The sequence below is a fragment of the Parabacteroides leei genome, assembly GCF_023369805.1.
Classification (GTDB): Bacteria; Bacteroidota; Bacteroidia; order Bacteroidales; family Tannerellaceae; genus Parabacteroides; species Parabacteroides leei.
The window spans coordinates 1-115,343 of record NZ_JAMBQG010000012.1 but is presented as its reverse complement, the minus strand read 5'-3'; the positions used below and the strand labels follow the sequence as shown (position 1 = coordinate 115,343).

96 protein-coding genes, 3 tRNA genes and 5 pseudogenes (1 of these 104 running past the window's edge) are annotated in these 115,343 nt (G+C 42.7%); 64 read left to right on the top strand and 40 right to left on the bottom strand.

The features are described from left to right. The 6 genes from M1P97_RS17055 to M1P97_RS17030 form a co-directional block, all read left to right on the top strand. Positions 1-74, top strand: partial view of an MlaD family protein gene (locus M1P97_RS17055; protein ID WP_195374054.1) — the 3' end only. The gene continues 811 nt to the left of window position 1, outside the view; only the last 74 of its 885 coding nucleotides appear in the window; its start codon lies beyond the left edge, outside the window; the stop codon is at positions 72-74. Between the two features lie 368 nt (positions 75-442). Further along, positions 443-1,840 carry a chromosomal replication initiator protein DnaA gene (gene dnaA, locus M1P97_RS17050; RefSeq protein ID WP_075558736.1) on the top strand — a complete coding sequence of 466 codons (1,398 nt, stop codon included), beginning with the start codon at positions 443-445 and terminating at the stop codon, positions 1,838-1,840. Between the two features lie 255 nt (positions 1,841-2,095). Beyond that, positions 2,096-4,636: an adenosylcobalamin-dependent ribonucleoside-diphosphate reductase gene (locus M1P97_RS17045; protein WP_195374053.1), complete on the top strand. Its 2,541-nt coding sequence runs from the start codon at positions 2,096-2,098 to the stop codon at positions 4,634-4,636. An 87-nt stretch (positions 4,637-4,723) separates the two neighbouring features. Further along, a complete protein-coding gene (locus tag M1P97_RS17040) occupies positions 4,724-7,417 on the top strand; it encodes a 4-alpha-glucanotransferase (RefSeq protein ID WP_249389698.1) in 2,694 nt (897 codons plus the stop codon). Positions 7,418-7,988: 571 nt separating this feature from the next. After that, positions 7,989-8,768, top strand: a complete 780-nt coding sequence (locus tag M1P97_RS17035; RefSeq protein WP_249389697.1) for a DUF4469 domain-containing protein — start codon at positions 7,989-7,991, stop codon at positions 8,766-8,768. 195 nt (positions 8,769-8,963) lie between these two features. Then, positions 8,964-12,860 (top strand): translocation/assembly module TamB domain-containing protein, encoded by a 3,897-nt coding sequence (locus tag M1P97_RS17030; RefSeq protein WP_249389696.1) that lies wholly within the window; start codon positions 8,964-8,966, stop codon positions 12,858-12,860. A 97-nt stretch (positions 12,861-12,957) separates the two neighbouring features. Here the strand turns inward: M1P97_RS17030 and M1P97_RS17025 are convergent, their stop codons facing one another. Then, on the bottom strand, positions 12,958-13,317 hold the full coding sequence (locus M1P97_RS17025; protein ID WP_195374077.1) for a bactofilin family protein: 360 nt from the start codon (positions 13,315-13,317) through the stop codon (positions 12,958-12,960). Between the two features lie 94 nt (positions 13,318-13,411). On the opposite strand from M1P97_RS17025, the gene folB reads away from it, so the two are divergent. The 14 genes from folB (at position 13,412) to M1P97_RS16955 (ending at position 28,071) form a co-directional block, all read left to right on the top strand. Then, positions 13,412-13,774: a dihydroneopterin aldolase gene (gene folB / locus M1P97_RS17020; RefSeq protein WP_249389695.1), complete on the top strand. Its 363-nt coding sequence runs from the start codon at positions 13,412-13,414 to the stop codon at positions 13,772-13,774. Positions 13,775-13,828: 54 nt separating this feature from the next. Continuing rightward, the gene (locus M1P97_RS17015) at positions 13,829-15,265 is read left to right on the top strand and encodes a monomeric [FeFe] hydrogenase (RefSeq protein WP_075558729.1); all 1,437 of its coding nucleotides are present in this window, start codon (positions 13,829-13,831) and stop codon (positions 15,263-15,265) included. A gap of 6 nt (positions 15,266-15,271) precedes the next feature. Further along, positions 15,272-16,513 carry a PNGase F N-terminal domain-containing protein gene (locus tag M1P97_RS17010; protein WP_195374038.1) on the top strand — a complete coding sequence of 414 codons (1,242 nt, stop codon included), beginning with the start codon at positions 15,272-15,274 and terminating at the stop codon, positions 16,511-16,513. Between the two features lie 19 nt (positions 16,514-16,532). After that, a complete protein-coding gene (locus tag M1P97_RS17005; protein ID WP_010800468.1) occupies positions 16,533-17,177 on the top strand; it encodes a MarC family protein in 645 nt (214 codons plus the stop codon). Beyond that, a complete protein-coding gene (locus M1P97_RS17000) occupies positions 17,174-17,866 on the top strand; it encodes an HAD family hydrolase (RefSeq protein ID WP_229058576.1) in 693 nt (230 codons plus the stop codon). Before M1P97_RS17005 ends, M1P97_RS17000 begins: the two co-directional genes overlap by 4 nt. A 568-nt stretch (positions 17,867-18,434) precedes the next feature. Beyond that, entirely contained in the window at positions 18,435-19,286 is an 852-nt protein-coding gene (locus M1P97_RS16995; RefSeq protein ID WP_195374036.1) for a DUF4469 domain-containing protein, read from the top strand. Positions 19,287-19,409: 123 nt separating this feature from the next. Next, positions 19,410-20,570 (top strand): fimbrial protein, encoded by a 1,161-nt coding sequence (locus tag M1P97_RS16990; protein ID WP_249389694.1) that lies wholly within the window; start codon positions 19,410-19,412, stop codon positions 20,568-20,570. 97 nt (positions 20,571-20,667) lie between these two features. After that, the gene (locus M1P97_RS16985) at positions 20,668-21,603 is read left to right on the top strand and encodes a FimB/Mfa2 family fimbrial subunit (RefSeq protein ID WP_249389693.1); all 936 of its coding nucleotides are present in this window, start codon (positions 20,668-20,670) and stop codon (positions 21,601-21,603) included. 37 nt (positions 21,604-21,640) lie between these two features. Next, positions 21,641-23,422 (top strand): DUF1566 domain-containing protein, encoded by a 1,782-nt coding sequence (locus M1P97_RS16980; protein ID WP_249389692.1) that lies wholly within the window; start codon positions 21,641-21,643, stop codon positions 23,420-23,422. A gap of 26 nt (positions 23,423-23,448) precedes the next feature. Then, a complete protein-coding gene (locus M1P97_RS16975) occupies positions 23,449-25,086 on the top strand; it encodes a fimbrillin family protein (protein ID WP_249389691.1) in 1,638 nt (545 codons plus the stop codon). Positions 25,087-25,108: 22 nt separating this feature from the next. Continuing rightward, positions 25,109-26,695: a DUF1566 domain-containing protein gene (locus tag M1P97_RS16970; RefSeq protein WP_249389690.1), complete on the top strand. Its 1,587-nt coding sequence runs from the start codon at positions 25,109-25,111 to the stop codon at positions 26,693-26,695. Between the two features lie 33 nt (positions 26,696-26,728). Beyond that, positions 26,729-27,388: an Lcl domain-containing protein gene (locus tag M1P97_RS16965; RefSeq protein WP_195374025.1), complete on the top strand. Its 660-nt coding sequence runs from the start codon at positions 26,729-26,731 to the stop codon at positions 27,386-27,388. Between the two features lie 19 nt (positions 27,389-27,407). After that, positions 27,408-27,755, top strand: a complete 348-nt coding sequence (locus M1P97_RS16960; RefSeq protein ID WP_249389689.1) for a hypothetical protein — start codon at positions 27,408-27,410, stop codon at positions 27,753-27,755. A 37-nt stretch (positions 27,756-27,792) separates the two neighbouring features. Further along, complete coding sequence (locus M1P97_RS16955) at positions 27,793-28,071, top strand: HU family DNA-binding protein (RefSeq protein ID WP_249389688.1); 279 nt, start codon at positions 27,793-27,795, stop codon at positions 28,069-28,071. Positions 28,072-28,157: 86 nt separating this feature from the next. On the opposite strand, the gene M1P97_RS16950 is transcribed toward M1P97_RS16955, so the two are convergent. Genes M1P97_RS16950 through mtaB form a run of 3 tightly spaced genes read right to left on the bottom strand, consistent with a single transcriptional unit; the run spans position 28,158 to position 31,402 of the window. Then, positions 28,158-29,192, bottom strand: coding sequence for a glycosyltransferase family 2 protein (locus M1P97_RS16950; protein WP_195374019.1), 1,035 nt, complete (start codon positions 29,190-29,192; stop codon positions 28,158-28,160). Next, positions 29,182-30,072: a lysophospholipid acyltransferase family protein gene (locus M1P97_RS16945; protein ID WP_249389687.1), complete on the bottom strand. Its 891-nt coding sequence runs from the start codon at positions 30,070-30,072 to the stop codon at positions 29,182-29,184. Before M1P97_RS16945 ends, M1P97_RS16950 begins: the two co-directional genes overlap by 11 nt. Before the next feature lies 1 nt (position 30,073). Further along, positions 30,074-31,402 carry a tRNA (N(6)-L-threonylcarbamoyladenosine(37)-C(2))-methylthiotransferase MtaB gene (mtaB, locus tag M1P97_RS16940; protein ID WP_195374015.1) on the bottom strand — a complete coding sequence of 443 codons (1,329 nt, stop codon included), beginning with the start codon at positions 31,400-31,402 and terminating at the stop codon, positions 30,074-30,076. Between the two features lie 207 nt (positions 31,403-31,609). On the opposite strand from mtaB, the gene M1P97_RS16935 reads away from it, so the two are divergent. From M1P97_RS16935 to M1P97_RS16920, 4 genes are all read left to right on the top strand, one after another. Next, entirely contained in the window at positions 31,610-32,293 is a 684-nt protein-coding gene (locus M1P97_RS16935; protein ID WP_249389686.1) for a hypothetical protein, read from the top strand. A 66-nt stretch (positions 32,294-32,359) separates the two neighbouring features. Then, the gene (locus M1P97_RS16930) at positions 32,360-34,024 is read left to right on the top strand and encodes an AMP-binding protein (RefSeq protein WP_195374002.1); all 1,665 of its coding nucleotides are present in this window, start codon (positions 32,360-32,362) and stop codon (positions 34,022-34,024) included. Positions 34,025-34,179: 155 nt separating this feature from the next. Then, positions 34,180-34,401: a hypothetical protein gene (locus tag M1P97_RS16925; RefSeq protein WP_249389685.1), complete on the top strand. Its 222-nt coding sequence runs from the start codon at positions 34,180-34,182 to the stop codon at positions 34,399-34,401. Positions 34,402-34,476: 75 nt separating this feature from the next. Then, complete coding sequence (locus M1P97_RS16920; protein ID WP_249389684.1) at positions 34,477-36,540, top strand: outer membrane beta-barrel family protein; 2,064 nt, start codon at positions 34,477-34,479, stop codon at positions 36,538-36,540. On the opposite strand, the gene M1P97_RS16915 is transcribed toward M1P97_RS16920, so the two are convergent. The 6 genes from M1P97_RS16915 to M1P97_RS16890 form a co-directional block, all read right to left on the bottom strand. Then, entirely contained in the window at positions 36,519-37,796 is a 1,278-nt protein-coding gene (locus M1P97_RS16915; protein WP_249389683.1) for an NAD(P)/FAD-dependent oxidoreductase, read from the bottom strand. The genes M1P97_RS16920 and M1P97_RS16915 overlap by 22 nt on opposite strands. 716 nt (positions 37,797-38,512) lie before the next feature. Continuing rightward, the gene (locus M1P97_RS16910; protein ID WP_075558714.1) at positions 38,513-39,466 is read right to left on the bottom strand and encodes an N-acetylornithine carbamoyltransferase; all 954 of its coding nucleotides are present in this window, start codon (positions 39,464-39,466) and stop codon (positions 38,513-38,515) included. Positions 39,467-39,500: 34 nt separating this feature from the next. Next, on the bottom strand, positions 39,501-40,748 hold the full coding sequence (locus M1P97_RS16905) for a glutamate-5-semialdehyde dehydrogenase (RefSeq protein ID WP_249389682.1): 1,248 nt from the start codon (positions 40,746-40,748) through the stop codon (positions 39,501-39,503). A gap of 9 nt (positions 40,749-40,757) precedes the next feature. Continuing rightward, on the bottom strand, positions 40,758-41,843 hold the full coding sequence (gene proB, locus M1P97_RS16900; RefSeq protein WP_249389681.1) for a glutamate 5-kinase: 1,086 nt from the start codon (positions 41,841-41,843) through the stop codon (positions 40,758-40,760). A 14-nt stretch (positions 41,844-41,857) separates the two neighbouring features. After that, positions 41,858-43,513 (bottom strand): AMP-binding protein, encoded by a 1,656-nt coding sequence (locus M1P97_RS16895; protein WP_195373990.1) that lies wholly within the window; start codon positions 43,511-43,513, stop codon positions 41,858-41,860. Between the two features lie 16 nt (positions 43,514-43,529). Then, positions 43,530-44,084 carry a helix-turn-helix domain-containing protein gene (locus M1P97_RS16890; protein WP_195373989.1) on the bottom strand — a complete coding sequence of 185 codons (555 nt, stop codon included), beginning with the start codon at positions 44,082-44,084 and terminating at the stop codon, positions 43,530-43,532. 249 nt (positions 44,085-44,333) lie between these two features. Here M1P97_RS16890 and M1P97_RS16885 point away from each other — a divergent pair, with 249 nt between their 5' ends. After that, positions 44,334-44,801, top strand: a complete 468-nt coding sequence (locus M1P97_RS16885; RefSeq protein WP_195373987.1) for a helix-turn-helix domain-containing protein — start codon at positions 44,334-44,336, stop codon at positions 44,799-44,801. A gap of 424 nt (positions 44,802-45,225) precedes the next feature. Here the strand turns inward: M1P97_RS16885 and M1P97_RS16880 are convergent. From M1P97_RS16880 to M1P97_RS16865, 4 genes are all read right to left on the bottom strand, one after another. Then, positions 45,226-45,298, bottom strand: a tRNA-Gly gene (locus tag M1P97_RS16880). A gap of 26 nt (positions 45,299-45,324) precedes the next feature. After that, positions 45,325-45,407: transfer RNA gene (locus M1P97_RS16875), tRNA-Tyr, on the bottom strand. A gap of 55 nt (positions 45,408-45,462) precedes the next feature. Continuing rightward, a complete protein-coding gene (gene ribH / locus M1P97_RS16870; RefSeq protein ID WP_028726985.1) occupies positions 45,463-45,945 on the bottom strand; it encodes a 6,7-dimethyl-8-ribityllumazine synthase in 483 nt (160 codons plus the stop codon). Between the two features lie 78 nt (positions 45,946-46,023). Continuing rightward, positions 46,024-46,707 carry a tetratricopeptide repeat protein gene (locus M1P97_RS16865; RefSeq protein WP_195373985.1) on the bottom strand — a complete coding sequence of 228 codons (684 nt, stop codon included), beginning with the start codon at positions 46,705-46,707 and terminating at the stop codon, positions 46,024-46,026. Between the two features lie 136 nt (positions 46,708-46,843). Between M1P97_RS16865 and recF the strand changes: the two genes are divergently transcribed. Both recF and M1P97_RS16855 read left to right on the top strand, forming a co-directional pair. Continuing rightward, entirely contained in the window at positions 46,844-47,947 is a 1,104-nt protein-coding gene (recF, locus tag M1P97_RS16860; protein WP_249389680.1) for a DNA replication/repair protein RecF, read from the top strand. Beyond that, the gene (locus M1P97_RS16855; RefSeq protein ID WP_195373973.1) at positions 47,944-48,237 is read left to right on the top strand and encodes a DUF721 domain-containing protein; all 294 of its coding nucleotides are present in this window, start codon (positions 47,944-47,946) and stop codon (positions 48,235-48,237) included. Before recF ends, M1P97_RS16855 begins: the two co-directional genes overlap by 4 nt. On the opposite strand, the gene M1P97_RS16850 is transcribed toward M1P97_RS16855, so the two are convergent. The 4 genes from M1P97_RS16850 to M1P97_RS16835 form a co-directional block, all read right to left on the bottom strand. Next, the gene (locus M1P97_RS16850; RefSeq protein ID WP_195373964.1) at positions 48,227-48,796 is read right to left on the bottom strand and encodes a 5-formyltetrahydrofolate cyclo-ligase; all 570 of its coding nucleotides are present in this window, start codon (positions 48,794-48,796) and stop codon (positions 48,227-48,229) included. The genes M1P97_RS16855 and M1P97_RS16850 overlap by 11 nt on opposite strands. After that, complete coding sequence (locus M1P97_RS16845; protein ID WP_195373961.1) at positions 48,705-50,426, bottom strand: S41 family peptidase; 1,722 nt, start codon at positions 50,424-50,426, stop codon at positions 48,705-48,707. Before M1P97_RS16845 ends, M1P97_RS16850 begins: the two co-directional genes overlap by 92 nt. 12 nt (positions 50,427-50,438) lie before the next feature. Further along, positions 50,439-50,873: a dCMP deaminase family protein gene (locus tag M1P97_RS16840; protein WP_195373959.1), complete on the bottom strand. Its 435-nt coding sequence runs from the start codon at positions 50,871-50,873 to the stop codon at positions 50,439-50,441. A gap of 84 nt (positions 50,874-50,957) precedes the next feature. Then, positions 50,958-53,033 (bottom strand): M3 family metallopeptidase, encoded by a 2,076-nt coding sequence (locus M1P97_RS16835; RefSeq protein ID WP_249389679.1) that lies wholly within the window; start codon positions 53,031-53,033, stop codon positions 50,958-50,960. 567 nt (positions 53,034-53,600) lie between these two features. On the opposite strand from M1P97_RS16835, the gene M1P97_RS16830 reads away from it, so the two are divergent. The 3 genes from M1P97_RS16830 to M1P97_RS16820 are packed head-to-tail and all read left to right on the top strand — an operon-like array spanning position 53,601 to position 58,142. Beyond that, positions 53,601-55,535 carry a glycogen debranching enzyme N-terminal domain-containing protein gene (locus M1P97_RS16830; RefSeq protein ID WP_249389678.1) on the top strand — a complete coding sequence of 645 codons (1,935 nt, stop codon included), beginning with the start codon at positions 53,601-53,603 and terminating at the stop codon, positions 55,533-55,535. Between the two features lie 12 nt (positions 55,536-55,547). Next, positions 55,548-56,810 carry a glycosyltransferase gene (locus M1P97_RS16825; protein ID WP_195373953.1) on the top strand — a complete coding sequence of 421 codons (1,263 nt, stop codon included), beginning with the start codon at positions 55,548-55,550 and terminating at the stop codon, positions 56,808-56,810. Between the two features lie 30 nt (positions 56,811-56,840). Further along, entirely contained in the window at positions 56,841-58,142 is a 1,302-nt protein-coding gene (locus tag M1P97_RS16820) for a glycoside hydrolase family 57 protein (RefSeq protein ID WP_195373951.1), read from the top strand. A 136-nt stretch (positions 58,143-58,278) separates the two neighbouring features. Here M1P97_RS16820 and M1P97_RS16815 read toward each other — a convergent pair whose 3' ends face one another. Next, complete coding sequence (locus tag M1P97_RS16815; RefSeq protein ID WP_249389723.1) at positions 58,279-59,649, bottom strand: DUF4270 domain-containing protein; 1,371 nt, start codon at positions 59,647-59,649, stop codon at positions 58,279-58,281. Between the two features lie 14 nt (positions 59,650-59,663). Then, the gene (locus M1P97_RS16810) at positions 59,664-60,482 is read right to left on the bottom strand and encodes a glycogen/starch synthase (protein WP_195373949.1); all 819 of its coding nucleotides are present in this window, start codon (positions 60,480-60,482) and stop codon (positions 59,664-59,666) included. 99 nt (positions 60,483-60,581) lie between these two features. Between M1P97_RS16810 and panC the strand changes: the two genes are divergently transcribed. The 6 genes from panC (at position 60,582) to M1P97_RS16780 (ending at position 65,715) form a co-directional block, all read left to right on the top strand. After that, the gene (panC, locus tag M1P97_RS16805) at positions 60,582-61,424 is read left to right on the top strand and encodes a pantoate--beta-alanine ligase (protein WP_249389677.1); all 843 of its coding nucleotides are present in this window, start codon (positions 60,582-60,584) and stop codon (positions 61,422-61,424) included. Between the two features lie 26 nt (positions 61,425-61,450). Further along, a complete protein-coding gene (panD, locus tag M1P97_RS16800; RefSeq protein WP_075558689.1) occupies positions 61,451-61,801 on the top strand; it encodes an aspartate 1-decarboxylase in 351 nt (116 codons plus the stop codon). 113 nt (positions 61,802-61,914) lie between these two features. Beyond that, a complete protein-coding gene (locus tag M1P97_RS16795; RefSeq protein WP_195373944.1) occupies positions 61,915-63,237 on the top strand; it encodes an MATE family efflux transporter in 1,323 nt (440 codons plus the stop codon). Between the two features lie 79 nt (positions 63,238-63,316). Further along, positions 63,317-64,642: a signal recognition particle protein gene (gene ffh / locus M1P97_RS16790; RefSeq protein WP_075558687.1), complete on the top strand. Its 1,326-nt coding sequence runs from the start codon at positions 63,317-63,319 to the stop codon at positions 64,640-64,642. Between the two features lie 18 nt (positions 64,643-64,660). After that, positions 64,661-65,557 (top strand): bifunctional methylenetetrahydrofolate dehydrogenase/methenyltetrahydrofolate cyclohydrolase FolD, encoded by an 897-nt coding sequence (gene folD / locus M1P97_RS16785; RefSeq protein ID WP_195373942.1) that lies wholly within the window; start codon positions 64,661-64,663, stop codon positions 65,555-65,557. A gap of 84 nt (positions 65,558-65,641) precedes the next feature. Continuing rightward, positions 65,642-65,715 (top strand) — tRNA-His (locus M1P97_RS16780). Between the two features lie 46 nt (positions 65,716-65,761). Here M1P97_RS16780 and M1P97_RS16775 read toward each other — a convergent pair. The 5 genes from M1P97_RS16775 to M1P97_RS16755 all read right to left on the bottom strand — a co-directional run bounded on the left by M1P97_RS16775 (position 65,762) and on the right by M1P97_RS16755 (position 70,093). Continuing rightward, positions 65,762-66,220, bottom strand: coding sequence for a GNAT family N-acetyltransferase (locus M1P97_RS16775; protein ID WP_249389676.1), 459 nt, complete (start codon positions 66,218-66,220; stop codon positions 65,762-65,764). A gap of 39 nt (positions 66,221-66,259) precedes the next feature. Then, the gene (locus M1P97_RS16770; RefSeq protein ID WP_195373938.1) at positions 66,260-67,885 is read right to left on the bottom strand and encodes an RluA family pseudouridine synthase; all 1,626 of its coding nucleotides are present in this window, start codon (positions 67,883-67,885) and stop codon (positions 66,260-66,262) included. A 5-nt stretch (positions 67,886-67,890) separates the two neighbouring features. After that, positions 67,891-68,568, bottom strand: a complete 678-nt coding sequence (locus tag M1P97_RS16765; RefSeq protein ID WP_249389675.1) for a DUF4476 domain-containing protein — start codon at positions 68,566-68,568, stop codon at positions 67,891-67,893. A 58-nt stretch (positions 68,569-68,626) separates the two neighbouring features. Beyond that, positions 68,627-69,355 (bottom strand): SDR family NAD(P)-dependent oxidoreductase, encoded by a 729-nt coding sequence (locus tag M1P97_RS16760; protein WP_249389674.1) that lies wholly within the window; start codon positions 69,353-69,355, stop codon positions 68,627-68,629. A gap of 99 nt (positions 69,356-69,454) precedes the next feature. Further along, positions 69,455-70,093 (bottom strand): HU family DNA-binding protein, encoded by a 639-nt coding sequence (locus tag M1P97_RS16755; RefSeq protein WP_195373932.1) that lies wholly within the window; start codon positions 70,091-70,093, stop codon positions 69,455-69,457. A 336-nt stretch (positions 70,094-70,429) separates the two neighbouring features. Between M1P97_RS16755 and M1P97_RS16750 the strand changes: the two genes are divergently transcribed. Next, positions 70,430-71,659, top strand: a complete 1,230-nt coding sequence (locus M1P97_RS16750; RefSeq protein ID WP_249389673.1) for a VapE domain-containing protein — start codon at positions 70,430-70,432, stop codon at positions 71,657-71,659. Between the two features lie 183 nt (positions 71,660-71,842). Here the strand turns inward: M1P97_RS16750 and M1P97_RS16745 are convergent, their stop codons facing one another. Continuing rightward, positions 71,843-72,550, bottom strand: a complete 708-nt coding sequence (locus M1P97_RS16745; protein ID WP_195373910.1) for a hypothetical protein — start codon at positions 72,548-72,550, stop codon at positions 71,843-71,845. A 639-nt stretch (positions 72,551-73,189) separates the two neighbouring features. On the opposite strand from M1P97_RS16745, the gene M1P97_RS16740 reads away from it, so the two are divergent. The 15 genes and pseudogenes from M1P97_RS16740 (at position 73,190) to M1P97_RS16670 (ending at position 91,765) form a co-directional block, all read left to right on the top strand. Then, the gene (locus tag M1P97_RS16740; RefSeq protein WP_249389672.1) at positions 73,190-73,507 is read left to right on the top strand and encodes a helix-turn-helix domain-containing protein; all 318 of its coding nucleotides are present in this window, start codon (positions 73,190-73,192) and stop codon (positions 73,505-73,507) included. Further along, the gene (locus tag M1P97_RS16735) at positions 73,500-74,585 is read left to right on the top strand and encodes a type II toxin-antitoxin system HipA family toxin (RefSeq protein ID WP_249389671.1); all 1,086 of its coding nucleotides are present in this window, start codon (positions 73,500-73,502) and stop codon (positions 74,583-74,585) included. Before M1P97_RS16740 ends, M1P97_RS16735 begins: the two co-directional genes overlap by 8 nt. A 190-nt stretch (positions 74,586-74,775) precedes the next feature. Further along, positions 74,776-75,630 carry a DUF2971 domain-containing protein gene (locus M1P97_RS16730; protein WP_249389670.1) on the top strand — a complete coding sequence of 285 codons (855 nt, stop codon included), beginning with the start codon at positions 74,776-74,778 and terminating at the stop codon, positions 75,628-75,630. A 6-nt stretch (positions 75,631-75,636) separates the two neighbouring features. Beyond that, entirely contained in the window at positions 75,637-78,936 is a 3,300-nt protein-coding gene (locus M1P97_RS16725; RefSeq protein WP_249389669.1) for a sacsin N-terminal ATP-binding-like domain-containing protein, read from the top strand. Positions 78,937-79,034: 98 nt separating this feature from the next. Next, a pseudogene (locus M1P97_RS16720) lies at positions 79,035-79,235 on the top strand (transcriptional regulator); the annotation flags it as partial. A 117-nt stretch (positions 79,236-79,352) separates the two neighbouring features. After that, on the top strand, positions 79,353-80,726 hold the full coding sequence (locus M1P97_RS16715; protein ID WP_249389668.1) for an ATP-binding protein: 1,374 nt from the start codon (positions 79,353-79,355) through the stop codon (positions 80,724-80,726). A gap of 425 nt (positions 80,727-81,151) precedes the next feature. After that, on the top strand, positions 81,152-81,370 hold the full coding sequence (locus tag M1P97_RS16710) for a helix-turn-helix domain-containing protein (protein WP_249389667.1): 219 nt from the start codon (positions 81,152-81,154) through the stop codon (positions 81,368-81,370). A 53-nt stretch (positions 81,371-81,423) separates the two neighbouring features. Further along, entirely contained in the window at positions 81,424-83,490 is a 2,067-nt protein-coding gene (locus M1P97_RS16705) for a DUF2075 domain-containing protein (RefSeq protein WP_249389666.1), read from the top strand. 26 nt (positions 83,491-83,516) lie between these two features. Then, positions 83,517-84,869 carry a DNA cytosine methyltransferase gene (locus M1P97_RS16700; RefSeq protein WP_249389665.1) on the top strand — a complete coding sequence of 451 codons (1,353 nt, stop codon included), beginning with the start codon at positions 83,517-83,519 and terminating at the stop codon, positions 84,867-84,869. Beyond that, positions 84,862-86,340, top strand: a complete 1,479-nt coding sequence (locus M1P97_RS16695) for an ATP-binding protein (protein ID WP_249389664.1) — start codon at positions 84,862-84,864, stop codon at positions 86,338-86,340. The genes M1P97_RS16700 and M1P97_RS16695 overlap by 8 nt, the downstream gene beginning before the upstream one ends. A gap of 3 nt (positions 86,341-86,343) precedes the next feature. Continuing rightward, positions 86,344-88,608 (top strand): Z1 domain-containing protein, encoded by a 2,265-nt coding sequence (locus M1P97_RS16690; protein WP_249389663.1) that lies wholly within the window; start codon positions 86,344-86,346, stop codon positions 88,606-88,608. Then, positions 88,592-89,584 (top strand): PD-(D/E)XK motif protein, encoded by a 993-nt coding sequence (locus M1P97_RS16685; protein ID WP_249389662.1) that lies wholly within the window; start codon positions 88,592-88,594, stop codon positions 89,582-89,584. The genes M1P97_RS16690 and M1P97_RS16685 overlap by 17 nt, the downstream gene beginning before the upstream one ends. Beyond that, positions 89,585-90,358 carry a hypothetical protein gene (locus tag M1P97_RS16680; protein ID WP_249389661.1) on the top strand — a complete coding sequence of 258 codons (774 nt, stop codon included), beginning with the start codon at positions 89,585-89,587 and terminating at the stop codon, positions 90,356-90,358. A gap of 108 nt (positions 90,359-90,466) precedes the next feature. After that, positions 90,467-90,715, top strand: a pseudogene (locus M1P97_RS16675) (very short patch repair endonuclease); the annotation flags it as partial. A 27-nt stretch (positions 90,716-90,742) separates the two neighbouring features. Beyond that, positions 90,743-91,765, top strand: a complete 1,023-nt coding sequence (locus M1P97_RS16670; protein ID WP_249389660.1) for a virulence RhuM family protein — start codon at positions 90,743-90,745, stop codon at positions 91,763-91,765. Positions 91,766-92,453: 688 nt separating this feature from the next. Here the strand turns inward: M1P97_RS16670 and M1P97_RS16665 are convergent. Beyond that, complete coding sequence (locus M1P97_RS16665) at positions 92,454-93,371, bottom strand: helix-turn-helix domain-containing protein (protein WP_249389659.1); 918 nt, start codon at positions 93,369-93,371, stop codon at positions 92,454-92,456. A gap of 130 nt (positions 93,372-93,501) precedes the next feature. Between M1P97_RS16665 and M1P97_RS16660 the strand changes: the two genes are divergently transcribed. The 9 genes and pseudogenes from M1P97_RS16660 (at position 93,502) to M1P97_RS16620 (ending at position 101,668) form a co-directional block, all read left to right on the top strand. After that, positions 93,502-93,855 carry a hypothetical protein gene (locus M1P97_RS16660; protein ID WP_249389658.1) on the top strand — a complete coding sequence of 118 codons (354 nt, stop codon included), beginning with the start codon at positions 93,502-93,504 and terminating at the stop codon, positions 93,853-93,855. 9 nt (positions 93,856-93,864) lie between these two features. Continuing rightward, the gene (locus M1P97_RS16655) at positions 93,865-94,197 is read left to right on the top strand and encodes a hypothetical protein (RefSeq protein WP_249389657.1); all 333 of its coding nucleotides are present in this window, start codon (positions 93,865-93,867) and stop codon (positions 94,195-94,197) included. Between the two features lie 10 nt (positions 94,198-94,207). Next, positions 94,208-95,104, top strand: a complete 897-nt coding sequence (locus M1P97_RS16650; protein ID WP_249389656.1) for an SDR family NAD(P)-dependent oxidoreductase — start codon at positions 94,208-94,210, stop codon at positions 95,102-95,104. 106 nt (positions 95,105-95,210) lie between these two features. Further along, positions 95,211-95,435, top strand: coding sequence for a hypothetical protein (locus M1P97_RS16645; RefSeq protein ID WP_249389726.1), 225 nt, complete (start codon positions 95,211-95,213; stop codon positions 95,433-95,435). Between the two features lie 104 nt (positions 95,436-95,539). After that, positions 95,540-96,238 carry a hypothetical protein gene (locus tag M1P97_RS16640; RefSeq protein ID WP_249389655.1) on the top strand — a complete coding sequence of 233 codons (699 nt, stop codon included), beginning with the start codon at positions 95,540-95,542 and terminating at the stop codon, positions 96,236-96,238. A gap of 300 nt (positions 96,239-96,538) precedes the next feature. Next, on the top strand, positions 96,539-97,420 hold the full coding sequence (locus M1P97_RS16635; protein WP_249389654.1) for an AraC family transcriptional regulator: 882 nt from the start codon (positions 96,539-96,541) through the stop codon (positions 97,418-97,420). A 75-nt stretch (positions 97,421-97,495) separates the two neighbouring features. Beyond that, positions 97,496-100,021 (top strand): excinuclease ABC subunit UvrA, encoded by a 2,526-nt coding sequence (locus M1P97_RS16630; RefSeq protein WP_249389653.1) that lies wholly within the window; start codon positions 97,496-97,498, stop codon positions 100,019-100,021. A 107-nt stretch (positions 100,022-100,128) separates the two neighbouring features. Continuing rightward, positions 100,129-100,635, top strand: a pseudogene (locus M1P97_RS16625) (NAD(P)H-dependent oxidoreductase). 382 nt (positions 100,636-101,017) lie between these two features. Next, entirely contained in the window at positions 101,018-101,668 is a 651-nt protein-coding gene (locus M1P97_RS16620; RefSeq protein ID WP_249389722.1) for a hypothetical protein, read from the top strand. Positions 101,669-101,812: 144 nt separating this feature from the next. Here the strand turns inward: M1P97_RS16620 and M1P97_RS16615 are convergent, their stop codons facing one another. The 9 genes and pseudogenes from M1P97_RS16615 to M1P97_RS16575 all read right to left on the bottom strand — a co-directional run bounded on the left by M1P97_RS16615 (position 101,813) and on the right by M1P97_RS16575 (position 109,095). Beyond that, on the bottom strand, positions 101,813-102,199 hold the full coding sequence (locus M1P97_RS16615; RefSeq protein ID WP_249389652.1) for a hypothetical protein: 387 nt from the start codon (positions 102,197-102,199) through the stop codon (positions 101,813-101,815). 28 nt (positions 102,200-102,227) lie between these two features. Beyond that, positions 102,228-102,545, bottom strand: coding sequence for a hypothetical protein (locus M1P97_RS16610; protein WP_249389725.1), 318 nt, complete (start codon positions 102,543-102,545; stop codon positions 102,228-102,230). A 4-nt stretch (positions 102,546-102,549) separates the two neighbouring features. Next, entirely contained in the window at positions 102,550-103,764 is a 1,215-nt protein-coding gene (locus tag M1P97_RS16605) for a relaxase (protein ID WP_249389651.1), read from the bottom strand. Further along, positions 103,761-104,179 (bottom strand): annotated as a pseudogene (locus tag M1P97_RS16600) (plasmid mobilization protein). Before M1P97_RS16600 ends, M1P97_RS16605 begins: the two are co-directional and overlap by 4 nt. A 312-nt stretch (positions 104,180-104,491) precedes the next feature. Continuing rightward, positions 104,492-105,562 carry an AAA family ATPase gene (locus M1P97_RS16595; protein WP_249389650.1) on the bottom strand — a complete coding sequence of 357 codons (1,071 nt, stop codon included), beginning with the start codon at positions 105,560-105,562 and terminating at the stop codon, positions 104,492-104,494. A 3-nt stretch (positions 105,563-105,565) separates the two neighbouring features. Further along, positions 105,566-105,940 (bottom strand): helix-turn-helix domain-containing protein, encoded by a 375-nt coding sequence (locus tag M1P97_RS16590; protein ID WP_249389649.1) that lies wholly within the window; start codon positions 105,938-105,940, stop codon positions 105,566-105,568. Between the two features lie 99 nt (positions 105,941-106,039). Then, the gene (locus M1P97_RS16585; protein WP_249389648.1) at positions 106,040-106,807 is read right to left on the bottom strand and encodes a hypothetical protein; all 768 of its coding nucleotides are present in this window, start codon (positions 106,805-106,807) and stop codon (positions 106,040-106,042) included. 167 nt (positions 106,808-106,974) lie between these two features. Then, the gene (locus M1P97_RS16580) at positions 106,975-108,090 is read right to left on the bottom strand and encodes a tyrosine-type recombinase/integrase (RefSeq protein ID WP_249389647.1); all 1,116 of its coding nucleotides are present in this window, start codon (positions 108,088-108,090) and stop codon (positions 106,975-106,977) included. A 126-nt stretch (positions 108,091-108,216) separates the two neighbouring features. Beyond that, the gene (locus M1P97_RS16575; RefSeq protein WP_249389646.1) at positions 108,217-109,095 is read right to left on the bottom strand and encodes a helix-turn-helix domain-containing protein; all 879 of its coding nucleotides are present in this window, start codon (positions 109,093-109,095) and stop codon (positions 108,217-108,219) included. Positions 109,096-109,249: 154 nt separating this feature from the next. On the opposite strand from M1P97_RS16575, the gene M1P97_RS16570 reads away from it, so the two are divergent. Continuing rightward, positions 109,250-109,504 carry a hypothetical protein gene (locus M1P97_RS16570; protein ID WP_249389645.1) on the top strand — a complete coding sequence of 85 codons (255 nt, stop codon included), beginning with the start codon at positions 109,250-109,252 and terminating at the stop codon, positions 109,502-109,504. 830 nt (positions 109,505-110,334) lie between these two features. Here the strand turns inward: M1P97_RS16570 and M1P97_RS16565 are convergent. The 3 genes from M1P97_RS16565 to M1P97_RS16555 are packed head-to-tail and all read right to left on the bottom strand — an operon-like array spanning position 110,335 to position 112,858. After that, a complete protein-coding gene (locus tag M1P97_RS16565) occupies positions 110,335-111,114 on the bottom strand; it encodes a metallophosphoesterase (RefSeq protein WP_074638895.1) in 780 nt (259 codons plus the stop codon). After that, positions 111,111-111,893 (bottom strand): hypothetical protein, encoded by a 783-nt coding sequence (locus M1P97_RS16560; protein WP_249389644.1) that lies wholly within the window; start codon positions 111,891-111,893, stop codon positions 111,111-111,113. Before M1P97_RS16560 ends, M1P97_RS16565 begins: the two co-directional genes overlap by 4 nt. Continuing rightward, positions 111,887-112,858, bottom strand: a complete 972-nt coding sequence (locus M1P97_RS16555) for a hypothetical protein (protein ID WP_249389643.1) — start codon at positions 112,856-112,858, stop codon at positions 111,887-111,889. The genes M1P97_RS16560 and M1P97_RS16555 overlap by 7 nt, the downstream gene beginning before the upstream one ends. A gap of 428 nt (positions 112,859-113,286) precedes the next feature. On the opposite strand from M1P97_RS16555, the gene M1P97_RS16550 reads away from it, so the two are divergent. Both M1P97_RS16550 and M1P97_RS16545 read left to right on the top strand, forming a co-directional pair. Next, the gene (locus M1P97_RS16550) at positions 113,287-114,573 is read left to right on the top strand and encodes an AAA family ATPase (RefSeq protein ID WP_249389642.1); all 1,287 of its coding nucleotides are present in this window, start codon (positions 113,287-113,289) and stop codon (positions 114,571-114,573) included. Position 114,574: 1 nt separating this feature from the next. Then, entirely contained in the window at positions 114,575-115,189 is a 615-nt protein-coding gene (locus tag M1P97_RS16545) for an RloB family protein (protein ID WP_249389721.1), read from the top strand. A gap of 41 nt (positions 115,190-115,230) precedes the next feature. Here the strand turns inward: M1P97_RS16545 and M1P97_RS16540 are convergent. Then, positions 115,231-115,343, bottom strand: a pseudogene (locus M1P97_RS16540) (IS982 family transposase); the annotation flags it as partial.

Below are 115,343 nucleotides of genomic sequence, written 5' to 3'. Positions count from 1 at the left end.
TGGTGAATGCTTCCAATTTATTAATAGACTTGAAGAAGAATCCGAAAAGATATGTTCATTTTTCTGTTTTTTAACTGAAAGGAATATTAAAACATCTAATGTTATTTAGAATTATTCCAATTAAAGGAAAAAATATCCAACCCTGATTTCAGACAGGCTTAAGGCCTTTAGATAGAGGAAAATAACCTGATATCGGAGTCTTTTTGCATAGGGAAAGGGGGTAAGCGTAGGTAGTAAAAGTGCCCCAAAATAAAGGGCTCTTGAGTATGGTGAATGGTAAGTGCTTGTTAATCAGGTATGTTTCTTGTAACTACTTGACGCTAAATAGGATATTAAACATTCAAAAGAACCAAATAATTCGGAGCTTTTTTTTTCCGAATTAATTTCTAAACTTTGTAGTCGGAAAGAAATATAAAAGCTATAGTTGGGAGAGTAATAAATCATGCAAACTGAATATCAGACATTGTGGAATAAATGCCTCGCTGTTATAAAAGACATCGTGCCGGAGGCCGCTTTTAACACATGGTTCATGCCGATCATACCTCTATCGTATGAGGATAACAAATTTACGATTCAGGTACCGAGCCAGTTTTTTTATGAGTATCTTGAGGAGAAATACGTAAATGTATTAAAGGTTACATTATATCGTGTTATCGGTCAGGGTACGATTCTTAATTACCGTGTTATGGTGGATAAGACGACTGGTGGTACGGTAGATTATCCGGCAGAAAATGGTTCAGTAGCCGTAAAGAAAATAACTCCCAAAGATGCGAACAAGGCTCCTAGTCCATTTGTACAAACTGCACCTCAGGATTTGGATCCTCAATTGAATCCCAAATATAACTTTGAAAACTATTTTGAAGGAACCAGTAATAAATTAGTACGTACTGCGGGAGAAGCTGTCGCTCAGAATCCTGGAAAGACAACGTTTAATCCATTATTTATCTTTGGCCCTTCAGGGGTAGGTAAAACACATTTGTGTCATGCCATAGGAACACGTATCCGTGAACTTCATCCTGAGAAGAAAGTGTTATATGTTTCGTCTCATCTTTTCCGTGTACAGTTTACTGATGCGATCCGTAAGAATACGACGAATGACTTCCTGAACTTTTATCAGAATATCGATGTTTTGCTATTGGATGATATTCAGGAGTTGATCGGTATGGATAAAACACAGAACACATTTTTCCATATATTTAATCACCTTCACCAGCTGGGAAAACAGTTGATCCTTACATCCGATAAGGCTCCTGTAGACTTACAAGGAATGGAGGAGCGTTTGATTACTCGTTTGAAATGGGGCTTGACTGCTGAATTGAGTCGTCCGGACCTTGATCTGAGAAAGAAGATTCTTAAAAACAAGATCAATCATGACGGAATCGTTATTCCGGATGAAGTGTTCAACTTTATTGCCAATAACGTAACGGAAAATGTTCGTGACCTGGAAGGTATTCTTGTTTCTCTGATGGCAAATGCTGTCATTAATAATAAGGAAATAGATTTGCCTTTGACCAAACGTGTGGTTAGCCAGGCGGTCCGTCTTGAAAAGAAGCAGTTGTCTGTTCAGATGATTCAGGAAATTGTATGTAATTACTTTAATCTTGATCAGTCAGTCATTCAGACGCGTTCCAGAAAGCGTGAAATTGTACAGGCTCGTCAGATTACGATGTATCTTGCCAAAAAGTATACCGATTGTTCATTTTCGCATATCGGAAAGATAGTAGGTAAAAAAGATCATGCCACAGTTTTGCATGCTTGCAAAACAATCAAGGATCAGATGGAAACGAGCAAATCTTTCCGTTCGTCTGTCGAAGAAATCGAAGTTAAGTTGAAAGGCTAAGAAAGCCTTAAAATATAGGCTGAAGGGATGTCATTTTGTATGGCGTCCTTTTTTGTTTTGGAAAACTTGGAAAAGATAGTGGTTTTCATTTTAGAAAACTTTGTTTGATGAGTAGGAAGTTAATGTGTTGATATTCACTGGTAGTCTGATTCGAAATGGAAAACTTGTTGTTTGTTTCGATTTTAGTTGTTGGATAATTTGGTTAATAAATAAAGTATTCTTAAACTTGCACTATTATTAAATACAGTAATTATCGTGAACCATAAAACTTACACATTCGATGAAGCGTTTAAGGCTTCACTTGACTACTTTACGGGCGACGAGCTTGCCGCGAAAGTATGGGTAAACAAGTATGCTTTGAAAGATGCATTCGGGAATATTTATGAGGAATCCCCTAATGATATGCATCACCGGTTGGCAAAAGAAATTGCCCGTGTAGAAAAAAAGTATCCTAATCCGTTGTCGGAGCAGGAGCTTTTTGATTTATTTGATCATTTCCGCTACATCGTTCCGCAGGGAAGTCCGATGACGGGGATAGGCAACGATTATCAGATTGCCTCACTCTCTAATTGTTTTGTGATAGGATTGGATGGAGAAGCCGATTCATACGGTGCAATTATTCGGATTGATGAAGAGCAGGTTCAGTTGATGAAGCGTCGTGGAGGTGTCGGACATGATTTGTCTCACATCCGTCCGAAAGGATCTCCTGTTAAAAACTCAGCTCTTACTTCTACCGGGTTGGTGCCGTTCATGGAACGTTACTCTAATTCTACACGTGAAGTGGCACAGGACGGACGTCGTGGTGCATTGATGTTGAGTGTATCGATCAAGCATCCGGATTCCGAATCCTTTATTGATGCGAAGATGACAGAAGGAAAAGTAACCGGTGCAAACGTATCGGTAAAAATAGATGATGATTTTATGAATTCCGTAGTTAGCGGAACTCCTTATACGCAGCAATATCCTATTGATTCGGAAAATCCTACTACTAAAAAAGAAATAGACGCTCCGGCTTTGTGGAAGAAGATCATACATAATGCGTGGAAGTCTGCAGAGCCTGGTGTTTTGTTCTGGGATACTATTTTGCGTGAATCGGTTCCTGATACATATGCCGACCTGGGTTTCCGTACGGTTTCTACCAATCCTTGTGGAGAGATACCTCTTTGTCCGTATGATAGCTGCCGTTTATTGGCAATCAATCTTTATTCATACGTTGTAAATCCGTTTACAAAAGATGCTTACTTTGATTTCGATTTATTCAAAAAGCATGTGGCATTGGCACAGCGTATCATGGATGATATAATTGATCTTGAATCGGAAAAGATTGAAAAGATCCTTGATAAGATCGACTCCGATCCGGAATCGATGGAAGTGAAGGAAACGGAACGTCATTTGTGGGAAAAGATCCAGAAGAAAACATTACAGGGACGTCGTACCGGTGTGGGGATTACTGCAGAAGGTGATATGATCGCTGCTCTGGGATTGCGTTACGGTACGGAAGAAGCTACCGAATGTGCTGAAGAAATTCAGAAGACACTGGCTTTGGAAGCTTACCGTTCTTCTGTAATGATGGCTAAGGAACGTGGCGCTTTCGAGATATATGATTCAAAACGTGAAGAAAAGAATCCGTTTATCAACCGTCTGCGTGAAGCCGATCCGGGCCTGTATGAAGATATGATGAAATACGGACGTCGTAATATTGCCTGTCTGACCATTGCTCCTACGGGAACAACCAGTTTGATGACACAAACGACTTCCGGTATCGAGCCGGTCTTCCTTCCTGTGTACAGACGCCGTCGTAAGGTAAATCCGAATGATTCGGATGCACGTGTTGACTTCGTTGATGAAACAGGGGATGCATTCGAAGAATATGTAGTATTCCATCATAAGTTTGTAACCTGGATGTTGGCTAATGGTTATTCCGCATCCAAGAAATATACCCAGGAAGAAATTGACGAACTGGTTGCTAAATCTCCTTATTATAAGGCTACATCCAATGATGTTGACTGGTTGCAGAAAGTCCGTATGCAGGGGCGTATCCAGAAATGGGTGGATCATTCTATCAGTGTGACAATTAACCTGCCGGCTGACGTAACGGAAGAATTGGTCGATTCTTTGTATGTTGAAGCATGGAAGTGCGGATGTAAAGGATGTACGGTTTATCGTGACGGTTCCCGTTCAGGTGTATTGTTGTCGACAGAGAAAAAGAATAAGAAAGACGATTGCAATTGTATGGAGCCGCCTGTTATTGTGGCTACCCGTCCGCGTGAACTGGAAGCAGACGTTGTTAAGTTCCAGAATAACCGCGAAAAGTGGATTGCCTTTGTCGGCTTGCTGAATGGACGTCCTTATGAGATTTTTACCGGTCTTGCAGACGATGATGAAGGTATCATGCTTCCGAAAAATGTATCGAAAGGTACGATCATCAAGAGTTATGATGAGGATGGACAGAAACATTACGACTTCCAGTTCAAGAACAAACGTGGTTATAAGATGACTATCGAAGGGCTGGACGGTAAGTTCGACCCTGAGTTCTGGAACTATGCAAAACTGATCTCCGGTGTATTGCGTTATGGTATGCCTATCGATCAGGTAATCAAGCTGGTTCAGGGAATGGAGTTGAACAACGAGTCAATCAATACCTGGAAGAATGGGGTGGAGCGTGCACTGAAGAAATATCTGCCGAACGGAACCGAAGTAAAAGGACAGAAATGCCCTAACTGTGGTCAGGAGACCCTGATCTACCAGGAAGGATGTCTGATTTGTACGAATTGTGGAGCATCAAAGTGTGGATAAGTGTAACATCGTAAATATTTTTAGTGAATGCGGAGAGAAATCTCCGCATTTTTCATATCTTCGTGGCTGGAACTAAATTTGATACACATGAAAGTCACCTTTAATATCAACTTCCATACCATTTGGGGGCAGAAGTTATGTGTAGTAGGATCTATTCCGGAGCTTGGCTCATGGGAGCCTGCTTTGGCAAAGGAAATGAACTACAAAGGGGATGGAAACTGGCAGCTTGAGCTGGATCTGGAACTTACATCGCCTCAGCAGACTATAGAATATCGTTACTTTTTAAGTATAAATGATAAGCGGGTATTTGAAGAATGGGAAAAAAACCATCAGGTAACATTTGAAGGACATGCTAATCATTACACTTTGTATGACTATTGGCAGATACGTCCTAACAATCTGGCTTTCTATTCTTCTGCTTTCACGAAAAGCCTGTTTGCCCATCCATGTAATACCTATGAACGGGTTGTCAAAAGCGGAAAAAGGCTGACTATTAAAATCTCGGCCCCGCGTGTGGAGAAGAACCAAAGTGTTGCCATCACCGGTAATCAGGAATGTCTGGGAAACTGGCATCCCGATAAAGCTTTGATCCTTAGTTGCGACACCTTTCCCGACTGGCATATCGACTTGGATGCGAACGATATAATCTATCCGCTGGAATACAAATTCCTTGTCTATGATAACGATAAGCATCAGCCTTTATACTGGGAAGAAGACGAGAACCGGAAACTTGACCTGCCTTCGCAGGATTTTGGAGAAACCGTTATCGTCTCCGGACTTTATTTCCGCGACAATCTTCCTTTATGGCGGTGTGCGGGTACAGTGATCCCGGTATTTTCTCTCCGTTCCGAACAAGGATTTGGAGTTGGCGACCTCGGGGATCTGCGTATGCTGGTCGACTGGGCAAAGAAAACCCGCCAGCGTATCATACAGGTTTTACCGATGAATGATACGACAATGAGTCATACCAAAGGAGACTCTTATCCGTACAGTGCAATCTCTATTTATGCACTTCACCCTATGTATATCAGCTTGCCTTTGATGGGAGAACTGAGGGATGCAGGAAGAACTGCTTTCTACAGGGAAAAGCAGGAAGAGTTGAATGCGAAGGATGCTGTCGACTATGAAGAAGCAGTAAAATATAAACTGGCTTATTGTCGGGAATTCTTTAGCCAGGAAGGTTCTGTTATTATGGCTAGTCCCGAATATCAGGAATTCTTTGCTCAAAGTCAATCCTGGTTAGTGCCGTATGCCGCATACAGTTATCTTCGTGACAAATATAAGACATCCGACTTTACAAACTGGGGAAATAATGCTACGTACAACAAGTCGCAGATACGTGAACTTTGTTCGGAAGATAGCGGTGCTTATCCTGAAATATCTTTTTATTATTTCCTGCAATTCATTTTGCATACGCAGTTCAAATCTGTATCCGACTATGCCCGTAAGAACGGAATAGTCCTGAAAGGCGACCTTCCGATCGGTGTGAACCGTACCAGTATCGACGCCTGGACGGAACCGCAGTATTTTAATATGAACGGTCAGGCCGGTGCGCCTCCCGATGATTTCTCCGTTAACGGTCAGAACTGGATGTTCCCGACCTATAACTGGGAAACAATGGAGAAAGATAATTATTCCTGGTGGAAACGGCGTTTTCATAAGATGAGTGATTACTTCGATAGTTTCCGCATCGATCATATATTAGGTTTTTTCCGTATATGGGAAGTGCCGTTGGATTATGTACAGGGATTGTGCGGTCATTTCAATCCCGCTCTCCCTTTGACAAAAGAGGAGATCGAACAGTATGGATTTATTTTCAATGAAGCCCGTTTCACCACTCCTCATATAAATCGTAAATTCCTTCCGGAATTATTCGGTATTCTGGCTGAAGAGGTGGAAGGAACTTATCTGGCCCAATCCTCTTCCAACCATTTTGTACTGAAATCTTTCTGTGATACACAGCGGAAGATCGAAGCTTTGTTTGCCGGAAAGACCGATGAAGCCTCTTTGCGTTTAAAGGAGGGATTGTTCTCTATTGCCAATGAAGTATTGTTTCTACGTGATCCGCAGGAGAAAGATAAATTTCATCCCCGCATTTCGGCCAGTCAGTCATATATGTACAGCGAACTGAGCACATCCGACCGATATGCATTCGATCAGTTATACTGGGAGTTCTTCTATCACCGTCATAACGATTTCTGGAAGACACAGGCCTTTAATCGTTTGACCCCTCTGGTGGCAAGCACGAATATGTTGGTGTGTGGTGAAGACCTGGGGATGATTCCCGAGTCTGTTCCTGATGTAATGAATAAACTGCAGATACTCAGTCTGGAGATTGAAAGGATGCCGAAAACGCCCCAGCGGGAGTTTACGGATATGTTCAACCTGCCCTATCATTCGGTCTGCACAACGTCGACACACGATATGACTCCGCTTCGTAACTGGTGGCACGAAGATCGTGAGAAGATACAGCGTTATTATAATGAAGTGTTATTGCGTGAAGGTACTGCTCCGGAAGACTGTACGGAAGAACTGGCAACCCAGATCGTGACCAACCATCTGGCAACAAATTCAATGCTGACTATCATCCCTATGCAGGATTGGTTTGCTATTGACGATTCCGTGAAGCGGAAAGATTTTGAGGCGGAACGTATCAACGTCCCGTCCAATTCAAATCATTATTGGTGCTACAGGATGCACATCACGTTGGAGAAACTGATCGAGGCAGACAGCCTGAACAACAAAATAGCGGAACTGATTAGAAAGTCCGGAAGACGATAAACGTCCCGCTGGACGTATAAGCGTCGGGAAACATATCACAGATGGTTGTGTCGAAAGTGTTATTTAGCGCTTTCGACACAATTCTTTTTTATACTTTATGATAAGGTTTGTGTTATAATTCATTGATCACATCATCAAAATAGGTATACCTTTCAACTAACCTTCACGTGCCAACTTGATCTCCTTATATGCTTCATTGAGACCTGCCAGAATTGTCTCTTTCGTATGGTGATATCCACTACGTCCAGAGAGAGTTTGTGTAATATTCTTAGTAAAAAAACTTAGTTCTGTATGAACTCTGGTTATGATGAACAAAGATAAGAATTATCGACAAATGCTACATTTATAATAGCGAATAATCAAGGTTCCTGTAAAAAAAACTACTATTTACCTGTTTTTCCTCTCTGTAATAGGTACCGTTATGGTATCATAAGGTAAATCGGGTCATACTTAGATGAGTTGATACTATCTCATATTCATAAGACTGTCAAAAGGAATGATAACAATTAGGACTTAATTTTCAAGGCTGGTGCCAGAGTTCATACAGAACTCACAAAAACAGACAAAGCCTATGGCAACAAATGAACCCAGAAAGCGAAGTATCGTTGCTACCTTGGTAGCTAACATGCTGACAGAGCGTGAAGACGACTTCACTGCTAACATCACTTACGTGGCAAATCGCTCTATTGAAGATCTCTGCAATATTGCAGCAAGCGGTAAAAGTAAGTTTACAGCGTCCGAATTACTGGCAGCTCACAACGATCTGAAGACCACTGCCAAAGAAGAATTGTACTCCGGTTCTACTGTAGAATTCGGTTTGACAAACAACTCGCTCGGAATAGACGGCCCCTTCATTGGCCCGAAAGCCAAATTCGATCCGGCAAAGAATAATGTAACCCTTCGCAGCACGCCTATTAAAGAAGTGAAAATGGATATGAAAGGTATCAACGTGATCGTAGGTGAAGTAGTGGAAGGACTTCCGACCGTCACTAAACTGACTGATGTATTCTCCGGTTCTATAAATGCTAAAATCACCCCGGGCAACACCCTTAACGGTGAAGGTAAGCGCGTCAAGATAGTGGGAACTGAAGGTAACACCGTAGGTTTCTTCTTTATCAACTCAGAAACCGAAGCAGAAACAGCCGTTCCGATGACAGCCGTTTCGCGTAATGATCCTTCTTATTTCTCTTTCATTATCCCGGCATTGGCCGATGGTAAATACTATTTGGAAATAGCTTCCCAATATGGCGGCAACACCAAACAATTGTTGAAAGATGTACGCCGTAACCGTTTCCCTTACCTGCTGACAGTGGGGGATGCCGGCGAGGATGACCGCCCTGTAATTGAATGACACTTTTTATGCGATCACCGTATGCGCTCGTATACGATGATCGTATCCTCTCACATACGACCGTCGTATACGGGAACATACGATGTCCGTATACGAGCGCATACGACAATCGTATATGCGCGGTACGAAACGGATCAATTTACGTAACCTGCGCGAATATCAAAGAACTTATACAATTTAAACAAGCATTTACTTATGAAACAAATAATACAGAAATACCGACTCTGGCTGCTTTGTCTGATGGGGGCGATGATGCTTTTGCCAGATAGGGCATGGGGCCAGCAGGTATTTGGTAATTGGGTGTATGGTCAGGATGGAACATTTTCTTGTACGATCGATGGAGGCACGGTAACCATCAATTCCACTCGCCATACCGAAGAGACATTTGATGCTGATGGTAATCTCATTCAGAGGTATGAAGGAACCATCAGCCATATCCAACTAAACAGTGGAACCCTGATCTTAAATGGTATTCTACAGTTGGCATCTGTTAGGGCTACAGGTGGAATTATACAGATCCAAAACCCCCAAACTAATTATTTTACTCCTACCATTTCTAAGCTGGCAGTGAATGGGAATGTGGAAATAACAAGGCAAGGCGAAATCTTTTGTGATTATCTGTCTGATGATATGGTTATATCAGGCGGAAATGTCACCCTGTCGAACCTAACTATCAGCCCCAATAAAACAATATTAATGAAAGGTGGTACGGTGACAATGAAATCTGTCAGTTATTCGCACTCGTTGGATAAGGAAACTGTTTCTTGTGCTATCCTCCAAACCGGAGGGGAACTGACATTCAGAAATTGTAACTTCAGGCCGATCAGTAGTTTGGAATCCTATTACCCGAAGAATATCGTCCAGACGGAAGGAGGGACATTCAACTTGAATAAAGATGCCGGGACACTAGAGGCAGGTGGATTCAATGTTACAAAAAGTGGTACATTGAAAATATCTGGCGGAACATTCGGGAAGACGTTTTCCGGACTGGTCCCTTTCCCTTTTCATGTCTCGGAAGGTGGTAGCTTGATTATCGATGACGGAGTCTTTTGGGGGTCTATCCCAGTGGAAGGTGGTGAATTGACTATTAACGGGGGGACTTTCTATGGGCTTCAGTCGAAAAATGGGAAAATAACCATAAATGGCGGGAACTTTAACGCTACAGATTACTCTATAAGTGGACAGAAAATCAACAAGCCTGTTATCATTGAAGGGGGGAGTCTGACAATCACAGGTGGAGAATTTACGGCAACCGAACATGAATCGGTCCGTGCGGCTATACAGATCCTGGCAGATGCGAAGGTCGAGCTTAGCGGAGGTGTTTATAATAATTGCGCTTTCTACATTGATCCGTCGGTCAGTCTCACACCGGAAAGCATGTTGGCGAAGGGGTATGGCTACTTTACATTGACACAGGAGTTACAGCCGGACGTGCAATACAAAAACGATGCCATACAAAAATATGATAGGATACAAGTCAAGGCTCTTGATAGCGAACCCCCCGCGGGTTATGGCAGGGAAGAGGCTTTGAAGGCCGACGTAGGACCGAATGGCAAAGACGTGACGGTCTTCGGGACGCAAATTCCATACAATTATGAGATCAATACGCCGGAAGGGCTACTTTGGTTGATGACTGCGATTAATGGTTATTGGAATGAGGACTTCGAGGTCGAACTCCCCGGGACAGATTACCATAAAATAAACCGGGCTTCGGAAATCCGAATCACCGCCGACCTGGATATGGCCGGATATGAATGGGTTCCTATCTTTGTATTCTCTGCTGCGCTTTTGGATGGGCAGAACCACCGCATTTATAACCTGAAAGTGAATCAGGCTTGCGCTACTTTCATGCAACAACTAGGCTTTTCGAACACACCGGCCTCTACTTTGGCTAATCTCGTGGTCAATGGTACATTCAACAGTAAAGACACAAAGTATAATAGCAGGATAAACTCCGGTTCTTCCGGACTTGTTTGCAGTAATACGAATGGATATATCGTCAACTGCGGTGTGGAACAAAGCAAGTTGACCTCTGACTTCACAGATCCTTCCGTTGTCAGTAGTGCCGGATTGGTGGTGTTTAACGACAAGGTTATTCAAAACTGCTATTTTACCGGAGAGATAAGTATGAAGGAGACATATACGAAACCCAGTTGGGAGGATACTAATAATGTCGGAGGAATTATCAGGGTGGGGGAGATTGCGGTTAATTGTCGCTCGGGTGCTTGCATCGAGAATACTTATTCTCATCTTTTCAAGCCTGTGTCTCATGAGGCGAAGTGCACTTCGCCTGAGTTGACTATCACAAAGGAGCCATCTATCGGCGGGTTGGTCGCCGAATCGGGAGACGGAACTATTGATGGTTGTTTCAAAGCCACGGATCCGAAAGATGCATTGGATGCCTTGAATAAGGGAGTCGAAGCACACAAGCTTCTTCAAGACGAGATTCCATGGAAACTCTGGATTTGTAAAGAGGAACGAAACGGCGGTTTCCCGATCTTGGGAGAAAAAAACAAACCGTCCGTTATCGAATACCCCCTTACCCTGAAAGTGGAAGGTCCCGGCACATTCGAGGGCTATTATTGGACGGGAGAAGAGGAGATGCAAGAAAAACACGATTTCCAGGCCGACACCACGATCATTTTTACAAATGCAAGAACTTTCCATATTATGCCTAAGCCCGGCAAGGGAGCAACCTTGGTAAATGTAGTGAAAGTCATGAAGAGACTAGATGAGGGGATGGAGAAGCTGGATTCCATTCCGCAGGTAAAGATAAAGGCGAATGAAGAGTACCAGTTCCTGGCACGAGAATCCATCGAACTGGTTGCCCGGTTCCGTCTCGACACGTTGTATATCGAAAATGACACCACCGTATTGGGTGGATCGGATGAAATCACAAGCGTGGACAAGGTAGAAATTTCCGCATCCGGCACGGAGGGAAATAAACCGGCAGTCGTGGAAATCGGCAACGTAACTGTTCAACCGAAAGAGGATGGCGGAGGCAGTGAAACCCTTGAGGCCAGAACGACCATCACCAAGGATGCAAACGTCATCCTCAAATTGTCGGGAACGAACGACCTCGGAACGCTCACCAATAATGGCTGTGTGACCATCGAGAAGGGTGATAATGCCGCAGAAGTGTCATTGGCAGCTAAGGTCATCAATTCTGGCACATTGATCGACAACACCGGGTTGATCACCGAAGTTCTGGGTAAAGACGAAAGTTTGTTTCTTTCCGTGCTAAAAAAAGAAGAAGCGGATAAGAATGTCACACTGGGTGAAACCACCTCTTTGAGCGCGCAAGCAACCGTTCCGGCCGGTGCAATCGTCACTTTCCAATGGCAACGCGGAAGCGCTGGTACATGGACGGATATCGGCGAACCAACGACCTGCCCAGAACAGACTCCGGTGATTACGCGAGCAATGAAGCTTGATACCGAACCGGAAGCCGTTTCCTATACGAATAATTACAGTGAGGCATTGAACGCTCCAGGCACTTATGAGTATCGCTGCCTGATTAAACGGGAAGAAATTGGCGGAACAACGGTCTCTACCACGCTAAGTGTTTATGGCACGGTGACGGTAGAACCGAAAACGGAGCCGAAGCCTGATCCCACGCCAACAGTGGACAGTTACACGATCACCCTGCCATCTGTGGTCGGTGCCACGACTGATCCGGTTGCCGGAGATTATACGGTAGAGGAGGGCGGTAGCTTCAGCTTCACCCTGACTTTGGACACCGAATACAGCCAGTCCAGCCCGATAGTGAAAGTCGGCAACGAGACGTTGCGGCTCGATACCGACGGTCGCTACACGCTTGTGGATATCTCTCGCGATTTGACGATCTCGATCACCGGCATCATGCCTGATCTTCCGACTTCCAATGCCAATGTCGATATACCCGTTCGGGTTTGGAGTCATAAGGGCACGTTGAGGTTGTATAGCGAAACAAAGGAAGTTGCGCGGATCATTGCGTTGGACGGTCGCCTCCATAAGACGTTGACCGTCTTAGGACACGTCACCGAAACGGATGTCCCGAAAGGCATTTATCTTGTATTGATCAAAGGACAAGTTTTCAAACTTATGAATTAAGTAGGCTTCTAAACGAAGCAGCATGAAATAAGGAGGGTATGCCAGACACCGAAAGGTGTTTTGGGCATACCCTTTTATTTTTGTAGATGTGATCAGTTCAGGCCTTTTTCCCTGACATATTACAAACTCCGTTGAAACGAGCATTCGGCTCTATCTCCAGAGACTGTGCAAACACATCCCCTTTAATATTGGCAGTAGCCTTCAGAACCAGCTTCTCACTGACACGCACCGATCCTTCCACTTCTCCCAGAATTTCTGCATTGGCGGAAACGATATTACCGGCCACACGTCCTTTGGGACCGATCACGATCTTTCCGTTGCAGTTGATATCTCCTTCAACCTGACCGTCCAGTCTGAAATCGGTTTCTGTAATAATATTACCTTTAACGGTTGTTCCGGCGGCTAGGGTGTTATGTAGGCCACCGGCGGAATTTTCATCTTTCTGTTTTATTCCCATCATATAAATACTTTGTTGCTTGTCTCGCAAATATAGACTATTTTTTTTGCAGAAAGGACTTCTTTATCTACTTTTACAGATAAAATAACGAAAAATGACAGTACAAATAGAGCTGGAAGCCATGAAATTCTATGCCTGGCATGGAGTGTCGCCTCAGGAGACACGTGTCGGGAACACATTTGTCGTGAATCTTCTCCTGACGGCACCTCTTGAAAAAGCATTAGCCAGCGATGATCTGGACGATACAATAAATTATGCCGAGGTATATGAGATCGTGAAAGGAGAAATGGCCATTCCGTCGAAGCTGCTCGAACATGTAGCCGGACGAATCCTGCATGCGCTCAAAAGAGCATTTCCCCAACTGTTGGCTGTTAAGTTGAAACTCTCGAAGCTGAATCCTCCTTTTGGCGGCGATGTTTACAGTGCTTCCGTAATTCTGGAAGAAACGTACGGCTAGTATTTCAATAACTTTCTCTATCTTTGCATTTTTAAAGCACAAATAATATACACCATGGCATTTACCAACAACGTAATGATTGTCCGCCACGGCTTGATGGCGAAGTTAGTTAAACTTTGGAAAGAAAACCGTCTGCTTGACGAGATCGATCGTCTGCCCATAGAATTGAGTCCCCGTAAATCGAAAGTAATAGGCCGCTGCTGTGTGCATAAGGAACGTGCCGTATGGAAATATAAGACGCTTCCCCTGTTGGGCTTCGATATGCAGGACGAGATAGACGAACTGACACCTTTGTCGGAATATGCCAAACGTGCCTTGCTTCGTCCGGAGAATAAGAAAGATAACCTGATGTGCGTAGTCGACGAAGCCTGTTCGTCCTGTGTACAGGTAAACTATGAGATCACCAACCTTTGCCGTGGCTGTGTGGCACGTAGCTGTTATATGAACTGTCCGAAAGATGCCATCCAGTTCAAGAAGAACGGACAGGCCCGGATCGATCACGATACTTGTATCAGTTGTGGAAAGTGTCATCAGAACTGTCCCTATCATGCTATCGTATATATCCCGATCCCTTGTGAAGAAGTTTGTCCGGTAAAGGCGATCAGTAAAGATGAATACGGAGTGGAGCATATCGACGAGTCTAAATGTATCTATTGCGGCAAATGTATCAATGCCTGTCCGTTTGGGGCGATATTCGAGATATCCCAGGTATTCGATATCCTGCAACGTCTGCGCAATAAGGAGCAGATGGTCGCTATTGTGGCTCCTTCTATACTGGCACAGTTCAGTGCACCGGTAGAAAGTGTATACGGAGCGATCAAAGCAATGGGTTTTACAGAAATAGTCGAAGTTGCTCAGGGAGCGATGGAGACTACCCGTCGTGAAGCAGAAGAATTGAAGGAAAAACTGGAGGAAGGGCAACCTTTCATGACTACCAGTTGTTGTCCTTCATACGTTCAGCTGGCCGAAAAGCATATCCCGGATCTTAAGAAATATATCTCTACCACAGGTTCTCCGATGTATTATACGGCACGTCTTGTCAAAGAGAAATATCCTGATTGCAAGATTGTATTTATCGGCCCGTGCGTAGCCAAACGTAAGGAAGTGAAGATGGACCCGGCAGTTGATTTCACGTTGACATTCGAAGAGATCGGTTCTATCCTGGAAGGACTCGACATCAAAGTGGAGGAAGCAAAACCTTTCTCTGTCCTTTTCAACTCCGTGCGTGAAGCGCATGGCTTCGCCCAGAGCGGCGGTGTGATCAACGCCGTGAAAGTCTACCTGAAAGAAGAACAGGTAAACGCCGTACAGGTAGCCAACCTGACAAAAAAGAACGTCGCCTTGCTTCGTGCCTATGCCAAAACAGGTAAAGCTCCGGCACAGTTTATCGAAGTAATGGCCTGCGAAGGCGGTTGTGTAACCGGCCCTTGTATCCATGCCGATAAAGTAACCGGACAGAAGCAGTTGATGAAGGAACTTACTAAATACTAAACAAAAATGACAAAGAAAATCTTATTATCATTCTCACTGGCTGGCGCTATCTTATTGACAGCATGCGGCCATCGGGAATTGCCGGCAATGGGAGATTATTCCGTGCAGGTATTCCACGATACTCCGGTGAGGTTCGCTCCCGACCAGTATGGCGGGTATAGCGAAGCTGGTGCAGACAGTATCTATCATCTGGTGAACGGACGTATCATTTTGAAAAAGGTGACCTTGCCTGATTACAAACGTAACGTTTCTGTAAACCTGAAAGTAACGATTGCTTCCAACGGTGACCGTTGGGATAAATCCGGTTCCTGCTTTATCTTGCCGAAAGCCTCGGCAATCAATCTGTTGAACATTGCGAAGGGAGAGAAGCAGTTCCCGGCAATAGACAGCATGAAGCTGGAGAATATGATCGGTATCGTTTCCGGAGAAGATTATGAACCGACTGTCGAACTGATGCGTTTCATGACTCCGTTCGGTGTAGGTCATTACAGCAGTACGGACGACAGTTTGAGCAGTAAGCGTAAGCCTGTTTATATCGACCAGTGGGCCGACAGCGTAAGTTGGGAGCAGAATATCACCGACCTGTATCCTTTGCTGGAAGGAGGTGCTTACGTAGGAGTTTTTATCGATACCTGGACAGCCGAGGGGTATATTGCCAGTGTGACGATCGATGTGGATGAGTCGGATATTTCTTGCGATGCATTGACGAAAAGACATGTCGAACCGTTGATGAACACCGTTTATTATATCGGACAATCCTATCCCGATATCTTTGCCCGCAAAGACGTGTCGACTGACTTTACCATCCCGGCAGGCGCGAAGAACGTTCGCCTGAAATATATCGTGACCGGGCATGGCGGTCATGAAGGTGGTGATGAATTTGTTCAGAAGCAGAATATAATCTCGGTAGATGGAAAAGAAGTGCTTGACTTCATTCCCTGGCGTAACGACTGTGCATCTTTCCGCCGTTTCAATCCGGCGACCGGTGTGTGGTTGGAGAAGCGCCTGGCCTCTTATATCGGACCGAAAGGATATACGGAGAAGGAAGTGGAAGAACCTGTTGCTTCGTCCGACTTTTCCCGTTCCAACTGGTGTCCGGGTTCCGATGTCGTTCCTGAAGAAGTGGAACTGACCGATATCCAGCCGGGTGAACATACCCTGACGGTCAGCATCCCCGAGGCCCAGGAAGTAGATGGCAATAAGCTGAACCATTGGTTGGTTTCCGCCTACCTGGTTTGGGATGAATAACCTTTAAATCTATACTATTATGGACACTTTACTCCCTTTCGCCCTTTTGTGCTTCACCTCCTTTTTTACACTGACAAACCCGTTGGGCACTATGCCGGTCTTTCTGACCATGACAAACGGAATGAGTGACGACGAACGTAAAACCATCGTCCGTCGTGCCACAATTGTTTCTTTTATCACCCTGATGGTCTTTACCTTCTCCGGACAATTCCTCTTTAAATTCTTTGGTATTTCTACGAATGGTTTCCGTATTGCCGGAGGTATTATTATCTTTACCATCGGATTTGACATGCTTCAGGCACGTTATTCCAAGGCAAAACTCAAAGACGAGGAGGTGAAAACGTATGTAAACGATATTTCCATCACCCCGCTTGCCATCCCGATGCTTTGCGGTCCGGGCGCTATCGCCAACGGGATCATGCTGATGGAAGATGCGAATACATTGATAAAGAAGATACTGCTGGTCAGCGTGATCGCATCCGTCTACTTTATCACCTTCCTGATTCTCCGGGCATCCACCCGGCTGAATAAGTATATGGGGGAAACAGGCAACAACGTGATGATGCGTCTGATGGGCCTTATCCTGATGGTTATTGCCGTGGAATGCTTTGTAAGCGGTTTCAAGCCAATAATGATCGATATATTGCAACAAGCTAATTTATGATTGAAGGAATACAGGTGATCGGCTTCGATGCCGACGACACTCTTTGGATAAACGAAACTTATTTTCTGGAGACGGAGCAAAAGCTCCGTCTTTTATTGGCTCCTTATGTAGACGGTGAGACTGTCACAGCCGAACTTTTCAAGACCGAAAGCCGTAACATGCCTCTTTATGGTTATGGTGTGAAGGCTTATATCCTTTCAGTGATGGAAACGGCGATCCGTATCACCGACGGCAAAGTTCCGGCCAGCGTACTCGAGCAGATACTTCTGCTCGGAAAAGAACAACTTTCCAAACCGGTTGAACTTTTGGATGGAGTGGAGGAAACCCTCAATGCCCTTGTCGGCCGTTACCGCCTGATCGTTGTCACCAAAGGCGACCTGCTCGACCAGGAGCAGAAGTTACGCCGTTCGGGTATCGAACATCTTTTCCACCATGTAGAAATAATGAGCGACAAGACTGACCGCGAATACCGTGCCCTGCTCAACCACCTCGATGTTCGTCCGGACGAGTTTTTGATGATAGGTAACTCTGTACGCTCCGATATCCTTCCCCCACTAAAGATGGGTAGTTACGCAATCCATGTACCTTACCAAACAACATGGGCACATGAGATGGTGGACGAACCGATAGTAAATTCTCGTATGTTTACAGTAGAATCGATTTGGGAAGTGATTTCGTTGTTGCTGTAACTATTAGTCAGTAATAAAAACAAAAGATAACTGTGCTTTGATATTCTTTTTATGAAGAGGAATAAACATAGTTCATTAAGAACTATGTTTACGATGTTGCAAAGATATGTAAAATAGTATATTATCCAAAATATAGCCATTAAATTTACTTGTCTGAGAGTAATTATTCTATAAATACGACCTTATTTATTTACTTATTTCATACCTGCCGGGTACCAATGGGAGTACTCTTAACTATAACCTTTCCCTCGATTTACCACATAAATTGTATCTAATTAGCTATATAAGTTTGTTTGAAAGCATTGAAATACGGTGTTTTTGCCGTGGTTCTTAATGTACTAATCGGTTTTATTGATAGTCGTAGAGTCGCTAAGTCGTAGGAAGTTATGTTTTACGTCAAACTGTCAGAAATGGGGAAGAATCAGTTTTTACCCCATAATTTTCTACCCGGGAGCTACTGATATAGATGTTGTATTCTCTGAATTCAGGCTGATCCGTTACTCAGGAAGAAAAGAATAGGGCGGAGTGACACAAAAACAATATATCAGTAACTAAAAAACAGACCGTTATGGCAAAAGATCCCACTCAGAAGGCGAAGCTCACGCTGAAAGCCCTCGACCTGGCACTTACCCAGGATATAACAAACGACTGTTACCTGCAGCCCAAGTTGCAGAAATGTCTTAATATGAACGATCTTGCCGGTGAAGTAGCTGCCCTCAGCACCCGTCAGGAGGACGTTGAAGAAATTGCCCGTACGGGCAACCAGATCATGCGACGCATGATCTGGTATCTCTCTTCCGGTTATAGTATAAGTACTGTGTTGGGATATTTTCGACCTACCTCGCAGGGTGTTTTCCTCGAAAGTGAACTTACGTCGGCTCCCGACCGCAACCGTCTGAAACTCGGTGTTGCTTACTCCATGAGCCAGGAAATGCGCCAGGCGCTTGCCGAAGCCGAAATAGATGTCGAAATACAGAAGTCAGTCAGCGGCCCGCAACTATTTACTGTGGTCAGTGCACAAGATGCACAGAATCCCGCAGCTGCAGCCCGTGGCGAAGGCGTGCCGGTCAGTGCCGGACAGACTTGTATCATTAAGGGTAAGAACATCAAGGTAGGCGGTACGGGTGACCAGATAGGTGTAACTATCAAACGAACCGACGGTGATTCTGCCGAAACTATCTTTTTCCCTGTCTCGAAACTCTATCCCAACACACCTACACAAGTAGGCTTCGTGTTACCGGCTACGGCTGCCGACGGCTCTGTCTGGAGCGTTACGCTCTGTACACAGTTTGGTAGCAACGGTACTGCCCTGCTCAAAGAACCCCGCACAGCGATGATGTCCGGAAACTTTGTCGTAGGCGATGTAGCCGACACACCCGGTGGTGGCAGCGGCGAAGATGACCGGCCGGTGATAGAGTAGAAAGAAATCGCGGAACGGCCGTGATACCGATCGCGGAGTTCCCGTGATACCCACCGCGGAGCAGGCGTGATCGGAATAAAGAAGTTTTTTAAGTAACACTAGTATTAATATAAACTAAAGTAAATGAAAGTAAAATCAATTTTTCTGTCAATGCTGGCGATAGCGACATTGGCAAGTTGTTCAAAAGAAGATGCGGGTATCGATCCGCCTGTGCCACAAGGCGAAAAGATGGTGGTAGATTTGAGCGTTGATACCGGTATAGACACAAAAGCTATCGGAGTACCCGGAGCCGATGAAGATAAGGCTATCTCCGATCTCACCGTATTCTTTGTGGATGGTGCGGGGAGTATCATTACAAAAAAGTACCTTAATACTGGAGACTTGACAGATGCCGCTGGGGTTAAATCGGCAAAAATAGAAACAAAGAGTACTGCTGTTAAAATGTTGGCAATAGCCAATGTCGGAAGCGATCTTACCACAGGGGCAAATCCTTTAAACGTAGGTAGCGAAACTCTATTGAAAGCGGTAGTAAAAAGCCTTATAACGAGTTCAAATACGAACCAGGTAAAAGGAAACCTGCTTATGTCGGCAGAAGGAACTTTGACAGACAAGAGTACAAGTGCACCCTGGACTGCCAATGCAAATGCCACAGCAAAGTTCGTCGCAGCAAAAATCACACTGAGCAGTCTTTCTTTAGGAAGCAGTGTACAAGGAGTTTACGGTGACGATTTTAAATTCGATGGTGCCTTTTTACTGAATGTACAGACAAACTCTTACTATTTCCCAACTTCAGGAAGCTATGTACCTACTGCGCCGAATTATGTAAACGGTGTAAACTGGCAATCTGGCTGGGGTGACAATCCCGGACATACAGTGGTATCTGAATTCAATCTTGACCTTTCGGGTGTTGTAGATATGACTACTCCTGCTACAGATCAGGGACACTTTTACGTTTTCGAGAACAGACCGACTTCGACAGATAAAACTCAAAATCCGACAACCCTGGTAGTACAGGTGGAATGGAAGCAGAAGAAAAATCCGGAAACAAAAGTTAAGAAAATGTTCAACGTCATCTTTGCACCCGGTGAAGCAGGTGTGATTGAGGCCGGAAAAGCCTATAACGTAGCCCTGACATTCAACGGAGACTTCCGCCCGGAAGAAGATGGCGGTGGTAGCGGTGGTGGTGGTACCGACACACCGGATGAACAGAACTTACCGACTAATGTGTCAGTTTCTGTTACTCCGGCATCATGGACTGATACTTCTACTAATAAACCTTTCTAACCGAAAGTAATGTACGCTAATATTAGCGTACATTATCACCTGTTCGACACCGGTAATCTCACCCGTATGACATATAGTCGATAAAATAAATAAAAAGATGAACGAAAACAAATATACATATCCCGGCCCCTTCTGCCAACGGTTACAGTCGCTGTTACCCTTTCTGGCGGTATGGCTGTTACTGACGACTGCCTGTAGCAAAAAAGAGGAACCGGTCCCCAATGGAAAAATACAGAAGTTAAGCTTCGACTGTTCTTCCGGATCCCAGACCGATGCCATTCGCGAGATAGAAGTATTTGTATTCGATGACCAGGAGCGGTTCATTGGCCGCACCAGCACACAAGTAGACGGGGCGATCACCCTCGATTACCCGCAGACCTCTGTCCTCCACTGCATAGCATGGGGGAACAGCAAAGATAGCAGCCTTGAATTTTCGCTGCTCAAACCCGGTGATTCCCTCGAAAAGGGATACCTGACACTGAAACCCCTTTTGCCTACACGGGCCGAAGAGACGTTCAGTAACACGCCCCCCGACCTGTTTTGGGGAGCCATCCAAATAGACAATACCTCGACGACCGATACCGGCAAACCCCTGCAAATGGTTATGCAGCCGACCACGGCGTCTATACATATAACGATCGACGGACTGGCGGAAGCTACCGGCACGGAAGACGGTGATTACGCCGTCGTGGTAAGCGAGCCGGCCGGAAGCATCGATTTCTCGGACAATTACGACGGCAAGACCCGTCACTGCCTGACCGGTTCTTTCGATGCCGCGAAAGAATACATCATTCCGGCCTTCCGGCTCTTTCCCGCTGCCGGTAGCGAAGGGATCGAGTTCGACGTCATCCACGACGGGAAACTATTGAAAAGCATCACGCAGACAAGCGACGGAAAGCCGATCATACCCGTGCCGGGTAAGGAACTGACGCTGCAGATCAAATTCGATACCCCACCTTCCACGGGCGGCGGCCTGGAAATAAAGCCGCCCGAATGGGACGAAGTAGATGTGACGGTCTCCGTCACTAAATAGCAGCAGACGAATAAATCCGATAAATAAACAGATAAATATGCATAAGAAACGTTTACATACATTGAAAATAAGAAGATTCGCTACATTTTTGTGTGCAGCGCTCCTCTTATGTGCCTGTAGCAAAGAAATAGGAACAGGAGGCGACGATAGCGGAGGCTTCACGACAGTTACCCTGGCTGTCAACCCCGCCGCAGGCGAACAGACCCTTATCACCAGAGGGATGACAACCGATCAGGAAAACGCCATACGAACATTATATATACTGGCTTTCCAGCCGGATGCAACCGACGGAACCTACAAACTGAAATACTATGCAACAGGAAAGCCTACGGGCGGGGGGAGCGGACAATTCAGTTTCTCCCTCCGCCGTAGCATGTCAGGGGCGGCAGATACGAAGTTGCTCCTGATCGCTAACCAAAACCCTTATCCACTGATAAACACAGGCATGACATATGAGGGGGTGCAAACTGGTTTAACCAGTGTTGAGTTGATGGGGGAACCGGCATTAGCCGACACCGGGATACCGATGTTCGGCTTTGCCGGTAACAGCCCCGACACACCGCTGGAAATAACTGAAGGAATGGCACTCAGTGCCAACCTGCTGCGCGCTGTTGCCCGGGTGGATGTGGGAGTAGGTACTTATAACGAACAAAATGGTGAATGGGACAAAGGGAGTGTCGGTTTCGACCTAAGAGAGATTTACGTATTCAAACCTCAAAATAAGTATACGCTCTTACCGCTTATAAACAATCTGAAATATACAACAAGCGGCACTCCCTCCGTCACCGCCCCTTCACCGGCAGGTACACTGAGTGGCACTAACTTTACATACACAGGAACAGCTATTACAAACAACACTTCTTGTAAGGCCGAAATATACATTCCCGAAACGGCCTTCAACGGAGGAACGGTCTACGATGCAAATCACGAGAACCGTACAGCCCTTGTCATTGGCGGTACATATAACGGTAAACTCAACTACTACCGTATCGACTTCACGACCGCCCCGACGAACGTAGAAGGGACTGCCTTACAGGATGTACTGCGCAATCACATCTACCGCTACTCCATCACTGGCGTAAGCCTTCCCGGATATACTACACCTGAGGCTGCCTACAGCGGCAAACCGGTCGCTCTGGATTTCACAGTCGGCATCGCTGACTGGGTAGCGGGAGCGACTGCCACGCCTGATCCGGATATGTTGGTGCGGATGAACTATAAAGGGATAAACGGGACCATAATTAAGGGGACGATAACAGGAACCTCGACAACGGTCGAAATCAAGCCAAAAGCAGCATTCATAACGGACGACGGGAAAACGAAACCTGGGCTTGACTATAACAGGTTACTTGGAGAAGCAGCAGACAACACCTACAACGGATCGACTAACGGTGGTCTGTACAGGAGTATCCAGGATGCTTTCAGCCGGGAAGGTCCTTACGGAAAGCTGATTATCGCTCCCGATAATACAGATGGTATTATCGTATGGAAAACGGGAACAACTAAAGAGGATCGTGTATTGGTTGCCAAAAAGGCCTGCTGGGATTACCGCGGACAGGGACAAAGCGACTGGCGCCTGCCCAGGTTGTCGGAGCTATACCTGCTGTGGCTTAACAAAGAGACAATCAACCAGTCCAAAGGGTTTACCTCGCTCGGTGAGATCAGTGATCCTGAACCACAGGTCACTTATTGGACCGGGACGGAAGGTAAAACGGCTACCGGAGATATTCAGGTTTATACTGTAAATGCAGGAGGAGAGATAAAACTTCATCCGAAAACAGACCGATTTAGCGTCAGATGCGTACGCGAAGTCAGATAATAACGACAGTAAATATGTACACAAATATGATCATAAGAAAAAAAGGAAACAAGCTATGGGCGATTGTCGGCGTATGCGTTTTAGGATTGTACACGACGGCCTGCGATAACGGCGAGTTTCCCGGAAATGAGAACAAAACGGAAGACATCGAACTTCGTTTTGCCGCTTCCATATCCGACAGCCCTTCTACCCGGGCAGTCCACGGAGCGGCTGTTTTGACTGGAGAGGCTTTTCCGAACGGAACGAACACGTTCGGCATGTTCATTACCGACAAGACGGGAAGTCCGCTGGTTACCGGCTCGGATGATAATATGAAATCGACCCTCACACGAACTTCCGGTCAGGATGATGTATGGGGGCATACCGATAAAAACGACGGAGCCCTTTCTCTGATAGCGAAACACGGGGATGAGATTAAAATAACAGGCTATTATCCATGGGTTTCGGGGGCTACCGCTACCGCTGTGCCTTTCGATCTGACCGGTGATATGTCGACCGGCAAAGACTTGCTTTATTTGTCATCGCCTTCCGGTGCACAGCAGGTAATCGACGGAAGTCCTGTCGCATTGACATTCTCCCACGCCTACTGCTGGGTGACGATCAAGTTGTCGAAACTGACGAGTGATAACGACGTTTTGGTGAAGGCTGTCACTCTCGATAACAGCTACGATAACCAGGGTTCTTCCTGGAAAGGGATCATGAACACGGGTACTGTCAATCCGAAGACCGGTGATGTAATCGATGGCACTCTCGGCCCGCTTACGGTCACTTGTGATCCTGTCATAAGTATACCTTTTGAACAACCCGGAGGTACACCCTCTGAATTCAACTTCCTCGTTCCGGCATTTATGAGTGCAGATATCAGGAATTCCGACCTTGTGATCCGTGTCACTACGGAGGAGGGCGGTGTCCGCGAAGTACTCTCCTTCCCCCTTGCAAAAGCGCACCTGAATGCAGGTGCGGATGGAAAGTACGGCTTTCAGAAAGGCATGCACAACACATACAAGGTCGTATATAACAACTCAAAAATGATACTCTCTTTATCCGACTGGACGGAAGTCCAGATCAATGCTCCGGCGATGGGGCAAGGAACAGTGGGAGAGACGCCTGTTACGATAGATTATACCACTGTCGCAGGCCTTACTGAAACTGCGTTAGTTGCCGGAAATCATATTTACCATACCTATCTCGGGGAAGTCGCTGAAAATAATAACGGAGAGTATAAAGATATAACCATTCCTCCGGGTAGTAGTCTATTTTCTGTATTTGAGTCAGCGATGAAGAAAGAGCCGGTTTATCCGAAAATTATGATTGCTATAAACCTGGCTGCAGGAGGAGCCGCGATTCCATGGAAAGATGCAACAACCGGAGTTCTTACAGCCAAACAGGCCTGCGTAGAATTTAGGGATGGCGGGTATACTGACTGGCGTTTACCCAGAATAGGTGAGTTGTTTGCCTGTATATATACTGCTATCGCTCCCGCCTCAATCAGACCTCATAATAATGACCTTTGGAGTGCTACGGAATATGACGTCGCTACGGCTTATTCTACAAGCAACTACGATAGTTCTATCTCCTGGATATTTCCAGCAAAAACATCCAAGACGGAAACTCTTTATGTACGTTGCGTCAGAGACGCAGACAAGCCTAAGCCCGTAATATAAACCCGAATAGAATATGGCAGACATGAAACAACTCATATATATAATAAGCCTGATAATCCTGTTGGGCGCCTGCACGGACGAAAAGTATACCGATACGCTCTCATCCAAAGGAAGTGAATCCGGTGAGCTTGTTCCCGTAGAACTGGCATTGAATATACAACCAGTGCAATCTCCTTTATCCTCCGGCACGAAAGCAGGTAGTAATGCCATTAGCTCCACGCAGGTGTGCAAAGGATTGGAAATAACCATGGTGAAAACCCCGGTAACCCGTAGTGCTACCTTTGAACAAGAAATAAAGAACTTCTGGGTGCTTCAGTTCAATGGTACTGCCCCTATGAGCACATTGATGGTTAAACAGTTCATCAACAGTAATTCGGTAAGAGAGGTCTTGTTGAATGACATAAGCGTTAAGAGCAGGATTATTGTAATAGCGAATGCAGACGGGAGTACCTTCAGTGGTTTGACGATAGGCGGCACTACCCTGGTCGATTTTGAGAATTTGGGAATATCCTCCGGTAATACCGGCTTTCCCCTGTTCAATGATCCGGTCGATGGCAACCGTATCATTTATGTTGGAAGTACGGACATGACGGTATCGGCAGGTAAACAGGCCGACATCAGGCTTTACCGCACGGTGGCCCGGGTGAAAGTAAAAATCTCGCTGAACAGCGAGATGCAGGCAGAAGGCTATTCTGCCTGGACATGTCAATTTATGAATATTCCTGAGAAGAGTTTTTACTATTCAATTGGTCGCACAGCCCCTTTTCCCGGGGAGTCAGTCAAGTATTTAAATTATACGCAACAACCGATAAGTCTTCCTGTAACCATTGATAACCAATATTTACCGGTCAACCTTCACCAGCCGGTTCCGTTTACAACACCGGAGAGGCGGGTAACCAATGCTCCTTCGGATGGAACCTTTCTCCAGATTGTGGGAGTAGAGGTGGCGGGAGGCGTGGTTGTCCGCTCTGTGGTTTACCAGGTCCATCTGGGGAGTAACTTTACGGACGATTATAGCATTTCGCCTAACTATTCATACACTTACGATATTAAGATAACCGGTGAAAGTGGAGACGACTCGCGCGTTATCAAATTCGTTCCCGGCTACTTCGGAGGGGAACTCAAAATGTATAAAGCCGATGGTTCTTCCGTAGCCTCCACCCCTGCTGAGGCTGACACCTGGAGATACGAGAAGCGGATTGAAGTTTATGTCAGTGATGTGAACTCCCCGGGAGGAGTGCAGTGGAGTAGCAGCGGCATGCCTGCCGCTAACAGCTTTACGGACGGGCGGCAAAATACCTGGGACCTAAGAAGTGCAACCGGATATACAGCTATGCAAAAATGTATCGGCCTGAATGGTACAATGCCGCAGACTATAGACGACATGGTCTGGTACATGCCCTCTTATGGTGAGTCGCTCAGTATCTATGTCGTCGGATCGAACACGCTCAAAACATTACCTGATACCTATTACTGGTCGTCTACAACGAACGGTACATCTGCATGGGGCACACAAGTGTGGACGGGGGCAAGCGAGCCTTTATCACCGACCGAGTCTTACAACCTGCGTTGTGTCAAATATTTGAAGCCGGGTGAAGCGACATTCTGAAAACATCGACAAGAACTTTAAAAACAGAACATTATGATACAAAAATTCTTTATAATTGTTGTCATGGTATGCCTGCTTCCGGTCTCCGCCGTTTTTGGGCAGCAATTGAAAAAGGAGAACCTGAAAGGGACGAACGCTGCCAATCCCGGTAGAGATTATGCCGTCTTTTACTCCGCTGGTATACCTGAAAGTGCCATCTGGCCACTGGGCATGAAACTCTCGAAAGACGCTGCAACCATACGACATACTGCTGCGAAAGGTAACGGAGATAATATCAGCGTGAACGATAAAGTTCCTTTCCGTTTTATCATTGCTCCGACAGAAGAAGCGGGTGTCAGGTTCTGGGCGGCAGCCATGGGTTTTCATGGAGGAGAAGGTAACGATAATACCAACCTCAATCCGGACGGGAGTTTTGACCCATCCTTCACAGGCGGATGTAAAAATTACTCCACCACAGAATTCCCTAAAGGGAGTTGGCGTTTGCCTACTCAACGGGAGATGATGCTGATGTGGTTGTTTCGGGATGGCATTAATGCTATTTATCCCGCTGGTCAGTTAAGCGGTCAGTACTGGACTTCGACAGAGAATACAGAGACTCAGGCATGGTATATTGATTTCAGTACCACTAAACCGCAGTCAAGTGCACAATTAAAAAACATAGCGTCGAAATACAGATGTGTAAGAGATTATTAACCTCTGAAAGATAGATAAAATGAATCGGATAGACACCATCCTGGAAAAGGAACGGATCAACACAGACAGTATCTTTTTATATTTACAGGAAGGCCGGTTTACTGCCTTCGGGCGTTCGGCCTATTATGCCGCCCTGCTCTGTCCCAAACTTGCAGCCAACTGGAGCCGCACCGATGCAGCAGGCTCTTTTGTCTATATTCGTATCCCTGATAACCGTTTGCGTTTGTTCTCGGAAAAGTACAGTACACTTGCCGATGACGAATGTATCCGGATAACCCCGCCTCTGAATATATGCCGCCAATGGGATGATTTTGCAGAGTGGGAGGAACGACAGTTGCATTTGACCTCAAAGATCGATATTGAATAAACAAATAACTAATCAGAAATTTATTAAACAGAACATTATGAACAAGACAAAATTTATTGCCGAATTAGCAGAGCGTACGGGTCGTCCGGTTACGGAAACGCACAAATTTGTAGAAGAGTTTTTTGCGCTCGTTACCGAAGTCCTGGCGCGTGAAGAAGATGTTGCATTTTTAGGCTTCGGACGTTTTTATATCCGCAAACAATCCGCCCGCCTGGTACGTAACCCTAAGACCGGTACCCCGGTCATGCTCGATGAGCGTACCACAGTTCGTTTCAGAGTCGGTAAATATCTTTTTGAAACGGTCAATCGGAAATGAAAACATAGATAGTGGTATGGCCGTTCCATGATATAGTAGTTTTGAATGAGAGCTTGTACCAAACCGGAACAGATTATCTGTTCCGGTTATTTATTAATATCTGAATATCTTTTCTTCCCTTTTAAATAAAATGCCAGGATAAGACTACCATGCATCAATTCGGGAATAGTGGCAAGTGTTGTCTTAGCCAGGTTCTCCTTTCTTTTGATTGCATATTCCGGTTTCATCTCGAAGAAGGCTTTGCGGGCTTCGTAAACAGCTTTGGCATTAGTGTAGTGGCCGCATAATAGGAATTTGGTCGCAGCAATGTAGTCGAGCCAGAAACGCGCACGCATTACATGCTTCAAGTTTTTTTCCGGGAGGTTCTTATAAAGCATCAACAGGTTATTACGGAAGTTGAGGAACGTTTTGCGGGGGCTCTCTACATTCAGAGTCGCACCGCCGACGTGGTAGACGACAGACTGGGGCGTACATACCAGGCGGTAGCCCCGCGAACGTAGTCGCCAGCACATATCGATCTCTTCCTGATGGGCGAAGAAACCGGCATCGAGTCCGCCGACTTCTTTATAGATGGCAGTACGAATAAACAGACAGGCTCCGGTAGCCCAAAGGATATCCGCCTGTGTGTCGTATTGCCCTTCATCTTTTTCTACTACATGCAACACACGACCCCGGCAATAAGGATATCCGTAGATGTCCATATAACCGCCGGCAGCTCCGGCATATTCGAAATACGCTTTGTTGCGTTGTGCCCTGATTTTAGGTTGGGCGGCAACTATTGTCGGATCGGCTTCGAGAGCAGCCAGAGGGGCATCGAGCCAGCCGGGCGTAACTTCTACATCGCTGTTGAGAAGAACGGTATACTTATTATCGATCTGTTCGAGGGCCTGGTTGTAGCCTTCTGCAAATCCATAGTTCTTATCCAGTTGGATAATCCGTACGGACGGGAATTTATCTTCCAGCATATCGGTGGATGCATCCGTAGAACCGTTATCGGCAACGACTACTTCAGCCAGTTCTTCCGGACTATGAGCGATTACCGACGGAAGGAATTCTTCCATTAGCTTTTTCCCGTTCCAGTTGAGGATAACGACGGCTATTTTCTTAGTATTATTGTGCATCTTCTCTCTTGTATTTCCAACGTTTGTGAGTCCAGAGCCAGTAAGCCGGGTTACGCAGGATCATCTTTTCCGTCATACGGGCGTACGATTCGGTGATCTCGTTTTCGGCTGTCTGTTTGGCATGGGCTGTCATTAGCTTCATTTCTACCGTGTAATAACCGCGCTTTACTTTCTGTACATCCAGGAAGATAACCGGGAGGTCAAGTTTGCGGGCAATACGTTCGGCGCCGTTCAATATGGCGGTGTCCTGATTGAGGAAGTTGGTCCAGTAATGCAGGTTGCCTTTGCTCGGCGTCTGGTCGGCAATGAAGATCACGATATTATTACTGCCTTCTCTCTTCAGTGTCATCATGTCGCGTACCGTGTCGTTCTTCTTCATCCCGTATGATCCGAAGCGGGTACGCAGGTAGATGAACAGACGGTCGACAGCCTTGTTGTTCAGCGGACGGTAGATTTGCCAGAGTTTGGAATCTGTGTATACCAGGCTGGAGGCACTGAACCATTCCCAGTTACCATAATGGCCCATCAGCATCATGACTGTCTTTTGTCCTTCTGCCTGTAACCGGGTGGCCACTTCCGGATTCTTGATGTGGGCGCGGCGCAATACTTCCTCGGGAGAGATATGAGCCAGCTTGATCGTCTCGACAATGTAGTCGGCGAAATGATGATAGAAAGCTTTCTCCAGCCTTCGCAACTCTATCTCTGATTTATCGGGGAAGGAAGCCTCCATATTCCGGCGTACGACGCGTAACCTGTAACGGATTACCCTGTATATAAGAACGTACAGGATATCGGACAGGGCATATAATACCGGCATCGGTAAAAATGCATGCAGCTTGGCCCATGCAAAGATCAATCCATATTGAATTTTATTCCACATATCAACCGGCGATTACTAATTCACAATTCAGTGCGGTACGGTCTTCATTCCATCCGGTCAGCGTTACCCGTCGGGTTTCGTTCACCAGCGAATGGTCGTAAGGTATCTCTACTTTAATATAGTTCTCTGTGAAGCCGTGCATCCGGCCGTCTTTGCGGGTATGTTCGAAAAGGACTTCCGCCTGGCTGCCGATATGGGCGTCGTAGAAGGCATGCAGTTTCTTGTCGGAGATATCCAATAGTTGCTGGCTACGGGCATGTTTTATTTTCGGGTCAACCGAATGGGCAATCTTTAAAGCCTGTGTTCCCGGACGTTCGGAGTAGCTGAACACATGCAGCTGGCTTATATCCAGACTGTCGATAAAGCGACGGGCATCTTCGAAAAACTCGTCTGTCTCTCCACGGGTCCCGACGATCACATCCACACCGATAAAGGCATGCGGCATGATCTCTTTGATCTTTTCGATCTTATGACGGAAAAGATCGGTGTCGTAACGGCGGCGCATCAGTTTCAATACATCATCGCTACCACTCTGCAAAGGGATATGGAAGTGAGGGGCGAACCGTTTGCTGGATGCCACGAAGTCGATCGCCTCGTCTGTGATCAGATTCGGTTCGATGGAAGAGATACGGTAACGTACGATACCTTCCACTTCGTCGAGTGCATGGATCAGGTCGCTAAAGGTTTCACCGGTAGACTTACCGAAATCGCCGATATTCACCCCTGTCAGTACAATCTCTTTGCCACCTTTGCGGGCTACCTCCTGTGCCTGTTCCACCATACTGGCGATGGTACCGTTGCGGCTTCGTCCACGGGCGAAAGGAATGGTACAATACGTGCAGTAGTAATCGCATCCGTCCTGTACTTTCAGGAAATGGCGTGTACGGTCGTCTGCCGAGCAGGAAGGGGAGAAGGTACGTATATCTTTACTTTCGGAGGCGATGACGGCGCCTCCCTCTTCTTTCTTTTTCAGGTCGTCCAGATACATTAATATATCCAGCTTTTGTTCTGCGCCCAACACCAGGTCGACCCCTTCGATATGGGATACCTCTTCCGGCTTGAGTTGTGCATAGCAACCGGTCACTACAATAAAGGCTCCCGGATGTTGCTTATTGATCCGTCGGATAGCCTGGCGACATTTCTTATCGGCCAGTTCTGTGACGGAACAGGTATTTACAACACAGATATCTGCTTTCTCACCCGCACGGGCTTTGCGTACGCCTTGTTCTGCCAGTACCTTGCCGATGGTAGAGGTCTCTGCGAAATTAAGCTTACAGCCCAGGGTATAATAAGCAGCTATTTTGTTTTCAAATACGGTTTTGTCTATCATTGCGATTGAATTATCGCGCAAATGTAGTTAAAATTATTGACATGTAGCTGGTAGATGTTTTATGTGGTCACGGTAATGTCGTTATTTACTTAAACTTAGCAAAAGACTTTGTTTTTTATATGATATAGGGAAGCGTAAATAGAAATTATATCAATTATTATAAATAACTTTCAGCCAATTTTATAACAAACTGATAAATGATATAATATGAAAGAGTTGTTTTTGAGTTTTAAGTATTCTTTTTGTTCCGGAACCGGAGAATTGGAAGGTGAAAGATATATTCAAAATGTATTTGTTGAAATTTATGCATCTGATATTGATGCAGATGATGATGAGGTCTTAATAGGTAAGTCCAGATTAAAATTAATGTTGATTAATCAAGCTATTGAGGATCATTTTTGTTTATCTCAACTGTTTGACACAGATCCAGATTTATTTTTTGTAGGAGATCAGGTCTTTGATCTGGAAAATGAAGATATTTGCCAGATTGTTCAGGATAAATATCCGGAATGCTGCCTAAATTCGAATATTTGTGTATTGGAGAGGTTGGTGCTTATTCCGGAATATAGAGGATATGGCATCTCCCAGAAAGTAATTAAGGATGCGATATTCCATTTTATGACAGCCTGTGGTTTGTTTGTCATTCATCCTTTTCCTTTACAATTTGAAGCAGAACATTGTATGGGAGAAGATACCTGGGAAGATAAGAACTGGTATAAAGGATTTGAACAGGATGAAAAAAAAGCATTCAAACAATTAACTGCTTTTTATCAAAAACTTGGATTTGAAAAGATTAAAGGTTTAGAGAGTTTACTATTTTATTGTCCTTTCTATAAAAATAAAAAATTGGATAAGATAGATTTGAATGAATTGACTGTTATTCGGGATTAGCAGACCTATTTGTTGTGTATCTGCCGGATAGTCTGTATTTTTGCACGAAATTTAAGCATCTGTACTATGATACAAGAGAACTTCATTAAGATGTACGAAAACAGTTTCAAGGAAAACTGGTCGTTACCCGCCTTAACAGATTACAGCAAGAATGTTACTTTTACTTTTGAAGATGTAGCAAAAGAGATTGCACGCATCCATATCCTGTTTGAGGAATGCCAGATACGTCGGGGGGATAAGATTGCCCTGATCGGGAAAGACAGTGCCCGTTGGTGTATTGTCTATATGGCGGCTGTAACTTATGGTGCCATCATAGTGCCGATCCTGCAGGATTTCAATCCGAATGATGTGCATCATATTATCAACCATTCCGAGTCGGTATTCCTGTTTGTCAGCGACCGTATCTGGGATTCGTTGGAAGAAGATAAAATCGAAGAGATACGCGGTGTATTCTCTCTTTCCGATTTTCGTTGCCTGCATCAGCGCGACGGTGAAAGTATCCAGAAATTGATGAAGTCGATGGATGAAAAGATGGCAGAGAAGTATCCGAACGGGTTTTCCAAGAACGATATCAAATATGCCGAACTGGATAACGACAAGGTTGTCCTGCTGAACTATACTTCCGGTACGACCGGTTTCAGTAAAGGCGTAATGCTGACCGGTAACAACTTGGCAGGAAATGTTACTTATGCGAAAACACTGGACTTGTTGTTCCGTGGTGACCGTGAATTGTGTTTCCTTCCGTTGGCTCATGCTTATAGTTGTGCCTTCAATTTCCTGGTGCCGATGGCTGTCGGAGCACATGTCTATATGTTAGGGAAAGTACCTTCTCCGAAGATCTTGCTGAAAGCATTTGAAGAAGTGAAACCGAACCTTATCCTGACTGTTCCACTGATTCTGGAAAAGATCTATAAGAAGATGATCCTTCCCCAGTTGAGTAAGACGACGATGAAGTTGGCTTTGAATATCCCTTTGCTGGATTCCCGTATTTATGCGCAGATCCGTAAACATCTGGTGGATGCTATGGGGGGACGTTTCCGCGAAGTGATTGTCGGTGGGGCTGCCATGAACCAGGAAGTGAGTGATTTTCTGTATAAAATCAAGTTCCCGTTTACGATCGGTTACGGTATGACGGAATGCGGACCGTTGATCAGTTATGACAATAATCGCGAATATGTACTTGGTTCTTGTGGACAGATACTAAAAGGTATTATGGAGGTACGTATTGATTCTGATGATCCGTATAATAAGGTAGGAGAGATTCAGGTTCGTGGCGAGAACGTGATGAAAGGCTATTATAAGAATGAAGAAGCGACTAAAAATGTTTTTACCGAAGACGGCTGGCTTCATACCGGCGACTTGGGGACGATCGACCACGACAACCGTATCTTTATCCGTGGCCGTAGCAAGACAATGATCCTGGGGGCAAGCGGACAGAATATTTATCCGGAAGAGATCGAGTCGAAGATAAACAACCTACCTTTTGTTATGGAAAGTATCGTTATCGAGAAAAACGGTAAATTGGTGGCTTTAGTCTATCCGGATTATGATACGGTCGACGGTACAGGTATCTCACATACCGACTTGCCGGTCATAATGGAGCAGAACCGGATCGAGTTGAATAAGCAGTTGGCCTCCTACGAAGTTGTTTCGGAAATACAATTATATCCGACAGAGTTTGAGAAAACTCCGAAGAAGAGTATCAAAAGATATTTATATAGTAACTATTGATAAATATTTATGTGTTGATTAACAGCCGATTAAATTTTGTATGAAAAATAGTTGAAAAAAAAGCGTCTTATGTTGTACAACATGTATAATTAATACATACATTTGCATCGTTTTACAACAAGAAGACATTATAGACCGTTTAAATTAAAGACAAAATGAAAAAGTTAGTTGCATTTGCTGCTCTTGTTGCAGCCGTTTCTTTCACATCATGTGGTAACAAATCTGCAGAATCAAATGCTGAAGTTGCTGAAACAGAAACTACTGTAGAAGAAACTCCTGCAGTTGTTGAAGAAGAAACTGTAACAGAAGAAGTTGTTCCTGCTGAAGGTGATTCAACTGCTGTTGCTACTGAAACAGAAGCTGCTCCTGCTGAATAATATTCAGTAATCAGTTAAAAGGACAGTCTGTATGCTTACACATACAGACTTTTTTTGTTTATAACGGTATAATATATGAAAAGAAATCTACTCATTTTTCCTACACTGGTATTATTAAGTCATACTATCGGCGCACAGACTCCGGTTGATATGAACTTGTCGTTGCAGAATGTTGAAATACAGGGTAAACGCTTTACCGGACTTAGTGGTGGAGAGGTAAAACGCCTGCAGGTTGAAAATAACCTGAGTAGTGTGAGCAATACGGTGTCGGAAGCTTTTCGCCAGATGCCTTCCTTAGTTACGGATATTGAAGGAGGGATAACATATCGTGGTTCTGCTAAAGCGGGAATGCTTATTAATGGGATTCCTTACGGGTTGTTGGAAGAATATAGCGGTGATGTACTTATCCAGTTGCCAGCTCTGTTTTTTAATCATATTTCTATGTCTGCCTTGCCGGATATCTCTTTGGTGCCTGACGGGGATGCCGGATTACTGAACTTGTCTTCTTCCTCTTACACGAAGGATGATTCACCATTGACTGTTACGCTGGGGGCGGGTTTGCAGGAACGGTATAATGCCGGAGCTATCGTGAATCTGCATCCGGGTAAATTTCATATCGTAGGTAAGTATAACTATCGTAAGGAATATCGTAAACGTTCGTTCGATAAGACAACAAAGACGGAAACAGGGACAACGATCATGAATAACAATGCGGCTGCCCGTCCGGATGTTCATCTGGCCGACCTGAGTGTAGGGTATGATTTGACTTCCGCCGATTTGCTGACGGTATATGGATTGTATCATCTGATGGATTACAGCCGGTATGGTGGTATAAATAATAAAGTATTGAACCCCGATGGCAGTGTAAAGAACCAGATGACTCGCCACCGCTATAATGATCAGCGGCAGGACGCCTATACTGTGGAAGCTCGTTGGAATCACCAGTTCGCTAATCCGTTGGATCGGTTGACGGTTACTTTCAACTATAACGACTTTGGATACGATGAGGATAATTATTACGAGAATGAGAAACCGGGTACAGGAGTCATTTTGAAGAAAGATAATATGTTTATCAATCAGGACAAACATAATTATTATCTGTCGGCTGCCTTCAGTAAGTTGTTTGCGGACGACTGGTATTTTAAAGCCGGCTATATCGGACGTATTAAAGACGAGAAATATTATACGGAAACGAATGATATAGATATGGAGACCGGTGTCTGGGCTCCGGTAGCAAACAAATCGTATGATTATTCTTTTAATCGTAATACACATTTGCTTTATGCCTCTGTGGATAAACATTGGGATCGCTTATCTGCCGAAGTGGGGGTACAGGGTGAAGTAAATGCTCAAAAATTTGAAGAGAAGAGTTCTACTCGTTTCCATGTTTATCCAAGAGTGACGTTTTCTTTGGAAACAAATAAGAATGGGAACCTGTCTTTGAGTTATCTGCAACGTGTGATCCGTCCTTATGGCGCTGACCTGAATCCATTTATTCAGTATGGCGACCCTACTCATCTGACACAGGGTAATCCGGATTTGAAAGATGAGTTTATTCATTCGTTAGAATTGTCTTACTCGTTGGTTACAAAGTCTTTCCGTTTTACCCCGGCTCTTTATTACCGGAATAAGTCGAACCGTATAATGGAAATAATGAACGAGGAATCTATCTGGCAAAAGACAAATATTGGTCATAGTCAGGCACTAGGTTTTGAACTGTCCGGCAACTGGAATCCTATCCGTATATTGAATATCGGCTTTTCCGGAAATGTCTATAAAGATGAGATCGACGGGCGTACGGTCGGCTATGATGAAAAGAAATCGATGGTTTGCACGGATTGGAAGGGGAGTATAAGCATTGCCATAACACCGACCACCGAGTTTCAGTTGGATGGCTTCTTTATTTCGGACCAATTGACACCGCAGGGAAAAATAAAGAGCCACAGCAGTGTGAATGCCGGACTCTCACAGTATTTTATGAACCGTAAATTGCGTGCTAACTTAAGTATCAATAATATCTTCGACGGTCTGGAGGAGACAACGATTATCGATACGAGTAAAATGCATATGGAGCAAATCCGTAATCGGGATGCACGGGTTACATGGTTGACGCTTACTTATTTCTTTTTGGGTATATAAAGTATCAGGCGAATAGACTGATCGTAAGTAAAGTAGCTCCATACCCATTCTATCAGTACCATCAGTTTATTCTTGATCCCCAGGATAGAACGTAAATGAACCAGCATCCATACCATCCAGGCAATGAATCCTTGTAACTTCAGCTTTTTCAGATCGGCGACAGCTTTGTTGCGTCCTACGGTAGCCAGTGTTCCGAGATTTATGTAATGGAAGGCTTTCAATGTCTTCCCCGATTCCAGGCGTTTGAGGTTATCTGCAAGCAAATTTCCCTGCTGGATAGCCACTTGGGCTACTTGCGGATGTCCGTTCGGGTATTCTTCTTCTGTCTGGAAACAAACATCGCCGATAGCAAATACGTTTGTCATCCCTGGCATCTGGTTAAATTCATTGACTGTGATCCGACCACCCCGGTTCAATGCTTCTTTATCGATATGATCAAAATGCGTGGCGGTTACCCCACTGACCCAAACGAGGGTTTGGGTTGTGATAGTGGAGTTGTCGTCCAGTATGACTTTCCCATCCTGATAGTCTGTTACCCGTTTATTCAGTATGATGTTTACGCCCATCTCTTTCAGGAATATCTCTGCATTCTCGGATGCTTCGGTAGACATAACTCCGAGTAGCCTGGGAGAACCTTCTATCAAATAGATATTCATATCCGACTGTTTCAGATCCGGATAATCTTTCGGCATAACGAATCTTTTCATTTCGGCCAGTACTCCGGCTACCTCTACGCCAGTGGCTCCACCACCAACGATAACCACATTCATCAGTGCTTGTTTTTCTTCCGGGTCGGTACAGATTGTTGCTTTTTCGAAATTGGAAAGCAAGGTGTTCCTTAGTTCGAGAGCTTCCTGGATCGTTTTCATCGGTAATGCTTTTTCTTCAATAGTCTTATTGCCGAAGAAGTTGGTGATGGTACCGGAGGCTATCACCAGGTAGTCGTAGCTCAGTTCACCGATCGATGTCTCGATCAGGTTCCGTTCGGCGATAACGGCTTTCACTTCTGCCATTCGGAAGTAGAAGTCTTTCTGTTTCTGAAATATCTTTCGGAAAGGAAATATAATTGATCCCGGTTCCAGACCGGATGATGCTACCTGATACAATAAAGGTGGGAACTGATGGAAATTGTTCTTGTCTATCAAGACTACCTGGAAGTTGCTTCCTTTCAGTTTATTGGCCAGTTTTAATCCCCCAAAACCACCACCGATAATAACAACCCGTTTCTTATCTGTTTTTGCAATGTTGAAGCCCATGATGTTCTGTTTTATGAATCACTTTTCTTATAAAACAATTCATAAACGGATAAGTTTGAAGGTAAGGCGTCATAATAAAGAGGTTTATGGAAGTACGGTAGTAGTTCTTACTTTAAGTGTTTCTTATTCTATTGAAATAATTTGAAATATACTATCATACTATCATGAATTGTCTGGTTGACTTGTATATCAATGGATGTGATTATGATAGTTGACGTTTTGAACTATCATTCATCCATCATAGAACTATCATAAAATTACATTTACCTCTTTTTTGAGTGAAAATAGAACTGTTTTATCCGTTAAAAGGGGCTGTAACCGGTAGGTATCGCTCAATTTAATCGTTTTCTGCCTACCTTTTTTCGGAAAGCTGTGGCTTTATTTAGTGGAAGTGCTTACTTTTATTTGCCGACATGCCCGTTTTGACCGGTTTTACACCCGGGTCCCGACGTTGCTCACACCCAGGTGTCGAGGCCATCGAGACCCGGGTGTAAAACGTCTTTATTTCTTATCTTTTTGATCTTTAGTGATATACTTAGTGAAAAAAGGTAGTATATGACTCGTTTTTATCCAGGGCTATGATAGTTCCATGATGGATGAATGATAGTTCGAAATGACAACTATCATAATATAATACCCTGAATATGTGATGTTTGCTGCGATTTATGATAGTATGATAGTTAATATTGAAAATAATTCTGGTAAAACCCTAGACATTATAATCCCATCAATATCTTTTTCAGTACTGTCTGTGCCGAAATTTCGCGATTGGCGGCTTCCGGGATCACGATGCTTTGCGGGCTTTCGATTACGTCGTCGGTAACGATCATGTTACGGCGTACCGGGAGACAGTGCATGAAATAAGCATTGTTGGTCAACGCCATCTTTTCCGTATCGACAGTCCAGGCGCGATCTTTGCTTAATACCTGGCCGTAGTTAGGATCGGTATAAGCGGCCCAGTTTTTGGCATAGATAAAGTCTGCACCTTCGAAAGCTTTCTTCTGATCGTATTCCACACGGGCATTGCCTACGAATTTAGGATCCAGTTCGTAGCCCTCCGGGTGGGTAATCACAAATTCATAATCCGTCGCATTCATCCATTCGGCAAAACTGTTGGGTACTGCCTGCGGAAGAGATTTCGGATGCGGAGCCCAGGTCATAACCACTTTCGGACGGGCTGTTTTCTTATATTCCTCGATCGTGATCAGGTCGGCAAAACTTTGCAGCGGATGGCGGGTAGCCGCTTCCATACTGAATACCGGGCGACCGGAGTATTTGATAAATTCAGAGATGATCTTTTCGTTGTAATCGTCTTCCTTGTTTTCGAAGCGGGCGAAAGAACGTACACCGATGATGTCGCAGTAACAACCCATGACCGGAATCGCTTCCAGCAGGTGTTCCGGTTTGTCGCCATCCATGATGACACCGCGTTCGGTTTCCAGCTTCCATGCACCCTGGTTCACGTCGAGAACCATCGTGTTCATCCCCAGGTTCATCGCAGCCTTCTGGGTAGAGAGGCGCGTACGCAGGCTGGAGTTGAAGAATATCATTAACAGCGTCTTGTTCTTGCCAAGTTCTGTGAACTGAAAGCGGTCTTTCTTGATTTCGAAAGCTTCGTTAAGCGCCTGTTTCAGGTCGCCTAAATCCTGTACACAAGTGAAATGTCTCATATTATTAATTTAATGATGGATACAAAAATAGGTATTATTTTCGTATTTGCCCGTTTCCTTCGATAATGTATTTATAAGTCGTCAGTTCCGGTAAAGCCATCGGTCCGCGGGCATGTAACTTTTGTGTACTGATGCCGATCTCTGCCCCGAAACCGAACTGTGCCCCGTCGGTGAAAGCGGTCGATACGTTGGCATAGACACAGGCTGCATCTACCTGTTGCTGGAACAGGCGGATAGCTTCGGATGACTCGCTGACGATACTTTCACTATGCCTTGAACTGTAACGGGCTATATGTTCCAGTGCTTCTTCGAGCGATGCTACGGTACGGATACTCATCTTGTAGTCGAGGAACTCGGTGCCGAAGCTGTTTTCGTTGGCAGGTTGCAGCAGTGCTGACGGATATTGTCCCGACAAAGCGGTGAAAGCCTGCTCATCCGCATAGATCGTGACATTGCTCTCTTTCAGTTTATCGCAGATAAAAGGAAGATCATCGAGCCGTTCCTGATGGATGATCAGACAATCCAATGCATTGCAAACGCTTACCCGGCGGGTCTTGGCGTTGTTCACGATGGCCTGTCCCTTTTCTTTGTCCCCGTCCTTGTCAAAATAGGTATGGCAGATACCGGCGCCTGTCTCGATAACCGGCACGCGGGCATTGTCGCGCACGAAGTTGATCAGCGAACTACTGCCGCGGGGAATGATAAGGTCTACCAGGCCGACGGCATTCAACAGTTCCGTTGTCGCTTCCCGTTCGGGAGGTAATAAAGTACAAACGGCCGGGTCGATACCGTGGCGTTCCAATACGGCATGAATGATAGTAACCAGTGCACGGTTGGAGTCGTCGGCATCCGAACCTCCCTTTAGTACACAGGCGTTTGCACTTTTGAAACATAAAGAGAATACATCGAAAGTCACATTCGGACGTGCTTCGTAGATAACTCCTATCACTCCGAATGGTACTGATACTTTACGGATCACCATGCCGTTCGGGCGGGTGGCTTCACTGATCACTTTGCCGAGCGGGGAGGGGAGCGAGGCTACATTCCGCATGTCTCCGGCAATACCGGCCAGACGATCGGTTGTCAGTTTCAAACGATCATATTTGGGATTGGCCGGGTCCATACGGGCCAGGTCTTTCTCGTTGGCTGCAAGAACTTCCGCTTGCCTGTTCATCAGCTCGTCTGCTGTTTTGGTCAGTATACGGTTTATCGCCTCATCGCTTAACGTGATAAGTTGGCGGGATGCGGTAACGCCTTGCTTTAATAGATGATTGATTGCCATGTCTTTTATTTAATCCAGATATAAGTAATCGTAATGAACAAGCGGTTTCAAATCTCGTTGACCGATCAGACCGGTAGCTTCCCGGCTATCGTATCCGGCACACCCGACACCGATCTGTACGCCTGCTTCATTGATGATCTTTACAATATCATTCTTCTCGAAGTCTCCGATGATAGCGGTGACACCTACCAGTAACAGGCTGGTGGCTTTACTGCCGGTCAGGGCCTCTTCTGTTCCCTGATTGATATGTATCTCTCCTTTGGCAAAACCTTCGGAGTGAGCGATCCATTTCTTAACACTGCTGACAGGTTTGGCTGCCGGTATAAAACGTGTACATACAGTCTGACTACCTTTGGCCAGTAACGCAGGCAGGATATTTTCCTTCTTGCCGTTTGCAATGATCACGGTGATACCTTCATCAGCTACTTTCTGTGCAATAGTACATTTGGTGAGCATGCCGCCACGTCCGAAAGAGGATTTGCTTGTCTGTACATATTCTGAAAGATCCTGTTTGCCACCGTCAATCTCCCGGATGACCGTTGCTGCCGGATCAGCCGGATTACCATTATAGATACCGTCGATATTACTCAGGATAATAAGTGCATCCATTCCCATCATAGTAGCGATCAGGCCGGACAACTCGTCATTATCAGTAAACATCAGTTCTGTAACGGATATGGTATCGTTTTCGTTTACAATGGGTATCACCTTATTGTCGAGCATTACCTCCATGCAATGTTTCTGGTTGAGGTAATGCGTGCGGCTACCGAAGTTCTCCTTTGTCGTGAGAACCTGGCCGCAAGCGATCTTATGTTCGCGGAATAACTCGAAGTAACGGTTGATCAATTTGGCCTGTCCTACCGCTGAATAGAGTTGGCGGGCAGAGACGGCATCGAGTTTCTTTCCGGGTTTCACCTCGCTTCTTCCGGAGGCTACTGCTCCGGAAGAGATCAAAACCACTTCTACCCCGTGTCGATGCAATTCCGCAACCTGATCGACTAATGCCGACATGCGGGTGACATCGAGGGAGCCGTCTTTTCTTGTCAGTACGTTACTTCCTATTTTTACTGCTATCCGTGTAAACTGATATGTCATTTTCGTGTAATCTTCTATTTCTTATCTTTATCCCTGATTTCCACACGACGGATCTTTCCGCTGATGGTTTTAGGCAATTCTTCGACAAATTCAACTACACGGGGATATTTATATGGAGCTGTAACACGCTTAACATGATCCTGCAATTCTTTGATCAATGCTTCGCCTGCTTTATCCTTGTAATCTTTCGCAAGTACAATTGTTGCTTTTACCACTTGTCCGCGAATTTCGTCAGGTACACCTGTGATTGCACATTCGACAACAGCCGGGTGTGTCATCAGTGCGCTTTCCACTTCGAACGGTCCGATGCGGTAACCGGAGCTTTTGATCACATCGTCGGCACGACCGACAAACCACAGATAGCCGTCTTCATCACGCCAGGCAACGTCACCTGTATAATACATACCGTCATGCCAGGCTTCGTGAGTCAGTTCGGCATCGCGATAATATTCTTTGAACAGACCGATCGGTTTGCCTTTGGTCGTATGGATAACGATTTGTCCTTGCTCTCCGTCTTCTGCGCGACTTCCGTCCGGACGGATCAGATCTACATCATATTGTGGGTTAGGTACACCCATAGAACCTGGTTTCGGTTCCATCCATGGGAACGTAGCAACTGTCAGTGTCGTTTCCGTCTGGCCGAATCCTTCCATCAATTTGATGCCTGTCAGTTTATAGAATGCTTCGAATACGGCAGGGTTCAGTGCTTCACCGGCAATTGTGCAGTATTGCAGGGATGAAAGATCGTACTTCGTCATGTCTTCGCGGATCAGGAAGCGAAAGATAGTTGGAGGTGCACACAAAGAGGTGATCTTGTAATCCTGGATCATCTGCAACATATCAGCAGGGGTGAACTTCTCATGATCGTAAACGAATACGGTTGCTCCGGCAATCCATTGTCCGTATAGTTTTCCCCAAACAGCTTTTCCCCAACCGGTATCGGCGATAGTCAGATGAAGGCTGTCACGATGCAGGTTGTGCCAGAAACTGCCGGTTACGATATGTCCCAGCGGATAAGTGAAATCGTGTGCCACCATTTTGGGATTACCAGTCGTTCCGGATGTAAAATACATCAATGAAATGTCATCATTGCTGTTCGGATGAGACGGGCGAACGAAAGGTGCAGCATTCTCGATCCCTTGATGGAAATCTTCGAAACCTTCCGGTATTTCCGGACCTACGGAGACTAATTTCTCAATAGTCGGAGACTCCGGCAGTGCATCGATAATATGTTTGGTGATGATATCTTCGCCGGCACAAACGATCATTTTTATATCGGCTGCGTTATTGCGATAGACAATATCTTTCTTTGTTAACAAGTGAGTTGCCGGGATAACGACTGCTCCGAGTTTGTGTAATGCAATAATAGAGAACCAAAACTCATAACGACGTTTCAGTATCAGCATGACCATATCGCCGTGGCCAATACCCAGTGACTGGAAATAAGAGGCTGTCTGATCGGTGTACTTTTTCAGTTCGGCAAATGTGAAGTCGATATGTTGGCCCTGATCGTTGGTCCAGCATAATGCCTTTTTGTCGGGTTCTTCTGCAGCCCATGCATCTACTACGTCATATCCGAAGTTGAAATTTTCCGGAACTTTTATTTTGAAGTTATTGATAAAATCTTCCTGCGACGTGAAAGTCGTCTGATCTAAGAATCTTTCTAACATAATTAAATTATTCGTTTTAAAGTATTATAGCCAGAAAACTGACCTTTTCTCCGTCCAGAGCTTTCATGCCGTGTGGCAGCTCAGAGTTGAAATATATACTGTCGCCTTCTTCGAGGATCAGTTCCTTGTTATTGATCTGAAGGAGCATGCGGCCTTTTAATACAAGGTTGTATTCCTGTCCCGGATGTGAGTTCAGATAGATAGGCTCTTCTTCCGGTTTGGGATGAACGGTAACCATGAACGGATCAGCTTTACGTCCTGCAAATCCGGCAGCCAGCGATTGATATTTGTAGGCTTTTGTGCGCTCCACGGTAATACCTTTGCCTTTACGCGTGATAAAATAAGCACTCATTTTTGGTTCGTCGCCAAACATCAAGGTTGTGAGTTCTACTCCGTAGGCTTGTGATATCTGGTGTAATATACTTACTGAAATATCTACTGTGCCACTTTCCATGAGCAAGTATTGCTCGGTGGTCAGGTTGCAAACCTTAGCCATTTCTTCGGGACTGATTTCCAGGGCATCCCGAAGTCCTGCCAGTCGTTCTGCTATTTGTTTTATCTGTTCGTTCATCTCCGTGGATTATTATTATATTTATGTTGCCCCAAAGTTATAAATAAAAAGCAAAATGACTATGGAAATGTAGAATAGAATGTTATTTAGATATTTTCTTTGGAAATATAAATGTTAAATATTATATTTGTTTTAAGTACAGGGTATGAATTTATTATTGCTGACTCTAAATCTAATATTAATATATAGTGTTTGCTATAAGCTATACTGGGTCTGCCCTTAATATTTTCTGATTAATATAGTGAACGTATGAATGAAAAGATTGAATTTCGTTTTAGGGGGATTGAAGTCTCAGATAACCTTTTTTTTGTAGTAATATTGAACTGGCATATACCACAATATAAAATAACTGAACCTTCAGATAATACAGAATATTTAGAAATATATAATAAGATTCATCGATATGTGGTGACAGAAAAGCATTTTCTGGATAAAGATATAAATGTAAATATAATTGTTCGTCAATGCGATGTCAGAAAGAAGTCATTGAATAAAATTCTTCGGCTAAAAGATGATGTGGCTTTTCATGGATACATAAATAGACAACGTGTTATTTATGCATCTACTTTGTTGTTGGACCCCTCTAACAAGTTGATTGAAGTTGTAGCATCAGAAGCCTGCTTTAATAATTCCCGAACATTCGTGCGTAATTTCAAAGTAGTGTATAATATGACTCCAAGTGAATACCGTCGTCGTAACGGGTTAAAGAAAGCCTGATTCGGCCAGTAAATCGTTCAGGAACGGACAAAAATGATTTTGTCTTATCGGTGAATCGGTTTTGTCGCTTGCATGCTTTGTTTTTCTTTGGTGGATGTCTTTTTTTGTTCTTCATTTGCATCAGAGAAATAGATGAAGCGAAAAAGATGGCATGACCCATCTTAAATAGATAGGCATACCTTATCTATGAAGAAAGAAAGAAGAATCGATTCTTCTTTCAGGTAGTCTGATAAAGACGTTTGTCGGACTACCTTTTCTAAGAAAGTGGAGCCTATGAAAAGGTTTGCGTTTTGATGATGGTTGATCAACTTATTTTTGTTCACGTATGTCTTAAGGTTAGTTAAATCAAGAAAATCCCGGCTTGTGAAAGTCGGGACTTTTATATACAAAAAAAGGATAACCTTTCGATTATCCTTTTCTTGAGAGCGGAAGACGGGGCTCAAACCCGCGACCCTCAGCTTGGAAGGCTAATGCTCTATCAACTGAGCTACTTCCGCAATTTTAATTGCTTTTGAAAAGTTAGTGGGCAGTGATGGATTCGAACCACCGAAGTCGAAAGACAGCTGAGTTACAGTCAGCCCCATTTGGCCACTCTGGTAACTGCCCCTATTATTTTCAATTGCAGTGCAAAGGTACGATTATTTTTGAAACCTGCAAGCGTTTACTCAGAAAAATGTATCATTTTTAGTGCAGTTACTGCGGCTTCATCCCCTTTATTTCCGTACTTACCACCTGCACGATCCTCCGATTGTTGCATGTTGTCGGTAGTTAACAATCCGAAAATGAATGGAATATCATACATTAAATTCAGTTCGGTGATACCTTGTGTAACGCCTGAACAAACATAATCAAAATGGGGAGTATCACCTCTTACGACGCATCCTAAAACGATAACAGCATTCACATCTTTTGTTTCCGCCATACGTTTTGCACCGAAAGTCAGTTCGAAGCTACCCGGAACACGTTTTACGTATATGTTTTCCGGTTTGACACCATGTTTTTCCAGTGTGTTGCATGCACCTTCCAGCAATTTTTCTGTGATGTGCTTGTTCCACTCTGCTACTACAATTCCGAAGGTCATTTCTGAACCATCCGGTACGCTGTTGAAGTCGTAGTCTGATAAGTTTTGATAAGCTGTAGCCATAACTTTGTATTTAAAAAATAAAAGGATGCCTTTTTTGATGGGACATCCTCTTTTATAGTTTATATCGTATGAATTATATTATTTAGCAGCAGAAGCGCGGGCGATATACTTGTCGATATCGGCAGCTTCCATTGAGTTGAAATATTTTTCCTTGATAGTAGTGTATGCTTTAACTGCATCGCTATACTGTTTCTGGTTTTCGTAAGCGATACCCGCTTTCTTCAGGTAAACCGGGCTGATTACTTCGTTGTCTGCTTTCTTGGCAGCTTTTTCAAAATAGCTGATGCCTTCTTTGATGTTACCCATGTTTACATAACAGTCACCGATCAGACCGATGATAGCCGGAGAAATCATGTTGTCGTCTCCGCTGAATGATTTCAGTTTGTCAAGAGCTTTTTCTGTTTCACCCATTTTGAAATAGCAGATACCTGCATAAGCTTTAGCCAGGTTTCCGGATGCTGTGCTTCCATATTGGTCGATGATACCTTCGAAACCTTCATAGTCTGCACCATTGCCGTTCAATGCCAACGCGAAAGAATCTTTGGCAAAATATTGTTCTCCTTTAAATATAGCAGCGGCTGCTTTCTTTTGCTGAGGAATCATATAACCGTGTTTAATTCCCAAAACAGCTCCAACAACGAGTGCGATAGCTATAATTCCGTAAATGATCTTTTTTGAATTGTTTTCAATAAACTGCTCCGACTTCGAAACAATTTCTTCTACTTCTAACTCCGTGTTGGTGTTTTTTTCCTTAGTAGCCATAATGTGTTATAGTTATTTATTATTTTATCCTGATTTTATGCCAATGGCAATTCAAAGCGCAAAAGTAGTTTTTTTTACTGATATAATCTATACTTAGAAGTATATTTTTTAATTTTGTACGATTAATACGGTACAGATGATACTCAAAAAGCTTTCTATTCTTAATTATAAAAATATTCTTCAGTCGGAAGTTGCCTTTTCGCCCAAAATGAATTGTTTCTTTGGAAATAACGGGATGGGAAAGACAAACCTGCTGGATGTTATCCATTATCTTTCGTTTTGCAAAAGTCATGTAAATACTCCTGATAGTCAGATAATAAACAATGATCAGGATATGTGTGTGATCCAGGGTGAATATGATTATGAAGGAAGAGGGGAGGAGATTTTCTGTGCGATCCGCCGCCGCCAGCGGAAGCAGTTCAAACGGAATAAGAAAGAATATGATAAATTGTCGGAGCATATTGGCTTGTTGCCTTTGGTGATGGTTTCACCTGCCGATTCGGATCTGATCCAGGGAGGAAGTGACGAGCGCCGCCGTTTTCTGGACCTGATCATTTCGCAACAGGATAAACAGTATCTGCATGCCCTGATTCAATATAATAAGGCTTTGCTCCAACGGAATATGCTCTTGAAGAATCAAAGTATGGATGCTTCGCTTTATGAAGTGCTCGAGATGCAGTTGGGTATGTATGGGCGAATGGTTTTCGAAAAACGCCGGTTATTGGTAGAAAGCTTTATCCCGATCTTCAATGAATATTATCAAACGATCTGCCGCTCTTCGGAAATGGTTGGTTTGCGCTATATCTCTCAGCTGGCCGAGAAAGACTTACCGGAATTGTTGACTGCGAACAGGGAGCGTGATCGTATTTTAGGTTATACATCCAATGGTGTCCATAAAGATGAACTGGAAATGACATTGAACGAGCATTTGATTCGCCGCGTTGGTTCACAGGGGCAGAATAAAACTTATCTGATAGCCTTGAAGCTTGCCCAGTTTGCCTTTTTAGCTCAAAGAGGACAGACTACTCCGATTTTGCTTCTGGATGATATTTTCGATAAACTGGATGCTGCACGTGTGGCAGAGATCATCAAGCTGGTGGGCAACGACAGCTTCGGCCAGATATTTATTACCGATACTAACCGGAAATATCTGGATGAAATTTTGTTGGCGATGAATCACGATTATGCTTTGTTCAGGGTTGAGCAAGGAGAAGTACAACCGATGGAGGATGCAAAATGAAGCGTAGAAATACACAAGCGATCGGTGAAGTCCTGAGAGATTTCTTCGAGGATAATACAGAGCTTTATGAGAAAATCCTGGAAATTCGGGTAGAACGTGCCTGGAAAGAAGTGTTAGGTCCTATGGTTATGCAATATACCCGCAATATATATGTACGCGATCGTATATTATATGTATCGCTTACATCTTCAGTGCTGCGGAGCGAATTGACCTTATGTCGCGAACGGTTGGTGAAGAGTTTGAATGAGTATGCCGGAGCGACAGTTATTCAGGATATTGTTATCCGGTAATGATCTCTTTTTCAGTGATAACCATATCCATTTTCTTGTCGAAAGGTTCGACCGGAACAGACTCCTGCATTTGAAAATCGAAACAAATACCTATTTTAGGTGCTTGCATTGTCGATAGTAGCCGGTCGTAATATCCTTTTCCACGCCCCATGCGATTCAATTGGCGATCGAAAGCTACGCCAGGTACAATGATCAGGTTTATATCCGATTCTGCAACCGTTGTCTCTATGTCTATGGGTTCCGGAATGCCGAAGACTCCGGGGGCCAGGCTGTCTTTGCCTTTATAAGGCAAAAGACGGAGGTCGTCGCCGACTATCAGCGGAAGAAGAAGCAGCTTTTTGTCGAACCATTTTTCAAGAAAAGCCTCCGTCTGGACTTCTCCGGGAATGGAGTAATATAAAGCAATGCAAGAAGCTTGCCGGAAGAGTTCAGTCTCTTCCAGCCGCTTCAATATCTTTTCAGAAAAGTCAAGCAATATAGTCTTCCCGTACGATTTCTTTAGTAAGGCTATATCTTTTCGAAGCTGTTGTTTGGCTATCTGCAATTCCTTTGTTTGCATTCTCTTTGTCTATTGTAGGAACGGATTTTCCTTCATTTATAATCTGGATGGCACGTAATAAGGTTGGATCGTCTTTCAGGAAAATCGGATAGAATCCGGCTTCGTCGAAGAAGTTCCGTACAATATATGCCTGCAGCTGGTTTTCGATCAGCTTACCTGAGATATTGATCAGGGTTGGACGTTTCTTAATACCTTTGGATGCTGCAAAGTTTGTGAAGTCGTAAAGCAGAGGCTGCGACTGCAGGTATTTGTACAAATCCTGATAAGTAGTGAAAGAAGATAACTTTTCACGGTTCTTATCTGAATATTCGAGTGCATACAGGTAAAGTGTTCCACTGTTTACAATACTTGAAAAGTAAGTCGTAATGCCACTGGTGTCACGCGGGATGAAGATATCCGGCATAATGCCACCACCACCGTATACGGTTCTACCTATCATCGTATGGTATTTTTCCGTATGCGTATTCTTGATACTGTCTGCAGAGTCGAATTCACCATGGATGAAACGGTTATAGAGATCCTGATCATAATCTGCAGAGTCTCCCATCTTATAATCCTTCTGGATGCTTCGTCCCGAAGGTGTATAATAGCGGGCAATTGTCAGGCGGATTTCCGAACCGTCACTCAGCTTGATTGGCGATTGAACCAATCCTTTTCCGTAGGTACGGCGGCCAACAATCAGTCCGCGGTCGTTATCCTGGATCGCACCTGAGAAGATTTCGCTGGCGGAAGCCGAGAATTCGTCTGTCAGAACAACGATCGGAGCTTCCTTACAGGTTCCGGTTCCGTTTGTATAGACATCGTTACGCGGGAAAGCTTTTCCTTCGGTGTAAACGATCAGTCTTCCTTCCGGCATAAACTCGTTGACCATGTTGATCGCTGCATCCATATATCCACCGGTATTTCCACGCAGGTCGATGACGAATGAATTACATCCCGCTTCTTTCAACTTGGCAATCGCCGTGATGAATTCGTTATATGTAGTTCGTCCGAATTTGCTGACTTTGATATATCCCACTCCTTTGCTGACCTCGTAAGATACATCGACGGAGTTGACCGGAACGTCGCCACGTGTCACATCGAAGTAAAGCAGGTCGGGTGTGTCACCACGTTTTACACCCAGCTTGACGGTGCTGTTCTTTGCCCCCCGTAATGTGCGCATGATCTTTGCCTGGCTGGTACTGTTACCGGAATAAATCGAGTCGTTTATCGTAATGATGCGGTCGAACGGAAGCAGTCCCGCTTTTTCTGCCGGGCCTCCGGATATTACGCTGATCACAAGGATCGTGTCCGTCTGCATATTGAAGGATACGCCGATACCACTGAACGAACCTTCCAGATCCTCATTCACGATGGATGCATCTTCAGCAGATATATAAACGGAGTGAGGATCCAACTCGCTGAATATTTTGGGAATGGTTCCTTCCACCAGTTTGCCCATATTGACAGTATCGACATATTGTTCGTCGATAATATCGAGTATGGCATTTATTTTATTGCCGCTGGAAAACATCCGGCGTTTGCCGTTTTGTGTAAGAGAAAGATAATGGTTCCCGATAAAGATACCGAGAGCGATACTTGCTGCAATAATTACAGGCAACCAGATGGTCAGCCTTCTGTTCTTGTCCATAAAAACGTATATTTATTCGTTTATATCAATGTATTCTATATTAATACCGGCCCGCTGTAATAAATTACAGCCGTCTTCCATCCGGTACTTTTCGGAATATACAACACGTTTGATTCCTGATTGTATGATCAGCTTGGCGCACTCTATGCAGGGAGCCGAAGTTACGTAGATCGTAGCTCCTTTGCTGCTGTTTGAAGATGCTGCAACCTTTGTTATCGCATTCGCCTCGGCATGTAATACGTAGGGTTTGGTTACGTTGTTTTCATCTTCACAGATATTTTCAAAACCGGCAGGTGTACCGTTGTATCCATCGGAAATGATCATCTGGTCCTTAACTATCAGTGCTCCGACCTGACGTCGTTTACAATACGAATTTTCCGCCCAGACTGCGGCCATCCGCAAGTAACGTTTATCTAATTCATATTGCTTCTCTGTTTTTTCGCACATTGTTTACCTGATTTATCCTTGTTTATTTAGCCAGCAAAGGTAAATATAATTGATTTAACTATGGTATGTTTAGCTATTTTTATATCAATTGCTATTTCCTTTCGGTTCAGCCTGTTTGATGCCGTTTCTGACAAGCAGGGCATCGATCGTGGGTGCCTGTCCCCGGAAGCGTTCGTACAGTACTGCCGGGTCTTCCGTACCTCCTTTGGATAAGATGTTTTCGCGGAATGAACGGGCCACTTCCTGATTGAATATTCCGTTTGCTTTGAAAACCGAAAAAGCATCGGCATCCAATACCTCCGCCCATTTATATCCGTAATATCCGGCAGAGTAACCTCCCGAGAAGATATGTCCGAAACTGCTGCTCATAAGTGTTCCGGAAACTTCCGGTACGATTACGGTCCGTGCCCAGGCTTGTTTCTCAAATGCTATGACATCTCCCTCGAACGGGACGGTTTGTGTATGCCAGGCCATATCGAGCATTCCGAAGCTCAACTGGCGGCAACAGAAATAACCAGTATTGAAGTTGGAAGCATCTATCAATTTGCTGACAAGTTCCTGCGGTATTTTTTCTCCTGTTTCGTAGTGTACGGCTATCTGGTCAAGAAATTCTTTTTCAGTCAACCAGTTTTCCATGATCTGGGAGGGAAGTTCCACGAAGTCGCGGTATACGTTTGTTCCGGAGAGGCTGGCGTATTTCCCTTTGGCGAACATTCCGTGCAGTGCATGTCCGAATTCATGGAGTAGGGTGTTTACTTCATCGAAAGTCAGTAAAGATGGCTTCGTTTCGGTCGGACGGGTGAAGTTCATAACTATAATGATCTGCGGACGGCTGTCGGTTCCATCGGCTTCGTGATGCTGTTCTTTTATACTGTTCATCCAGGCGCCCGATTGTTTTCCGTCGCGCGGATGAAAATCGGTGTAAAGGACGGAGAGGAATTTACCATCGGTATCATACACTTCGTAAGCATCGACTTCCGGATGATATACCGGAATCTCTTTGTTCTCTTTGAATGTGATGCCATATAGTTGTGTGGCAAGTCCGAAAACACCTTTTTTGACATTCTCCAGTTTGAAATAAGGACGTGTCATTTCATCGTTTACATTGAAACGGATATCTTTTAATTTCTCCGAATAATAACTCCAGTCCCAGGGCATGACGGTGATGTTCTCTTTTTCACTTCCCATCGCAAACCCCTGTACGGCATTATATTCGTTGATCGCTATCGGTTTGTAAGCTTCCAACAATTGGTTTAGCAGGTTATAGACGGTTACCGGGTTTTTAGCCATCGTATGCTTGAGTGAGTATTCAGCATAGGTGTTGTAGCCCATCAGCCGCGCAATCTCCAACCGGATGTTGACGATTTGACGGATAATTTCCTTATTGTCGTATTCATCTCCTTTATTACCGATGCTCATATATTCCCTGTACATGGCTTCGCGTAAAGAACGGGAAGCAGCATAACGCATGAACGGAACGTAGCTTGGAGCTGTAAGGTTGAACAACCAGCCTTCTTTCCCCTTTTCTTTTGCCCGGTGAGCCGCGGCTTCACGTATGCTTTCGGGAAGACCGTCGAGGTCTTTCTCGTCGGTGAGCAGTAATTCATATCTGTTTTTATCTTTCAGCGCATTTTGGTCGAACGTCAGTGAAAGAACACTCAGGTCTGTGCTTAGTGTTCGATATTTTTCCTTGTTTTCCGGACTTAGATTGGCTCCACGAACCGAGAACGATTCGAATGTTTCTTCCAGCAGTTTGGCATCTTCGGTGGGCAGGTTGAGCCGGTCTTTTTGTTCGTAAATGCTTTTTACCCGTGAAAATAACTTTTCATTCAGAAAGATATTGTTGGAACTTTCCGACAGTTTCGGGGATATCCTTTGTGAAATCTCCATCATCTCGTCGTCGGCTTCTGCATTCAAAACATTGAAGAAGGCAGAACTGACTTTGTTCAGTAACTTGCCGCTGCGTTCCAAAGCAACGATCGTATTTTCGAATGTGGCAGGCTGCTCGTTTTCAGCGATAGCCTGTACTTCGTTGTCGAGTTGTTTGATCCCTTCGTCGAAAGCCGGTTCGTAATGTTCGGTTTTTATTTCGTTAAAGGGCGGAGTTCCAAAAGGTGTATTGTATTTTAAGAAAAACGGATTATGAGTCGTTTGTGTCATATTTCTTGTACATTATATTTAAATAGTGAATTTAGCCGGAAGCAACCGGTTTCTTTTCCGGCACAAAGATGGAAAAAATACCTGTGTTACTGAATAATTCCTCTTTATATTTATTTTTTTAGTCACCAAAGTAATTGCTTGTCGATAACTATCGACAGGCTTGCTCATAATTGTCAACAAGCTTGTCGATAATTATAAACAGGCTTGTCGACAATTATCGGCAACAAATTTTGTCGGCAGAGAAATGGCATTACATTACGGTAATGCTACCATTTGCTTCCTGATTTTGTTTTATAACCTCCGGCAGTCTGTTTTTGTTGCCGGTATTTCCCTGTGCATTAGTGGGAAGTTTTCAGATTTTAACAACTGTTCATGTGTTTGACAACACATTCATGGAAGTCCCTAATTTTCTAAGAGATTATTTATCAGTCATTTCGGAGTTATAAAAAAACTCAGTTTCTAAATAAATATGAAAGCTGATTTGTTTTTTTAGTTTTTAAGTGATACTTTTGGTCAGTATATCGTATCATTTTCATTATATAAGCATAAACTTAAAACCAAATACATATGAGTTATCTTAAATTTGACAAGACAGTAATGATAAATCTGGAGGAATCGTTGACTCGAGAGGTGCTCCGAACCAATAGGACCGGGGCATATCATTGTACGACTGTTGTTGATTGTAATACGCGAAAATACCACGGATTACTCGTTATGCCAGTTCCTGAGATAGACGATGACAATCATGTTTTACTATCATCTCTGGATGAGACTGTCATTCAGCATGGTGCTGAGTTTAACTTGGGTTTACATAAATACCAGGGGGATAATTACAGTCCCAAAGGACATAAATATATCCGCGAGTATAGTTCAGACACCGTTCCACGTACACTTTACCGGGTTGGTGGCGTTATCTTTTCGAAAGAAAAAGTATTCTCCTTGTATGAAAACCGGATTATGATCAAGTATACGCTTGAAGATGCTCATTCGGCAACAACGCTCCGTTTCCGTCCTTTCCTTGCTTTCCGTAGTGTGAAATCGCTGACACAGGCAAATGGCAATGTGAACCAGTCTTACACAGAAGTGCCGAATGGTATAAAGACCTGCATGTATCACGGATATCCCGAACTATATATGCAGTTCAATAAAAAAGTGAAATTTGTATATGAACCTTATTGGTATAACGGAATAGAATATCCGAAAGAACAGGAAAGAGGCTATCCTTATAAAGAAGACCTGTATGTTCCCGGTTATTTTGAAATACCGATCAAGAAAGGTGAGTCGATCATATTCAGTGCCGGAGATGGTCCGGTGGCAACAACACGTTTGAAGAGTTTGTATGAAAACGAGGTAAATGCCCGTACGCCGCGTACCAGCTTCTTTAACTGTTTGAAAAACTCTGCACAGCAATTTTATTTCCGTCCGAAAGAAGACGATGCCTATCTGCTGGCAGGTTATCCTTGGTTCAAAGTAAGAGCCCGCGATCTGTTTGTCGCACTTCCGGGATGTACATTGTCGATCGATGATCCGGTACGTTTCGAAAAGATTATGCATACTGCTATGCCGGCAGCAAGAGCTTATATGAATGAGAATAGGCTGGATTCGGTAATCCGTGAGATTGATGAACCGGATGTGTTCTTATGGGCTATATGGGCCATCCAGCAGTATGCTAAAGACACAAGTCTGGAACGTGCAAAAGAACTTTATGCCGGTTTTATAAATGAGATACTTGAATTTATATCCGGTCAGAAACATCCGGATATGAAGGTGATGGACAACGGGTTGGTATTCGCCAATGGCCGCGATAAAGCAATTACCTGGATGAACTCCACCATTAACGGTAAACCAGTTGTGCCCCGTTCCGGTTATATTGTAGAGTTTAACGCATTGTGGTATAATGCCCTCTGTTTCTATACGGAACTGATGGGAGGAACACCGATTGAAAAATATGACAAGCTGATCAAGGCAATGGATACATCGTTTAAGGAAACTTTTGTGAATGGTTACAATTACTTGTTCGATTCGGTGAATGGTTCTATCGTTGACTGGAGCGTACGCCCCAATATGATTTTTGCCGTTTCATTGCCTTATTCTCCACTGACGCGAATACAGAAACGCAGTGTTGTCGATATCGTAACAAAAGAATTGCTTACACCTAAAGGGTTGCGTTCGCTCAGTCCGAAAAGTGAAGGCTATAAACCCTACTATGTTGGTCCGCAGTATGAACGCGACCTGGCTTATCATCAAGGTACTGCCTGGCCGTGGTTGCTGGGAGCTTATCTGGAAGCCTATCTTCGTGTATTCGGAAAGAGCGGTGTCTCTTTTGCAGAACGTATGTTGATAAGTATGGAGGATGAAATGTCATTGCATTGTATTGGTACGATACCTGAATTGTTTGATGGTAATCCGCCGTTTACCGGACGCGGTGCTATTTCGTTTGCAATGAATGTAGCTGCTATGCTCCGGGTTGTGGATTTATTGAAGAAGTATAACGCCGAATAAAACGAGTACCAGATGAAAGCATTGATGTTTGGATGGGAATTTCCTCCTCATATCCTGGGAGGATTAGGAACGGCTAGTTATGGCCTGACAAGAGGTATGGCTATGCAGCCGGATATGGATATAACCTTTTGTATTCCGAAACCCTGGGGAGATGAAGACCAGAGTTTCCTGAAAATTATAGGAGTTTGTAATGTCCCGATAGTATGGCGTGATGTAGACATGGAATATGTGAAAAATCGCTTGTCCAAGTTTATGGATCCTCAGAAATATTATGACTATCGTGATCACATCTATGCCGACTTTTCTTATCGGCAGGTAAATGATCTTGGTTGTATGGAGTTTTCCGGACGTTATCCGGATAATTTGCTGGAAGAGATCAATAACTATTCGATCGTAGCCGGTGTGATTGCCCGTACAGAACAATATGATGTGATTCATGCACATGATTGGCTGACTTATCCGGCCGGTATCCATGCGAAGAATGTAAGCGGTAAACCATTGGTGATCCATGTGCATGCAACCGACTACGACAGAAGCCGTGGAAATGTAAACCCCGATGTTTACGCAATTGAAAAGAATGGTATGGATAATGCCGACCATATCATAACGGTAAGTAACCTGACCCGCCAGACGGTGATTGAGAAATATCATCAGGATCCGGCTAAAGTTACGACCGTTCATAATGCCGTAGAACCTATGAGCCCTGAAATTCTGGCGATACAGGATAAAAAAGGGGTAAAGGATAAAGTAATCACCTTCCTGGGGCGTATCACTATGCAGAAAGGACCTGAATATTTTGTGGAAGCAGCCGCCAAGGTATTGGCAAAAGCCCCTAAGACCCGCTTTGTAATGGCCGGTAGCGGCGATATGATGGATAAGATGATCCGCTTGGCCGCAGAACGTAATATTTCCGACCGTTTCCATTTCACAGGGTTTATGAAAGGAAAGCAGGTATACGAAGTGCTGAAGGCGAGTGATGTGTATGTGATGCCATCTGTTTCGGAGCCTTTTGGAATATCTCCGTTGGAAGCCATGCAGTGTGGTGTCCCTTCTATTATCTCTAAACAGTCCGGTTGTGCAGAAATCTTGAATTATGCTGTAAAAGTAGATTACTGGGATATTGAAGCCATGGCAGATGCTATGTATTCGATCATTACCTATCCGGCTATGCATGAATTCCTGAAAGTGGAAGGAAAGAATGAGGTAGATAATATTAAATGGGAATATGCCGGACAAAAAGTTCGCCGTATCTATGAACAAGTGATTAATAAATAACGACAAGACAAAAATTAAAACAACTATATTATGAAAACGATCTGCTTTTATTTTCAGATACATCAGCCATTCCGCCTGAAAAGATACCGTTTCTTCGATATCGGTAACGATCATTATTACTATGATGATTTTCAGAACGAAGAAATTATGCGTCGTATAGCCGAACGTTGTTATCTGCCTGCCAATAAGGCTATCCTGGAAATGATCAAAACGAGTGGAGGTAAATTTAAAGTGGCCTTCTCTATTTCCGGTCTTGCTTTGGAACAGATGGAAATTTATTCTCCGGAAGTGATCGATAGTTTTAAGGAACTGGCTGCTACCGGCAATGTTGAGTTCCTGGCTGAAACATATGCTCACTCTTTGGCTTCTTTAGGTGATAATATCGAGGAGTTTGAAGATCAGGTTAAGAAGCATAAGGAAAAGATCCATGATTTGTTTGGAGTTAAACCGAAGGTATTCCGTAATACGGAATTGATTTACTCGGATGATATTTCGGATGTGGTATATAAGATGGGCTTTAAAGGCATGTTGACGGAAGGTGCAAAACATATTCTTGGATGGAAGAGTCCGAACTATATGTATAGTTCCTGCGTTCAGCCTCAGTTGAAGCTGTTGCTTAAGAACGACCGTTTCAGCGAAGATCTATCTTTACGTTTCAACAACTATAACTGGAATGAATATCCGCTGACAGCCGATAAATATATTTCCTGGATTGCGGCAACACCGGATTCGGAACAGATCATCAATCTGTTTATGAATTATGAGGTATTAGGATCATTGAATCCGGCTGAAACCGGGATCTTTGATTTCTTCAAAGCATTACCTCGTTTTGCGGCGGAGAAAGGAATCGGATTCTCTACACCGTCAGAAGTGTTTGCCTTGTTGAAACCGGTCGATGCAATCTCTGTGCCTTACCCTATGTCATGGGTTGACGAAGAGAAAGATTGTAGTTCCTGGTTAGGAAATGTCCTGCAGCAGGAAGCATTCCGCAAGATTAATAGTATCAGTGAACGTGTTCGCCTGGTAGAGGAACGTCGTATCAAACAGGACTGGAACTATCTGCAAAGTAGCGACCATTTCTTCTATATGAGTACTAAGCACGGAGGAAGCGGCTTTAGCCCGTATGATAATCCTTATGATGCATTTAATAATTATATGAATGTGTTGTCAGACTTTATCGTTCGCGTAAATGGACAGTTCCCGGAAACAATCGAAAATGAGGAGCTTAACTCTTTGCTTACTACGATCAAGAACCAGGGAGAAGAAATAGAAGGTCTTCAGAAAGAACTTGAAAAACTGAAGAAAAAAGCTGCAAAGAAAAAAGAGGCCTAATAGAATATGAATAAAAAAGCGAATCGCTCCGATTCGCTTTTTTATTGCTTGATTTTAGGTTATGATGCTAAATAAAAGAAACGGATAATTCAATTAAGAATTACCCGTTTCTTTATATTTATAATATTTGAAAAATCTACTTATAGTCGGTTGTTGTAACCACAATCTTCATAGCATCCTGGTTCTTAAGCAATTTTACACCTGATGGAAGTAAGTAATTATTTAGAGCAGCCGTATATTGGTTGCCATAATAATCTGCCTGAGTTAAAAGACGTTCAACTGGAACAAGAAGTAAAACCATATCCTTTTCCGGATTATTCTTTATATGCTCCTGCATCAAATTTGATATATTGTCAAAGCCATAAGAACGAGCACTGCTTGAATAAGAAGCAAGGAATGACGTTTTTTTATCTTCGATCTTGTTATTGACAAAGAAAGTTGCCAAAGAGTCTTTCGGTAGTAATAATAAATTGGCCGGAGCGGTTAAAGCCCATTGCCAGTTTTCCTGGGGTAACGCTTTTATTGTCAAAGGAATGTTGTTGATTATACGGTCACCAATCTTTTCTGCAATATCTTTAGCCGGAATAGTCAACTGGGTATATACACCTGCCGGAGTTTTCAGATAAGCGATTGAATCATTCGGTTTCAATAAATCAGTCAAGTCGGTGTTTTTAAATCGATTCAACTGCAATACTTCCTTCGTTACATTGAATGTTTCACTTGCATATGCGGTTGAGTCCTGATTCTGACTTCCTTTCAAGTTGTATTTGTAATAGATCGAAATGGAAGAATAGCTAATCTGCAAGATATTTCCGCTGCCATACGTATTTGTTACATATAGACCAGGGAAGAACTTGTTAAAGTTCTCTTGGCTACTGAATGTACCGGGATTATTGATTGTTTCATCGTAAAACTTCTGTCCGAATTCTCTCGGCATACGAATTGTTACGGTAGGAACGTATGTCGGGCTACCGCTTGAGTCCACTGCGTTCCTAACACTATCAGGAATAGAGTTGTCATGTGCCGTATACGTCTGCATACCCAAAGAATTCTGCAAGTCACAATATTCTGCCGGATCGAAGTTTGTGTAGAAATCTCTTTCCAGTTGTTTGTCGACCTGATATATCTGGGCACGCATGGGAGTCAACGAGTCTCCAACCCATGATCCGCTATAATATATGATCTTAAAATCGACCGAATCGATCTGTCCGTTGATAGGTTCTTTTTGGAATTTGAAGTCTGACGGACAGTAGAACTGACAGATGTAATCAGATTTCACATTACCATACAACGGATCATAAAATTCGCCGAGTAGTCCACTAGTAGTTCTTGCATATACCGAATCCATCAGCAAGGTTGTCGCCTGCATCTGAAAAGTATCTACATATACGGGCATTTTGTCTCCGCCGGGCTGAATAGTCGAGCCAACCAGATTCAAATCATCACTACACCCACTCAGGATTGTTATTCCTAAGCCCAGGCCAATTAATAAAGGCTTGATCTTCATCATTTTTCTCTCACTTATTTAGAATCTAATACGACATCGTAAAATTCGTTGAATGCATCCATATAAGTTTCCGGCGACTGATAAGGAAGGAACGGAGTATCCTTTTTGGTTGCAATATAGTCCAGAACATCCTGGTTGATCGTTTCACTACCTTGTATCACACCGTCCGCAAAATCAATGGCCAGCTTAGTCAGGCCGACGAAACTGGTATCGGCTTTTATCCCTTTCAGGTCGCCCTCTTTCGCTCCGTCTGTTTTCAGCTTGTTGGCAAACTCTTTTCTAAACGGTGTTTTAAAGTCATCATTATAAATAGAATAGACTATTTTTGCATTTTTAAGACATGGATCGTCTGCATACATTCTTTTTATATATAATGCTGTCAAAGCAGATATCCATCCGTGACAATGAATTACATCCGGTATCCACCGTAGTTTCTTTACGGTTTCCAATACGCCACGAACATAGAAGATAGAACGGTCGTCATTATCTTCGTATTCATTCCCGTTTTCATCGCAAACAGTGTGCTTACGCTGGAAGAAGTCTTCATTATCAATGAAGTAAACCTGCATGCGTGCGGCCTGAATGGATGCTACCTTTATGATCAGAGGGTGGTCTGTATCATCAATAATAAGATTCATACCTGACAGGCGGATCACTTCGTGCAACTGATTGCGTCGCTCGTTGATATTTCCGAATTTAGGCATGAAAGTTCTGATTTCGCGACCACGCTCCTGAATGCCTTGCGGCAAGTTTCTGCATATTGTTGCAATCTCAGATTCGGGAAGGTAGGGTGTTATTTCTTGAGCTATAAACAAGATTTTTTTTGCATCCATTCTGTAAACTAGTTTTATAAAGACGGCACAAAGATAATAAATTTCTTTCATTTACGGTAATTATTTATTTGCTTTGCACCGTCAATAAGCATCTAACTGATGAAAATAGTAAACAGCATTCAAGAATTGAAACGTTATCTTGCCGAAGAGAGGCAGCATAACAAGCAAATAGGCTTTGTTCCTACTATGGGGGCATTACACAACGGACATCTGAGCCTGGTGAAGCGTTGCGTGGAAGAAAACGATGTATGTGTAGTGAGCATCTTCGTAAATCCGACTCAGTTTAACGATAAAAATGACCTTGTCACCTATCCCCGGACATTGGATAAAGACAGCGCCTTGTTGGAACCCGCCGGCTGCGATTATGTATTTGCGCCGACAGAAGCGGAGATGTATCCCGAACCGGATACACGCACTTTCGACTTTGGCACGGTTTCGGCCGTGATGGAGGGTGCACGCCGTCCGGGACACTTCAATGGGGTTGCCCAGATCGTAAGCAAACTGTTTTATGCCGTAGAACCCGATAATGCTTATTTCGGGGAGAAAGATTTCCAGCAGATTGCTGTGATCCGTGCGATGGTGAAACAGTTGAATATCCCGGTAAAAATCAATGCCTGCCCGATTTTGCGCGAGGAAGACGGGCTGGCTTTAAGCAGCCGTAATGTCCGTCTGACACCCGAACAACGTCAAAAAGCACCGCTAATAGCACGTACGTTAAAAGAAAGTACTAACTTTGCAGTCGGAAAAAGTGTGCAGGAGGTGATTGATTATGTTGTGAATACGATTAATGCCGACCCTGTTATGCGTGTGGAATATTATGAAATCGTAGACGGAATCACGATGGAGTCGATCAAAGACTGGTCAGATACTGATTATGCCGTAGGTTGTATTACCGTTTATTGTGGTGAAGTCCGGTTGATTGATAACATAAGATATAAATAGCTGGTAATCAAATTATACAAATAACGATGTTTATAGAGGTAGTTAAATCAAAGATTCACCGGGTGACGGTAACGGAAGCCAATCTGAACTATATCGGTAGTATCACTATCGATGCGGATTTGCTGGATGCCGCCAACCTGATTCCTAATGAAAAGGTAGCTATTGTGAACAACAATAACGGTGAACGTTTTGAAACGTATATTATTAAAGGTGAACGCGGATCAGGCGTGATTTGTCTGAATGGGGCAGCTGCCCGAAAAGCGCAGCCTGGCGATATCATCATTATCATGTCGTATGCCATGATGGACTTTGAAGAAGCCAAAACATTTAAACCGGCTGTTGTATTTCCGGATACAGCAACAAATAAACTGATATAGAGCATCGGTAGCAGTATTTAGAATGTTTTTAAACAACAATAAAGAAGCTCACCGGTTTGCCGGTGGGCTTTTTTTGTGACTTTGTGTTTTCTTATGGAATTAACTTATAGAGTATGTATACAAATAAGCAAATCTGGAATGTAAGTTACCCTATCTTCTTAAGCTTATTGGCACAGAATATTATCAATGTGACCGATACGGCTTTCCTGGGAAGGGTAGGAGAAGTTGAGTTGGGGGCCTCGGCGATGGGAGGTCTCTATTATATCTGTGTGTTTACGATCGCTTTCGGTTTCAGTACCGGGTCGCAGATCGTGATGGCTCGCAGGAATGGTGAACGGAGGTACAGTGATGTAGGGCCGGTCATGATCCAGGGTGTGTTTTTCCTTTTGGCGTTGGCGGCCGTGATGTTTACCCTGTCCCGTTTCTTTGCCAAAGATATCATGGGGGTAATGATCTCCTCCGACACGATCCTGCAAGCTACGGAAGAGTTTCTCGACTGGCGTGTGTTCGGGTTCTTTTTCTCTTTTATCAATGTGATGTTCCGTGCTTTGTTTATCGGTATTACCCGGACGAAGGTGCTGACTTTGAATGCGATCGTGATGGCGTTGACCAATGTGTTGCTCGACTATCTGTTGATATTCGGGAAGGGAGGTTTTCCCGAAATGGGTATTAAAGGGGCGGCTATTGCCTCGGTGGCAGCAGAGGGAGTGTCGATCGTTTTCTTTTTGGTTTATACCCGTTTGACGGTAGATATAAAGAAGTATGCATTGAATCAATTCCGGTCGTTCGATGTTAAATTGTTGAGACGTGTATTGGATATATCCATATTCACGATGTTACAGTATTTTATATCGTTGAGTACTTACTTTATGCTTTTCGTAGCCGTAGAACATCTGGGGCAACGGGAACTGGCAATCGCCAATATTGTCCGCAGTGTGTATATCGTCCTGCTGATACCTGTCAATTCTTTATCTACGGCAACCAATTCTTTTGTGAGTAATAGTATCGGTGCCGGACATAAAGACCAGGTTATCCCGATCATTCGCAAGATTGCCGGTATATCATTAGGTATCGTAGCAGTCAGTGTTTTTATCGCCTGTCTTTTCCCATCGGCTATATTGTCGATTTATACGAATGATGCCTCTTTAGTACATGCGTCTATCCCTTCTCTTTACGTTATTTCCGGTGCCCTGTTGATAGCAGCCGTTGCCAATATCGTATTTAACGGGGTGACGGGTACGGGGAATACCCGTTCTGCTTTTGCGATGGAGGTAGTGACGCTTGTCTTTTATACGTTGTTTATCTACGTGGCAGGGATGCGTTTACGTCTTCCGGTGGCGATTTGTTTCCTGACCGAGGTAATTTATTATAGCGGTTTGTTGTTGGCTAGTGTAATTTATTTGAAAAAAGCGGCGTGGCAGAATAAAAAGATTTAGAGGATTACATCCTTTTTCTTACCTTTGCACCCTATTACATTAGAAATTAGAAAGAAAAAAATAAATATACATACGAATTATGTTTGAAAATTTAAGCGAAAGGTTAGACAGGTCGTTTAAACTGTTGAAAGGTGAAGGCAAGATCACCGAGATCAATGTGGCTGAAACACTGAAAGATGTGCGTAAAGCATTGCTTGATGCCGACGTTAACTATAAAGTAGCCAAATCGTTTACCGATACGGTAAAAGAAAAAGCGCTGGGACAGAATGTGCTTACTTCCGTGAAGCCCAGTCAGTTGATGGTAAAGATCGTACACGACGAGCTGGCCAGCCTGATGGGGGGTACAGCTATCGATATCGATCTGAAAGGTTCGCCTGCGGTGATCCTTATGTCGGGGCTGCAAGGATCGGGTAAAACTACTTTCTCCGGGAAATTGGCTAACCTGCTGAAGACGAAAAAGAATAAGAAGCCGTTATTGGCTGCTTGTGACGTTTATCGTCCGGCCGCTATCGAACAGTTGCGTGTTGTAGGTGAACAGGTTGGTGTACCTGTTTATATGGAGCTGGAAAATAAGAATCCGGTAGAGATCGCAATGAACGCTATCCGCGAAGCTCGTGCCAAAGGTAACGACGTGGTGATTGTCGATACCGCCGGTCGTCTGGCTATCGACGAGCAGATGATGAATGAGATCGCTGCAATCAAGAGCGCTATCCAGCCTGACGAAATCTTGTTCGTTGTAGACTCTATGACCGGACAGGACGCCGTTAATACAGCTAAAGAATTTAACGAACGTCTGGATTTCGATGGTGTTGTCCTGACTAAGTTGGATGGTGATACCCGTGGTGGTGCCGCTCTTTCTATCCGTACGGTGGTAGACAAGCCGATCAAGTTTGTCGGAACCGGTGAAAAGATGGATGCCCTCGATATCTTCCACCCCGAACGTATGGCCGACCGTATCCTCGGTATGGGTGATATCGTTTCGTTGGTTGAACGTGCCCAGGAACAATATGATGAAGAAGAGGCTAAACGCCTTCAGAAGAAGATCGCCAAGAACCAGTTTGACTTCAACGACTTCATAGCCCAGATCCAGCAAATCAAGAAGATGGGTAACCTGAAAGAATTGGCATCCATGATTCCGGGTGTCGGTAAGGCATTGAAGGATATCGATATCGACGACAATGCTTTCAAGAGCATTGAAGCGATCATTTACTCGATGACTCCGGCCGAACGTACTAATCCGGCTATTCTGAACGGCACACGCCGTACGCGTATCGCAAAAGGTAGCGGTACGACTGTGCAGGAAGTGAATAAGCTGATCAAACAGTTTGATGAAACCCGTAAGATGATGCGTATGCTTACTGCAGCTAAACCGGGAAGTAAGAAATTTCCTTCGTTGAAAAGATAAACATTAAAGAGACATATTATGGAAGACAATCATTATCAATTACTGGACGGAAAAGCTGTTTCTGCTCAAATGAAGAAAGAGATGGCAGAAGAAGTCGCCCGGATCAAAGCGGCAGGCGGTAAGATCCCTCACCTGGCTGCCATTCTGGTGGGTCATGATGGAGGTAGTGAAACCTACGTGGCCAGTAAAGTAAAGACTTGTGAAGAGATCGGTTTCAAATCGACACTGATTCGTTACGAGGACGACGTGACCGAAGAAGAGTTACTTCGTCGTGTTGACGAACTGAATAACGATCCGGACGTGGATGGCTTTATCGTACAGCTTCCTCTTCCGAAACATATCTCAGAGCAAAAGATTATTGAGGCGATCGATTACCGTAAAGATGTTGACGGCTTTCATCCGATCAATGTAGGACGTATGTCGATCGGTCTTCCTTGTTTTGTTTCTGCCACACCGGCAGGTATTCTGGAATTGCTGAAACGTTACGAAATAGAAACCAGTGGTAAACATTGCGTGGTTCTGGGACGCAGCAATATCGTCGGAAAGCCGATGGCTACCTTGATGATGCAGAAAGCTTATCCGGGCAACTGTACGGTAACGGTTTGCCACAGCCGCTCGAACAATCTGAAAGAAATGTGTTTGAGTGCCGATATCATCATTGTCGCTTTAGGAGTTCCTGAATTCCTGAAAGCTGATATGGTGAAGGAAGGCGCTGTTATTGTCGATGTCGGCACTACCCGTATGCCGAGTAGCGTGACTAAAAGCGGTTACAAGTTGACAGGGGATGTGAAGTTTGATGAAGTGGCACCAAAATGCTCTTACATAACACCTGTACCGGGTGGTGTAGGGCCTATGACAATCATTTCATTGATGCGTAATACCCTGCTGGCTGGCAAAAAAGCAATTTATAAGTAAATATTCTGCATATTTTTGCCAAAAAGTTTGCAGAGTAAAAAAATACAGCTATCTTTGCAGCGTCTTAGAAAAAGAGATATACATGGTGGTTGTAGTTCAGTGGTAGAGCACCTGATTGTGGTTCAGGGTGTCGCGGGTTCGAATCCCGTCTTCCACCCGTAAAACAAAGAAAGTCATTCCTTTTTGGGAGTGGCTTTTTTGTTTTTAGATCGGTTTCATTTGCATATGAAGGATCGGATATGGTTTTCCCTGGCCGTCTGTGGCATCCCGTGAGATCACCTCGAAACCTCTGCTCAGGTAGAAATGTGATGCCTGCTCGTTTTGCTCGTTAACATCTACTTTCCGGATGTTCTTTTCCCGGAGGGCATATTCTATAAACAACCTGCCATAACCTTTGCCCTGTTGTGAAGGGTGAACGAAAAGCATTTCGATCAACTCGTCGCTCAGTCCCATGAACGCTGCAATATGTCCGTTTTGTTCATCTCTTATCAGGTAAAGTTCGACAGCCCGGAAATACTCGTTCCGTATCAGGGGCTTATAATATTGTATATCCTCTTCGGTCAGGAAATGATGAGAGCTACGAACGGAGGCTTCCCAAACCTGCAGCAGTTCATCGTAATCCGCCTCGGTAGCCAATTCGTATTTTGTTTGTTTTTTTATCATACTTCAGTCTGTTTGATATACATAGAGTTTTATTGTTCACTAAAAATCAGCCTTTTTTCCCACGCAAACCACTTCTCCTGTAATAGGATGCCTGAATTCCAGGTATTCGGCATGCAAGTACAGCCGATCGTCCTTCTTTCCATATAATTCATCACCGATAATGGGAGCATTCAAACCTTTTGGATGAGCGGCGTGTACACGTAGTTGGTGTGTCCGGCCGGTGAGGGGATAGAAAGCGATACGTGTATAATGGAGGTTACGTTCCAGAACCTGGTAACTTGTTATAGCAGGCTTTCCGTATTCTTCGTTTACAATCTGACGGGGACGATCCTCCGGATCCAGGCATAACGGAAGGTCGATGGTTCCCTGGTCGGATGCGACCGGTCCGTCTAGTAAGGCGATATACCGTTTCTTTACCGTGCGGTTCTTGAACTGTGCCTGTAGGTTCTGGTGGATGGCTTTTGTTTTTGCTATAAGAAGCAAGCCGGAAGTTGCCATATCCAGCCGGTGTACGATCATCGGGCCTGTTGCATCCGGATAACGGATGGTTAACCACCTATAAACAGAGTCTGTATCCATTTTTCCGGGGACAGATAGCATCCCGGCCGGTTTATTGATTACCAATAGCCATTCGTCTTCCAGTAAGATTTCCGGTTCAGCCTCTTTGTGGTTGTTTACAGACAGCGGGTTTGCTTCTACGTTCAACCCCTGCAACATATGTTTTAATATTGGCTCGCATTTCCCTTTGCAAGCCGGATAATAATAACCGTGACGGCGGATTTCCATCTTCGGGGAATCGCCCCACCAGAATTCGGCCATAGCAAGTGGCTTCAGCTGGTGCAGGTAAGCATATTGCAGGAGTTTGGGAGCAGCGCATTCTCCTGCTCCGGCAGGAGGCGTTTTTTGTTCCGTTTCATTGAATAGTTCACATAGATCTTTCACATCTCCCTTAGCATTCAGTATCCGGAACTGTTCGAACAGTTGTTGTTGTAAGGCGGCCGAGCGCGTCTTGCGCTCTGCTTTCAGTTGTTCGATCGTTGCTTCGAGTGTTTTTACCTCGGAATGTAAAGTCTCAATTCGTTCGTTCCATTGCTGCTTTAACCGCTTTAGTTCCGCTTTTTGAAACTGGCTTTCGCGAACCATGGCAGCAAGTTCTGCTGCATCCGGATTAGCCTGCCGTTTGATTTCACGATTTTTTTGAGCGACTTTCAGTTGCTCTTTTGCTTCGCTGAGGCTTTGTTCGGCCTGACGGCTTGTTTCCGCCAGTTGCTCCTTGCAGGCGGTATATTCCTTATCTGTCTGAAGCTGCCTGATCCGGGCGTTGATTGCGGAAATTTGGTCTTCTTCGATCCGGAAGAAACCTTGCGGTTGTTGCAGATCGTAGATCGGGGGAACGAAATAACTGTGCAGGTTTTTGCCGGCCAGTATACCGGAGAATGCGGCCAGGAAACCCAGTTCTCCTGTCGCGGTCTGTACGATCAGTACACCGAACATTTTCCCTTGTTGCAAGTCGCTCTCCCAGTCTTTTCTTGACAAAAGATAAGCCTGCACCTCTTCTGCAGCCACTACCGACAAGGGATGAGGGGTATAATGAAACGGAAATGTAAATTGTTCCGGTAGTGGTATGTGGGATACTGGATGACTGAAAAAATGAAACTTATCCATTTTTATCACCGTGATCCCGAAAACATTTTGCGTACTTTATCCTGACTTGACAGGAAACTCAACGAACGGACAATATCCTCATAGTTCTCCGGGTCGGCTATCCGGGGAGCTACAATATCCAATACTTTTAGTTTGTCGTCGTCGAATGTATAGATAGACATCAGTCTTATGCATTGCTGGCAAGAGAAATACCGGTCGGCAACCCCTACGACCAGTAATTCCAGCTGATCGTCTTTAAACGGTTTCGATTTGACTGTATTGTATAGTTGCTGAAAGTCTCTGTCGTTTATTATCCTGCCGGGTCGCATATGGTTGTTGTAAGGAGGACGGGGCCTGTCGTATTCAATATCATTCGGTGGATAGGCGGCAACGGGAGGTGCGGGAGTCTGGGTAACATCTCCTCCGTTGAATGAATCCATGTTGGTCACCCTGTCGTCCAGAAAGTCAACTAAAATAATAGTTCGGGTACCATAGAGAGGATCCACTTTTATAAATTCCCATTGTTCATATTCATGGTCGAAACGACGGTAATCCGGATTACCGAGCAGGTTGGTTATCTCTCTTTTACTCATCCCTTTTTCTATTTTCAGGATGGCGTCTCTACTGGCTTTGTAGCTACCGCAACTGCTGAAGAAGAGTGAACCGCCGATCAGTAGGAATGCTATTAGTGTTTTAATTTTCATATTCTTTTTCTTTTAGTTTATGACAGGTCTCTTTTATTTGGGTATAAAGATAATCAATTCAATATATTCTTTTCGATAGACCTCCGCCAATTGTTATGTTTTCTCCATTAATCAATTCATTTTCTTCCTGACAGAGGAACAGGCACATACGGGCTACATCTTCTGCAAATTCCGGTATCCCGGCTGCAGTAACAGAATTGACTGTTATATGCCATTCCGCAAGTGAAGCGGCCAGAGTGGAGGTTAATGAAAGGATGCCTCCGGTTGTGACATTGGTTTCCGATAGATTTATAATTCTTCCGTACGGATTCACTTCGCTTTGCGAGCGGCGATGTAAGGCCAGGCGGCGTGACGTGACGAAGGCTGATAATAGATTGGCGGAAAGAAGTTGTTCGAAATCTTCCATGCTGGTTTCCGTGATCGGATTAGTCTGACAGGTACCTGTATTGATCAGTATATCCAAGTCGCCCCAATCCTCCAGGATATGTTGCAGGCAGTTATCCAGGGAGATCTTGTCGTTGATATCTGCATGATGGAAAGTCGTGCCGGTCTTTTCAGCCATTAATAGGCCGGCTTCTTCATCCGTGCCGCAAAAAGCGACCCGGTTACCTGCCATGCGGAATGATTTTACTATCACTTTGCCGAGCTCTCCGGTTCCGTCCGTTACAAAAACTCTTCTGGTTTTGTGGAGCGTATTTTTCTTTTTTATACCGTAGCCGGTTTTTGTTCCGGCATTTTTTCTGGATTGGTATTCTTCGTATTTCTTTTCCAGATAGTTATCTGCCATGATTGTTATTTATTATAATCTGTTTTTACTATGTTTATATATTTTTTTCTATATCTTCATAAATCATTATTTGGAGATATAGATTTGTTGTTTAGCTTGTTATACTGAAGTTCCCCGTTCGGTATGCTGGCTTACCCGGAAATATCCAGGTACAGGATAGTAAAAGGGAGCTTTGCTGTATCCCGGATGTGTGAGGCGTCCTTCTTTTACACGTGTTTGTAGTCTGCGCAGGGCTGTCGATTTTCGTAGTCCGCATAGAACGCACATGTCTATCGTCGTGATATAAGCATGATCCTGAAAATAATCGGCCAGCTTACCGTCGATCTCGATCTCGCTGATTGTCTTAGAGCGGTGGGTATGTGCTACCCTTTGAAAAGGCATTCCTTTGAGTGAATCTTCCAACGCTTTGTCCGGAGTAAAAACGATTCCTCCGAAGTGGATATTTTCGGCTCGTATTTCTTTGGGCGAACGTACGGCCGGCGATTTGGCACTGCCGCGGAATGTGCCTACCCCTTTTAGTTGTACGCTGTTCCCTTTGTGTATTTCACGTTCCAGTGTATGTGCAAATTCAACAAAAGCAGCTGCCAGGTCACCGGTCGACAGGCTACACCGATCGGCTATCTGTTCGATCATCATCTCGGTGGTTATCCGTGATTTTATAACAAGTCGTGCATGATATCTCGTTTTGTTGGAACCTTTAGGCTGGGGAGTAGGGAAGAAGTCATAAAGTGCACTCATGGGATCTGTTGGTTAGGTGGAAACAAACTAATGTTTTCCAGCTTTATTACTAATACTTAACTGGTGAGTTGTTTTTTGAATCATATATTATGACGAACTTTTGTCACATGTTGTGAAGTAGCTTCATCACATAATGTGACGTAGCTATCGCTCATATTGTGATTCAAGAAAGAACTCCTTACAAAAATACGAGTAATATAGCAGTAAAACAATACTTTCTGCTATCTTTTTTATTAGATCAGATTGTTGAAAAACAAGCGATTCTATATTTGTAAAACGGGTGTTTATACGTATATATTTGTACTTCATTCTTATTAACATCTAAAATTTACTGATATGATTTACAAGTTGATTAACCGGATGAAGCAGGCTGTTCGACGTTTCCTGTCTGTTTCCCATGCGGATTCACGTTCACCCAAGTCTCGCTGGATTGTGGGAATGACGAAGGATCTGCGTAGTTTTCTGAACGAACGTTTTGACTTTCGTTACAACCTGTTGGACGGTACGACCGAATATCGGAGAAAAGGTGCTGTCGGTCAACCTTTCCTTCCTGTGGACGAACGGGCGATTAACGGGATGATTGTGGATGCTCGCTTAAAAGGCATCTCTTTTTTTCGGGGCGATGTACAGATGATGATTCTTTCCGATAAAGTGCAGTCGTATAATCCGTTTCACCTGTATATGGATGAATTGCCGGGATGGGATGGAGTGGATCGGGTAACGTCTTTGCTACTTCGTGTCTCTGCTGAAGAGATGTGGTTGAAAGGGGGGCGTTGCTGGCTCAGGGCAATGGTTTCGCAGTGGATGGGATGCGAGCGGTCGCATGCCAATGTATTGACTCCTGTTCTGATCAGTGCGGTACAGGGTTATGGAAAAAGTACTTTTTGCCGGCAGTTGCTTCCTGATACATTGAAGAATTACTACCTGGACAGCCTGCCATTGACGTCCGGTGCTAATCCGGAACGTAAACTGGTAAAAGCGGGACTCATTAATCTGGACGAGTTCGACCGTATTGGAGAGAAGCAACAAGCAAGTTTGAAAAATCTGTTGCAGATGCTCTCTATTCCTATCTACCGGGGAAAACGATTGGGGTGGGTGAACGAAGCGCGTCTGGCCTCCTTTATCGGTACAACTAATTCCCGCCAGTTCCTGACCGATGCTACAGGAAGCCGTCGTTTCCTTTGTGTAGAGGTAGAGTCTCCTATTTCCACTGAACCGATAGAGTATGAACAGTTATATGCGCAACTCAAATCGGAGTATCTGGCAGGTGAACCTGATTTTTTGACATCGGAGGAAGAGGCTGTTTTGCAGTGTCGTAATAAACGGTATTATTGTCAGTCGCCTTTGGAAGATGTATTCCGTACTTGTTTCCATCAACCTTCTCCAGGTGAGAAAGGCCATTGGATGACAGCTTCGGAGATATTTGCTTTTATGCACCGTTTCAATCCGTCCGCTTTGCGGGGAATAACGGCGAAGCAACTGAGCTTCAAACTTTCAGGAATGGGACTTGTTCCCAAGCATCGGGCGTATGGAAATTGTTATTTTGTGGTGCCGGTACAAGTTTGAAGAAATAGATAATGCACTGAAGTTCCTTTTGCCCTGAAATGGATGGAACTTCAGTGTATCTGACTGGTTTGTAGTTGTTTATTGTTGAAAGGTGATTTGTCTTATTTTACATCCGGATTAGCAGGAAAGGAGTGAAGGAAGAACACGCATTACGGTTTATTATGATTACTATTTACCGAATACTTACATATCTTTCAACTGTTGATAATAGTTCTCTAATTCCTCAGAAATGTATTTCCATCTTTCCTGTTTTCTAAAAAGGAGGCCTTTGGTCGTTTGACTTAGGGATGAATAGAATAGTATCGTTAATAATATTAAAATGAGAATTCCTGAGGCAAATTTCAGATTATTCCAATTAGTACCTTTATACATGAAAATATCAAGAAAATGACTCCAAAAAGGAATAATAAATAAGCTGTATAAACCACCAATAGACTTTAATAGGGTAATAAGTGGTTTTTGTGAAGATTGCTTCTTGAATAGCTTTGAATATTTATCCAGAAAGGCTTCTTTTTTTAATTTCTTCTTAGTGGGAAACAGCTTCTCTATCTCCTTAAAAATATCTTTTTCTTTCTTCTCTCTATATTCATTACTTGGCCAGAGTTTAAAAAAACCATCATTGACTGTTATTCCTTTTAGTCTCAATTCCTTTTTTGCATATCTATTGATATCGCATAAAAAAAGAGAGGTTAAGAATATGAATGGTACTAATACTATAATAATAATAGCTTGTTCGTTATTGCATATCCATAATAAATACATTATGACAAATTCGAGAAGGACTGTTAGTCCCATATATAGATATATTCTCCACATAACCTTTTTTAATATTGTGTTTTTGGCTTCATGCATCTTGAAGATCTCTTCTATTTTATAAAACGTTGCGTTCATTTTTGAATAGAATTTATAATTTGAATAACTAGTGTGATATTAATCTTTTATTTTCGCTGCAAACATCATTACTGATGATTAGTCTAAATGTTGTTTTTTTATTCTCTGTTAGTTAGATTATGTTCATTTTTCAAAACTATTTGCCGATGCAGCATATTAGACTGATTGACTACCAATAATTTACGACTTGAAAGATAGAGGGCTCAAAAAATTACTTGTTTTTTCGCCAAAAATTGAAGATTTAACGTTTTTAACCTTAGTTTGTCTTCAAGCGGAGGGAAAAAGAGGGAAATCGTCTTTTTAACCCTTGCAATCCCCGGTTCACAAAGATAAGGCATATCGGTGATTATTTCGCCGATTATGGCTGTAAAATTATAGATGAATTCACGAGTATTTTAGCTTGTTATTGCAGCCAAAAGAAAAAGTCGGTAGGTATAAGTTTGATTTTGGCGCAGCCCTCTCTTTTCTTCCCTTTTTTAGCTTTACTTTAATGATCGTATATGCGAATACGGGGATAAAGTAAAGTTGTTTTTCTTTTGGCAAGCAAAATTCATTCTCTGATATGATGTGTGAATGAGGATTTGTTTGTATCTTTGTAATGAATAATATTTTGGTCGTAAATTTGATTATGGCAGTAATATGAATAATATATTAGCGTTTAATATTGTTAATCCGAGCGAGATTGCATTGCGGATAGCATCGAGAGTTAAAGCAAGGCGGCTTGAGCTGGATTTGACACAAGAGGGGTTGGCTACAAGAGCCGGGGTCAAGTTTGCCACATATCGTAGATTTGAGCAGACAGGAGAAATTTCGCTGAGGGGATTGCTTCAGATAGGATTTGCATTAAATGCACTCTCTGAATTTGACGCTCTTTTTGCACAAAGACAATATCAATCATTGGATGATGTACTGAAAGAACAAAGTGTTACCCGCAAAAGAGGAAAGAAAAATGAATAGTATAAAACAGATAGAGGTAATATATGATAATAGACTGGTTGGCAGATTGGCTTTAACTAAAGAGAGTTTATGTGCGTTTGAATATTCGGCAGATTGGCTCAATTCTGGTTTTTCCATATCTCCGTTTGAGTTACCATTGCGCAGTGGGGTATTTATAGCAAAACCTCGTCCGTTTGATGGCGGATTCGGTGTTTTTGATGATTGTTTGCCTGATGGGTGGGGATTGCTAATTCTTGATAGATACCTGCAACGGAACGGGGTCAATCCACGAACATTATCACTACTTGACCGTCTGGCGTTGGTTGGTTCCACTGGACGAGGTGCATTGGAATTTCGTCCAGACAAGAGTGTTGTATCAAAGCAAGAGTACGCAGATTTTGAAAAATTGGCATTGGAGGCGGAACAGATTCTTGACAGCGACAATTATAACGGAGAGGGAATTGAGGAGTTTCAGTATAGAGGTGGTTCTCCGGGTGGAGCACGCCCCAAAATCTTTACTCGTTATGATGGGAAAGAGTGGTTGGTGAAGTTCCGGGCAAAGAGAGATTCCAAACGGATTGGTGAGGATGAATACCGTTATTCGCTTCTTGCCAAAGAGTGTGGAGTTGAGATGCCGGAAACACGACTTTTCGAGGATAAGTATTTCGGCGTGGAGCGATTTGACCGTACGCGGAATGGAAAATTACATGTGGTAAGTGTTGCCGGGTTGATAGGTGCTGATTATCGGCTGCCAAGTATCGACTACTTACATATCTTTAAAGTATGTGCAGCATTGACACATAATGTAGCTGAAATGTGGAAAGTGTATCGTCTTATGGTGTTCAATTATCTGATTGACAATAAAGACGATCATGCAAAGAACTTTGCTTTTATCTATCGTGATGGTGACTGGCATTTTGCACCGGCATACGACCTGTTGCCAAGCGATGGAATAAACGGATTCCGCACCACTTCAATCAATGATAGTATCGAACCTACAAAGGAGGATTTATTAGCTGTGGCGGTAAAGGTTGGGTTGGATAAAAAGGAAGCTATGGAAGTGATTGATAAAATAGAAAAATGCGTAGAAAATTTTTAATCGAGGTGAACGTATAAATACAATTGAATATTATGAGAAAATGTTATAAATACAGAGGCGGAATAGGTGTTTTTGATAAGAAAGGTAATTCGATATTTGAGAGAGATATAAACCTCTTGCAAATAACCAAATCTTTCTTCCCACAAAAAGAGAATTAAATGATCCAACAGAAGGCTTTTGTAATGACGATGTGGTCAGAACTTTATTTGAAGAACTAAAAGATTTTTCAATAGAAGTAAAAAGACAATATGAAGGATTGCTTGAAAAGTTTACAAAAGTAGGGATTTATTCGTGCAGTAACAATGTGACCAATGAATTGTTATGGGCTTATTATGGTGGTGGACATTCTGGTTTTGCTATAGAATATGATATCGATAGGCTCAAAGAATCGTTAAATTATAATCAATATTTTCAATCTGTTTTTGATTTTGACGTTAATTATTCCCGAAGTGTTCCAGTTGCGGATTTGACGATACTTCATAGTAAAGATATTATTCAGACTTTAAAAACTTTTTTGGGGACAAAATCACTTTCGTGGAAGCATGAGGAAGAGCATCGTTTAATTGTTGAAGGGAAGGGCTTGTTTGATATTGATTACAGAGCAATTACAGGGATCTATTTTGGATATAGAATGAATGAAGAAGAAATAGATTATATAATGAATGCTTTGAAAGGTAGAGGGTTGACATATTATAGAATAGAATTAATAGACAATACATATGGATTTACACCTTCCAGGATTGAAGATAAATATGCTAATGCCCCCAAATATGTTGTTAATTGCATTGACTATGATGTGGATGAGTTGCTTATGAATGGTGCTGTATTTGGAGAAGAAGCTAAATTGTATAGGGATAAATTTATCAAAGCGTTGGAAAGTGTTAAAAATGAGCCTCAAATAAGAGATTTTTATATTGCGACTATAGGCACAGATTCAATAGAGCCTATGTTAAAAATATTTGCTAATACGAAATCTGGAACACCACCAATTAGAGAATTTAATTTTAAACTCAACAATAAAGGAGAACTTTATAGGATAAAATAATATGTTATGGGAGATGAAGTGTTGACCCTACAGAAACGGATAGAACAAGAGGCTAAAGATACCTTGAATAGAACAATGTGGGAAGGTTATGCAAACGACATTCTTACAGGACTTCAAAAAAATCCAGACATACTACCAGATCGTCCAATATGGGAACTTGTGCAAAATGCTCGAGATGTTTCACTTGAAGGAGGAAAGTCTAAAATTGTGTTTGTGCGTAAGCAAGATAGTTTTATATTTCAGCATAATGGACAGCCATTTACTCGCAGGACGTTGCAATCACTTATCTTACAAACAAGTTCGAAAGTTAGACAAGATATTATTCAGGTTGGACAATATGGAACAGGTTTTCTGACTACCCATAAGTTTGGTTTGAATTTTCGTTTAACGGGTTCGTTGTCTTTACTCAGTGGATTGAAGTTCCACAATTTTTATGGCAGAGATTTTATGATTAAACGTTCTGCCCAAGACAAAATAATGCTGAGCAAAGAACTTGACGACATTATTTCTAAAACTCAACAATGGGGATTAGATGTAAGTTCTTTGTTAGATGAACCTATGAAAGATACAATATTTGAATATTTGCACAATGTTGATGCAGAACGTAAAAATGCTAAAATTGCTATTGAGGATGCGTCAAAACTAGTCCCATTTGTGCTAGCTTTAAACAAGAATATAGAATCAATCAGTTTTAAGGATGATGTAGAAAACTCTATTGAAAGTTTTCTTTTTCAGAAAGAAGAAGTATTTGATAGTTTTGAAGATCTATGGGTATATGAAACCACTGTCCTTCATTCAAAAAATGGACAACAGAATGATCCGATAAATTTGTTTCTACTAAAAAGTAAGACCTCGTTAGAAGAGAAAACAGGGGAAAGTAAATTTACTGTTATTTTACCTTTAGAGAAAACTATGTATGGATTAAAGGTATTCAGTTTTGATATTGATATCCCCCGTCTTTACCTCTATTTGCCTCTTCTAGGATCTAAACAATGGGGGGCTAATTTCTTGTTTCATAGTCCTTCATTTACATGTGATCAAGATTCTAGGGATTCGCTTATGTTGCGCTCAAATCCTCAATCAGATGTGCAACATGACCAAAAGAATAAAGTTATAATTAAAGAAGCGGGAGAAGCTCTTAGGAAATATTTAATGTATAAATATTGTTCAATAAAGGATGCAAGATTGTTATGTCCTATTAATTTTATGATGGGAAAAGGAACGGATGAGGTTGGGCTATATTACCGTGACTTACAAAAAGAATGGGTTACTTTTTTCGAGAGTTTAGATCTTGTTGAAACAAAAGATCGCGAGACATGTTCGGTCCGGTCTATTCGTGTACTTAACAACGAACTTAGTTCTGCATGCGAGCAAGATACTGCTTTATTAGATGCTGTTTACGAATTGTTATCAAAGCCAACTCATAATTTAGTTTTACCCAAGAAGGATGAAATGTTATTTTGGAGTAAAGTAACAAATGAATGGTATGAAAATGATGAATCCAAAAACAAGCATGTAATATCTATGGACAGTATTGTATCTATGATACAAACAACTATCATTACTGAAACTGACTTGGATTGGTTGTATAAACTATGCGATTATTTCAAGTCTAATAATCATGCAGATTATTTAAATAAACCAATAATTCCGAATGAGGAATGTACCTTATGCACTCAAAAAGATTTAGTGAAACCTAGTAGCTTTGGAAGTCAATTAAAGACTATTCTTAAAACTTTGACACCAGAATCGATAAAAAAATTTGTTCATTATCATTTTGTTGATATTATAGAAGAAACTTCTATCGACTTTGGATGTGCAGAGGTAAATACTACTTTAAGTAGTTATTTCGAGCGTCTGTCTCCTTCTTACGAAATGCTGAAGAATTCTATAATTGCAGGTAGTAGCGTAAATGTTTATCAGTATACCGAGAGGAGAATTCCGCAGAATGAGGTTCATGCAATTTTGGACTTGTATAAGATGTTGATATCAAATAGCTCTGGTGGGTTTCCTGAAAAATGTTTTAATCTACTTTCTGAATATTATGACTATCATTCAGAAATAATAGAAATCGCCACTAAAGATGTTCTTGATGTACGAAAATGTTATAATACCTTATTACATGATGCTTTGCTGGGATTTACATTACAGAAAGATAAAAACAGTATGGTACATTGGATCTTAAGAATGGTAAAGGAATTGTTTGATTTTAAAGATAGCCAAAATTTTCTTAGAAATTATCAAGTATATCCTGATCAGATGGGAGTCTTTAAGTATGCTTCTCAATTAAAAAAAGAGGAAAAAGGTATGCCGTCACGACTTAAAGAATTATATAATGAAATTTGTAAAAATGGAAACGATAAGGTTGAAAATGAGTTGGTAGATAATACTTTCGCGCCTTATTTTGTTGAGTTTAGCGAACTAAAATCGCAAGAATTGGCAGATGAAATCCAAAAACCATTCAAGGGGGATGATGGCAAAAGAACTATAGCAAAGGATGTTCATCAAAAGCAATATTTAGAGATTATTGAGCATTTTAATAATCCAAAGGATGGATCTGTGTGGAAAGGATTGTTTTCTATAGTTAATAATATACGTCCATTCTTAATGCTTTCAGTTATTGATAGTCCACAGAAACAAGAGAGTATCTTTACTATTATGAAAGTAGAAAATGAGACGAAATTGCAAATGATTGCAGAACTTGCTAAAGACCCTAACTTTGATCGTATAGTTATATTGGGCAAAGAAGCTCTTGAGAAAGAGGAGCGAGAAGAAAATGATTTTGAGTTTAAGAAAGAACTAGGTTTTATTGTAGAAGAAGTTTTACAAGAAGAACTTTCAGGTATTCTAGGAGAAAATAAGCTAAAGGCACCTTTAGTTGATAATAAACAAGGTGGTCAGGATTTAATTCTATATATCAATAATGTTCCTGTATATTACATAGAGGTCAAGTCAAGATGGTCGTCTGATAAGTCTGTTTTAATGAGTACATTACAGCATAGAACTTCTTGTCAAGAAAAGGAACATTATGCACTTTGTGTTGCTGATATGACATCTTTTATTGAGCAAACTCGAAAACATGAATATCCTCCTTTCGAACAGATTGAAAGTCATTTAACTTTCGTTCCAAATATTGGAAACCTTAATGGCCGGCTGAAGGACGCAACATTAGAGGAGGATACGCAAGTGCATATTGCAGGAGGTTATCAAGTACTTGTTTCACAAACTGTAATAGGGAATAATGGTATTCCATTTAGAAACTTTATTGAATTGCTAAAGAGTAGTATTGAAGATATTATTGCGTAAATGATTGGGGATTAATAACTATTAGTGTTTGACCTGAGTCATAAAATAGCAATATACGTAGGCGGAAAAGTTGCGGCATCTATGTTTGGGATCAAATTGAACGTGCTACCTGTTCCCCGTTGACTGTATCCCGAATAGAGAAAGGTGTACCGACAGTGGCAATCGGTATTTACTTGCGTGTTTTGTATGCCTTGCAACTTGATGATGATATTCTATGGCTGGCCAAAGAAGATAAACTGGGGAAAGCGTTACAGGATTTGAGTTTGAAGACAAGGAAACGAGTTTCAAAAAAGGGATAGAGTGCATATTCTCCTATTCGTAAGTTAAATTGTTTTTATGAGGATAAAAAACAAGACTTGTAATTTTGTATTATGCTATAAAATCATTATGTTTGCAGAGCATAACTAATAAGGCGTATGAAATTCGTTGATAGAATAGATGAAGCAGCACGTTTAAAGGATGCTCTTACGAGAGAGAAGTCCTCGTTAGTCGTGATGTATGGTCGCAGACGATTGGGTAAGTCAACGCTTATCAAAAAAGTGTTGTCGGATAATGATGTTTATTTTCTCGCTGACCGTTCTGAAGGCCAACATCAGAGAACATTGCTCGCCAAAGTGATAGCACAAGTGTTTCCAGATTTCGATAAGTTAACATATCCAGACTGGGAATCGATGTTTCGTGCGGTCAATTATCGAACAGACATGCGTTTTACTTTATGCTTGGATGAATTTCCATATCTTGTGGAACAATCTCCAGAGTTTCCATCTGTTCTGCAGAAACTTGTTGACGAGAAACAACTGAAGTATAATCTTGTGCTCTGTGGTTCTTCTCAAAATATGATGTATGGGTTGTTCCTTGATTCTACAGCACCTCTCTATGGCCGTGCTGATGAGATAATGAGGCTTGCGCCGATACGTTTGCCGTATATTCAGGAGGCTTTGAGTCTTGATGCGATGAATGCCATTGAGGAGTATTCCGTATGGGGAGGTGTACCACGTTATTGGGAACTAAGGGAAAACAGAAGTTCGCTTGATGATGCATTGTGGCATAATATCCTTTCAGTAAATGGCACTCTTTACGAAGAACCTATAAAACTGTTTCAAGATGATGTTAAGGATATTGTTAAGACTTCGACAATAATGTCTTATATCGGTACTGGCGCAAATCGTCTGTCTGAGATTGCTGCCAGATGCAATGAGCCGGCAACTAATCTGTCACGTCCATTGAAGAAGCTTGTCGATCTCGGATTCTTGGAGAAAGATGTTCCGTTCGGAATTGACGAAAAGAATGCGAAAAAGAGTCTTTATAAGATAGCCGATCCGTTTATGGCATTCTATTACCAGTTTGTTGTTCCGAATCGCTCGTTCATTGAACTTAGTCGTCGCTTGCCCATTGAACAGGCTTTAAACGCTCATTTCTCGGAATATGTGAGTATGCAATGGGAAAAGCTATGCCGGGATGCTGTAACAGGTAATCTTGTCAATGGAGTAGTTTATGGTAAGGCAAAACGCTGGTGGGGTTCTGTTCTCAATGAGGATAAGAAACCTGAACAGGTCGAATTTGATGTAATGGCAGAATCGCTTGATAAAAAGTATCTGCTGGTTGGTGAATGTAAATGGACAACCCAAGAGAATGGTAAACAACTAACTGCCGAACTTCTCCGCAAAGCTAATCTGTTACCGTTTGCCAAGAACTACACCATTGTTCCTGTGCTGTTCCTTAAGAATACTCCGAAAGATGATGTAGGAAATGCCATGTTGCCTGAGGATATTGTCGGGTTAATGAGGTAACAAATTCGTCATTGTATTGGGTAGGTGAAAGGATAGAGAGAATTAGTTGTAGATTGGGCATTCCCAAGAGAGAAATGGATATGTTTGTTGGGGTGTTGAATGAACGGTATAAGTGGGAATAACTGTTTCTATATGTCAAATTGCCAAATAAAAAAAGGTATGGAATTGATTTGTATGTAATTGGACATTAAGATGTGATTTGAGTTTTGTATTATGCTGCACGGATATAATGTTTGTGTAGCATATTTTTTTGAAAGGTGAAATTCATTGATAGGATAGATAAAAACAGACAGATGTTCTTTTGCATATCTTTATGCCAACTGTAGTCATTTCTTTAAATGATGTTTTTGTTGCTTATGTGCTTGGCTATATGGGAAATTAGGTGTATTTTTGTTTGCAATTTAATGAGTATAATTTGAATACAGATGTCGAACAATCAACAAATAGTGATGAATAGAATAAAAGTGGTACTTGCAGAAAGGCAAAGAACCAATAGATGGTTGGCCGAGCAAATGGGTAAATCTGAGAATACAGTTTCAAGATGGTGCTCAAATAAATCACAGCCGTCTATAGCTCAACTACAGGAAATTGCAAATTTGTTGGATGTTGATGTGCGTATATTATTAAAATCACAGAAAGTATAAGTTCGTCCATAGATTTTGGGAATTATATTAAAATAGAGTTGGCCTAAGAAATAATGGTAGCAACAAGATATTATTATTCTGATTCAATCTCAACGTTTTTGACTAAAAGTGTCAATGAAATTGTTGGTGAACTCACGTTGATGTCGCAACATGATATCAATGATGAGACATCATATTCGTGGGTGGAAGAAATAATTATACTACACGAGGTGCTTGCTCCTTATTCTAAACGTGGTAGTGTTTACTTTGAGTATAATATTCCTCGCATGGGGCGCCGAGTTGATGTGATTGTTATCATTGATGGAGTTATATTCGTATTGGAGTTTAAAACTGCAGAACAAAAATTTCGTCATCATGCAATGACTCAGGTATGGGACTACGCTTTAGACTTGAAGAATTTTCAAGAAGGAAGTTTTGACCGTGCGCTTGTACCTATTCTTGTTGCTCCAAAAGAGAAAGATAGTCATTGCTACCTTGAGCTTAAACACTTTGAAGATAATGTATTTGAGCCTCTCCTTGTTAACAGTAAATTATTAAGTAATACTTTCTCAAAAGTACTTGATGTAATTCCTCACTCATTGCAATCCTTATCTGCTGATAATGCTTGGGCAAAAAGTGGATATGAGCCAACCCCTACTATCATTGAGGCTGCGATTGCTCTCTATGAAGAGAATACTGTAGAGGACATCACAAAACATGGTGGTGATATTGATAAGGCATCTATAGAAATTACCAATATTATTGAATATTGTCGCCAAAACAATAGAAAAGCAATTTGCTTCATTACAGGTGTACCAGGGGCAGGAAAGACTCTTATTGGTCTAAATACAGCTATTGATCAGTTTAATAGAGGAGAGAAAGCGGTCTATCTTTCTGGCAACTTCCCTCTTGTTGAAGTTCTTCAGGAGGCTTTGGCCCGCGATTATGTACGTCGTGATAAAATAAAGGCTAAGCATGATGAGCGAAAGCCTTGTACTAAGGAAGAAGCCAAAAGTAAGGTAAAAGCTTTCATTCAAATGATTCACCATTATCGTGATCTTTATCTTGAAGGGACTAAAATAGAGGATGGAAAAATTCTTCCTATTCCAGACTATTTTCAAAACCATACAGATAAAGCATACATTCCAATTGAACATGTAGCTATATTTGACGAAGCACAGCGTGCTTGGACGCAAGAAGAACTTCAGCGCTTTATGCGTGAGAAAAAGGGGATTAAAGATTTTCCTTACAGCGAACCTGAATACCTAATCTCCTGTATGGATCGCCAGCAAGATTGGGGTGTTGTGATTTGTCTTATAGGCAACGGTCAGAGTATAAACAAAGGAGAAGCCGGTTTGACTGAATGGATAGAGAGCATCCAACGCAATTATGGAGATTGGGATGTGTATATATCAGAGTATTTACTTAGTTCAGGCGATGTAACTATGGAGCAGTTGGAAATTATTCGTCCGCAAATCAAATCACGTGATAATCTCCACCTGAAGATGTCTATGCGTTCGTTTCGTTCGGAAAAAGTGAGCACTTTTGTCAATCAACTCCTTGCGTTGCAAAAAGAGGAAGCAGCACTGACCTTGCGCGAACTAGATAATTATCCGATAGTAATAACCCGTTCACTTTGTACTGCAAAACGATGGCTTCGTGCTCATACTCGAGGTAGCGAACGTATGGGATTGCTTGCCAGTAGTAAGGCTGAAAGACTTAAGGCCATTTCTATCAATGTTCGTTATCAACCAGACTTCGTACATTGGTTTCTTGAAGATGACAGCGACATACGTTCGAGTAATGCTCTTGAAGATACCCTTACTGAATTTAAAGTACAAGGGCTTGAAATTGATTGGGCTTGTATTGCATGGGATGCAGATTTACGCTTAAATAAAGACCATTCTAGTTGGCAACATTATCAACTTCGTAGTGGTTCCAAATGGCAGAATATTAATAAACCAATTAACCAGGAATATCAAATAAATGCTTATCGTGTTTTATTGACTCGTGCTCGTCAAGGGATGGTAATTGTTGTTCCAAAAGGGGATTATGAATTTCCTCCTGATGAAACAAGAAAACCTGAATGGTATGATGAGATTTATAGTTATTTTAAGGGTATTGGTATAAAAGAAATATAAATGTTAAATTTTAATATTAATAAAATATGCCTCTGAAATTTATAGACCTTTTTGCGGGACTTGGAGGATTTCATCTCGCACTTGACAGGCTCGGGTGTGAGTGTGTGTTTGCTAGTGAGATAAATTCAGACCTTAGACAATTATATGAAAGAAATTATGGTATGCCATGTGCTGGGGATATTACAAAAATTAACGTTAAGAAAGATATTCCTGCACATGACATTTTATGTGCTGGTTTCCCATGTCAGCCATTCAGCAAAGCTGGTAATCAAGAGGGCTTCAATGATGCACAAGGACGAGGCAATATGTTCGATTACATCATGGAGATTATTCGCCATCATCGTCCAAAGTTTGTATTCTTGGAGAATGTGGCCAATCTCAAAACCCACGATGAAGGCAATACATGGAAAGTAATCGAGAAAAAACTAAAGGACGCAGAGTACCAGGTTTACGAAAGCATACTGTCACCTCATGAGTTTGGCTATCCGCAGCATCGTAAGCGTATCTACATTGTAGCCATACGTGAAGACCTTCGTATGCCTGAATACAAATTTCCAGAACCCAATAATGCTGTATGCGACATCCATACTATCATTGACGAAGCAGATACCAACGTACAGATGATTAAGCAGGAAACCCGTTATCAACTTGACATTTGGGAAGAGTTTCTGCATCTCGTTACAGCAAGTGGACATACTGTAGGTGGCTTCCCTATATGGACAATGGAGTTTGGTGCAACTTACGACTTCGAGGGTAAAAAGCCCAAACTACAGTCGGTTGCAGAGTTGAATGGCAAGCGAGGAAAGTTTGGACAAATCATAAAAGGCTTAACCATAGAAGAGTGCCTCGCTCAACTTCCTGTCTATGCCCAACCAAACAATCGTGAGAAGAATGATGAAACTGAATTTCCTGATTGGAAAAAGAAATACATACGCCTGAATAGACAATTCTACGAAGACAACAAGACGTGGCTCAAACCATGGATGAAGAAAATCAAGGATTGGCAAAACAGCCACATCAAGTTTGAGTGGAATTGCGGTAAGGATGTAGAGTTCACTCTTGAAGACAAACTCATCCAATTCCGTGCTTCTGGCATTCGTGTTAAGTTGGCGACATTCGCACCTGCCTTAAATTTGGTCGGCACTCAGATTCCTATTCTTCCATGGATAGAGGGCACACCGAGAAAAGGGTCAAAGGATGCAAGCCGAGGCAGATACCTGAGTGTCAAGGAAGCTGCCGCATTGCAAGGTATGAATAATATCTGCTTTGGTTCGGATGATTTCCAACTTTCCAACACTCGTATCTATGAGGCATTAGGAAATGCAGTGAATGTACAAATCGTAAGGTTAATCGCAGAAAAATTCCTGAATCATGAGTGAACATAAGAAATACACCAGCATCAAACTGAATGCGAGGGTTTATAATACATACAAAACTCGTCCAAATACTATTCCCCATGCATTAGGCGAGTTCATTGACAATGCCATTGGCTCGTATCAGCAGAACAAAGAACGTCTTATTGAGAATGATTCAAATTATAAACTGCACATTGACATCAACATTGAATGGGTGGACAAAAAGACAACCAAGATCACCATTCGTGACAATGCTGCAGGCATTTCTGAACACGCATATCAGACAGCTTTCGAACCTGCTCACAAGCCCGAAAACGATAAAGGCTTGAATGAGTTTGGTATGGGTATGAAGGATGCTGCTCTGTGGCTTGGTGACACCTGGCGCGTAGTATCTTCGGCATTAGGTGAACCGATAAAGCGTAATCTCACATTCGACCTAAAGAAGGTTGCAGATCAGAATCTCACCTCATTACCATACGAAGAAACGGAGGAAGAAACATGGAAGCATGGCACCACGATTGAAATCACCAACCCAACAAATAACGCACCTGTTCAAACCAAACTTCAGAAGATACAGGAAGACATCAGCGGCATCTACCGAGAATTCTTGCGTAATAACGAAATCGAAATCCGCATCAATGACAACCTCCTTGAATTCGAAGAGTACGAAGTGCTTAAAGCTCCGTACTATGCAACGCCAAAGGGTGAATCTCAGGAGTGGAAGGTAGAATTTGATACTGGTTTCATCATGGGCAGATACCGTATTCATGGCTTTGTCGGTCTTCTCGAACAGATGAGCAAACGCCAGCGCGGTATTGTGCTGTTACGTAGAGGACGTGTCATCCGGGGCGAAGATGAAAACAGCTGTTATGAGCCAAAGGAAATCGTAAGTGCAACGGCTAGTAGTCCTCGTGCTAAACGAATCTTTGGTGAGATGTTCTTGGAAGGTTTTGAGGTCTCTCACGACAAGAGCGAGATTATGGATATGGAAGCTCTTGACTCTATCATGCCAGAGGTGCGTAAGATGCTGAAGGTCGGTGAATACGACTTACTTGCTCAAGGTGATAACTATAGAAAGAAAGACATCGCAAAAGAAGTCAAGTCACTCGTAGGCAAGCATAAGGAAAACAAAAAGCCTATCAATATTGACATTACCGAAAAGCCTGTCAAGCAGCCAGAGGTTGAGCCACAGTCAATCGTAGAAGAAATCATCAAGGAGGTTTACGTCATCAAGGATGAACTTTATACGCTTGCAGTACACTTTGTGAATGAGGGCGAAGACCTATTCTGGCTTGACACCTCAGAGGAAGAGAAGAAGGTTCTCAAATGTATGGTCAACTGTAACCATAAGTTTTTTGAGACTTATCCAGTCAAAAAGTCAGGTCAAAGTTCTGTTCGCTTGCTGATGGCTCTTGCTGTTGCTAAATATTGTCACCAATGCGATGATGTTGATGATATGGTAGAACGCTTTAATGAAATCCTTGGAAAATTCTAACGTATGAGCACCACTATAACAAAATTGAAGTCTAAACATAAGCCGTTGCAGGTTGTCAATCCTGCAGGCGATTTGTTTGAGTCGTTTGCAGCATATAAGGGCATGGAAGGTGAAGGTCTTTCTAATCTCAGAAATGAAACTGCTCACATCCTCAGTTTCTGCAATAAGCATGACGATACTAAAGCGAAATCCGTAACGCATCTGGCATTCGGATACGTACAGAGCGGTAAGACAATGTCTTTTACTGCTCTTACCGCTATGGCTCGCGATAATGGATATAGGTTGATTGTTTACCTTGCTGGTTCTGCCAAGAATCTATGTGACCAAACCTACGATAGACTTAGAACGGACTTGTTTGACCGTGACTCTCACCATTACCGCATGGTTAAGGAAGACAACCAGATGGCTGACAGTATCCGAAAAGGTATGTTGCTCAGTAAGAAACCTATTCTGCTAATTCCTATTCTGAAGCATTACACGCACATTGATGCTCTTACTGAGGTTTGCAATACAGAAGTATTCAAGAATGCTCTGAAGGGTGAAACGGTAATCATTATTGACGATGAGGCAGATCAGGCTTCATTGAATAATTATGGCTATCAGAATAGCAAGACAGGCGAGTTTAAAATGTCGAGCACATACGAGTCAATCCTTAAACTTCGCTTGGCTTTGCCAGGTCATTCATACGTCCAGTACACAGCCACACCACAAGCTCAAATACTCATAAGTATTGACGATATTCTTTCGCCAAAATCTCATACAGTTCTTTCTCCTGGTGCTGCTTATACTGGTGGAAAACTCTTTTTCAAGAATGAACCTGCAAACATCGTAGGAGGATCATTAATCAAAAAGATACCGGACGATGAGGCTTATCATGTTCGTAATAATGACTTAGATAAGATGCCGCCAAGCCTTCACGAAGCACTATGGTTTCATGTGATGACAACGGCCATTCTTGTACACTTACAGGAGAAAATTCAATACTTGTCAATGATGGTTCATCCTGATAATCCAGTCAAGTCGAGTGCCAAGTTCAGAGATTGGGTTAAGGATGAACTTGAGAGGTATTCAAAATATCTTCTCAAGCCAGAAGGCCATGACAGTAGGCGCAGAATTATTACTGAACTCAAGGATAAGGTTTATCCTGAGGTGATAAAGTACATGGATAAGGATGAAATACCTCCTTTTGATGATGTACTACCATTTCTTAGTGATGCTATCAATGACTGCCAACTCCATTTCGTTAACAGCAAGAAGGATGGCGAAAAGGAAATTGATTGGAGCCTTGGCTCAATGCACATTCTCTTCGGAGCTCAGTTGCTGAACCGTGGATTCACTATCAACAATCTTTCCACGACCTACATGCCTCGTCATACTGTTGGAGTTGCAACCGCTGATACCATTGAGCAGAGATGTAGGTTCTTTGGCTACAAGATGAAATACATAAAGTCTTGTCGCGTCTATCTACCCGAACAGTCAATAACCAACTATGTTGACTACGTTGACAATGAGGAAGAACTACGTACCATTCTAAAAAACTCAGATACTCTGAAAGAAGCAGGTCACGCTCTCATGTCATCGCCAAATCTTCAGCAATGCCGAAAGAATGTACTACCATCTGACCTTGTTAAGACAACAATGGACGGAAACTGTAAGATGGAGGCGTTTGACAATCCGGATGTTATTCAACACAATAATTCAGTCGCTGCTGCATTCGTCAAGAAACTTAAAAAAGAGAAGAATATATCCCACACACTTTACAAGAATACTACTAAACAGCGTGAGCATCGAGTATGGGATTTAACCATCGACGAGGCTGTAGATTTCTTGCTTGATTTCCAGTTTGCAAGTGTAGCTGAGGCGGTTCGCAGAGACAATACAGTCAGATACATCAAGTACCTTGCTGCTTGGCCAGGTTGCAAAATTGATCATGTTGAGTTCATGCAAATGGCATACGATGGTAAGCCGATGCGACGTTCGTTCAATCCAGATAAGGCAAAGATAAAATCGACATTCTACACCGGTGCAGACAAGGATTCATCGATTTATCCTGGTGATCAGAATGTACACATGCCAGAAGACACCATCACCATTCAGTTGTATAACTTTGAGTTGACACCATGTTTTCCAAACAGACCTACAGCTCATACATTGTCTATCAACTACCCAAAGAAATTGAGTACGGCATATTGTACGAATAACCAAGAGATTGAGGATATTGATACACTGTTCAAAGAAATCGAAGAAGAATATGAAAGTAACGCCTGAAGAATTGTATAAGCAGTTTTCTGCACTAGCTCTACCTGTAAACGATGCTACCAATGTTGTTTCAATAGATGGTACTTGTCATAAATTGGGCAAAACGAAGGATGGTTATCCTGAGTTCTACATTTGCTCGGATGGTAAAGAGGGCCATCCGAAAAGTGCACCATTGGAGAACCTTGATGTCTACTACGATTCGCCATGTTCAATTTGTGAGGATGGTGTAACCAAGCAGCAATGCTTTAGTGTGCTTTCCTTAAGGCGCACCGGAGATTCTTTGTATTTGTACTTCATTACTATAGTATTGCGTATCATAGAAACTCTGCCATCTGTACCTACGAGCCGAAAACTCGCAGTAGAGTTTGATTCTCTGATTAGCATTTTCTCGCCTTCTCACAAATATGATGAGAATAAAGCTAAAGGGTTGTGGGGCGAACTGCTGGTTATTGAACAAAGCCAGATGCCAGAGATGCTGATTGACGCTTGGCATAGAAATGCAAACGATAAGTTTGATTTCACGATGGGCAAAGACAAAATTGAGGTAAAGAGTACAGCAAGCGAAGAACGTAAGCATGCTTTCTCGATTGGTCAATTAAATCCGTCCAAGAACTCGAATCTTGTGATTGCCTCCATCATGGTGCGTCCATCTGCTTTGTCGGATACAGGTCTTAGCATAAAGGATCTTTATGACAAGTTGCAGGCAAAGATTCATTCTACTCAGACGAAGTTGAAACTGTTGAAAGGCATTGCGAGTATCATAGGCATAGAGTCAAACGCTTTCTACTCGTTGGCATTTGACTATGCTACAGCTTGTGATACTCTGCAGTTTTACGAGGCGAGTACTATTCCTCACATAGACTCAGATTCTGTGCCAGTTGGCGTAAGTGAGGTGTCTTTTGCATCTGACCTTAAAGGCATAGAATGTTTGAACTGCGAATCTCAAATAGTTAAAGAAAGTTCTTTGTATAAATCACTTTTCTAAATGCCAAGATTAGGAAGAAAGAAAATAAAGGCACTTCTCGAAGAACACTTGAATCATTCTTCATGCCAATATGGTATAGGAGGAGAGAATCCTATGCTTTTGGTTATAGAAGATCGTGTTTTCACCATCTTCCTAAAACCTATTGGGGATGTGTGTTACGAGAATGAAAATGAGTCAACAAGAGTTCAACTACCTAAATGTGACTATTTCAACAAGGTGAAGGCTTCAAAGCGACCATTCTTGTTGATGGGTTTTGACTTGGAGAATAGCGTCTTTGTTGTTTGGAATCCCTCCAACACAAAGGAACGCCTTAACACAAAGAAGAATCTTTCATTCTACTGCCGACTCAGCGCTCAACGAGAAGCCAAGAAGAAGCAACTACCTGTACGATGCAACCTTACCAATGGTGAGTTTATCTGGGTAGTACCGATGACATTCATCGCCGAATTTCTCATGTACATAGAGGATTATTTTGTTCTTCCTGATGCGTGCGACTATAAAATAACAGAAGGTGAAGTTTATTCTATTGTGGATGAATGTCAGGAGCTATTCAGCGTTGACGTAAATGATGTCATCGATGAGAGCGGAAAGGTAGTAGCCATTAAGAATCCAGCCATACTGAAGGAACTTAAGGTGGCACGTTCAAGCGGTAAACCATTTGCAGAGTATGATGTATTGTACAAATACTACGAAGACAAGAAATCAATAATGAGGCTTTCTGAATGGGCGCAACTGTTGAATGCAATAAATACCAACAATGAAAATGAGAGCTAAAGAAAAGTTATACACATTTATAAAGATTCGGAGTTATTTGAATGTTAAAAGGGTTGGTTCTTTCTAACATATCATATAGTTGTTGATTCCTAAATACTAAATACTGACAATGGAATGGAACGCAACCGGAGTAGAGATATAGAGGAACGACAACAGCTAACTTCAATGGGTTGGCATTGTATTACCATTTGGGAATGTCAATTGAAACCGAAAGTTCGTCAACAGACTTTTGATGCTTTGGAATATACGCTTTGCCATATCTATCTTGAGGATAGAAGAATCAAATCATATGAGACAACTGAGGAAGAATATAGCATGGTGGCAGAACCCGTGGAAAGTTATGGCAAATCGAAATGAATAATCGTAAAGATGATAATTTAAACAATGGCAAAGAATATAGTAATACGAAATAGTACGGCTGATTTTCTCATATTCATGCTTGAAGGCAAAGAGGATGGGATTCAGGTGATGTATAAGAATGAGACTATTTGGGCTACACAAAAAGCGATGGCGCAGCTTTTTGATTGCTCAACTGATAATATTAGCTTGCACTTAAAAAATATATTTGCATCCGGAGAACTAGTCAAAGATTCAGTTACCGAGAAAAACTCGGTAACTGCTGCTGATGGGAAAAATTATCAAACAATGTTTTATAATCTCGATGCCATTATCAGTGTCGGGTATAGGGTTAATTCAATTCGTGCTACTCAATTCCGGCAGTGGTGTACATACGTGCTTGGTCAGTTTGCTATCCGGGGATATGTGATTGATCAGAAGCGAATGGAGAACGGTTCTTTTATTGGGGAAGATTATTTTGAGCATTTGCTTGCTGAAATAAGGGAAATAAGGCTAAGTGAACGTCGCTTTTATCAAAAACTGACTGACATTTATGCTACGGCTATAGACTATAATAAAGACGCTCCGACAACTCGCCTTTTCTTCAAGAAGATACAGAATAAAATGCATTATGCTATACACGGGCATACTGCTGCAGAGTTGATTGCAGAACGGGCTAATGCAGATAAAGAACACATGGGACTGACTACTTGGGAAAATGCTCCGAATGGGAAAATTGTCAAAACAGATGTGTCTGTTGCAAAAAACTATTTGCGGGAAAACGAATTGGAAGAAATGGGCAGAATAGTCAATGCGTCCCTTGATATGGCAGAAAATATGGCTAAACGTCGCATTCCAATGACAATGGAGGATTGGGCAAAGCGTATTGATAAATTTATTGATGTGGCAGAACTCCCGATATTACAAGATAGCGGAAACGTGTCGGCCGAATTTGCCAAAGAGTTCGCGGAAACGGAGTTTGAAAAGTACAGGATTATTCAAGACGGACTGTTCCAATCCGATTTTGACCGATTCAATGATGGTAATCTTCTCCCTTTAGATATTGAATGATATTGAGTTAAAAAGCAACGAGTTTCAATACCAGTTTTCATATTTAAGACTCGTTGCTTTGTGCTAGTTATCAGATAATCTATTATTTGAAATTATTCAATGCTTTCGACAGGAGTATCATTGTAGTAATTCCAACCATAACAACTAGGATGCTCCATAAAGCAACTTTCCAAATCAATGTCGAGTGCAAAATTTCCGCATTAGCAACTATCATGCTGACGAAAAAAGAAGATAGTGCTACCAATATGATGATCAAGATATAGAATGCAGTGTATGACATTGAAATATATCTGTTTGCTTTGCTGATTTTCCGTTCTGTTTCATTACATTTGTCTTGAATCAGTTGAAGGAACTTATCAAGGACGGTCTGCCCAAATTTTTCGGCTTGTTCCTGCGTATCTTTGGCTATAGCCAATCTATATTCTTGTAGAAATTTGAGTGAATTTACCAGATTCGGGTCCTTCGTCGTCAAAGACATTCCGCCTCGCCGGTTCTACTTCGCCTGCTTAGGAGAGTATACCACTTCAAACGGTTCAAAACAAATCGTCTTCGTGCCGCCTCGGACGAAATAACCCCAACAGCGCATGAACGCTCGGTATAGCGGTCGGGGACAAAATATGGTTTAATCCTCAACCCTGTAGGTTCGATAGCATATAATAGGGTACTCCTTGAAAACGCTGTACCGGCACTACTTTCGTCTGCGATATTCCGCCGGCGTCATTCCCGTCTGTCGTTTGAACAGGCGGGTAAAGTATTGGGGATACTCGAATCCCAGCTCGTATGCAATCTGGCTTATCGGGCGTTCATCCAGTGCCAGTTTGTCTTTCGCCGTCTCAATCATTCGATTCTGGATATGTTTTCGGGTATTCATGCCCGTTTCGCGTTGAAGCACGGCGGTCAGGTAATCGGACGAAAGATTCAGTCGGTCGGCAAAATATTTCACGGTCGGCAACCCGTTTTTCGAGAGGGAATCGGAATGGAAATAATCGCGGAGCAGTTTCTCGAACCGGCTTACGATATCCATGTTTTCCCGATGCCTCATCTTGAACTGCCGGTCGTAGAATCTGCGGCAATAGCTCAGCAGCAAGCCGATGGAGGCACATGCTATTTCAGGTGTATGTTCGTCGATGCGTTGCCGAAGCTCCCGTTCGATGTGACGAAAAATACCCAACACATGTCCGATTTCCTCTTCCGACAGGTGCAACGCCTCGTGGAGTTCATACGAAAAGAATACGTAATTTCCGATGTCGCGCCCCAGTGCCGTACCTCGGATGAAATCGGGATGCACCATGACGGCCCAATTGTCCTCTGCCGGCCGGAACGGCTCTCCGTACTCCTGAAAAACGACCGTCTGTCCCGGGCTGGTAAAGACCAGCGTACCGTCCGAGTAATCGTACATGTTACGACCGTATTTCACACCGCACGATGAGTTTCCTCGGCAGAGTGCTATGACATAATAGTCCTGCTTCCAGCCTTGTGGATGGCTGTATTCGGCGATTTGCGAGAAGTCGACAACAGAAATCAACGGATGACAGGTCTTGACTCCGATGATGCGGTTGAACTCCTGCGGTGTTTTGCAATATATGATTCCGTTTTTGTCCTTCATTCGGCAAAAGTAATGTAAAATGCGGATTATCGCATCATTATCACGGATTCATATCATACAAACACGGATTTGTTTATCCTGTATGTTTGGCATAACCGCTACATTTGTCGAAAAATAAATGAAAATCCGCATGAAACGAATCGAACATCAAAAAACGGCGTCGCCGACGACCGTATTGCTTTTTTCGGGAGCCATCGTGCTGCAAATTGTCGGCATGTCCCTCTTTCCGCTGACGACCGGCTATACGAAGTTCTGGCCTACACTGGTCTCCATTCTGACCTTATTGCTCGGCTCGTTGCTTTTTTGCCGGATGCTTTACAAAGGTGTCGCACTCAGTTTTCTGATACCGTTAGGTTCAGCAGTCATGCCGCTTGTCGTAAGCATGCTGGGAATATTCGTGTACGGGGAAAGTGTATCGGCATTGAAAATCACGCTGCTTGTCGTGGCCTGCGCCCTAATAGGCATAGCAGGTAAAATGAAATAAGCAGACATCATGGACAGCCTACCTACAACCACAATCGGACTATTTTTGATTGCGACGATGTTCTCTCTGGGAGCAACGGCAATCTGGCCGCGGACACAGGGATTTACCCGACCGATACCGACGGCTCTGTCTATACTGATGCAGGTGATATGCCTCGTATTGATGAACCGCATTATCAATTCGGGAGTCGAGTTAAGCTTTCTCATACCGCTCAACGGGGCATTTTCACCGCTCGTGATGATTTTCGTCGGCGTTTTTCTCTACAAGGAAAAGGCGTCAGTCCGGAAAATCGCTGTCTTGCTGACGGCATGCGTACTGATCGGTTTTGCAAACTTTTTATAAACAGGAAATTATGAATAGCGAACAACATACTACGGCTAAAGTCTGGCTGATTACGGGAGCATCTCGCGGCATGGGACATGCCATTATGGAGGCGGCGCTCGCCGCAGGGCATTGCGTGGCGGCGGTCTCGCGCAGCGGAGAAATAACGACGCATATCGAAGACGGGGTAGCGCGGCTGCTTCCGTATGCGTTGGATGTGACGAATACCGAACAGGCGGTGTTCGACCGGATGTCCGAAGCGGTCGTGAAGCGCTTCGGACGCATCGACATATTGGTAAACAACGCCGGTCACGGACAATTCACCTACTTCGAGGAGTCGGACGAGCGGCAGATTCGTGACGTATTCGAGACCAATCTGTTCGGACTGATGCGCGTTACCCGTGCCGTTTTACCGGTCATGCGCAGACAACATGCCGGACACATCTTCAATATTTCGTCTGCCGCGGGATATTCGGGTGTCGGACCATCCATTTATCACACAAGTAAATTCGCCGTTACGGGGTTCTCCGAGGCACTTGCGTTCGAGACGAAACAATTCGGCATCCGGGTTACGATCGTCGCTCCCGGCCTGTTCCGCACAGATTTCATGAATTTCAATTCCGCCTATCATCTTCCCGCACGACCCATTGCGGACTACAACGCATTCCGGGAGCGGATGAACGGTTTCGTGAAATACATGAACGGTCGAGAGCCGGGCAATCCCGAAGCGTTGGGAAGACTGGTCGTGAAAGCGGCCGACAGTGAAAATCCGCCCCTGCATCTGCCCGTAGGTGCGGATGCCATCGAGACGCTCGAAACGCACCACGAGGCACAGCGAAAGGATGTCGAGGCATGGCGTGAGGTGTCCTGCGCCACCGCGTTCCCTCCCGAAGAGTCAGAAGTCGATACGCAGGCGTTTTTTCAATGAACCGAAGCATGAAGGGTGGAAAATCCGAAGGCATGAAAAGCAGGATACCCGATTTGCAGAACACAAACCGGAGTTGTCTGAAATTCGATTGTCGAATCGGTTAATTATGAATAAGAAATCCCTTATCCGCACCATCTCGCAGGAACTCGACCTGCCCGTGTCGCAGGACAGAATCGCCAGGATTCTCGACAAAGGGCGGTTCCTGCAATCCAAGGACGGGACACGGTTCATTACCGCTTCCAATCTTTCATCGGCACTTTCTGCCGCCAGAAATAACAAGACATCGGTCGCCTACGGAATAAAAAGAGTTATCAAGGAATTGAAACTATAAAGCAAGTTAATTGACATGAAAGAACAAAGTAAAAAGTCTTCTCTTTTTTTGAAGAGAAGCAACACCTAACCCACTTCGCTACCGAACAGGATGTAGCAGAGGAATTGTTTGAGTTACTTTCCAAAGCGAAAAGACTATATCTTCAGGATGTGATTGCGGATGGTAAGCGGTATAACCGTTATGTGGATGACTTCATCAACAGTCACCGATACATAAACTGCAACAACGCGGTTTGCCGAAACTGCCACGAGATGAACATCCACATCGCCAAGGGGCTTCTGACCGAATGCTCCCACCTTATCCAGCCTCTTTTTGCCGCATCCGACTTCTCCTTTGAGAAGTGTATGGAGTTGCAAAGGAGGTATGACCGCTCGGAACCATTGCCGCCACCTATCGTGCATCATACCGATGGTTTTATAAAAGTTCTGCCGCTTTCTTTCGGCTGCAACTTCACTCAAGAACAGATGACAGGTATTGTGTCTTGTGCCAATACTTATCATCTGTTTTGCGTTTCAGAGGTTTGCATCGAGGATATGGAAGCTCTCTTTTCCTGTAAAGAGGACTTTCATATCCGAGTGAACAACCTCCGTCATGTAGTTATCCTTTTCGATGCACTACTCGAAAACTCATTCGTCCAATCCCGCTGGCAGTCCGTTCTGGATAAAGGTCGGTTCCTGCAATCCAAAGACGGCACACGGTTCATTTCCGCTTCCAGTCTTTCATCGGCACTTTCTGCCGCCAGAAACAACAAGACAGCGGTCATCTACAGTATCAGACGAGCCATCAAGGAACTAAAAATATAGAAGCGAAAATTTTTCTCAAATGAGAATGATATAAATACGTAAAAGCACTATGTTTGGTTTTCATGTGGATTTTGCAAACCTTTTTGGTTCTGGCTTAATTTCCATATCCTTATTTAAGTTACAAGTGAATGCTTCAATATATCAGAGTTTATATTCTGCTTAAATACTGTCTTCCAAAGTTTCATAATATTGAAACGTGTATTAAGGACTAAAAAGATGTTATTGTATAATTTGAGCTTCACAGCAAATATTTTCTGAATAAAAGCTACTAACTTTGCATGCAAATCAAAGTGATTAAACATGAAAAATATCCCGTTATATAAATTCTATAGAAAGAAATACCACAAAGAGCTGCTGATGGACTTGGTAGACATTGCCTTTATTCGTCCGTGGTTGAAGAAGACACCTATATACCGAGATAATTTTTATCGGGTTATTTTCATAACCGAGGGGGAAGCCAAGTTATCAGTAAACAATCATATTACAACAGTAAGCAAGGGGCAGATTGTTTGTTCTGTGCCGGGAGAGATCTGGCATTGGTTGTCTGATAATGAAACATTGGAGGGATATGTTTTGCTATTCGAAGAAGCATTTCTTCGGTCGTTTTTCTCCGACCACCTTTTTGGGGAAAAAATGTCGTTTCTTACTCCCGACCGTCCCACTCCATACCTTCAAATGGATACGGTATTGTATGAACAGGTTTTGAATTTACTTCTGCTCACGAAAAGTGAAATCAATAGGAGGGAAAATGCCGATACACATTTTCTGCGTGCCATGCTCTATGCGTTACTTGTCTTAATAGGGAGGGCAGATGCGAAATCCGGTTTTGGTGGGAATGTAAATATTCCTGTCAGCCGTCATGTTGAGAAGTTTATAAGGCTTGTCAATGAACATTTCATTTCAGAGCATAATACCGAGTTTTACGCAGGGAAATTATGTGTAACAACCAATTATCTGAATAAGGTTGTAAAAGATGCGTTAGGGATAACCACCAAATTGTATATACAGGAACGTATTATGGAAGAAGCACGAAAGTTGTTGGCATATACAAACCTGTCTTCCGCAGAAATTGCCGATATACTCCATTTCAGTACCGCCACTTATTTCAATCGTTTTTTTACACGTAATGGAGGAATGACACCGCAAAAATTCCGTGAAAGTGTGTCAAATCCCGAAAATTGACATATCTATCCGCTTTTATATCAGGCTAAGCCGCAATCAATGCCTAACTTTGCAGACTTACTATAAGCGGATATTATGAAACTAAAAAATGATGTACCCGATAAAATCGAAATTCGTGGCGCACGGGTGCATAATCTAAAAAATATTGATACGTCCATTCCACTTGGGCAGCTCGTTGGCATTGCGGGGGTGTCCGGTTCAGGGAAATCGTCTTTGGCTCTCGGTGTGCTGTATGCCGAGGGGTCAAGACGTTATCTTGAATCCCTATCTACATTTACCCGAAGAAGAATCGCTCAAGCAGGGAAAGCAGTTGTTGACAATATCGAACATATCCCGGCGGCAGTTGCGCTGCAACAACGCCCCGGCATCCCAAGCATAAGAAGTACATTCGGTACAGCGACAGAGCTACTTAACCATCTACGACTTATGTTTTCCCGTTTGGGAAGCCATTGTTGCCCAAACGGGCATTTGCTTGATCCTACCATAGATGTAGCGATTGGAAACAAATTGCATTGTCCCGTATGCGGTTGCGATTTTGATGCCCCCAGTGCAGAATCATTTTCATTTAACGGTGAAGGCGCGTGTGAGAAATGCAATGGAACCGGAATAGTCCGGGAAATCGATAACGATGCACTTGTCCCGGACACTTCTCTGACAATCAATCAAGGAGCAGTCGAGCCGTGGAAAATGTTCGGTATTTCATGGATGTCAAAAGTCGCCGAAGAATTTGGAGTACGGGCTGATATTCCGTTCAAGGATTTAAGTGATACGGAAAAAGATATAGTATATAATGGTGCTGAAATTCAAAAACTGATACTTATTCCATCAAAAAATGGGAAATTATTTGAACTAAATGCCACATACCGCAATGCGCGCCGCGCAGTCGAAGAGGCGTTAAAGAAAGCCGAAACGGAAAAAGGTCTTGAACGAATAAACAAATACCTGCATTTGTGCTGTTGTCCCGAATGCAAAGGTTCTCGTTATAACGCCAAGGCTTTGTCATCTTTGCTTGGCGATAAGAATATTGCGGAAGTTTCATCAATGACATTGGATGCACTATTGGCATGGATAACGCAAATCCCGAATAAAGTACCTAAAAGTATGAGAGTTATGGCAGATAGCCTTGTAAAAGAGTTTACCAATTCTGCACAACGCCTCATAGAATTTGGAATAGGTTATCTTAGTCTTGACCGCAGTGCAACGACTTTATCCACTGGTGAACGGCAACGTATGCAATTGGCAAGAGCGGTTCGTAATCGGACAACCGGTATGCTATATGTTCTTGATGAGCCGTCAATCGGACTTCACCCGTCAAATGTGGAAGGCTTGCTTGGAGTGATGCAAGACCTTATAAGCGATGGAAATTCTGTTGTATTTGTAGACCATGACATACAAGTGCTCCGTGCTGCGGAATACCTTATAGAAATGGGACCCGGAGCCGGTTATAACGGAGGCAATATAATTGCCTTGGGGAATGTGGACACAATCAAGAATAACCAATCATCAATAATTGGACGATTCCTTGCCGGAAAAGAACAAACGATAATCAGAGATTCAATACCGGAAGGACATATTTTCGACAATGGCTATATAAATATTAAGACTGACCGGCTACATACCGTGGAACCCATTGATGTGAATATCCCTTGTGGTCGTTTAATTGCTGTTACGGGAGTGTCAGGTTCCGGCAAGACAACCTTAGTTTTAGAGGAACTGATACCGGCTTTAGATGCACAAATATCGGGAAGACCTTTGCCTGCCTATATCAAAGCTGTAACAAACAAGACAATCAAGAAAATCCATTTAATTGATGCTTCGCCTATCGGGATAAATGTCAGATCCACGGTTGCAACATATTCAAACATTCTTGACGATTTACGTAAGATTTTTGCATCTCTCCCCCAATCAAAGGAGAAAGGATACAAAGTTGCAGATTTCTCATACAACACTGGAATATTAAGATGTAAAACCTGTGATGGCACAGGGCAGATTTCAATGGATATGCAATTCCTGCCTGATGTTGATATGGTCTGTCCTGAATGCAAAGGTTCAAGATACGACAAATCGATTGAAGCCTTAAAATTCCGTCCTGACAAGAAAACAAATGAAGAAGGTGTATCTCTTTCCGAAATTATGGGATTAACCGTCGAGCAAGCATTAAAACTGTTTGCTGGCAATAAAAAAATATATGAGAAACTGAATCTGCTTAATAATTTGGGATTGGGTTATCTTACGCTTGGTGAATCTACTCCGGCTCTGTCTGGTGGAGAAGCCCAACGATTGAAATTGGCGTCTGAAATGGATAAGCCGCAAAATGACGCTCTTTTTGTATTTGATGAGCCGTCAATAGGATTACATCCATCCGACATTCGTGTTCTTTTGATGGTATTTGATAAATTGGTGAGAAATGGAGCGACAGTGATGGTTATAGAACATGATCTTGATATCATAGCGAATGCTGATTACGTAATCGACATGGGACCCGGAGGCGGAGAATATGGTGGTCGCATAGTAGCAGCAGGAACACCTCAACAAATAATGGCAAACCCTGAAAGCATTACTGGAAAATATTTGAGTTTTGAACTGTCCAAAAGGAAATAGTCCCGAAAAGTGACATCTTAGTCACTTTTTGTTTTCCTGCTATTTCATCTGCGTGCATTAATTTTGCATTTGATAAAATAAAGTCTAAAACAAAAATATACAGCGTTATGAGCAGCAACATTTTACTTTTATCGGCACATCCCAATATTGGAGGGTCGAAAGCATGCGCAGCCATGCTTGAAGCAGTTAGAGAGTTGAAAAATGTCAAGGTAGTAGACATCTATAATACTCCCCTTGAAGTGGAAAATTACATCGACGATGTAAAAAACGCCGATGTGCTCGTGTTCCAATTCCCATTTTGGTGGGGAAGTGCCTCCGGTCGCCTCAAAGACTGACTTGACACATTCATGCTCGGATTTATGGAGAATCCCGGTATGAAAGGCAAGAAACTCCTTGTGGCTACAACAACCGGAGTCGCAGCAGAAGAGTATCATGCCGGTGGTACGGAAGGATTTACACTTGATGAAATTCTGCGTCCTTACCAAGTAACCGCCATGTATTCCGGCATGACTTATCTTCGTCCATTCGCCATTTATGGGACAATGATGCCGGATGCGGAAGAACGTATTGCATCGGGAAGTAAGGCATATAAGGCTCTTCTTGAAACACTCTGATGTAACGAGTACATATACCATCGAAGTTGTAACAGACTTTGAATAGCAAAATTGCCCAATTCGTTTTTTCCATTGGGCAATTTTTATTATAACTAATCAACGGATTTATATTAAGTGTTTTGGGATATATAAAGGAGTATAAGCCGGAAACGGAAACCTGAATAATGAGAAATTGATGGGTTCTGACACAGCCCTTAATAATATGGCAAAATACACCTAAAATATAAATTCATAACAAGTAAACTGACATGAAACAAATCAAAAAGTCTTCTCTTTTTTTGAAGGGAAGCAACACCTAACCCACTTCGCTACCGAACAGGATGTAGCAGAGGAATTGTTTGAGTTGCTTTCCGAAGCGAGAGAACTCTATCTTCAGGATGTAATGGTTGATGGTAAGCGGTATAGCCGCTATGTGGATGACTTCATCAACAGTCACCGATACATAAACTGCAACAACGCGGTTTGCCGGAACTGCCACGAAATGAACATCCACATTGTCAAGGGGCTGATGGCCGAGTGCGCCCACCTTGTCCAACCTCTTTTTGCCGCATCCGACTTTTCCTTTGAGAAGTGTATGGAGTTGCGAAAGCTGTATGACCAGTCGGAACCGTTGCCGGTATCTACCAAGCATCATACTGATGGCTTTATAAAAGCTCCGCCGCTTTCTTTCGGCTGCAACTTCACCCAAGGACAGATGACAGGTATTGTGTCTTGTGCCAATACTTATCATCTGTTTTGCGTTTCAGCGGTTTGCGTCGAAGATATGGAAGCTCTCTTTTCCTGCAAAGAGGGCTTTCATATTCGGGTAAACAATCTTCGTCATGTGGTTATCCTTTTCGATGCGCTACTCGAAAACTCATTCATCCAATCCCGCTGGCAGTCCGTTCTGGATAAAGGTCGGTTCCTGCAATCCAAAGACGGCGCACGGTTCATTACCGCTTCCAGTCTTTCATCGGCACTTTCCGCTGTCAGAAACAACAAGACAGCGGTCATCTGCGGAATAAAAAGAGCCATCAAGGAACTGAAAATATAAAGCAGGAATCTCTCGCAAAATGGAAAAGCACTGTGTTTGACCAAACCATACATAGTGCTTTTCCATGCCTTATGAAACTAATTAGATTGGAATATTTGGCTGTGAAAAAGCAAGAAAAAGGAAAGGATGGTTTGAATATCCGTTTCAAGAATTGAAAAGGTCGTCCATCTTGACTTCGCTATGAACGATACTCTTATGCTTGCCATTCACCACGCCGTATGTCGTAACGAATGTAATTACAAGTGCTTTCTTATTCTTTGTCGCCAAGCGTAACAGTCCGGTACGTTCTCTGAGTTTCGACTCGTAGCTGTCGGTGATGCCGTACAGATCTGTACTGAATTTCATTTCGCACAAGTGGATTATGCGGTCGGCACGTTCGATAATCAAGTCGATTTGAAATCCCGGAATCCAGTTTTCAGAATCGGCCTTGCTTCTCCATGTGGAAACAGATGTTCCTACTCCTGCAATTCCCAATGCAATTTTAATCTGCTTGTGGTGGCTCAAACATACCAGCTCAAAACTAAGTCCCATCCACGATAGAACACTGCGTGAGTCGATATTATTGCTCCACCATCTTTCGTCTTTCGTATTGTTGGGTTCTATGAACTTGTAATAAAATAGTGTGAAAAAGTCTGTCAATCTGAACAAACTGTTGCGGGTCTTGTTGCCATACTGCGATAGCCGCGTAATAAAATCGCAGCGTTCGAGATTTTTCAAGATTTACACTCATTTCATGTACATTGTCGTTCAGGCTGGCAAGTTCTTTTATATTCAAACTGAGTAGCCGATTTTCTTCCTCTATATATTCATTCTTGGGATTGGATTTTATGGATTCCGCTTCATTCATTTCTGCGGAAAAATCAAATTTCTTTTTCATGCGCTTATCGTTTTAATCCGGTTTTCAGTTTCTTTCCCAATAAGCGACTGGCAGCACGGGCGCATCTGCGAGCCCATTGCAAATCGTCTTCGTCTTTATCTCTCCACGGTAAATCGCTTTGGGGACCTCCACCACCGCCTCCGGTTGCAACATTTGGCGTTTCAAGTAGTCCGACAAAAATAGCTACTGCCATATCGGTAAGTTCCTGACTGTTGGCGACAATTCTGTAATCAAATTCGTCATTGAAACAGTCAAGTACTCTTTCTGGAATATAGAAATGATGTTCCTGATTTTCATGATTAAGCGTATAAGAAACCGTTCCCGGACGGTAAGTATTATATTGGGTATAATTAGCATACACCGATGGTTTAGGTGTTTGCTCTGTTTTAGTTTCCTTAGGCTTATTGCTAAAAGTGCCAACTCTTGACTGATAATGCAGTTTCTCCCATGTTTTAGGAAGTTTCGAGATCATCAGGTTTCTGCCGACTCCTAATTCAGATGCCTTGTATTTGGTGTTCCCATTCACAAGTGCATAGCCTCGGAGAATACCGTTTCCGTCTTCTCTTTCATGTACAGCATAACCTTTCCTAACAAGAGCATTTTTGTACTCTTTCCACGACCAAGATTGCATTGATTTCAGCGCATTCATGCAGTCACGATTCACTTGGTGAATATTGGAATTTCTGACTTGCACTGCTGTTGTCCAGCCTCGTTTCTTTGCCACTCGTTCGGCTGCACGTTGCGCACGAAGATGAATGTTATGGTCGTTGTTGATGTTACCATCTTCATCCATACGGCAAACCGCAGCATGAAGATGTGGAACACCGCCTTCGGATTCAGTATGCAACCAAACCGTATATTTGCTGTTAGCCAAATTGGTTGAACAAGAGCGGACTTTTCCATCCTTGCCGATAATCACTTGTTTGTCAAACTCCGCAACAAAATCCTGCCAGAGTTTTTGCCAGTCTTCTGTGTCAAAGAACCGGGTATGTTCAGCGGATGGACTTAGCTCAATTCTGATGACCGAGTTCTTTATCGGTCGGAAGCGTGATAAGGTCAGTTGCATGGAGTTCCATATCCCCATAGGGTCCGGTTGCGATGGCAGCAGATTGTCCAATATCCGATGGATTTTCTCCGGGTGCTTTTTGTTCTGTGATTCGCCGGTAATATAACGGATGGCGTTTATTCCGTGCGATATTGCTTTAGCTTTTGCAATCATCTTTCTTCGGATTTATCGTTGGACGGAATCTTATTCTGTTCTTTTGCGGCATTCAGAAACTGGCAGACGCTTTCGGCTATATTGCCCAGTTCTTTGAGCCAACCGACCATGAACGGAATCTGATTGAACATTGTCATGCGTTGCTTTGTGGACATTCCGTGAAGTGCAGAGGTGTATTTTACAAGGTCAAATCGGCAATCGTCCAGATTTTGCAACAGTGCCGCTTCTTCTTTCGTAAGCCTTGCTTTGGGGTGATAATCGTAGCCCGGGCAAGCAGGTAGCCGCTTACCGTCATACCGTATTGTTCAGCCTGTGATTTTATATACTCCTTTTGACTGGGAGTAACTTTCGCTCCGATGAAGACGCTTCTTGTCTCACTGGGGGTAGTCGATGAATTTTCAATATCTTCTTTCATTTGAATCGTTTTTATAATAGTGAATAGGTGCGAGCTTGCGAGTACCGCACCGGCGAAGTCTCTGAGCAGGCAAGAGCGCCAATGTACAACCGCAACGCAGTGAGGTTATACCTTGGCATATCTTGCAACAGATACCTGTTGATGCTTCCTGACAAGCCATGTCGGGTGTACACACAGAATCGGCAGACGGATTGGAAACAACAATTGATATATTCCTCTAAAAGAGGGGAGAGAATGAATACCTCATGCTGCACTCCTAATTACTTTGCTTTATTCCTATATGTACGCCCCGACAATAAAGTAAAGTCAATTTTAATAATGATAGTACGGGTTGAAATGATATTCTTTGCCGTTCTTTATCACCATCCGTTTGTTGCCAAGAAAGGTGGCGACTTTGACCGCCTTGTTGTGACCGAACTTTACGCCCTGCAATCCATATCCTTTTTTCAGCCGCTCCAGATAGTCGTCATAACTGCCGATATTGCCATCGGTAAAAACGGCATTTAACGCAGCACGATGTACACTCTCCGAAATCTCCTTGTACGGATCGAACGGTTCTTTGGCTGGTCGACCGACAACCTTTGCTTTGGGCAGGTAGGATTCTACCAGTTCGGGCAAAGCATCTTCGTTGATGCGGAAAGCGAAGGGTTCAAATTCCCGGTCACGGATATGGATTGCTTCAACCACGCTTATTGCCTTATCATCTTTGTCTACTTCGACCTGCATGATGGTTTCCGCTTTGTTGTTGAGTTCTGTGCCAATGTGGCCTCGTGCGTTTTCATCATTCTTGTTCTGGTGAAGGATGGTATGGATATGAATCTGCCTGTCATCTGTCCACTGCATGAGTTTTGAAATAATATCGGTGGATTCGCCGGGCGAATTGATGTCATAAAGGAAATCCCGAATGCCATCTATGACCACCAATCCCAAATCGGGAATTGTGCCAATGGCGTGTTCGACTATCGCCAAGCGCATTTTAGGGGAATACTTACGCAGAGCCAGCATAACCAAATTGTCCGGCTCTTTGTCTTCCGATAAGTCCGCCAAACGCAAAATGCGTTTTAACACGTTCTGACAGTGGTATCGCCCTTGTTCCGTGTCAACGTATAATACTTTCCGTTTATCCTCGGGGAATATTGACCGATAATGAAGAATGGTACTGTTGGTCAATGCCGATGCGACGATGGCCGAGACATTGAACGTTTTCTTGCTTTTAGCCTTCCCGATGGAAGCACTGAAGTTGCCCAATGTTCCGATTGTTGCATCATCTACCATCAGCACCACTGGGGAGTGCCCGTATGCACTTGTTACGCTTACGGCAGACTCTTCCATGCATATTGCCAGTTCCTCAGCAGCTGGCGCATTGATATTCGTCTTTTCCATAGCCTACCAGTTTTTAGGGTTTGGTTTATGGCGATGGGAAGCGAGCATGGCTTCATTCTCGTCCTCGAAGCTTTGCGGAGCCGGAGTCTTTCGTGAAGATTCCAGCCATTTGTCCAATTCATCCCGATAGATGTAGAGATGCTTACCTTGCTTTATAACCGGAATATCGTCCTTTTTTACCTTGTAGTAAAAGGTCGATAACGGTATTTTCAGATAAGCACACGCTTCCTGCACGGTCATCGGAACGTGTGTATTCTCTTTGACTTCGTTCTGCCGGGAAAGTTTCTCCGTCGGAAGATTTTCCATACTTGCGATTCGGTCGCACAGTTCTCCTACCACAGTCGGCAGGTCATTGAAAGTCAGTTGGTCTTTTTCCATATTAAAACTCTTTTAATCGTTCAACATGCTGCGAACCAACTCAATGAAATCTTGCAGAACAATACAGACCAGATTAATTATTTCGTCTGCATACGTTTTTTATTGTGAGTCATCATTGTCTGTATCCAGATGGAAGCGAAAATCTCCCTTGTCGGGTACATCAATGGGAATTTGGCTTGTAACAGTATCCCGTAAATTAAGCCTGAGGTATTCAGTAGTGGCATTTACGAGTTCCTGTGGAAACGAAGCCTTTATGAATTCCGCTCTTTTTACCAAAGGCACATTCAAGCGTTCACCGATATTCCATGCCAAATGTCGTAGCCCCGGCGACCTCAGCGGATTGTCGATATTGGAGCGAATCGGCTTATATAAATCGGGGTGGTCGCAAGCCATATATTCAATATTGGCAATCAGTGTGGCAATAGCTTCTTGGGAGAGGTAAGGGGCGGTTTTGATTGTCACATATTCCCGAATGGCATCCATGATTTTCACTTGTCTTTCGGCCTCCTTCTTTTTGACATTCTCCAATATCGCATCGTAATTGTCTAAGGCTGATGGTTCCTCAATAGCTTGAATTTCATTTGTATAACCGGCTTTTATCTCGGTGCCGGATTCAAGAACGATCGGAGATTGCCGGGCAAAAGACAAATTGATTGAATACTTCGTTATCCATTTATAGAAAGATCGTTGTAACAGACCGCATAATAAAATTGTTGCCACAAGTCCGAGTATTACTGGAGTCATTATCTCCATGATATCGATGTCGTGATAGGCAAAAAGATAAGTGTCTATTGCTGTATAGGTGATTACCGATAGCGCAAGCACGAAACTAATCCTTTGAGTACGAAATTGAGTATTATTTGTCATATACTGTAAATATTTGGAATGATTATGCGGCAAAGTTATGTGCCGTATTCCAGACACTTATAATTGGCGATGATAAATCTTCAATTTTGATAAAAAATAACGGATATAGTATGATTTCTGACTAAAAATCATACTATATCCGTGTAAATGGGGGACAAAAACCGTTGTCAGCCTTTCCTTATCAAAGTGATTTTCTTGCTGGCTTCGCGCTTGTTGCTGTCCACGACTTTCATGTAACGCATCGTGGTGGTAATGCTTTTATGCGCCATTATGCTTTGTATGGTACGGATGTCTGTACCGGCAGCCCCTTGAAGGGTTGCAAATGTTCTCCGATATGAATGGAATGTTATGTTCTTGGTTATTCCGGCAGAACGAATCCACTCTTTCATGGGAGCTTGTGTCCAACTGCGCATAAGCCCCTTGAATACCAGACCTTTCTTCTCGGAACTGTATCCTATCAGCCCTAACGCCTCCTCGCTGATGGGAATGATGTCTTCCGTTTTGTTCTTCTGTGTAATGATATGTACGCATTTCCCTCCGGCAGAATAATCCACGATGTCTTCCCAACATAGGGCGAGAATGTCACTGATGCGTAAGCTGGTCATACAGGAAAACAGCGATGCGATTTTCACGATAGGCTTTTTGCACGGAGTTTCAGCTAATTGGTATAACTCTTCGACGGATAAGGCTTCTTTCATGGTGTCTTCTGTCTCAATCTTTTCCAAGAAGTCATTGACATTGGTCTTTATCAACCCATTGCGATAGAGTATTTTCAAGAATCCTCTGAAAGTAGACCAATATCCCGATGCGGAGTTTCGTGTGATATGTCCGTTGCGCCTTAGTTTCTTGGCACTCAGCAGGTATTCCCGAAACTTGTTACATAGGTCGATGTCAATCTCCTCAAAGGTACATTTGCCATGTACGAAGTTGCTGAAATGGAGATAGACGAACTCCCATTTCTGGTCGTGTTTACGGAGTTGCTTGCGGTAGTATTCCAAGAAATCCGCTTTGAGTTTGTACTTGTCGAAGAAATCATACCGTTCATTGACGACAGATTCAAATCTTCGGCAACGGATAGCTTCGGCTTTCTCGGTCATCGTTTCGTTGAAATTCTGTTCACGCTTGTTTTTCGGATTGGCATAGATATAAATGCCAAGCGATTCATGACGGATAACCTTCATTGTTTCCTTGTCTCGATAACCCGGATAATAATCTAGATAAAAAGACAGCATCCTGCCTTTTAGCGGACGTGTTCTTAATGTTACTGTTTTACATTCATGCATAATACTATATTTTTGATTATTACTAATTCGCCGGCAAAACTCTATCATGTAGTCATGCAGATGATTTTCAGCAGGGATTAATTTTAGAATAATTGACGGATAGCCATAAAATAGCTGCAAATAGGGCTATTTACGGACACCCATTACCCGGTCAAACTCCACTTTCAAGAACCTGACGAACCGTCCGTTCTTCTCCCGGTTGATTTGGTGGAATTGCAGAATACCATAGACTGAATCACGGGACAGCTTGAATTTCTCCATCGCCTCCTTGACAGTGTAGTATTCCGTCTTGCTCTCCTGTTCGGAACTTTTTGAGAGGTCGAAGTGAAGCTTTGAGTAGAATATCTGCCCGTGTTCTTTCTTGGATGGGATATTATTTCGGTACACCTGTGAACGGATGGCAACACGTGTCATTCCGTACTTTTCTTGAATTTCCTCCGGCGTGTACCATTCGGTCAGGTCGGAATCCACCTCGTATTTGGCAAAGGCGGCATCAATATGCTTCTTGCTGTAATAATTGAACTGGCGGATACGCACCTTCGGGACCTTGTGTTGTCGTGTATAAGTCCACACCCATTTGGCATTGACCTTATATTTCTCTGCAATCTCTTCGGCAGTATAATATTCGGAGATGTTGAAATCTTCTTTGGGCACGATACGTTCATAAGGTTTGGTTTTCATCATCAACTCAATATCTGCACGGCGGATAAGCGACTTCTTGCCACTGATTCTTGAAGCACGAAGCTTGGATTCCTTTACCAGTTTATAAATGTATTGCCGAGTTACGCCCATTAGCTTTGCGGCTTGGGCAAAAGAGAAGAAATCCTGCCCCTCGGCAGCTTGCCGAGGTTGCAATAATTCTTGCGACCGTTTCAACTGTCGCTTACGTTCCCGGATGCGCTCCTTGTAGCCAAGATTGGAACACTGGTGGCTACAATAACAGGTCGTTGTCTTTTGAGCTATAAATGGCTTCCCACACCATTGACAAATCTTTCTTACTTCCATATTTTCCTTGTTTACATTGGGGCTAATTTCGCCTTGTTTCTCCCGGATTTTGTCAACACATGTAAACCACTGTCAACACACGTCAACTAATGCGTCGCTGTGACATTCAGGCTAACCGTGGATTTCCGTCGTGGTAGAAATAGGATAGAAAAATATGGATAAAAACCGTTACTTCCAAATACGATCTGGAAAGTACACAAAAACAAAAGTCGCTGATATACAGCGACTTTATTCTAAATGGTTATGGTTGGTTATGGCTGTTTACAAGCCGTTACTTGCCGATGCAGCAAACCGCAGATATATGAATTTTAGCGAGTTATATAAAGTAGGAATGAAATTTGAGCCGAATTACCAAGGTATGCAATCTGTTGATATTCAGCATGATACAAATTCAGTGATATTTCTGTAGCTTTCCGCATCGTCTTGAAGTTTTAACTTACTTAACTTTATTTATGGTTGCGAAAGTGCTAATTAGCCCTAATTGGTGACATTTAGTGGTGTGATTCCCGGTGTCATTCATTAGTTTAATTTCGCCTTTTATTTCGCCAACCTTGCATGTGCTTCATCATGTCAATCATTGGTGAAGAATGTATCGTTCTTTTACCTTGTACACTTTTAGCTCATGAATGGTGCAAAGATACTTATATTTCTCTGAATAAGGATGCTAATGAGCGACTAATCTATTCCATTCGCTTAATTTTGTCTCAATGTCCATTTTTGTATGATGCTGCTTATATGTTCCTTGGTCTATTGAATATGATATGTAAGACATCTGTTTCAACCAAGAAAAAAAGAAAACTTCAAATAGGATATTTCCACTGATGAAATGTGTATAAATATATTTCACATATTCCACCGTGGAAAGTGAGGTGAATGTTTTATGTGAATTTAAATATATCCCAGGATAACATATTACAGGATGGTACTGAATAACTCTTCAAGTTTAGGTTTAAGTTTATTCCTTCTTATATACATATAAGGTAAACTTAAACTTGTACTCAGATAAAAAGAACAGGACTGATGAAATGAATGCAGGGTTAGGTTTAAGTTTAATATTCATGTATATATCATGATGTAAACTTAAACTTATAAACTTAATTCGTTTATGCTGGATGCCGTAATTGTGCTGGATCTTTTTTTCTTGGTTGAATTTTTGATTAGCTATATACTATTTCTCTATCAGATTTAGTTATAACATGTAAAGTTAAAGTGTAAACAAGGATTCCTTTCTACCCAAAATTAAAAGTCATCTCCAATAACTATCATCCTACCTACGTCAAAAGACTGGTGCTCATTCTGAAAAACATATCCAAGTTGGTTGCTAATGCATTGGGTCTTGCCAATCACTCTGTCTATGTTTCTGTGTGAGTGGCCATAGATCCAACATTCGATAGGACTGGAAGCTATATAGTCACTAAGTTCTACGGTAAAGGCACCATTCAACGCACTGCCTTCAAATTCATCACTCATCAGTTTGAATGATGGTACATGATGTGAAGCAACTATTATATGTTTAGCTGTACTCTTTTCCACACTGGCTTTTAGAAATTGCACACAGCGGCAATGTTCATCATTGAAACGTTGCCAATCCAGTGGTTCACTTCCGCTTCTGATACGTCTGAAATCACTGATACAGTTTTCGGTCTGGTAGGCATCCTGAACTTTAATCTCTGACCAAAGTGTAGTTGCTATCAAATCAATGTTGCTGTCTATGTCGATTGTGCAATTATAGTAGCATGTTACGTTGTTGCGTATGTTGTATATCCAACCATTGTAAAGCTTGTCTAAGTCGAACATTTTATAGAACTCATGATTACCAGGCACAACTATTACTTTACTGAAGTTGTCTGATGCCCAATTCCAAAAAGGATGCTTCTCGTAGTTGTCATCACCTAAATAACCGATATCTCCAGCCAATACAAGAATATCTCCAACGGCTTTCATTGGGTTATGTTTCAGGAAACTGCTGTTCTCTGCAAATTCTAGATGTAGGTCTGAGGCATATTGAATGCGTTTCATTCTGATAAAAATGTTTGTTTAAGTTGAGATAGTAATTCCATACCAGAAATATTATTAAGTCCGGCTGCGCTCAAGAAATCTTTATTTGGCAAGTCCATTTCTACAGCTTTGCAGAAATTCTCAATGTCCGCTCTCAAGGTAGCAGGGACATCATACTTGTCAGATGGTGCCAGCATTCCTGCCAGTCTGAACACATCTTTCTTATGTTTGGCGATATGTTTGCTGTCAACACTCTCACCATTTTTCTTTCGCTTGGTCATTTCCAAAAAGGCTCTACACTTCAAACAGATCAGACTTTCGACGTTGGCAATATGAATGCCATCTTCCGTTCTGCTGTGCTCAATGGTAAAGCGGTAGTAATCATCATCCATCAGTATAGCAGACAGACTGGACAAATCTTCATCCATTGGAATAGGAGTGATATGAGCATCGGCTGGGAAGTTTATCAATCCAATATTTCTCGAGAACAGCTCTATCTGAAATGGGAAGTCACTGTTCTGAGGTTTCATGAAACGGTAATATTCATGTTTATGCCCTTCTTCTGTTCTTTCACCTTTATTCTTCTCCTCGTATCCTGCAGCCTTTACGAATTCCCAGAAACGAGTTACAAAATCTGCATTGAGAGCTTCTACTATCAGTATGATATCAATATCTTTGGTGGCTCTGGGAATAAGTGCACTCTCTTCTTCATGGATTTCACAGGCTGTTCCACCGATAATCACATAGTTACCTTCGTAAGCAGCGAAATACTCTTTAAAACGTTCTATACCTTTTACCATTTTATTTCATTTATCATGTTATCTAATTCAATCTGTATGCGTTCATCTTTACTATCCTTCAGTGAAAGATAAAGAGATAGGCGATCAACAATACCACTCTTGCTGAGAATGCTTGGATTATATCTCCAGATTTCTATCACGTTCTCTCCGTAGTTTTTATCAACCTCAATATCCAATGTCTTCAATGCTTCCTTACTGATTGCATAATGCTCTCTGTTTTCTTCGTTGATCATACTGTAGGCAGAGAGTGCATTCACTCCGCTTTTCATTAGTCCAGGAATGATGGCATCAGTGCGTAATACCTTTTCTACAGGATTAGTAAAGAATGGCAAGGCTTTCGTCCAAAGGGCTTTCTTGTCCATATCAATGCAAATCTTTTTTTCTTTCGCTCCGGTTGATGAAATTACGGTTTGTGACTCCAACCATCTGACAGCTCTGTTGGCTGTAGAATAAGATATGCCAAAGATGTTCATCAGTTCCTTCAGATCCATTCCTGAGAGTGAAGAAATTTGGAGGTGATACAACACCATGCACTGTGCAATTGGTGTCATAAAAGTTTTGATATCGTCACCTGTATTCCTTGCCTTTTTTAGGTTGAGAAGAAGAGATGGAATAAACATCTGCTTTTGTGGAATAATAAAGTTTACACGTTGTGCAACCAATCTTTGCAGATTATAGGAAGCAACGTTGTCCAGCAAAACAATTACTGTTGTATTAAGTCTGCGTTCTACAACCTGCATCTGCTTTTGTAGCTGTGCAGGAGTGACATCACTGCTGTTCTTGCAGAAAGCAAAGGTTACAGGAGTATCGAGCAAGTTAGCGTTGTAGAACTTAAAACTAGCACCGATAGCAGTAGGAATATCGGCTAATTGCTTTTTATCAAAAGCTGTTACCTCTGTTCTATAGTCGAGAGTGGTCTTGATATAAAGGACCAAATCTTTTATATAATCATCGATATTGCACATAATCATTGGTGTTTGATTAGATGCAAAGATAATGCTTTTATTCTAAACAACAGTGATTTATAATTCAAAATGTTGCATTTAGCTTATTCTATCTTCAAATAATGACAAATTGAACAGAAGCAATGTCAATTTTAATGGAATTATTTTTTAATAGAGATTGCCTTTGTACAATCTGTTCTCAATATTTTGGCTGTTTGTCTGTCTTTTTATTACGAAGGTAGATGTTGCCTATTTTTTTGTATGGTGTCAGTGATATTATTAGTTTTATGTAGTATTATGACAAATATTGCATGTTGTTTATTCGATAAGAGATATAAAATGCTAAAAAACGTATGATTATTACCATAATAACAAATATCCTTCTTTCGTTCTAAATAAATTATGTACCTTTGCATCATTGAAAGTAACATTCTAAATATAAGATTCATATGATTAGAGAATTTTGGGTTAAGAACTATCTGTCCATTTGCGACAAGCAAGAATTGAGCTTTGTTGCAAAAGGACCTGCTTCGGAGCTTGTTTCTGAAGTTGTTGATGATGTGTTTCTATATAAATTGGCAACCCTCTATGGTTCTAATGCTTCTGGCAAATCAAATATGCTCATTGCCATGAATGAAGTATTTCGTTTGTTGGTCATGCCTAAATCAAATGCCAGCAAGAAGATTGAGGGTTATGTACCTTTTGTATTGACATCCGACAAACCTACAGAAATGCATGTATCCTTTTATGCAGATGGTATCAAGTATGATTATGATGTAACTTTTAATAGAGATTATATCCTTAAAGAGGTCTTGAATTACTACCCTAAGAAAGCCAAATCGTTGTTCTATGAACGTACATTTGTGGAAGATAAGGTACAAGCCGACATCAAGTTTGGTTCAAGCCTAAAATTGCAAGTTAAAACGCAAGATAGTATTAGAGAGAATACGCTCAACAATCATAGTGTCCTTTCGGTTTGCAATAAGGCTGCCTTTAAAGAAGACATCGAGCCATTCAATGTGTTGAGTAATTGGATTATGACCAACTGCCATGATGTGGATGCAGATGGTGACAAAGAAAAAGGTATCGTTGAGATTCTGAATGAAGCATATACTGATGTGAAGAAACGAAAATTCTTTAATCAGATGCTCTGCAAGGCAGATTTAAACATACTTGAATATAAGCCCACTGTTGAAGACAGAACTATTTCACAGGAATTTCGTGATAGAATAAAGCAGGAAGACATTCCAGACAAAATGAAAGAGGCTCTTCTCAAATCTACAGTTGAATCCATCACTTTCTTGAATCATTCAGAAAATGGTAATTTTGAAATTCCCCTAAAGCTTCTATCTAAAGGGACAATGAAGTATGTTCGCATCCTTAATACGCTTTATGACATGGTTACAAGCTCACATGTCTATTATTTGGACGAGTTGGGTGAAGACCTTCACTATGATTTGCTGTTCTATTATCTGAATGTCTTTCTCTTTAATTCAGACAAATCACAGCTTATCATTACTAGTCAGGAGACAGCTTTACTTTCTCAAGATTTGATCAATGATAATCGTGGAGTAGTATGGTTTGTTGAAAAAAACAAAGAAACGGCATCTTCCGAATATTCTCGTGGTGATTCTTTCGGGCTTCATAAGAATCTATCATTATACAATTCTTATCGTATTGGAAGGTTGGGTGCGAAACCTGAACTAGGTAGTATTTTCATTGATATGGAGAATTGATATTGGTAAACTGCATAAGACAACACTGATATTAGGTGAAGGCCCCACAGAATTCTTCTATTTCAAGTCATTGAATGATGTATTCAAGGGCTTGACTATTAAACCGGATTATCCAAAGCATACAAGTATAAAAGAACTTGACTTGAAGATATCCGACGGAATTGCAATGGGATATGATTACATCTTCTGTGTGATTGATATGGATACGAAGGATGAAGAACCAGAACACTCACAATATGATCGATTGAAGAAGAAATATGAAAAACCTATTGTAAAGCCGAAGAAAGGTATTCGTTGTGAGGTGAAGTTCTTTGAAACTCATCGCTGTACAGAACTTTTCTTCCTTTATTATTTCAAGTATACCTCTCGTATGTATTCCGACCAAAATCTCCTTTTGAAAGATTTGAACCAACATTGTGAGTACCGCAAGAATATCGACTTCTTTGTCAAATGTAAAGGGTTACATTCGTTCTTTGAAAAGAATGGTGGCAGTCTTGAGAATGCTATAGCTAATGCTGAAAAGTCTATGAAAGATAAGAATGCAGGAGCTCGTGACTATACCTACTCAGAGTTGGGAAGAATGCTGGATGAGTTGAATGATATCCTAACATTATAAAACTACGATATAAAATTCATATCATATACCCGTTGGCGGAATTAAATTAGTGCATATTTAATTTGTCCAATGGGTTTGTTATTAATCTTGTTTATATATTGAAGGATTGTAAGTGCACTAATTTTCCCCGTAATTCTGGTAAACAATCCTTCTG

Coding starts and splice junctions, on each gene's coding strand:
- dnaA (WP_075558736.1), top strand. CDS start 443: ATGCAAACTGAATATCAGACATTGTGGAATAAATGCCTCGCTGTTATA.
- M1P97_RS17040 (WP_249389698.1), top strand. CDS start 4,724: ATGAAAGTCACCTTTAATATCAACTTCCATACCATTTGGGGGCAGAAG.
- M1P97_RS17035 (WP_249389697.1), top strand. CDS start 7,989: ATGGCAACAAATGAACCCAGAAAGCGAAGTATCGTTGCTACCTTGGTA.
- M1P97_RS17030 (WP_249389696.1), top strand. CDS start 8,964: ATGAAACAAATAATACAGAAATACCGACTCTGGCTGCTTTGTCTGATG.
- M1P97_RS17025 (WP_195374077.1), bottom strand. CDS start 13,317: ATGGGAATAAAACAGAAAGATGAAAATTCCGCCGGTGGCCTACATAAC.
- folB (WP_249389695.1), top strand. CDS start 13,412: ATGACAGTACAAATAGAGCTGGAAGCCATGAAATTCTATGCCTGGCAT.
- M1P97_RS17015 (WP_075558729.1), top strand. CDS start 13,829: ATGGCATTTACCAACAACGTAATGATTGTCCGCCACGGCTTGATGGCG.
- M1P97_RS17010 (WP_195374038.1), top strand. CDS start 15,272: ATGACAAAGAAAATCTTATTATCATTCTCACTGGCTGGCGCTATCTTA.
- M1P97_RS17005 (WP_010800468.1), top strand. CDS start 16,533: ATGGACACTTTACTCCCTTTCGCCCTTTTGTGCTTCACCTCCTTTTTT.
- M1P97_RS17000 (WP_229058576.1), top strand. CDS start 17,174: ATGATTGAAGGAATACAGGTGATCGGCTTCGATGCCGACGACACTCTT.
- M1P97_RS16995 (WP_195374036.1), top strand. CDS start 18,435: ATGGCAAAAGATCCCACTCAGAAGGCGAAGCTCACGCTGAAAGCCCTC.
- M1P97_RS16990 (WP_249389694.1), top strand. CDS start 19,410: ATGAAAGTAAAATCAATTTTTCTGTCAATGCTGGCGATAGCGACATTG.
- M1P97_RS16985 (WP_249389693.1), top strand. CDS start 20,668: ATGAACGAAAACAAATATACATATCCCGGCCCCTTCTGCCAACGGTTA.
- M1P97_RS16980 (WP_249389692.1), top strand. CDS start 21,641: ATGCATAAGAAACGTTTACATACATTGAAAATAAGAAGATTCGCTACA.
- M1P97_RS16975 (WP_249389691.1), top strand. CDS start 23,449: ATGATCATAAGAAAAAAAGGAAACAAGCTATGGGCGATTGTCGGCGTA.
- M1P97_RS16970 (WP_249389690.1), top strand. CDS start 25,109: ATGAAACAACTCATATATATAATAAGCCTGATAATCCTGTTGGGCGCC.
- M1P97_RS16965 (WP_195374025.1), top strand. CDS start 26,729: ATGATACAAAAATTCTTTATAATTGTTGTCATGGTATGCCTGCTTCCG.
- M1P97_RS16960 (WP_249389689.1), top strand. CDS start 27,408: ATGAATCGGATAGACACCATCCTGGAAAAGGAACGGATCAACACAGAC.
- M1P97_RS16955 (WP_249389688.1), top strand. CDS start 27,793: ATGAACAAGACAAAATTTATTGCCGAATTAGCAGAGCGTACGGGTCGT.
- M1P97_RS16950 (WP_195374019.1), bottom strand. CDS start 29,192: ATGCACAATAATACTAAGAAAATAGCCGTCGTTATCCTCAACTGGAAC.
- M1P97_RS16945 (WP_249389687.1), bottom strand. CDS start 30,072: ATGTGGAATAAAATTCAATATGGATTGATCTTTGCATGGGCCAAGCTG.
- mtaB (WP_195374015.1), bottom strand. CDS start 31,402: ATGATAGACAAAACCGTATTTGAAAACAAAATAGCTGCTTATTATACC.
- M1P97_RS16935 (WP_249389686.1), top strand. CDS start 31,610: ATGAAAGAGTTGTTTTTGAGTTTTAAGTATTCTTTTTGTTCCGGAACC.
- M1P97_RS16930 (WP_195374002.1), top strand. CDS start 32,360: ATGATACAAGAGAACTTCATTAAGATGTACGAAAACAGTTTCAAGGAA.
- M1P97_RS16925 (WP_249389685.1), top strand. CDS start 34,180: ATGAAAAAGTTAGTTGCATTTGCTGCTCTTGTTGCAGCCGTTTCTTTC.
- M1P97_RS16920 (WP_249389684.1), top strand. CDS start 34,477: ATGAAAAGAAATCTACTCATTTTTCCTACACTGGTATTATTAAGTCAT.
- M1P97_RS16915 (WP_249389683.1), bottom strand. CDS start 37,796: ATGGGCTTCAACATTGCAAAAACAGATAAGAAACGGGTTGTTATTATC.
- M1P97_RS16910 (WP_075558714.1), bottom strand. CDS start 39,466: ATGAGACATTTCACTTGTGTACAGGATTTAGGCGACCTGAAACAGGCG.
- M1P97_RS16905 (WP_249389682.1), bottom strand. CDS start 40,748: ATGGCAATCAATCATCTATTAAAGCAAGGCGTTACCGCATCCCGCCAA.
- proB (WP_249389681.1), bottom strand. CDS start 41,843: ATGACATATCAGTTTACACGGATAGCAGTAAAAATAGGAAGTAACGTA.
- M1P97_RS16895 (WP_195373990.1), bottom strand. CDS start 43,513: ATGTTAGAAAGATTCTTAGATCAGACGACTTTCACGTCGCAGGAAGAT.
- M1P97_RS16890 (WP_195373989.1), bottom strand. CDS start 44,084: ATGAACGAACAGATAAAACAAATAGCAGAACGACTGGCAGGACTTCGG.
- M1P97_RS16885 (WP_195373987.1), top strand. CDS start 44,334: ATGAATGAAAAGATTGAATTTCGTTTTAGGGGGATTGAAGTCTCAGAT.
- ribH (WP_028726985.1), bottom strand. CDS start 45,945: ATGGCTACAGCTTATCAAAACTTATCAGACTACGACTTCAACAGCGTA.
- M1P97_RS16865 (WP_195373985.1), bottom strand. CDS start 46,707: ATGGCTACTAAGGAAAAAAACACCAACACGGAGTTAGAAGTAGAAGAA.
- recF (WP_249389680.1), top strand. CDS start 46,844: ATGATACTCAAAAAGCTTTCTATTCTTAATTATAAAAATATTCTTCAG.
- M1P97_RS16855 (WP_195373973.1), top strand. CDS start 47,944: ATGAAGCGTAGAAATACACAAGCGATCGGTGAAGTCCTGAGAGATTTC.
- M1P97_RS16850 (WP_195373964.1), bottom strand. CDS start 48,796: ATGCAAACAAAGGAATTGCAGATAGCCAAACAACAGCTTCGAAAAGAT.
- M1P97_RS16845 (WP_195373961.1), bottom strand. CDS start 50,426: ATGGACAAGAACAGAAGGCTGACCATCTGGTTGCCTGTAATTATTGCA.
- M1P97_RS16840 (WP_195373959.1), bottom strand. CDS start 50,873: ATGTGCGAAAAAACAGAGAAGCAATATGAATTAGATAAACGTTACTTG.
- M1P97_RS16835 (WP_249389679.1), bottom strand. CDS start 53,033: ATGACACAAACGACTCATAATCCGTTTTTCTTAAAATACAATACACCT.
- M1P97_RS16830 (WP_249389678.1), top strand. CDS start 53,601: ATGAGTTATCTTAAATTTGACAAGACAGTAATGATAAATCTGGAGGAA.
- M1P97_RS16825 (WP_195373953.1), top strand. CDS start 55,548: ATGAAAGCATTGATGTTTGGATGGGAATTTCCTCCTCATATCCTGGGA.
- M1P97_RS16820 (WP_195373951.1), top strand. CDS start 56,841: ATGAAAACGATCTGCTTTTATTTTCAGATACATCAGCCATTCCGCCTG.
- M1P97_RS16815 (WP_249389723.1), bottom strand. CDS start 59,649: ATGAAGATCAAGCCTTTATTAATTGGCCTGGGCTTAGGAATAACAATC.
- M1P97_RS16810 (WP_195373949.1), bottom strand. CDS start 60,482: ATGGATGCAAAAAAAATCTTGTTTATAGCTCAAGAAATAACACCCTAC.
- panC (WP_249389677.1), top strand. CDS start 60,582: ATGAAAATAGTAAACAGCATTCAAGAATTGAAACGTTATCTTGCCGAA.
- panD (WP_075558689.1), top strand. CDS start 61,451: ATGTTTATAGAGGTAGTTAAATCAAAGATTCACCGGGTGACGGTAACG.
- M1P97_RS16795 (WP_195373944.1), top strand. CDS start 61,915: ATGTATACAAATAAGCAAATCTGGAATGTAAGTTACCCTATCTTCTTA.
- ffh (WP_075558687.1), top strand. CDS start 63,317: ATGTTTGAAAATTTAAGCGAAAGGTTAGACAGGTCGTTTAAACTGTTG.
- folD (WP_195373942.1), top strand. CDS start 64,661: ATGGAAGACAATCATTATCAATTACTGGACGGAAAAGCTGTTTCTGCT.
- M1P97_RS16775 (WP_249389676.1), bottom strand. CDS start 66,220: ATGATAAAAAAACAAACAAAATACGAATTGGCTACCGAGGCGGATTAC.
- M1P97_RS16770 (WP_195373938.1), bottom strand. CDS start 67,885: ATGGATAAGTTTCATTTTTTCAGTCATCCAGTATCCCACATACCACTA.
- M1P97_RS16765 (WP_249389675.1), bottom strand. CDS start 68,568: ATGAAAATTAAAACACTAATAGCATTCCTACTGATCGGCGGTTCACTC.
- M1P97_RS16760 (WP_249389674.1), bottom strand. CDS start 69,355: ATGGCAGATAACTATCTGGAAAAGAAATACGAAGAATACCAATCCAGA.
- M1P97_RS16755 (WP_195373932.1), bottom strand. CDS start 70,093: ATGAGTGCACTTTATGACTTCTTCCCTACTCCCCAGCCTAAAGGTTCC.
- M1P97_RS16750 (WP_249389673.1), top strand. CDS start 70,430: ATGATTTACAAGTTGATTAACCGGATGAAGCAGGCTGTTCGACGTTTC.
- M1P97_RS16745 (WP_195373910.1), bottom strand. CDS start 72,550: ATGAACGCAACGTTTTATAAAATAGAAGAGATCTTCAAGATGCATGAA.
- M1P97_RS16740 (WP_249389672.1), top strand. CDS start 73,190: ATGAATAATATATTAGCGTTTAATATTGTTAATCCGAGCGAGATTGCA.
- M1P97_RS16735 (WP_249389671.1), top strand. CDS start 73,500: ATGAATAGTATAAAACAGATAGAGGTAATATATGATAATAGACTGGTT.
- M1P97_RS16725 (WP_249389669.1), top strand. CDS start 75,637: ATGGGAGATGAAGTGTTGACCCTACAGAAACGGATAGAACAAGAGGCT.
- M1P97_RS16715 (WP_249389668.1), top strand. CDS start 79,353: ATGAAATTCGTTGATAGAATAGATGAAGCAGCACGTTTAAAGGATGCT.
- M1P97_RS16710 (WP_249389667.1), top strand. CDS start 81,152: ATGTCGAACAATCAACAAATAGTGATGAATAGAATAAAAGTGGTACTT.
- M1P97_RS16705 (WP_249389666.1), top strand. CDS start 81,424: ATGGTAGCAACAAGATATTATTATTCTGATTCAATCTCAACGTTTTTG.
- M1P97_RS16700 (WP_249389665.1), top strand. CDS start 83,517: ATGCCTCTGAAATTTATAGACCTTTTTGCGGGACTTGGAGGATTTCAT.
- M1P97_RS16695 (WP_249389664.1), top strand. CDS start 84,862: ATGAGTGAACATAAGAAATACACCAGCATCAAACTGAATGCGAGGGTT.
- M1P97_RS16690 (WP_249389663.1), top strand. CDS start 86,344: ATGAGCACCACTATAACAAAATTGAAGTCTAAACATAAGCCGTTGCAG.
- M1P97_RS16685 (WP_249389662.1), top strand. CDS start 88,592: ATGAAAGTAACGCCTGAAGAATTGTATAAGCAGTTTTCTGCACTAGCT.
- M1P97_RS16680 (WP_249389661.1), top strand. CDS start 89,585: ATGCCAAGATTAGGAAGAAAGAAAATAAAGGCACTTCTCGAAGAACAC.
- M1P97_RS16670 (WP_249389660.1), top strand. CDS start 90,743: ATGGCAAAGAATATAGTAATACGAAATAGTACGGCTGATTTTCTCATA.
- M1P97_RS16665 (WP_249389659.1), bottom strand. CDS start 93,371: ATGAAGGACAAAAACGGAATCATATATTGCAAAACACCGCAGGAGTTC.
- M1P97_RS16660 (WP_249389658.1), top strand. CDS start 93,502: ATGAAACGAATCGAACATCAAAAAACGGCGTCGCCGACGACCGTATTG.
- M1P97_RS16655 (WP_249389657.1), top strand. CDS start 93,865: ATGGACAGCCTACCTACAACCACAATCGGACTATTTTTGATTGCGACG.
- M1P97_RS16650 (WP_249389656.1), top strand. CDS start 94,208: ATGAATAGCGAACAACATACTACGGCTAAAGTCTGGCTGATTACGGGA.
- M1P97_RS16645 (WP_249389726.1), top strand. CDS start 95,211: ATGAATAAGAAATCCCTTATCCGCACCATCTCGCAGGAACTCGACCTG.
- M1P97_RS16635 (WP_249389654.1), top strand. CDS start 96,539: ATGAAAAATATCCCGTTATATAAATTCTATAGAAAGAAATACCACAAA.
- M1P97_RS16630 (WP_249389653.1), top strand. CDS start 97,496: ATGAAACTAAAAAATGATGTACCCGATAAAATCGAAATTCGTGGCGCA.
- M1P97_RS16620 (WP_249389722.1), top strand. CDS start 101,018: ATGGTTGATGGTAAGCGGTATAGCCGCTATGTGGATGACTTCATCAAC.
- M1P97_RS16615 (WP_249389652.1), bottom strand. CDS start 102,199: ATGGGACTTAGTTTTGAGCTGGTATGTTTGAGCCACCACAAGCAGATT.
- M1P97_RS16610 (WP_249389725.1), bottom strand. CDS start 102,545: ATGAAAAAGAAATTTGATTTTTCCGCAGAAATGAATGAAGCGGAATCC.
- M1P97_RS16605 (WP_249389651.1), bottom strand. CDS start 103,764: ATGATTGCAAAAGCTAAAGCAATATCGCACGGAATAAACGCCATCCGT.
- M1P97_RS16595 (WP_249389650.1), bottom strand. CDS start 105,562: ATGGAAAAGACGAATATCAATGCGCCAGCTGCTGAGGAACTGGCAATA.
- M1P97_RS16590 (WP_249389649.1), bottom strand. CDS start 105,940: ATGGAAAAAGACCAACTGACTTTCAATGACCTGCCGACTGTGGTAGGA.
- M1P97_RS16585 (WP_249389648.1), bottom strand. CDS start 106,807: ATGACAAATAATACTCAATTTCGTACTCAAAGGATTAGTTTCGTGCTT.
- M1P97_RS16580 (WP_249389647.1), bottom strand. CDS start 108,090: ATGCATGAATGTAAAACAGTAACATTAAGAACACGTCCGCTAAAAGGC.
- M1P97_RS16575 (WP_249389646.1), bottom strand. CDS start 109,095: ATGGAAGTAAGAAAGATTTGTCAATGGTGTGGGAAGCCATTTATAGCT.
- M1P97_RS16570 (WP_249389645.1), top strand. CDS start 109,250: ATGGATAAAAACCGTTACTTCCAAATACGATCTGGAAAGTACACAAAA.
- M1P97_RS16565 (WP_074638895.1), bottom strand. CDS start 111,114: ATGAAACGCATTCAATATGCCTCAGACCTACATCTAGAATTTGCAGAG.
- M1P97_RS16560 (WP_249389644.1), bottom strand. CDS start 111,893: ATGGTAAAAGGTATAGAACGTTTTAAAGAGTATTTCGCTGCTTACGAA.
- M1P97_RS16555 (WP_249389643.1), bottom strand. CDS start 112,858: ATGTGCAATATCGATGATTATATAAAAGATTTGGTCCTTTATATCAAG.
- M1P97_RS16550 (WP_249389642.1), top strand. CDS start 113,287: ATGATTAGAGAATTTTGGGTTAAGAACTATCTGTCCATTTGCGACAAG.